The organism is Pseudomonas sp. C321, assembly GCF_055407105.1.
Map to the genome: position 1 here is coordinate 172,526 of NZ_JBUZRB010000004.1, position 115,343 is coordinate 287,868.

83 protein-coding genes and 8 pseudogenes (2 of these 91 running past the window's edge) are annotated in these 115,343 nt (G+C 60.3%); 59 read left to right on the plus strand and 32 right to left on the minus strand.

All coding sequences use genetic code 11. The features are described from left to right. From tssG to ACZRJ6_RS13625, 11 genes are all read left to right on the plus strand, one after another. Nucleotides 1–484 carry the final stretch of a type VI secretion system baseplate subunit TssG gene (gene tssG, locus ACZRJ6_RS13575; protein ID WP_463968761.1) on the plus strand. 524 nt of this gene lie to the left of the window's left edge, so only the last 484 of its 1,008 coding nucleotides appear in the window; the start codon falls outside the window, past its left edge; it ends in the stop codon at nt 482–484. A gap of 12 nt (nt 485–496) precedes the next feature. Beyond that, the gene (gene tssH, locus ACZRJ6_RS13580; protein WP_463968760.1) at nt 497–3,082 is read left to right on the plus strand and encodes a type VI secretion system ATPase TssH; all 2,586 of its coding nucleotides are present in this window, start codon (nt 497–499) and stop codon (nt 3,080–3,082) included. Then, the gene (locus ACZRJ6_RS13585; RefSeq protein ID WP_463968885.1) at nt 3,082–4,614 is read left to right on the plus strand and encodes a sigma 54-interacting transcriptional regulator; all 1,533 of its coding nucleotides are present in this window, start codon (nt 3,082–3,084) and stop codon (nt 4,612–4,614) included. Before tssH ends, ACZRJ6_RS13585 begins: the two co-directional genes overlap by 1 nt. 83 nt (nt 4,615–4,697) lie before the next feature. Continuing rightward, complete coding sequence (locus ACZRJ6_RS13590; RefSeq protein ID WP_133101087.1) at nt 4,698–4,829, plus strand: type VI secretion protein TagU; 132 nt, start codon at nt 4,698–4,700, stop codon at nt 4,827–4,829. Between the two features lie 15 nt (nt 4,830–4,844). After that, entirely contained in the window at nt 4,845–6,041 is a 1,197-nt protein-coding gene (gene tagH, locus ACZRJ6_RS13595) for a type VI secretion system-associated FHA domain protein TagH (RefSeq protein ID WP_463968759.1), read from the plus strand. 5 nt (nt 6,042–6,046) lie between these two features. Continuing rightward, on the plus strand, nt 6,047–6,529 hold the full coding sequence (gene tssJ, locus ACZRJ6_RS13600) for a type VI secretion system lipoprotein TssJ (protein WP_463968758.1): 483 nt from the start codon (nt 6,047–6,049) through the stop codon (nt 6,527–6,529). 1 nt (nt 6,530) lies between these two features. Further along, entirely contained in the window at nt 6,531–7,862 is a 1,332-nt protein-coding gene (tssK, locus tag ACZRJ6_RS13605; protein ID WP_463968757.1) for a type VI secretion system baseplate subunit TssK, read from the plus strand. 4 nt (nt 7,863–7,866) lie between these two features. Further along, complete coding sequence (gene icmH, locus ACZRJ6_RS13610; protein WP_463968756.1) at nt 7,867–8,751, plus strand: type IVB secretion system protein IcmH/DotU; 885 nt, start codon at nt 7,867–7,869, stop codon at nt 8,749–8,751. After that, a complete protein-coding gene (gene tssM / locus ACZRJ6_RS13615; protein ID WP_463968755.1) occupies nt 8,748–12,173 on the plus strand; it encodes a type VI secretion system membrane subunit TssM in 3,426 nt (1,141 codons plus the stop codon). The genes icmH and tssM overlap by 4 nt, the downstream gene beginning before the upstream one ends. A gap of 11 nt (nt 12,174–12,184) precedes the next feature. After that, nucleotides 12,185–12,901, plus strand: a complete 717-nt coding sequence (locus tag ACZRJ6_RS13620; protein ID WP_463968884.1) for a PP2C family protein-serine/threonine phosphatase — start codon at nt 12,185–12,187, stop codon at nt 12,899–12,901. Next, a complete protein-coding gene (locus ACZRJ6_RS13625) occupies nt 12,898–13,872 on the plus strand; it encodes a serine/threonine-protein kinase (protein WP_463968754.1) in 975 nt (324 codons plus the stop codon). Before ACZRJ6_RS13620 ends, ACZRJ6_RS13625 begins: the two co-directional genes overlap by 4 nt. A 5-nt stretch (nt 13,873–13,877) precedes the next feature. Here ACZRJ6_RS13625 and ACZRJ6_RS13630 read toward each other — a convergent pair whose 3' ends face one another. The 4 genes and pseudogenes from ACZRJ6_RS13630 to ACZRJ6_RS13645 all read right to left on the minus strand — a co-directional run bounded on the left by ACZRJ6_RS13630 (nt 13,878) and on the right by ACZRJ6_RS13645 (nt 16,561). Then, nucleotides 13,878–14,207 carry a DUF6388 family protein gene (locus ACZRJ6_RS13630; protein ID WP_463968753.1) on the minus strand — a complete coding sequence of 110 codons (330 nt, stop codon included), beginning with the start codon at nt 14,205–14,207 and terminating at the stop codon, nt 13,878–13,880. Nucleotides 14,208–14,670: 463 nt separating this feature from the next. After that, nucleotides 14,671–14,952, minus strand: a pseudogene (locus tag ACZRJ6_RS13635) (6-aminohexanoate hydrolase); the annotation flags it as partial. Further along, entirely contained in the window at nt 14,895–15,158 is a 264-nt protein-coding gene (locus tag ACZRJ6_RS13640; protein WP_463968752.1) for a hypothetical protein, read from the minus strand. The pseudogene ACZRJ6_RS13635 and the gene ACZRJ6_RS13640, both read right to left, overlap by 58 nt. A gap of 287 nt (nt 15,159–15,445) precedes the next feature. Further along, a complete protein-coding gene (locus tag ACZRJ6_RS13645) occupies nt 15,446–16,561 on the minus strand; it encodes a Gfo/Idh/MocA family protein (protein ID WP_463968751.1) in 1,116 nt (371 codons plus the stop codon). Nucleotides 16,562–16,921: 360 nt separating this feature from the next. On the opposite strand from ACZRJ6_RS13645, the gene ACZRJ6_RS13650 reads away from it, so the two are divergent. The 5 genes from ACZRJ6_RS13650 (at nt 16,922) to ACZRJ6_RS13670 (ending at nt 22,281) form a co-directional block, all read left to right on the plus strand. Next, the gene (locus ACZRJ6_RS13650; protein ID WP_463968883.1) at nt 16,922–17,974 is read left to right on the plus strand and encodes a WD40/YVTN/BNR-like repeat-containing protein; all 1,053 of its coding nucleotides are present in this window, start codon (nt 16,922–16,924) and stop codon (nt 17,972–17,974) included. Nucleotides 17,975–17,993: 19 nt separating this feature from the next. Further along, entirely contained in the window at nt 17,994–20,369 is a 2,376-nt protein-coding gene (locus tag ACZRJ6_RS13655) for an efflux RND transporter permease subunit (protein WP_463968750.1), read from the plus strand. A gap of 118 nt (nt 20,370–20,487) precedes the next feature. After that, nucleotides 20,488–20,784, plus strand: a complete 297-nt coding sequence (locus ACZRJ6_RS13660; RefSeq protein WP_463968749.1) for a DUF5629 family protein — start codon at nt 20,488–20,490, stop codon at nt 20,782–20,784. Continuing rightward, nucleotides 20,771–21,946: a lactonase family protein gene (locus ACZRJ6_RS13665; RefSeq protein ID WP_463968748.1), complete on the plus strand. Its 1,176-nt coding sequence runs from the start codon at nt 20,771–20,773 to the stop codon at nt 21,944–21,946. The genes ACZRJ6_RS13660 and ACZRJ6_RS13665 overlap by 14 nt, the downstream gene beginning before the upstream one ends. A gap of 155 nt (nt 21,947–22,101) precedes the next feature. Then, the gene (locus tag ACZRJ6_RS13670) at nt 22,102–22,281 is read left to right on the plus strand and encodes a hypothetical protein (protein ID WP_149412620.1); all 180 of its coding nucleotides are present in this window, start codon (nt 22,102–22,104) and stop codon (nt 22,279–22,281) included. A gap of 112 nt (nt 22,282–22,393) precedes the next feature. On the opposite strand, the gene ACZRJ6_RS13675 is transcribed toward ACZRJ6_RS13670, so the two are convergent. The 10 genes from ACZRJ6_RS13675 to ACZRJ6_RS13720 form a co-directional block, all read right to left on the minus strand. Next, nucleotides 22,394–23,002, minus strand: coding sequence for a glutathione S-transferase (locus ACZRJ6_RS13675; RefSeq protein WP_463968747.1), 609 nt, complete (start codon nt 23,000–23,002; stop codon nt 22,394–22,396). Then, nucleotides 22,999–26,637 (minus strand): AAA family ATPase, encoded by a 3,639-nt coding sequence (locus ACZRJ6_RS13680; RefSeq protein WP_463968746.1) that lies wholly within the window; start codon nt 26,635–26,637, stop codon nt 22,999–23,001. Before ACZRJ6_RS13680 ends, ACZRJ6_RS13675 begins: the two co-directional genes overlap by 4 nt. After that, the gene (locus ACZRJ6_RS13685; RefSeq protein WP_463968745.1) at nt 26,634–27,875 is read right to left on the minus strand and encodes an exonuclease SbcCD subunit D C-terminal domain-containing protein; all 1,242 of its coding nucleotides are present in this window, start codon (nt 27,873–27,875) and stop codon (nt 26,634–26,636) included. The genes ACZRJ6_RS13680 and ACZRJ6_RS13685 overlap by 4 nt, the downstream gene beginning before the upstream one ends. Before the next feature lie 94 nt (nt 27,876–27,969). Continuing rightward, nucleotides 27,970–29,610 (minus strand): BatD family protein, encoded by a 1,641-nt coding sequence (locus ACZRJ6_RS13690; RefSeq protein WP_463968744.1) that lies wholly within the window; start codon nt 29,608–29,610, stop codon nt 27,970–27,972. After that, nucleotides 29,607–31,346, minus strand: coding sequence for a vWA domain-containing protein (locus ACZRJ6_RS13695; protein ID WP_463968743.1), 1,740 nt, complete (start codon nt 31,344–31,346; stop codon nt 29,607–29,609). Before ACZRJ6_RS13695 ends, ACZRJ6_RS13690 begins: the two co-directional genes overlap by 4 nt. Next, the gene (locus ACZRJ6_RS13700; RefSeq protein ID WP_463968742.1) at nt 31,343–32,443 is read right to left on the minus strand and encodes a vWA domain-containing protein; all 1,101 of its coding nucleotides are present in this window, start codon (nt 32,441–32,443) and stop codon (nt 31,343–31,345) included. Before ACZRJ6_RS13700 ends, ACZRJ6_RS13695 begins: the two co-directional genes overlap by 4 nt. Next, on the minus strand, nt 32,436–32,930 hold the full coding sequence (locus ACZRJ6_RS13705; RefSeq protein WP_463968741.1) for a DUF4381 domain-containing protein: 495 nt from the start codon (nt 32,928–32,930) through the stop codon (nt 32,436–32,438). Before ACZRJ6_RS13705 ends, ACZRJ6_RS13700 begins: the two co-directional genes overlap by 8 nt. After that, a complete protein-coding gene (locus ACZRJ6_RS13710) occupies nt 32,927–33,859 on the minus strand; it encodes a DUF58 domain-containing protein (RefSeq protein ID WP_463968740.1) in 933 nt (310 codons plus the stop codon). Before ACZRJ6_RS13710 ends, ACZRJ6_RS13705 begins: the two co-directional genes overlap by 4 nt. Nucleotides 33,860–33,864: 5 nt before the next feature. Then, complete coding sequence (locus tag ACZRJ6_RS13715; RefSeq protein WP_003218556.1) at nt 33,865–34,824, minus strand: AAA family ATPase; 960 nt, start codon at nt 34,822–34,824, stop codon at nt 33,865–33,867. A 208-nt stretch (nt 34,825–35,032) separates the two neighbouring features. Further along, nucleotides 35,033–35,383: a hypothetical protein gene (locus tag ACZRJ6_RS13720; protein WP_149412611.1), complete on the minus strand. Its 351-nt coding sequence runs from the start codon at nt 35,381–35,383 to the stop codon at nt 35,033–35,035. 481 nt (nt 35,384–35,864) lie between these two features. Here ACZRJ6_RS13720 and ACZRJ6_RS13725 point away from each other — a divergent pair, with 481 nt between their 5' ends. Together ACZRJ6_RS13725 and ACZRJ6_RS13730 are read left to right on the plus strand one after the other, a co-directional pair. After that, on the plus strand, nt 35,865–40,724 hold the full coding sequence (locus ACZRJ6_RS13725; RefSeq protein WP_463968739.1) for an NAD-glutamate dehydrogenase: 4,860 nt from the start codon (nt 35,865–35,867) through the stop codon (nt 40,722–40,724). Nucleotides 40,725–40,852: 128 nt separating this feature from the next. After that, nucleotides 40,853–41,482 carry a DNA-3-methyladenine glycosylase I gene (locus tag ACZRJ6_RS13730; protein WP_463968738.1) on the plus strand — a complete coding sequence of 210 codons (630 nt, stop codon included), beginning with the start codon at nt 40,853–40,855 and terminating at the stop codon, nt 41,480–41,482. Nucleotides 41,483–41,511: 29 nt separating this feature from the next. On the opposite strand, the gene ACZRJ6_RS13735 is transcribed toward ACZRJ6_RS13730, so the two are convergent. The 3 genes from ACZRJ6_RS13735 to ACZRJ6_RS13745 form a co-directional block, all read right to left on the minus strand. Further along, a complete protein-coding gene (locus ACZRJ6_RS13735; protein WP_463968737.1) occupies nt 41,512–42,279 on the minus strand; it encodes an SDR family oxidoreductase in 768 nt (255 codons plus the stop codon). Between the two features lie 32 nt (nt 42,280–42,311). Then, nucleotides 42,312–43,379, minus strand: a complete 1,068-nt coding sequence (locus tag ACZRJ6_RS13740; protein WP_463968736.1) for a phosphotransferase family protein — start codon at nt 43,377–43,379, stop codon at nt 42,312–42,314. A gap of 152 nt (nt 43,380–43,531) precedes the next feature. Next, a complete protein-coding gene (locus ACZRJ6_RS13745; RefSeq protein WP_463968735.1) occupies nt 43,532–44,482 on the minus strand; it encodes a 2-hydroxyacid dehydrogenase in 951 nt (316 codons plus the stop codon). 424 nt (nt 44,483–44,906) lie between these two features. Here ACZRJ6_RS13745 and ACZRJ6_RS13750 point away from each other — a divergent pair, with 424 nt between their 5' ends. Together ACZRJ6_RS13750 and ACZRJ6_RS13755 are read left to right on the plus strand one after the other, a co-directional pair. Beyond that, complete coding sequence (locus tag ACZRJ6_RS13750; RefSeq protein WP_463968734.1) at nt 44,907–46,184, plus strand: HAAAP family serine/threonine permease; 1,278 nt, start codon at nt 44,907–44,909, stop codon at nt 46,182–46,184. Nucleotides 46,185–46,352: 168 nt separating this feature from the next. Beyond that, nucleotides 46,353–48,005 carry a SulP family inorganic anion transporter gene (locus tag ACZRJ6_RS13755; RefSeq protein ID WP_463968733.1) on the plus strand — a complete coding sequence of 551 codons (1,653 nt, stop codon included), beginning with the start codon at nt 46,353–46,355 and terminating at the stop codon, nt 48,003–48,005. 66 nt (nt 48,006–48,071) lie between these two features. On the opposite strand, the gene acnB is transcribed toward ACZRJ6_RS13755, so the two are convergent. Next, on the minus strand, nt 48,072–50,672 hold the full coding sequence (gene acnB / locus ACZRJ6_RS13760; RefSeq protein WP_463968882.1) for a bifunctional aconitate hydratase 2/2-methylisocitrate dehydratase: 2,601 nt from the start codon (nt 50,670–50,672) through the stop codon (nt 48,072–48,074). Nucleotides 50,673–51,076: 404 nt separating this feature from the next. Here acnB and ACZRJ6_RS13765 point away from each other — a divergent pair, with 404 nt between their 5' ends. After that, nucleotides 51,077–51,547, plus strand: a complete 471-nt coding sequence (locus tag ACZRJ6_RS13765) for a DUF1289 domain-containing protein (RefSeq protein ID WP_149493980.1) — start codon at nt 51,077–51,079, stop codon at nt 51,545–51,547. A 3-nt stretch (nt 51,548–51,550) separates the two neighbouring features. Here the strand turns inward: ACZRJ6_RS13765 and ACZRJ6_RS13770 are convergent, their stop codons facing one another. Continuing rightward, nucleotides 51,551–52,414, minus strand: coding sequence for a universal stress protein (locus ACZRJ6_RS13770; protein WP_463968732.1), 864 nt, complete (start codon nt 52,412–52,414; stop codon nt 51,551–51,553). Nucleotides 52,415–52,623: 209 nt separating this feature from the next. On the opposite strand from ACZRJ6_RS13770, the gene ACZRJ6_RS13775 reads away from it, so the two are divergent. After that, nucleotides 52,624–53,226: a tRNA isopentenyl-2-thiomethyl-A-37 hydroxylase MiaE gene (locus ACZRJ6_RS13775; protein WP_133101037.1), complete on the plus strand. Its 603-nt coding sequence runs from the start codon at nt 52,624–52,626 to the stop codon at nt 53,224–53,226. Here the strand turns inward: ACZRJ6_RS13775 and ACZRJ6_RS13780 are convergent. Beyond that, entirely contained in the window at nt 53,182–54,387 is a 1,206-nt protein-coding gene (locus ACZRJ6_RS13780; RefSeq protein ID WP_463968731.1) for an MFS transporter, read from the minus strand. The two genes, ACZRJ6_RS13775 and ACZRJ6_RS13780, sit on opposite strands and share 45 nt — an antisense overlap. A gap of 194 nt (nt 54,388–54,581) precedes the next feature. Here ACZRJ6_RS13780 and ACZRJ6_RS13785 point away from each other — a divergent pair, with 194 nt between their 5' ends. Together ACZRJ6_RS13785 and ACZRJ6_RS13790 are read left to right on the plus strand one after the other, a co-directional pair. Further along, entirely contained in the window at nt 54,582–55,289 is a 708-nt protein-coding gene (locus tag ACZRJ6_RS13785) for a response regulator (RefSeq protein ID WP_463968730.1), read from the plus strand. Continuing rightward, nucleotides 55,290–56,567 (plus strand): ATP-binding protein, encoded by a 1,278-nt coding sequence (locus ACZRJ6_RS13790; protein ID WP_463968729.1) that lies wholly within the window; start codon nt 55,290–55,292, stop codon nt 56,565–56,567. On the opposite strand, the pseudogene ACZRJ6_RS13795 reads toward ACZRJ6_RS13790, so the two are convergent. Further along, a pseudogene (locus ACZRJ6_RS13795) lies at nt 56,552–56,704 on the minus strand (putrescine-ornithine antiporter); the annotation flags it as partial. The gene ACZRJ6_RS13790 and the pseudogene ACZRJ6_RS13795 overlap by 16 nt on opposite strands. Here ACZRJ6_RS13795 and ACZRJ6_RS13800 point away from each other — a divergent pair. Then, nucleotides 56,631–56,783, plus strand: a complete 153-nt coding sequence (locus tag ACZRJ6_RS13800; protein ID WP_463968893.1) for a hypothetical protein — start codon at nt 56,631–56,633, stop codon at nt 56,781–56,783. The pseudogene ACZRJ6_RS13795 and the gene ACZRJ6_RS13800 overlap by 74 nt on opposite strands. Before the next feature lie 5 nt (nt 56,784–56,788). Here ACZRJ6_RS13800 and ACZRJ6_RS13805 read toward each other — a convergent pair whose 3' ends face one another. Further along, nucleotides 56,789–57,220, minus strand: coding sequence for a hypothetical protein (locus tag ACZRJ6_RS13805; protein ID WP_463968728.1), 432 nt, complete (start codon nt 57,218–57,220; stop codon nt 56,789–56,791). A gap of 468 nt (nt 57,221–57,688) precedes the next feature. Between ACZRJ6_RS13805 and ACZRJ6_RS13810 the strand changes: the two are divergent. The 3 genes and pseudogenes from ACZRJ6_RS13810 to ACZRJ6_RS13820 form a co-directional block, all read left to right on the plus strand. Then, nucleotides 57,689–57,901, plus strand: a pseudogene (locus tag ACZRJ6_RS13810) (transposase); the annotation flags it as partial. 132 nt (nt 57,902–58,033) lie between these two features. Next, nucleotides 58,034–58,441, plus strand: coding sequence for a BLUF domain-containing protein (locus ACZRJ6_RS13815; RefSeq protein WP_463968727.1), 408 nt, complete (start codon nt 58,034–58,036; stop codon nt 58,439–58,441). Nucleotides 58,442–58,578: 137 nt separating this feature from the next. Continuing rightward, on the plus strand, nt 58,579–59,328 hold the full coding sequence (locus ACZRJ6_RS13820) for an IS5 family transposase (RefSeq protein ID WP_463968726.1): 750 nt from the start codon (nt 58,579–58,581) through the stop codon (nt 59,326–59,328). 129 nt (nt 59,329–59,457) lie between these two features. On the opposite strand, the gene ACZRJ6_RS13825 is transcribed toward ACZRJ6_RS13820, so the two are convergent. Further along, complete coding sequence (locus ACZRJ6_RS13825; RefSeq protein ID WP_463968725.1) at nt 59,458–60,246, minus strand: AraC family transcriptional regulator; 789 nt, start codon at nt 60,244–60,246, stop codon at nt 59,458–59,460. 86 nt (nt 60,247–60,332) lie between these two features. Here ACZRJ6_RS13825 and ACZRJ6_RS13830 point away from each other — a divergent pair, with 86 nt between their 5' ends. The 8 genes from ACZRJ6_RS13830 to ACZRJ6_RS13865 all read left to right on the plus strand — a co-directional run bounded on the left by ACZRJ6_RS13830 (nt 60,333) and on the right by ACZRJ6_RS13865 (nt 80,526). Next, nucleotides 60,333–61,331: a bile acid:sodium symporter family protein gene (locus ACZRJ6_RS13830; RefSeq protein WP_463968724.1), complete on the plus strand. Its 999-nt coding sequence runs from the start codon at nt 60,333–60,335 to the stop codon at nt 61,329–61,331. 86 nt (nt 61,332–61,417) lie between these two features. Beyond that, nucleotides 61,418–62,602, plus strand: coding sequence for a sugar transporter (locus tag ACZRJ6_RS13835; RefSeq protein WP_463968723.1), 1,185 nt, complete (start codon nt 61,418–61,420; stop codon nt 62,600–62,602). Between the two features lie 146 nt (nt 62,603–62,748). Further along, entirely contained in the window at nt 62,749–64,458 is a 1,710-nt protein-coding gene (locus ACZRJ6_RS13840; RefSeq protein WP_463968722.1) for a ShlB/FhaC/HecB family hemolysin secretion/activation protein, read from the plus strand. A 30-nt stretch (nt 64,459–64,488) separates the two neighbouring features. Beyond that, nucleotides 64,489–78,849, plus strand: a complete 14,361-nt coding sequence (locus tag ACZRJ6_RS13845) for a two-partner secretion domain-containing protein (protein WP_463968721.1) — start codon at nt 64,489–64,491, stop codon at nt 78,847–78,849. Nucleotides 78,850–78,859: 10 nt separating this feature from the next. Then, on the plus strand, nt 78,860–79,057 hold the full coding sequence (locus ACZRJ6_RS13850) for a DUF4926 domain-containing protein (protein WP_463968720.1): 198 nt from the start codon (nt 78,860–78,862) through the stop codon (nt 79,055–79,057). 112 nt (nt 79,058–79,169) lie between these two features. Then, complete coding sequence (locus ACZRJ6_RS13855) at nt 79,170–79,865, plus strand: transposase (protein WP_463968719.1); 696 nt, start codon at nt 79,170–79,172, stop codon at nt 79,863–79,865. Between the two features lie 27 nt (nt 79,866–79,892). Continuing rightward, a complete protein-coding gene (locus ACZRJ6_RS13860) occupies nt 79,893–80,114 on the plus strand; it encodes an EndoU domain-containing protein (protein WP_463993542.1) in 222 nt (73 codons plus the stop codon). 10 nt (nt 80,115–80,124) lie between these two features. Then, nucleotides 80,125–80,526 carry a HEAT repeat domain-containing protein gene (locus ACZRJ6_RS13865; RefSeq protein WP_463968718.1) on the plus strand — a complete coding sequence of 134 codons (402 nt, stop codon included), beginning with the start codon at nt 80,125–80,127 and terminating at the stop codon, nt 80,524–80,526. Nucleotides 80,527–80,568: 42 nt separating this feature from the next. Here ACZRJ6_RS13865 and ACZRJ6_RS13870 read toward each other — a convergent pair. Then, nucleotides 80,569–80,883: pseudogene (locus ACZRJ6_RS13870) on the minus strand (transposase domain-containing protein); the annotation flags it as partial. 74 nt (nt 80,884–80,957) lie between these two features. On the opposite strand from ACZRJ6_RS13870, the pseudogene ACZRJ6_RS13875 reads away from it, so the two are divergent. Then, nucleotides 80,958–81,083 (plus strand): annotated as a pseudogene (locus tag ACZRJ6_RS13875) (IS3 family transposase); the annotation flags it as partial. 168 nt (nt 81,084–81,251) lie between these two features. On the opposite strand, the pseudogene ACZRJ6_RS13880 reads toward ACZRJ6_RS13875, so the two are convergent. Next, nucleotides 81,252–81,764 (minus strand): annotated as a pseudogene (locus ACZRJ6_RS13880) (transaldolase family protein); the annotation flags it as partial. A 95-nt stretch (nt 81,765–81,859) separates the two neighbouring features. Here ACZRJ6_RS13880 and ACZRJ6_RS13885 point away from each other — a divergent pair. The 3 genes from ACZRJ6_RS13885 to ACZRJ6_RS13895 all read left to right on the plus strand — a co-directional run bounded on the left by ACZRJ6_RS13885 (nt 81,860) and on the right by ACZRJ6_RS13895 (nt 85,645). Continuing rightward, a complete protein-coding gene (locus ACZRJ6_RS13885; protein WP_133101017.1) occupies nt 81,860–82,300 on the plus strand; it encodes a c-type cytochrome in 441 nt (146 codons plus the stop codon). 3 nt (nt 82,301–82,303) lie between these two features. Continuing rightward, nucleotides 82,304–83,731 (plus strand): cbb3-type cytochrome c oxidase subunit I, encoded by a 1,428-nt coding sequence (locus ACZRJ6_RS13890; protein ID WP_463968717.1) that lies wholly within the window; start codon nt 82,304–82,306, stop codon nt 83,729–83,731. A gap of 72 nt (nt 83,732–83,803) precedes the next feature. Continuing rightward, complete coding sequence (locus tag ACZRJ6_RS13895; protein ID WP_463968716.1) at nt 83,804–85,645, plus strand: nitric oxide reductase activation protein NorD; 1,842 nt, start codon at nt 83,804–83,806, stop codon at nt 85,643–85,645. On the opposite strand, the gene ACZRJ6_RS13900 is transcribed toward ACZRJ6_RS13895, so the two are convergent. Together ACZRJ6_RS13900 and ACZRJ6_RS13905 are read right to left on the minus strand one after the other, a co-directional pair. Beyond that, nucleotides 85,639–85,830 carry a protein DnrP gene (locus tag ACZRJ6_RS13900; protein WP_463968880.1) on the minus strand — a complete coding sequence of 64 codons (192 nt, stop codon included), beginning with the start codon at nt 85,828–85,830 and terminating at the stop codon, nt 85,639–85,641. The genes ACZRJ6_RS13895 and ACZRJ6_RS13900 overlap by 7 nt on opposite strands. A 5-nt stretch (nt 85,831–85,835) precedes the next feature. Further along, the gene (locus ACZRJ6_RS13905) at nt 85,836–86,519 is read right to left on the minus strand and encodes a Crp/Fnr family transcriptional regulator (RefSeq protein WP_463968715.1); all 684 of its coding nucleotides are present in this window, start codon (nt 86,517–86,519) and stop codon (nt 85,836–85,838) included. Between the two features lie 472 nt (nt 86,520–86,991). Here ACZRJ6_RS13905 and ACZRJ6_RS13910 point away from each other — a divergent pair, with 472 nt between their 5' ends. Together ACZRJ6_RS13910 and ACZRJ6_RS13915 are read left to right on the plus strand one after the other, a co-directional pair. Then, on the plus strand, nt 86,992–88,182 hold the full coding sequence (locus tag ACZRJ6_RS13910; RefSeq protein WP_463968714.1) for an NnrS family protein: 1,191 nt from the start codon (nt 86,992–86,994) through the stop codon (nt 88,180–88,182). Nucleotides 88,183–88,192: 10 nt separating this feature from the next. Continuing rightward, nucleotides 88,193–88,624, plus strand: coding sequence for a hypothetical protein (locus ACZRJ6_RS13915; protein WP_133101012.1), 432 nt, complete (start codon nt 88,193–88,195; stop codon nt 88,622–88,624). A gap of 40 nt (nt 88,625–88,664) precedes the next feature. On the opposite strand, the pseudogene ACZRJ6_RS13920 reads toward ACZRJ6_RS13915, so the two are convergent. After that, nucleotides 88,665–89,120 (minus strand): annotated as a pseudogene (locus ACZRJ6_RS13920) (hemerythrin domain-containing protein); the annotation flags it as partial. Nucleotides 89,121–89,290: 170 nt separating this feature from the next. Here ACZRJ6_RS13920 and norR point away from each other — a divergent pair. The 13 genes from norR to ACZRJ6_RS13985 all read left to right on the plus strand — a co-directional run bounded on the left by norR (nt 89,291) and on the right by ACZRJ6_RS13985 (nt 104,029). After that, nucleotides 89,291–90,811, plus strand: a complete 1,521-nt coding sequence (norR, locus tag ACZRJ6_RS13925) for a nitric oxide reductase transcriptional regulator NorR (protein WP_463968713.1) — start codon at nt 89,291–89,293, stop codon at nt 90,809–90,811. A gap of 99 nt (nt 90,812–90,910) precedes the next feature. Then, nucleotides 90,911–91,558, plus strand: a complete 648-nt coding sequence (gene pdxH / locus ACZRJ6_RS13930) for a pyridoxamine 5'-phosphate oxidase (protein ID WP_463968712.1) — start codon at nt 90,911–90,913, stop codon at nt 91,556–91,558. 91 nt (nt 91,559–91,649) lie between these two features. Then, on the plus strand, nt 91,650–92,204 hold the full coding sequence (gene moaB / locus ACZRJ6_RS13935; protein ID WP_463968711.1) for a molybdenum cofactor biosynthesis protein B: 555 nt from the start codon (nt 91,650–91,652) through the stop codon (nt 92,202–92,204). Continuing rightward, complete coding sequence (locus ACZRJ6_RS13940; protein ID WP_463968710.1) at nt 92,201–93,436, plus strand: molybdopterin molybdotransferase MoeA; 1,236 nt, start codon at nt 92,201–92,203, stop codon at nt 93,434–93,436. The genes moaB and ACZRJ6_RS13940 overlap by 4 nt, the downstream gene beginning before the upstream one ends. A 55-nt stretch (nt 93,437–93,491) precedes the next feature. Continuing rightward, entirely contained in the window at nt 93,492–94,487 is a 996-nt protein-coding gene (gene ubiU, locus ACZRJ6_RS13945; protein ID WP_463968709.1) for a ubiquinone anaerobic biosynthesis protein UbiU, read from the plus strand. Between the two features lie 10 nt (nt 94,488–94,497). After that, nucleotides 94,498–95,388 (plus strand): U32 family peptidase, encoded by an 891-nt coding sequence (locus ACZRJ6_RS13950; protein ID WP_463968708.1) that lies wholly within the window; start codon nt 94,498–94,500, stop codon nt 95,386–95,388. Further along, a complete protein-coding gene (ubiT, locus tag ACZRJ6_RS13955) occupies nt 95,382–95,852 on the plus strand; it encodes a ubiquinone anaerobic biosynthesis accessory factor UbiT (RefSeq protein WP_463968707.1) in 471 nt (156 codons plus the stop codon). Before ACZRJ6_RS13950 ends, ubiT begins: the two co-directional genes overlap by 7 nt. A 311-nt stretch (nt 95,853–96,163) precedes the next feature. Beyond that, entirely contained in the window at nt 96,164–98,350 is a 2,187-nt protein-coding gene (nosR, locus tag ACZRJ6_RS13960; protein WP_463968706.1) for a transcriptional regulator NosR, read from the plus strand. A 28-nt stretch (nt 98,351–98,378) separates the two neighbouring features. Beyond that, a complete protein-coding gene (nosZ, locus tag ACZRJ6_RS13965; protein WP_463968705.1) occupies nt 98,379–100,301 on the plus strand; it encodes a TAT-dependent nitrous-oxide reductase in 1,923 nt (640 codons plus the stop codon). 185 nt (nt 100,302–100,486) lie between these two features. Then, entirely contained in the window at nt 100,487–101,749 is a 1,263-nt protein-coding gene (locus tag ACZRJ6_RS13970; RefSeq protein WP_463968879.1) for a nitrous oxide reductase family maturation protein NosD, read from the plus strand. Then, complete coding sequence (locus ACZRJ6_RS13975; protein ID WP_463968878.1) at nt 101,749–102,660, plus strand: ABC transporter ATP-binding protein; 912 nt, start codon at nt 101,749–101,751, stop codon at nt 102,658–102,660. Before ACZRJ6_RS13970 ends, ACZRJ6_RS13975 begins: the two co-directional genes overlap by 1 nt. Continuing rightward, nucleotides 102,657–103,487, plus strand: a complete 831-nt coding sequence (locus tag ACZRJ6_RS13980; protein WP_133100999.1) for an ABC transporter permease — start codon at nt 102,657–102,659, stop codon at nt 103,485–103,487. The genes ACZRJ6_RS13975 and ACZRJ6_RS13980 overlap by 4 nt, the downstream gene beginning before the upstream one ends. A gap of 26 nt (nt 103,488–103,513) precedes the next feature. Continuing rightward, nucleotides 103,514–104,029, plus strand: a complete 516-nt coding sequence (locus ACZRJ6_RS13985; RefSeq protein ID WP_463968704.1) for a nitrous oxide reductase accessory protein NosL — start codon at nt 103,514–103,516, stop codon at nt 104,027–104,029. Nucleotides 104,030–104,309: 280 nt separating this feature from the next. Here the strand turns inward: ACZRJ6_RS13985 and ACZRJ6_RS13990 are convergent. The 4 genes and pseudogenes from ACZRJ6_RS13990 to ACZRJ6_RS14005 form a co-directional block, all read right to left on the minus strand. Beyond that, nucleotides 104,310–104,387 (minus strand): annotated as a pseudogene (locus tag ACZRJ6_RS13990) (outer membrane lipoprotein carrier protein LolA); the annotation flags it as partial. 370 nt (nt 104,388–104,757) lie between these two features. Next, entirely contained in the window at nt 104,758–105,438 is a 681-nt protein-coding gene (locus tag ACZRJ6_RS13995; RefSeq protein WP_463968703.1) for a Crp/Fnr family transcriptional regulator, read from the minus strand. A gap of 144 nt (nt 105,439–105,582) precedes the next feature. Further along, nucleotides 105,583–106,230 carry a two-component system response regulator NarL gene (gene narL, locus ACZRJ6_RS14000; RefSeq protein WP_463968702.1) on the minus strand — a complete coding sequence of 216 codons (648 nt, stop codon included), beginning with the start codon at nt 106,228–106,230 and terminating at the stop codon, nt 105,583–105,585. After that, the gene (locus tag ACZRJ6_RS14005) at nt 106,227–108,029 is read right to left on the minus strand and encodes a HAMP domain-containing protein (RefSeq protein ID WP_463968701.1); all 1,803 of its coding nucleotides are present in this window, start codon (nt 108,027–108,029) and stop codon (nt 106,227–106,229) included. Before ACZRJ6_RS14005 ends, narL begins: the two co-directional genes overlap by 4 nt. 311 nt (nt 108,030–108,340) lie before the next feature. On the opposite strand from ACZRJ6_RS14005, the gene ACZRJ6_RS14010 reads away from it, so the two are divergent. From ACZRJ6_RS14010 to narH, 4 genes are all read left to right on the plus strand, one after another. Then, on the plus strand, nt 108,341–109,603 hold the full coding sequence (locus tag ACZRJ6_RS14010) for an MFS transporter (RefSeq protein WP_463968700.1): 1,263 nt from the start codon (nt 108,341–108,343) through the stop codon (nt 109,601–109,603). Between the two features lie 2 nt (nt 109,604–109,605). Next, nucleotides 109,606–111,003, plus strand: a complete 1,398-nt coding sequence (locus tag ACZRJ6_RS14015; RefSeq protein ID WP_133100993.1) for a NarK family nitrate/nitrite MFS transporter — start codon at nt 109,606–109,608, stop codon at nt 111,001–111,003. Nucleotides 111,004–111,070: 67 nt separating this feature from the next. Further along, nucleotides 111,071–114,844 (plus strand): nitrate reductase subunit alpha, encoded by a 3,774-nt coding sequence (locus ACZRJ6_RS14020; RefSeq protein ID WP_133100992.1) that lies wholly within the window; start codon nt 111,071–111,073, stop codon nt 114,842–114,844. A 1-nt stretch (nt 114,845) separates the two neighbouring features. Beyond that, nucleotides 114,846–115,343: the start of a nitrate reductase subunit beta gene (gene narH, locus ACZRJ6_RS14025; protein WP_350616910.1), read on the plus strand. It continues 1,041 nt past the right edge of the window; 498 of the gene's 1,539 nt are visible here — the first part of the coding sequence; the start codon lies at nt 114,846–114,848; the stop codon falls past the right edge of the window.

The window sequence follows — 115,343 nt, forward strand, 5'->3', positions numbered from 1 at the left end:
CCTGTTGCCCTATCTCGGGCTGCTGGGCTTGCGTGCTCACTCTGGCGCACTGATCGAGACGGTGTTGCGTTACTACTTCAAACACAGCCGCTTGCTCATTGAGCAATGCGTTGAACGCAAGGTGGTGATTGCCCATCAGCAGCGCAACCAATTAGGCCGTGCCAATAGCCTGCTGGGACAGGACACGGTCCTGGGGCGCCGGATAGCTGATTGCAGTGGCAAATTCAGGGTGCATCTCCAGGGGCTGGACTGGCAGCGATTTCACCAATTTCTACCCACTGGCGAGGACTACCAGCCCTTGTGTTCGCTTGTGCGGCTCGCGGCTCGCGATCCTCTGGAGTACGACCTGCGGCTGGTCTTGCGCGAGGGGCAGGTGCGGCCACTGCACATTGGTGAACGCAATGTCTGCCGGCTGGGGTGGACGAGTTGGATAGGGCATGAGCGGGCAGATGGCATGGTCACTCTGGGCAGCAATATTCGTTAGGGACCATTGATTATGATGAATGTGGATTTGCAACAACTTGTCCGGGCATTGACGGCGCAAACCCGCCGCGACCTTGAACGTGCGGCCGAACGATGTGTGACTCGCGGCGCCAGTGTGGTCCTTGTGGAGGATTTGCTGCTGGCGTTGCTGGAGCATCCCGAAGGTGTGCTGGTGCGAGGGTTACTGGATGCAGGTGTTGATAGGGGTGAGTTGGAAGCGGCACTCCAACCGAAAGTGGGCCAGGACGCTTCTCGCAATCCCGTGTTCGCAGCGCCGTTGGTGCAATGGCTGCAGCAAGCGCTTGTGCTTGCCCATCTGGAGTTGGGGCAAAGCCAAGTCGGACAGGCCGCCTTGATACTTGCATTGCTGCGCAATCCCCTGCAGCACGCAGGCAGCCGCTATCAGGCCCTGCTGAGCAAGCTCGATGCCGAGCGCCTGCGCGATTTTGCCTTGAGTGACAAAAACGAGGTTTCCCGCTCGGGAGCTCCTGCACACGATGAATCAATGCTGCAGCGTTTTACCCATGACCTGACCCGACAGGCCCGCGAAGGCGGGGTGGACCCGGTGCTCTGCAGGGACGCAGAGATCCGGCAACTGATCGATATCCTCGCTCGTCGGCGCAAGAACAACCCGATCATAGTGGGAGAGGCCGGTGTTGGAAAAACCGCCCTCGTCGAGGGCCTGGCCTGGCGAATAGTTAACGCGCAAGTGCCACCGGTACTCAAGGACGTCCGCCTATTGACCCTGGACTTGGGGCTGCTGCAAGCCGGTGCCAGTATCAAGGGCGAGTTTGAGCGGCGCCTCAAGGGGGTTATTGATGAGGTAAACGCTTCGTCGCAACCTATCATTCTGTTTATTGACGAGGCCCATACCCTCATTGGTGCCGGTAGTCAGCCCGGTAGTTCCGACGCCGCGAATCTGCTCAAGCCGGCACTGGCTCGTGGCGAGCTGCGCACTATCGCCGCCACAACCTGGACGGAGTACAAGAAGTACTTCGAAAAGGACCCGGCGCTGGCCCGACGCTTTCAGCCGGTGCAGGTACTCCAACCCGGCATCAACGATGCGGTAACAATCCTGCGTGGCCTGGCCCCTGTGTATGAAGCCAGTCACGGCGTCTACTTGCGCGATGATGCCGTCGTGGCGGCTGCGCAACTATCTGCCCGCTACCTCACCGGCCGGCAGTTGCCCGACAAGGCAGTGGACGTCCTGGATACCGCTTGTGCCCGTGTGCGCATCAGCCTGGTGACCGAACCCCAGGAGTTGCAGCGCCTCGCTGCCGAGCTGGCGCAATGTTCGCGTCAGCAGCAGGCCCTGCATCGAGACAGGGATGCGGGGTTATCGATTGATCCGGCTGCCTTGCAGGGGTTGGCGCAGCGGCTGGAAAAAAGCGCTGCCGAACATGAGCAATTGCAACAGCATTGGGTCTTCCAGCGAGAATTGGCCGAACGCGTGCTTTCTCTGCGCCAGCAACTGACGACGGCACGGCAAACCCTGGATTGCCGAGAGCAGGGGGCCGATGAGCTTGAGCATCAACTGAGCCAGGCACACGCCTCCCTGCTGGCGGCCCAGCGCCAACACCGGTTGGTCAGTTTCGAAGTTTGCCCGCGACTGGTCGCTGAAGTGATCAGTGCCTGGACAGGTATCCCGGTGACGCAGCTGGCCAGTGAGCACAGCACAAAAGTGCTCGATTTCGCCACAGACCTACGGGCCCGCATCCTGGGGCAGGAGCACGCCGTACAGGTTCTGGATCGATCCATGCGCGCGGTTGCCGCTGGATTGAACCGGGCCGATGCACCGGTGGGTGTGTTTCTGCTGGTAGGCCCCAGTGGTGTGGGCAAGACTGAAACAGCGCTGGCGCTGGCAGACCTTTTGTATGGCGGCGAGCGATTTATTACCACGATCAACATGTCGGAATACCAGGAGAAACACTCCCTTTCCCGGCTGATCGGTGCGCCTCCAGGCTATATCGGTTATGGAGAGGGAGGAGTCCTTACCGAAGCCGTGCGGCAAAAGCCATATTCGGTCGTGCTGCTTGATGAAGTCGAGAAAGCCGACCCTGATGTCATGAACCTGTTTTATCAGATCTTCGACAAAGGGCTGGCGAATGATGGCGAGGGGCGTGAAATCGATTTTCGCAACACCCTGATCCTGATGACTTCCAACCTGGGTTGTGAACATATCGTCAGCCTCTGTGCGGCCGTGCAGCAACCCAGTGCGCAAATGCTGCAAGAAGTGCTTGCTCCCGTCCTCAAGGCCCACTTCAAGCCGGCACTGCTGGCCAGAATGCGGGTGGTTCCGTATTTCCCGGTGAGCGGTGTCGTGCTTCACCAATTGGTGGAAAAAAAGCTTCAGGGCCTGGGACAACGCTTGCTTCGACGCAACCTCGTGTTCAGCCACTGTCCGCAGCTGGTGGATCACCTGGCCGAGCGTTGCACTCATACCGACGGCGGTGCGCGGTTCATCGATCAATGGATCGAAGTGAACCTGCTGCCGTTGGTGGTCGACCGTCTTCTTGAGGCAATGGCCTGCGGCGAGCAACTGCAACAGGCGCACGGGACATTGGATGGTCGCGGTCACGTGATCTGCGAGTTCGCATGATGATCGACAACCTGTTTACCCGGTTACCACATCCTCTGGAGTACGCCGACGCTCTGCTGCAGTGGTTCTTGCGGCTGGGTATTGACAGCGACGAGTCAACCTTGCCAGGCAATCTCGTTGACGCTGCGGCGCAATTGAGCCAGTGCCAGCTCAGTCAGCTGTACCTGACAGGTGAGGCTGATGAGCGCCTGGTGCTGGTTGCCCAGCACTGGCAAGAGAGATTTTCGCTCACTGACGCCGTGAGCGCAGAGAGGGACTACCAGGGCCAGCAACTGCTGCAGTTCACCTTGGCCCACAATCGCGCGCTGAGCATATGCGATCTGCAAGACAGCCTGTATGACGCCGGCTTTTTACCCGCAGGTTCCGCGCCTTGGCAGTCGTTGCTGTGTGTGCCCCTGATCAATCGACAGCACAACGTATCGGGTCTTTTGCTGTGTGCCACTGAGCGACCTGTGGATTTGCAGGGATACGCCGCGTCGTTAGAGCGTTTGGGGGCCTTCGCTCTGAGCCAGCTGACGGTTTTGCGTCGTGTGTACGCGGTACCGGACGCCCTGGTGGCGTCCGGAAACTTACCCGGTCCCGCTGGTTTTGGCTTGATCGGTAACAGTGCTGCGATGGATGAGGCGTGCCGGTTGATCGGCAAGGTGCTGGACAGCACCTGCACCGTGCTTTTACGGGGCGAGACCGGGACCGGAAAGGAAGTGGTTGCGCGGGCCATTCACACGGCAGGCGCCCGTCGCGCCAAGGCGTTCGTGGTGCAAAACTGCGCCGCTTTTCCTGAGGGGTTGCTGGAGAGCGAGCTGTTTGGCTACCGCAAAGGTGCGTTTACCGGCGCCAACCGGGATCGTCCCGGCCTGTTCGACGCAGCCCACGGTGGCACGCTGCTGCTGGATGAAATCGGTGACATGCCCCTGTCGCTGCAGGCCAAGTTGTTGCGGGTATTACAGGAGGGTGAAATACGCCCGCTGGGGGCCAACAGTGCCCATAAAGTCGATGTGCGGATTATCGCGGCAACCCACCGCGACCTGTCCGCAATGGTGTCGCAGGGCATGTTCCGTGAAGATCTTTATTACCGACTGGCCCAGTTCCCGATCGAGTTACCGGCGCTGCGAGAAAGGGACGGTGACATTCTGGCATTGGCTCGCCATTTCGCCGAGAAGGCGTGTGCAACCCAGGGGCGCCCCCCGGTGCTCTGGTCGAACACAGCCCTTGATCAACTGTCCAGTCACGCCTTTCCCGGCAATGTACGGGAGCTCAAATGCCTGGTCGAACGTGCAGTTTTGCTGTGCGACGACAGGGTGATTCTGCCCCAACACCTTTCCTTGCCGCAGGCATCGGCTGCGCTGGATGTTGATGCGACATTGCGTCAGCGGTTGGAGCGCGTCGAACGAGGTTTGCTGATCGATTGTCTGCGCAAGAATCGTGGTAATCGAACCCGCGCCGCCCGAGAGCTGGGCCTGGCCCGTCGCACTCTGCTGTACCGCCTTGCACGTCTGAATATCCCTTTTGGCGACGCCAGGGGAGAGCGGTGAATGGCGTGCCCCTCTATGTCTGCGATTACCGGCTGGCACTGCTTGGTCATGTCGGTCGGATTTACCTCAATGGGAGATGCCTGATGCCTGTTTATCGGTGGCAAGCGGTTGTGCTTGTGTTGTTCGTTCTTGGCGGTTGTAACGCAAATTACGTGTTTGACGACGGCGACTATCGTCCGCTGGGTGATCCGCAGGCCCTCCATCGCGGCCAGTGAGCCAGGAGCACAAACATGCAATTGGTATTTGAGGTCTGCGATACCGGGCACGGCGCATCAGCGTCGCCCCAGAGCAAAACGTTCAATGGCGCTGGTGGTGTAATAGGCCGAGGTGCCGGCTGTGACTGGATCATTCCCGATCCCAGCCGCCTGCTGTCCAATCATCACGCGTTGGTCAGCTATCGCGATGGTCGGTACTTCCTGACCGACGTCAGCAGCAACGGCATTCGCGTAGGGAGCAACGGTGCTCGCCTGCGCAAGGGACAGGCGCGACCTGTTACCCATGGCGCAGTGTTTGCGTTGGGACCGTTTGATATTCGCGCGCAATTGGTGGAGTCGATCGCTTCCTCGAACTCCAGCGCACAGGAAGTGACCCCGGATAGCCTGATTCCTGACGACGCATTCCTTGAGTTGGACCCTGTTCGTGCATTCGAGCGCGAGCAACTGAGCCACGAAACCTCTGATGAGTGGGCTGCGCTGAGAACGACAGCCGGCGCGTACGGGAATTGGACGGATGACAGCACGGTGGATAGGCAACATTTGATACTGCCCGAGTTGGTGGAGCTTGCGCCTCAGGCTCCACCAGATCCACAACCGGTGGTCACGACGAAGGGTAATGAAGCGTTTTGGGCTGGCGTTTCCCAGGCGCTTGGTATTGGGCTGGACCATCTCGATGAGCAGGGGCGAGAGGCGCTGGCGATCAAGGCGGCGAGTTTGCTCAGGCAGACGGTCGAGGGGGTGCAACAGAACCTGCGCACCTGCAGCGAGCTGAAAAATGAGTTGAATTTTGCGCTCACTTGCACGCCGTCCACTAGTCAGAACCCCTTGAATGACAGTGTTGATACCGGTGCCGCGCTGGAGGTGTTGTTGGGTGTAGGCCAACTTGGTCAGTTGTCTGCCGAGTTGGCAGTCGCCCAGGCTTATCGGGATATTCAGGCGCATCAGGTCGCTCTGCTGGCCGCCTGTCGCGCTATGGCGCGTGGTGCTCTTGCACTGTTTGCACCTGCCTATCTGACCCGCTGCTTCGAGCGTCAGGACAAACCGCCGCGACTCCTCACCAGCGGGGCGCATTGGCGAGCCTACCAGCGCCACTACCAACGGCTGATCGAGGACGACAGCTGGGGCGAGAGGCTCTTGGGCAACGACTTTGCAAAAACCTACGAGGAGCAGATCCGTCTGATTTCAACCCTTCACAGCACCTATCCAGGATGATGTTCATGTCACGAGCCACCGTTTCTCTGTTGTTTGCCGTGATGGGGTTATTGCCCGGTTGCAGCAGCGTTTCCCCCTACTCGAAGCTGACCAAGCTGGACCTGACATTGACGGCTAGCGAGCAGGTCAACCCGGATCTTCATGGCCGGCCGTCGCCGATCGTGGTCCGCTTGATGTCGCTTCGACACCCCGTGGCCTTTGAGAATGCCGACTTCTTCAGCCTTTATGGTCGTGCCGAACACACCCTGCCGAAAGACCTGCTGAACAGCGAAGAGTTGGAGTTACGACCCGGTGAGCAGGTGGTGCTTAAACTCAGTGTCGAGCCTGCAAGCCGCTATGTCGGTGTACTGGCTGCTTATCGGGATCTGCCCCATGCACAATGGCGCCACGTCCTGCCCGTGACCGGGCAGGCGCTGACTCGCGCCGAACTAGTGCTGGACCAGGCCGGTATTCGATCTGCCCTGCCACGCCCAGGCAAGGTTGACTGACATGCCTATCCATAAAGTCATTTGGCAGGAAGGCATGCTGCTGCGACCTCAGCACTTGCAGCACAACGATCGTTACTACGACCAGCAACTCAAGCACCGAACCCAGTTGTTGGGTAGTCATTGCTGGGGGTTCCTGACCCTGGAAATCGACCAGCAGTACCTCAATATGGGCAAGGTGGTGATCAGCCAAGCCAGCGGCATACTGCCTGACGGCAGTCTGTTTGAAGTGAGCGGTACGCTCGACCCCCTGGTCCTGGAAGTCCCGGCAAACAGCGGTGGGCAGGCGATCTATCTGGCCTTGCCGCTGGTCACGGGCAACCATGTGGAAACCCGTCGCGGGGAGCAGGCCGATGTGTTGGCGCGCTACACCTCGTGTGAGATAGAGGTTGGTGACTCCAACGCCGGCGAAGACTCTCGTTGCCAGATAAATTGCGGGCTTCCCAACTTTCGCTTGCTGCTGGGGGAGGAGCAAGGCGACCAGGCATACGTGAAGCTCAAGGTTGCCCATGTGCGGGACTGCACCGCAGGCGGCGTGGTCGGTCTGGATACGGACTTTATGGCGACCTTCATTCACCTCCATGGGTCGCGTTACCTGCTGTCCTGTCTCAAGGAAGTGATCAGTTTGCTGGCCAGCCGCGGCGATGCCATTGCCGAGCGCGTTCGGGCCAGTGGCAAGGTCGCAGGGACGCAGATGGGTGATTTTTTGATGTTGCAATTGATCAACCGTACGGAATTGGTCCTGCGTCACTATCTGGGGCTCACCCAGGTAAGCCCCGAAGCCCTGTATCGGGCTTTTTTATCGCTACTGGGCGAGCTCTGCACCTTTTCCACTGACACTCGGCGTGCGCATCTTGAAGGGCGCTACCAGCATAGCGACCAGGGTTCGAGTTTCCGTGGCTTGATGGATGCGATACGGGCCGTGCTGTCCATGGTGCTTGAGCAGCATGCCATTGAGCTGGTGTTGCAGCCGCGTCAGTACGGAGTGTTGGTGTGTCCGATCGGTGATCTCAATGTGCTGGGCTCGTCCTCATTCATTTTGGCAGCCAGTGCCCACTGCGACTCTGAAGAGCTGCGGCACCGGTTGCCGGCACACCTGAAGATCGGGCCCGTGGAGCGGATTCGCGAACTGGTGAACCTGCACCTGGCTGGCATCAAGGTCAAGCCGTTGCCGGTAGCCCCCCGGCAGATTCCATTCCATGCCAACAAAACCTATTTCATGCTCGAACTCAGTGCTCGCGATGTGGCGCAGTTGGAGCATTCGGGCGGGTTTGCCTTTCACGTCAGCGGCGAATTTGCCGATCTTGAATTGACATTCTGGGCTATCAGGAACTGAACCTATGACGATGGAGAAGGAGCATTCACAGGATGAGAAGACTGTTCTGCTTGACCGCCAGGGGCATGGACCGGCACAGGGGCCGGTAACCGACTTCGCATCACCGCCACGTTTTGAGCAACTGGAAGACCGAATGATCTACACCGCTCGTTTGCAGGGGGCGCAGAACTTCGACCTTGGGCTCAATATCCTGGTGACGGCAGCCTGGGAGTTACTGTCCGAGGTGGTCCGGCTCAAGTGCAGCGCGACCCAGGAAAACCTCCATGCCCTTAATGATCGGCTGGCGACTGCTGTCACGCTTTTCGAAGCACGGGCCCAGCATGATGGTGCCGAGAGCAGCCAAGTCATGGCGGCGCGCTACGTGCTGTGCAGTGTGGTCGACGAAGCGGTGGTGACCACGTCGTGGGGCAGCCAAAGCGATTGGTCGAAAGTGAGCTTGTTGAGCAGCTTTCATAACGAGACGTTCGGCGGCGAGAAGTTTTTCCAGCTGCTTGAGCGACTCTCCAGAGACCCGGTCAAGCACTTGGCAATGCTGGAGTTGATGTACTTGTGCCTGGCCCTTGGGTTTGAGGGCAAGTTTCGTGTCATGGAGCGCGGTTTGCTCCAGCTGGACGGTGTCCGGGATGCCTTGTATCGACAGATCAGGCATGTGCGCGGTGATGCGCCCCGGGATACCGGTCCTCTGCAACCACACCGCGAAAAACGCCACCAGGTGGTGCGCATGATTTCTCCAGTTTGGGGTGTGGTGTTTGTCACGGCCTGCCTGGTGATGATGTATTCGGGGTTTGCCTGGGTGCTCAGTGAGCAGCGCGAGAGCGTGTTGCAACCTTATCAACTCTCGCCAGCGGCATTACTGGGGCGTACAGGTAACGCAGGGAGCGATGAATGAAACAATTCTTCATGAGGGCTACGGTCATCCTGGCGACGACCTGGCTCTGGAGCCTGCTGGTGGTGCTCTTGGTAGCGTTGATGGTGTGGTATTTCGGACCGCTGCTGGCCGTTGACGACTACCGGTTCTGGCAAGGATCGGCCTCTCGTTTGCTGACCATCAGCGTCCTGTTCCTGGTGTGGGGCTTGGCGATGGTTTTCGCCAATTGGCGAAACCTTGCTCGGCAGGAACGACTTGACGCCCGACAAGGAGGAGAGCAACGGCGACAGGACAAGCGTCTTGTCGAGCACGAGCAAAAAAGCCTGCGAGGTTGTTTCAAGGAGGCGTTGCACACCCTCAAGACTTCCCCACGGTATGGCTCACGCAGTGAGCGCTGGCGCAACGACTTGCCCTGGTACCTGTTGATAGGAAATGCGGGCAGTGGCAAGACCCTCTTACTGCACAACAGCGGACTGCAGTTGCCCCACGACCGGATCAATCTCGCGCCCTCGCGCGATGCTGGCGGAACACGCCATTGTGATTGGTATTTTGCCGACGAAGGCGTATTGGTCGACGTCCCGGCGCGTTACCTGACTCAGGCTGACACTGCGGTCGACGGCGGTGGCTGGTCGACCTTGCTCAACCTGTTGAAAACTCGCCGACGCGCTAGTCCACTCAATGGGGTATTGGTGACCCTGTCAGTGGACACACTGCTCAATGGCAGCGAACACGAACTGGGCATTTTGGCGCGTCAGGTCAATAGCCGTTTGCAGGATATTCAGCAGGCTTTGCATGTCGAACTGCCGGTCTATCTGGTGCTGACTCAGGCTGACCGATTGCCGGGGTTTATCGAGTTTTTCGATAGGCTGGAGGGCGAGGGTGGCGATGCTGTACTGGGTGAGCGGTTTGTCCCCGGCAAGGGAGGGAGCGATATCGCCCAGGTGCGCCAGAGGTTCGAAGCGTTGCTCCAACGTTTGAGCGGTGAGCTAATCCAGCGTCTGCACCAAGAGCGTAATGCCGAACGCCGTGGCCGGATGCTTGATTTTCCTCAACAGGTGGCTCGGATGGGCGAGCGCCTGTGCCTGTACATCGAGTTGGCTTTTTCCGTTCATCGCTATCAGTGTGCCAACTCATTGCAGGGCTTTTACTTGACCAGCGCCGGTGACCGTCCTGAAACGGCCGCAGAACGCTCGCGCTTCATCCAGGGCTTGTTCCGCCGGGTAGTTTTTTCCGAGACTGACCTGGTCGGCCTCGACAGCCTTGAGCTGGGTCGAATCCGGAGACGCCAGCGCATGCTGGCCCTTGCTGCGCTGATGGTCTTCGGTGGGGCGGGCTTGCTGTGGATGCAGAGCTATTCTGTCAATCACCAGCAACTGGAGCAGCTGCGTGATCTGGCTCGGCAACCGTTACAGGCGCCGGCGGATGACGTCCTGGCGATACTGCCCTTGTTAGACAGTCGCCTGGCCGCCACTCAGGTTTTCCCGCGCCAAGGGCAGGCGAGGTGGCTAGAGCAGGTTGGTTTGTATCAAGGCGACAGCAGTCGTCCAGTACTGGAGGAGGCGTACCAACAGGCGCTGCAACATCTACTCCTGTCACAGGTCCGCGAGATACTTGAAGAGCAGGTGCGCACCAGCTTGCAGGATCGTGAGTTGCTGTTGCACAGCCTGCGGGCGTACCTGATGCTCAATCTGCGCGAGCGTCGTGATTCGGATTGGTTGGCAGATCGGCTGGCGGACCAATGGTCGGTGCGTTATGCCGACGATACGTCGGTACAGCATCGCTTGAATCGGCATATGGTGCGATTGCTCGAACAGCCCTTCGTGGCGCCGCTCAATGACGAGTTGGTAGCCCAGGCGCGTCAGGTGCTGCGGGGCGAGTCATTGGCCAGCGTGGTGTATCGAGTGCTGCGTGAGCAGGCCGGCAGTCTTGAACCCTATCGCTTGAGCCAGCATCTGGACCCCCAGGAACGGGTGTTTTCCGGGATCGACCAGCCAATCCCCGGTTTTTTCACGCAGCAGGGTTACCTTCGGTATTTCACGGTGCAGGGCGCGCGGATGGTGGGCACCATCGTGCGGGATAACTGGGTATTGGGGGAGGGCACTGAACTCAGTGCCATGGGCTTGCGGCGATTGATGGTCGAACTGGAACAGCGTTATTTCAGCGAATACGCCCAAGCCTGGAGCGAGGCACTTGGCCGGATTCGTCTGCGAGATACCGACACCGCCAAACAAGGTGCCGAGCAGTTGGCGAGCCTGACCTCAGCCCACTCACCGTTGTTGCAGCTGTTGCAACAGGTTCGGGAAAACACTCGTTTTCCGATGCCTGAAGACCCTCTGGGTAACTTCGCCAGTAGCCTGCCTGGACAGGCAGGCGCGCCTGGGTTGATTGCCCAGGCGGCATTGGGCAGTGTTCAGGACGGGTTGCCCGACACCGCTCGACGGGCGCTGAAACGTCGCTTCGAATCCCTGCACCAACTGCTCGACGATCAGCAGAATCCGGGGACGCAGTTGAACCAGGCGCTGCAATCGCTCAACGAGTTGCACCTGCAGATGGCCACGCTGAACCGGGAGGGTCAGTCGGAGCAGGCGGCATTCCAGATGGTCAAGCGACGCATGCAGGGACAACAGGATGCCCTGGGTAACTTGCGTAACGTGACGGTACGTTTGCCGGCGCCACTGAACGGCTGGCTTGATGGTTTGGCCGATGACAGTTGGCGCCGCGTGCTCGACGATGCTTATCGTCACCTGAATCAGCGCTACCAAAGTGAGGTGTACGGGTTTTACGCCAAGGCAATCAAACACCGTTATCCGTTTAACGCCCACGCCAGCAGCGACGTTGCCCTCAACGACTTTCGTGAGTTCTTCAAGGCGCAGGGGGTGATGGTACGGTTCTTCGACGACTATCTTCGGCCCTTTGTCAGTGGCGATGGCGGCCACTATAAGCTGCGCAATCTGGACGGCCGCAGTTTGCCGATGTCTCGGGCGCTGCTGGATCAACTGGTAAAGGTGCAGGTGATTCGCAAGAGTTTTTTTGCCGATGACCTGGGCGAGCCCCAGGTACGTTTTACCCTTGCACCGTACAGCCTTGACCCAACGGTGAGCCGTGCAATCTTGCGGTTCGGTGGGCAGCAGATGGAGTATCGCCATGGTCCGATCTTACCGATGGTTTTCCAGTGGCCGAGCGAAGCTGAAGACGGACGCAGCAGCCTGGTGCTGGAGCGAGGCGCAGAGCGGGCACTGGGCATCGAAAAAAACACCGGCCCATGGTCGTTGTTTCGTCTGTTCGACCTGATGCAAGACGAACCCTTTAACGGACGGGATGCACAGGTACTCAAGGCTGACCTTGGGGGGCTGCGTGCCAATTACCTGCTGACCAGCCAGCGTATGCCCAACCCGTTTGATATCAGTGCATGGCGCACCTTTCGTATACCGGAGCAGTTGTGAACCATATAGGGATGCGCTGGCGCAGCGCCGGGCGTACGGACTGTGGAAAAATCAGGCCGCGCAACGAGGATGCCTTTCTCGATTGTCCGCAACTGGGTTGCTGGGCGGTGGCGGATGGAATGGGCGGCCATCTGGCGGGGGATGTTGCCAGCCAATGGGTGGTCAGCAGCCTGGCCACGCTGCCTGGGCGCGGCAGTTTCGACGAGCGTCTCAAGGGCATTCGGCGTTGCCTGCAATGGCTGAACCGGCGGTTGAGCCAGGAGTTGACGGTGACCGACCACGGTGCTGATCTCATCATGGGCAGCACGGTGGTGGCGTTGTTGCTTGAGGGCGACCGCGTCGCCTGCATCTGGGCTGGTGACAGTCGCTGCTACCTGTGGAGGAAGCAGGTGTTGTACCAGCTGTCTCGGGACCACTCTCTGTTGGAGCAGTTGATCGATGAGCAGCACTTTAGTCCTGAGCAGGCCCGAGTCCACCCGAACGCCAATGCCCTGACCCAGGCAATCGGCGCGGGCGAGCCATTGATCCTTGGCGTGCTGGAGCTCAAAACCAGGCCGGGTGATGTTTTTCTGCTGTGCAGTGACGGGTTGTACCAGGAACTCAATCATGCCGAGCTGGGCTGTGCCTTGAGCCTGGCAACGCCAACGTTGGTGTTGGATCGGTTGTTCGAAGGTGTGATGCGCGGTAACGCCAGGGATAACGTGACGGCCGTGGTCATTCAGCCATGATTGAAAAATCGCAGGAGGTGCTCGGCACGCCAGATGCCGAGGCACCGTTGACACGCCTTGCCTTTGCCAAACCTGCGGCCGGCACGGTACTGAACCCGACAGGTGCGGACGGCCTACCTTCCTTGCTGGCAGGGCGATATCGTATCGAGCGGGTATTGGGCGTTGGCGGCATGGGCGTTGTCTATCGCGCCCGGGATCTGCTCCACGAGCAATTTGGAGAAACGAGTTCTCACGTGGCGCTCAAGGTACTGGGCGAAACATTGTCCCGCTCGACGGATGCTCACTTGCTGCTCTACAGCGAGTTTGCCCTGACCCGTTGCTTGCGGCATGAGCGGGTGATCCGGGCTTTTTCGTTCGAAGTGGATGCTGGTTGCCAAATAGCGTTCTTCACCATGGAGCTGATGAAAGGCATGACGCTGGATCGGTTACTGGTTGAGCGTCCGAGCGGATTGCCATGGTGTGAACTGCAGCCCATCGCTCTGGAGTTGCTGGATGCGCTGCGTTACACCCACCAGCAAGGCGTGTTACATGGCGATGTGAAGCCGGGCAATGTCATGGTCGGGGAGGAGGGGCTGCGACTGTTTGATTTTGGTCTCGGCCAGGCCGCCGCGCAGGTGTCGGCAGGTTTGCCTGGCTTGAGTCTCAGTCGTTTCAATGCCTGGACGCCGGCCTATGCCGCGCCGGAGTTGCTGGACGGCGCCCCCCTTTCAGCGAGTGCCGACCTCTACGCGGTGGCGTGCTTACTCTATGAGCTGGCGCAGGGGCTGCGGCCTTTTCAAGGCGTGCTGACTCAGTGCTCCAGCGAGCGATTGCCTGCACCCAGGCAACTCCCCCGGTACTGTTGGCCGGCATTGCGTGCGGCGTTGGCGGTTGACCCACACCAAAGAACCATGACGGTTGCCGAGTTGCGAGAGGTCATGCGCCGCGATCCCTCCCGGATTCGTCGCTGGTTCAACAGCCATGCCAGCTGAGCCTGTCAACCAGCAAGCCCGTGGAGTTGACAGTATTCATCCCAGCTCATGCCTGCCATCTGGGCGACTTCCCTGTGGACTTCCAGGCGCTGGGCCTCGAACTCCTGGGGTGAGTGTGCGACCAGTTGCAGCGTCAGTTCCCAGGAAAACAGGCCCTGGCGTTCTGCCTCTGCTTCAAATGCCTCATGCAAGCGCTCGGCGCGGTACTGCGCCATTGTTTCCTTCTTGGCCTGGGCGGCCAACGGATTCAAGGTGTCCAGTTCGGCGCGTAGTTCGGGTCGCGCGTCCAAAAAAATATCCAGGGCACGCTGGTGGTTTTCGCCAGGTTGGGACAAGGATCTACTCCAGGGTGAACAGGTTGTTAAACCTTATTCCGAGGTTTGATGTGAGCGGTTTTTGTGTCTTTCTCGTTTGCGTGACCGGTGCGAAATCCAGTTTTGCAGGGGGGCGAGTAAAAAGAAAAACAGATAGGCAGCCAGCACCAGGGTCAAGTCAATCCAGGTTTCGCCGATGGGCCCGTCTACCGATTCGATAACGGCCTTGATCAAAAACAGTAATGCTACCCCACACAACCATAGCACTGCAGTGAGACACAGCGGTCGTGCACGATTTGAAAGCCTGCCTTGCATGTTTAATACATCTCCTTGAGGGCGCAGGGGAGGCTGGCATGCCCCCTCCCGAAAATCTATGGCTGGTCGCCGACTCGATTCATTTCGACGGCGGCCTGTTGGTTTATGGGGCTGTGAAGCTCATGACCTGATCGGGTGGGATTTGGTTCCAAAAAGCCATTATATGCTCTCAATATCGGGGCTGCGCCATCAAGAAGCGCGCCATCCCTTCAAAGGCAGGCAAGGTCACGCCATCGTTGGCGGCATTGCCGGCGATGGGGTGGGAGGCGTAGCGGACAATGACCATCTCGGCCTTGGGATCAATTTAAATGCTCTGGCCATGGACGCCCCGTGCCATGAAGGCGCCATTCGGGTTGTGGCTCACCCACCACATGGAGTGATAACTCCAGCCTTTCAACTGCCCATAACCTGCCTGGGCAAACGCCTGTTTGTCGCCGCCTCGCTGGATATCCTTGCCGGGAAGCGAAAACAGCTGCCGTCTTCAAAACGCAGGGTCCGGTCCGGCGGCGGTGGTGCGCCGACCATCCACTTGAGTGTGGCCGGATCGCTGGCCGCTGCATCAGGGAATGTCGGGCTGCTGGCGGCGCCGGCGAGGTTGCCGGTCAGGCAGAGCAGGGCTCCAATCATGGCGGCAGGCAAAGCGGTAATTCGCAGCATCAGTGGGCTCGATTCCATTCGAAAAAATCGTCGCCCTTCAGGCAACAGATGTGTCAAAGGATGAGCTAAGTGAAGGCAATCGACAAGCGTCGCAGGGATCGGCCGCCTCTGGACCGTGCCCGCGCAAAGGCTATTTCGTTTATTGACCCCGGTGTCCCTCTTTCGCTCGCGATGTCAGGACGTGTAGCGTTCTTCCGTGGTTGAACGCAACGGCCCAAGCGTTGTTCCCTGTGCTACTGCCGGGGTCAGGGGCAACTCGGTTTCAGGGCTCGACAGCTGCGAGGGTGTCAGACTTCGCTTATTTTCACCCAGCGTTCTTCCCGCGCCGCCAACCGAATCGCCGTCGCCAGCCGCTCCACTTGCCACGCTGCGTCAAAGTCAGTGCCGGCAGCACCTTGGCCTGCCAGCGCCATAATCAACTCATGCACTTCCAGCGTCTTGAGCTCGTTGTACCCCAGCTGATGCCCCGCCGCCGGGCTGAACGCCGCATAGCCGGGCAGGGAAGGGCCGGCCAATAAACGCTGGAAACCTTCTTGGCCGACACGAAACAGCTGCAGTTCATTCAACCGCTCTTGATCAAACGCCAGCGTCCCTCGGGTGCCGCTGATCTCGAAACTCAAGTGGTTCTTGTAGCCGTGCTTGAGCCAACTGCTGCTGATCGTCCCACGAGCGCCATTGGCAAAGCGCAGCAGGGCGTGGACCTGATCGTCTACCGCAATCTGGCGCAGGTCTGCGCTACCGGCACTGGCTGGACGCCGAGCATGCACGGTCTGGGTGTCGGCACAGACGCTTTGTACATCGCCCACCAAGTACCGCGCCATCGCCAGCAAATGACTGCCCAGGTCCGCCAGGGCGCCACCGGCATGTTCCACTTCGCAGCGCCATGACCAAGGCGACGCCGGGTCGGCCATGAAGTCTTCGCAAAATTCGCCCTGGAAGCTGATGATCTCCCCCAACTCGCCGTTGTCGATCATCTGCCGCGCCAGGGCGATCATCGGGTTGTGCTGATAGTTGTAGCCCACCCGCGTTACCACTGCGGCCTGGTTGGCGGCACGACGCATGGCATCGGCTTGTTCCAGGCTGACCGCCAGGGGTTTTTCGCAATACACAGCCTTGCCCGCCGCCAGGGCAGCCATGGCCATGGGGTAGTGCAGGTGATTGGGGGTAGTGATGGCGACCACGTCCACTTTTGGATCATTGATCAACTGCTGCCAGTCGCCGTGTGCCTGGGCAAATCCCCAGGCCGTGGCGCAACGCTGGGCGCGGTCGGTGTCGGCATCGGCCAGGGCCGCAAGCCTGAGGGTGACCGGCAAGTCAAATACCGCGCGAGCGTTGTTGAACGCCAACGCGTGGGCACGGCCCATAAAGCCTGTGCCGATCAGGCCTATTCCGAGTTCGTGCATGGCCGTGGTCCTTTTGGATTATTGTTTTCAGGGATGTCATTAATGGAATAAATATTCACAAATATCAACATGTGGAATAAAAAATTCATTTTCTGCTGCGAAAATATTCTCTGTGGCGAGGGGGGGCGCATCATTGTTACGAATGCAGCTATATTCAGCTCGCAGGCAAAAGGCCTCTAGTTAACAAAACATAACGTAGCGCCGATTGTCAGACGATTCGAAAGCCCGCTAGGATGACCCCTGCTTCCTCAAGTGGCTCTAGATTGCAGGTTTCAGGACGATGTCCTGGCCCAGGAAGCCCCGGAAGGCGATACGACCTAACAATAATAAATGGGAGAAAGGTCTATGAGTGAGCCTGTCATGGGTGAGGTTTTTTGCCGCCCGCGAGCGTCGCGAAAGGTCGCGTTGCTGGCCACAGCGCTCTCGCTGCTGGGGGCAGTCGCGTTGTCGACCGTCGCCCAGGCTGCAACCGACACCGCCGCCCCGGCGGTGTTTGCCATTGAATCGGCCAAGGCCGCCAAAGGCCTGATGATTGACGTCGCCCACGCAGGCAAGCGCCTGGTGGCGGTGGGTGATCGCGGGCACATTCTCTATTCCGACGACAAGGGTGCCACCTGGACCCAGGCCAAGGTGCCGACCCGCCAACTGCTCACCGCGGTATTTTTTGCCGATGACCAGCACGGCTGGGCAGTCGGTCATGACGCCAAGATCCTCGCCACGACTGACGCCGGTGCGACCTGGACCCAACAATTTGAAGACCTGACCCGTGAAGCACCGTTGCTGGATGTCTGGTTCAACGACGCCAATCATGGTTTTGCCGTGGGCGCCTATGGCGCGCTGATCGAGACCACCGATGGCGGCAAGGACTGGCACGACGTCAGTGACCGCCTGGACAACGAAGACCAGTACCACCTCAACGCCATCGCGTTTGTCAAAGACGCCGGCCTGTTTATCGTCGGCGAGCAGGGCAGCATGTTCCGCTCCAGCGACGACGGGCAAACCTGGGAAAAACTCGAAGGCCCCTATGAGGGCTCGCTGTTTGGTGTGATCGGCACCGCGCAGCCGCAGACCCTGCTGGCCTACGGCTTGCGCGGCAACCTGTTTCGGTCCACGGATTTTGGCAGCACCTGGGAGCCGGTGGAGTTGAAGGCCGCCCGTGGCGCCCTGGAGTTCGGCTTGTCAGGCGCGACCCTGCTGGACGATGGCTCATTGGTGGTGGTCGGCAACGGTGGCAGCGTAGTGGTGAGCCACGACGATGGCCTGACCTTCAGCGTATTCAATCGCCCGGACCGCATTTCGTTATCGGCGGTTACGGCGGCGGGTAATGGCAACTTGATTCTGGTGGGGCAGGGCGGCGTTCGCGCGGCCACGGCAACCGGCGCTGAGCTGACCCAGCAAGCCCAGGCAAAATAATAAGAAGGCGGGGATCTACATGAGCAGTCATCACAACGATAAGGCGACGTTTCTGGAGCGCCTGATTTTCAACAACCGCCCGGCAGTGATCGTCATCTGCCTGCTGGTCAGCATCTTCCTGTTCTGGCAGGCGACGCTAATCCGGCCATCCACCAGCTTCGAAAAAATGATCCCCCTCAAGCACCCCTTCATCGAGAAGATGATGGAGCACCGTAACGACCTGGCGAACCTGGGCAACACGGTACGGATCTCGGTGGAGGCCAAGGACGGCGACATCTTCTCCAAGGAGTACATGGAGACCCTGCGTCAGATCAACGACGAGGTGTTCTACATCTCCGGCGTCGACCGCTCCGGCCTCAAGTCCCTGTGGAGCCCCAGCGTACGCTGGACCGAAGTGACCGAAGAGGGTTTTGCCGGTGGCGAAGTGATCCCGCAAAGCTACAACGGCTCCCCCCAAAGCCTCGACCAGTTGCGCAATAACGTGCTCAAGTCCGGCCAGGTCGGGCGCCTGGTGTCCAACGATTTCAAGTCGAGCATCGTCGATATCCCGTTGATGGAGTCCTACCCGGACCCGGCTGATCAGGGCAAGCTGCTGGCTCTGGACTACCAGAAGTTTTCCCACGAGCTTGAAGACAAGATCCGCACCAAGTTCCAGGAACAGAACCCCAACGTCCAAATCCATATCGTCGGCTTCGCCAAGAAAGTCGGCGACCTGATCGATGGCCTGATCATGGTGGTGCTGTTCTTCGGCATCGCCTTCGTCATCACCCTGGTGCTGTTGTACTGGTTCACCTGGTGTATCCGCAGCACCATCGCGGTATTGATCACCACGTTGGTGGCGGTGGTCTGGCAACTGGGGCTGATGCATGCCCTGGGTTTTGGGCTTGATCCCTACTCGATGCTGGTGCCGTTCCTGATTTTCGCCATCGGTATTTCCCACGGTGTACAGAAGATCAACGGTATCGCCCAGCAATCGAGCGATGCCGACAACGCCCTGACCGCCGCCCGCCGTACGTTCCGTCAACTGTTCCTGCCGGGGATGATCGCGATCCTTGCCGATGCGGTGGGCTTTATCACCTTACTGATCATTGATATCGGGGTGATTCGCGAACTGGCCATTGGCGCGTCGGTCGGTGTGGCGGTAATCGTATTCACTAACTTGATCTTGCTGCCGGTAGCGATTTCCTACGTCGGCATCAGCAAACGCGCCATCGAGCGCAGCAAGAAGGACGCGATCCGCGAGCATGCTTTCTGGCGCCTGCTGTCGAAATTCGCCAGCCCCAAAGTGGCCCCGGTGTCGATCTTCCTGGCGCTGATCGCCTTTGGTGGCGGCCTCTGGTACAGCCAGAACCTGAAAATCGGCGATCTCGACCAGGGCGCACCGGAACTGCGTCCGGATTCGCGCTACAACAAGGACAACAACTTCATCATCAGCAACTACTCCACCAGCTCCGACGTGCTGGTGGTAATGGTCAAGACCAAGGCTGAGGGCTGTTCGCGCTATGAGGCCATGGCGCCCATCGACCAGTTGATGTGGAAGATGCAGAACACCGAGGGCGTGCAGTCGGCGATCTCCCTGGTGACCGTATCCAAGCAGATGATCAAGGGCATGAACGAGGGCAACCTGAAATGGGAAACCCTGTCGCGTAACCCCGACGTGCTGAACAATTCCATTGCCCGCGCCGATGGCCTGTACAACAACACGTGCTCGCTTGCGCCCGTGCTGGTGTTCCTCAACGACCACAAGGCCGAAACCCTCGACCGCGCGGTGCATGCGGTGCAGGACTTCGCCAAGGAGAACAACAAGGACGGCCTGGAATTCATCCTCGCCGCCGGTAACGCCGGGATCGAGGCGGCCACCAACGAGGTGATCAAAGAATCCGAGCTGACCATCCTGATCCTGGTCTACCTGTGCGTGGCAACCATGTGCATGATTACCTTCCGTTCCTGGGCGGCGACCCTGTGCATCGTCCTGCCGCTGGTATTGACCTCGGTGCTGGGCAACGCGCTGATGGCGTTCATGGGCATCGGCGTCAAGGTTGCAACCCTGCCGGTGGTGGCCCTGGGCGTGGGGATTGGCGTGGACTACGGCATCTACATCTACAGCCGCCTGGAAAGTTTCTTGCGGGCTGGGTTACCGTTGCAGGAAGCCTATTACCAGACCCTCAAGTCCACCGGTAAAGCCGTGCTGTTCACCGGCCTGTGCCTGGCGATTGGCGTGGCAACCTGGATTTTCTCGGCCATCAAGTTCCAGGCTGACATGGGCCTGATGTTGACCTTCATGCTGCTGTGGAACATGTTCGGCGCGCTGTGGCTGTTGCCGGCGCTGGCGCGGTTCCTGATCAAGCCGGAGAAGCTGGCGGGGCAGAAGGGCAATTCGTTGTTTGCCCACTGATACTTTGCGGTCACCCAAAACGCCGTGGCCTGTGCCACGGCGTTTTGCATTGCGCCATCTTAGGTCGATGCAACAATTTGACCTATCATGAGGTCTTTCCTCTTGATGATTGATGGTTATGACTGCCGACACTGCCACCTTGCTGAAAACCCTTTTAACCAGCGACATGCTGGAAATCGACGGCCTGCACGCCTTTGACTTCACATTGGATGACCAGCGCTTGCTGATCGAGTGCATGGACGGTCGGGTTAACAAGCGCTGGAATTTCAGCCTGGAGCAGATCAACGCCGCGACCTTTGATCAGACCTTGCAAAGCTGGACCATCACGGGTGATACAGGCGAGCACCGCCTGGTCTGCCTGAGCGCATTCACCGGCAATAATAACGACGAGGATGAAGCGGATGATGATGCGTAAATTCTGGCCCTTGCTGATGGCCGGCAGTGTTGGCGCGATGTCGGTGCAGGCCGCGCCGGTCGACACCTTCGAGTTGCTGGTGGGCACCTACACCGCAGGCACCAGCGAAGGGATCTACCGCCTGCAGTTCGACAGCCGCACCGGCCAGCTCAACGGCAAACCGGTGCTGGCCGCCAAGGCGGCTAACCCGTCCTGGCTGACCTTGTCCCAGGACCAGAAGCGCCTGTTTGTGGTCAATGAAAACGGCCCCGGCCAGAAAGATCTGGTCGGTCGTGTCAGTAGCTACAGCATTGATCCGAAAAACCATTCGTTGACCCTGATTAATCAGGTGCAGAGCCTGGGCAACGAGCCGACCCATTCCAGCCTTGCAGCGGATGGCCGTTTCCTGTTTGTCGCCAACTATTCGGTACTGGAAGATCCGGGTGGCAGCCTCGCCATCCTGCCGGTGGACGCAGACGGCAAGCTGTCGCCACCTGTTCAACTGAGCGCGCACCCGGCCAGCCGGGTCAATCCTGAGCGCCAGGCGTCCAACCATGTGCATTCGGTGGTGTCCTCGCCGGATGGCAAGTACGTGTTTGTTCAGGACCTGGGTGCGGACAAGATTTTTGCCTACCACTACGATCCCAAGGCCAACCATGAACTGCCGCTGACCCCGGCCGACCCTGCGTTTGTGCAACTGCCACCGGGCAGCGGCCCGCGTCACCTGCTGTTCTCCGCAGACGGCAAGCACGCCTGGCTGACCACCGAGATGAGCGCGCAAGTGGCCGTGTTCGACTACAAGGATGGCAAGCTGACCCAGAAGCAATTGGTCGACTTTGCTGCCGGGCAACCGATCTCGGACAAGGCCGGTGCAGCGTTGCACACTTCAAACGACGGCAAGTTCCTTTACGTGAGCAACCGTGGCACCGCCAACCAGATGCTGGTATTTGCCATCGACCTGGCCACTGCGCAGTTGAAGGAAATCCAGCGACACTCGGTGGAAGGCGATCATCCCCGGGAGTTCGCCCTGGACCCCAGCGGCAAGTTCTTGCTGATCGCCAACCAGAAAAGTAATGAAATCGTGGTGGTCGAGCGTGATGCCAAGACCGGCCTGTTGGGTAAAACCGTGCAGAAACTGCCGATCAACGCCCCCAGCGACATCAAGTTCCTGGTGCGACAATAAGCCACAGGCCTCGCCATGCGGGGCCTGCCACCTTCTATTAATGTCAGTGATAACAGCTACTGTTTCAAAGAATTTCTGCGCGTAAGCCCCCGGGCGTAAGTTTGCTTCAAGGCCTTCACAGGTCACCAAGCCAACCGAACACAAGGGTTACCGACATGAACTTCAATCTCTTCTCGATCATTGCCGCTTCTGCTATCTCCGCAAGCGTGGCCCTGCCTGCTAGCGCCAGTGTTGAAATCAGCGGCAAAAAATCCAGCACCAATACCTACACCCAAAAATACCTGCAACAAAGTGCCAACTTCTACGCAGCGCTGGACCACAAAATCCAGAACTGAGTGCTTTTCCTGACTCCTGTAGGAGCGAGCTTGCTCGCGAAGGTCGTCAACGATAACGCGTGCAGTCTGAATCAACGCGGCGTCCTTGAGTTCTTCGCGAGCAAGCTCGCTCCTACAGGGGCTTTGCCATTACGGCGATGAACAACGGTGACTCAAGAAACCGCTGTAACCAAGCTTGCAACCGCGGATAGGGCGCCTGGGCAAACCACTCCCGATCCACATGCGCGAACTGCCGCACAAACGGCGCCAGTGCCACATCCGCCAGGCTCAAGTGCGCGGCCAGCAAGTATTCCCGCCCGGCCAGCAAGGCCTCCAGCTTCAACAAAAACACTTCACCTTCGGCCCGGTAGTGCTCCATTGGCTGATCCGGGTAGCGCTCGGAGTATTTGTAGCGATTCAAGTGAACCTTGAACCCCTGGTCATTCTCTTCAATCAGCTCAGCCATAAGCGCCCGTGCCACCGGATTGTCCTTGAGCAACCAATCATCAGGGTCATTATGCGCGAGGGCCCACCCCATGATCGCCAGGCTTTCATCAATCACTCGGCCGTCGATGCACAAGACCGGCACCGTGCCCTTGGGCGACAGCGCCAGCATCTCGGCTGGTTTGGCCTTGAGGCTGACCTCGACAATCCGCACCGCCAGCCCCGAGTAACGCAATGCCATCCGCGCGCGCATGGCATAGGGGCAGCGGCGAAACGAATACAGCGCAGCCCCGATCACTTGACCTCCAGGGTGCTCAAGCCATTGCCCTGACGCTTGACCTGGATTTGCACCGGAATTCGCTCATGCATTTCCTGCACATGGGAAATTACCGCCACCTTGCGCCCCTGGGCCTGCAAGCCATCCAGGGCATCCATCGCCAATTGCAGCGACTCGGGATCAAGGCTGCCGAAGCCCTCGTCAATAAACAGCGATTCGATTTTCAAGGTGCTGGACGCCATCGACGCCAGCCCCAACGCCAGGGCCAACGACACCAGGAATGTCTCGCCCCCGGACAGCGAATGCACCGAGCGGGTTTCGTCGCCCATTTCCGTGTCCAGCACCAGCAGGCCGAGCATGCTGCCGCCGCGCTTGAGGCGGTAGCGGCGCACCAGTTGGCGCAGTTGCACGTTGGCGTGGTGTACCAGCAGGTCGAGGTTATAGGCCTGGGCGATCTTGCGGAACTTGTCGCCGGTCGCCGAACCTATCAGCGTCTCAAGCCGAGCCCAGCGCTGCCATTCGTCATAGGCTTTGGCTGTCGTAAGCGCCAGGGCCTGGTTGGCGTCCTGGCGGCGCTGGTCTTCGGCTTGCTGGGCGCGCAGTTCGGCGCAATGTTTTTCGCCCGTGGAGAGCTGGCTGTTGAGTTCGTTCAGGGCGCTGTCGAGCTGGGCTACATCAAGGTTGCCGTTATGCAGGGCCTGGTGATCCTTGAGTCGTTGTTCGCGCTCTTGCAGCAACACCTTGGCCTGTTCGACGGCTTTTTCGCTCTGTTGCAGCTGCTGGCGCAGTTGCGTGAACTGTTGATCATCCACCTTCAATAACTGCGCCAAACCGTCGTCATTCAGTTCCGGGTGCAGGGCGCGCCAGTCGGCGACCCTTGCGCTCAGTGCCTGCTGCTCGGCCTCCAACGCCTGTTGGCGTTCCCGCTGGGCCTTGAGATCGGCGGCCAGTTGGATCAGTTGGCTGGCGGTGTCTTGCAGTTGCTGATTGGCCTGGCTGTCGCTGCGCCGCGCGTGTTCGACGGCCTGGTCCAGATGCTGTTGCCAGTGCTCGGCGCGGGTATGTTCGCCCAGCAGTTGAGTGAGTTTTTCCTGGGCGATTTGCTGCTGGGCGCTGAGGTCGACCAATTGCTGTTGAGCCACGTCCAACTGTTGCTGACGGTGCGTCTGTTGGACCTGTTCCTTTTCCAGGGTCTGTTGACGCTGTTGCTGTTCGGCGAGTTCTTCGCGCTGGTGGTCCAGTTGTTCCAGGCGTTGGCTGATCTGCTGATCAAGCTGCATGAACGTGGCCGCAGGCTCGCTGCGCAGGCCTTCAAGGGTTTCGGCCGGGAGTAGGCTGGCGAAGGCATTGAGTTCTTCGTCCAGGCGTTCGCGGTCATTGGCCAGTTCCCGTTGCTGGTCCACTAGCTGTTGGCGGGCCTGCTGGCTGGCGTCCTGGGCGGCTTGCAGTTGTTGCTGCATACGCCCGGCGTTTTGTTGCAGGTTGAGCAGGGCGCCCTGGCGCTGTTCGTCCTGGGTGATGCTTTGGCTGAGTTGGCTTAACTGCTGGCTCAGCCAGGCATCGCGTTTGGTGGCGTCCTGATTGAGCAGTGATGCCGAGAGCGGATGGGCTTCAATGCTGGGGGCCAAGGCTTGCTGTTCTGTCGCGACATCCTGTTGCTGGCGTAAAAGCTCCTTTTGCCGGGCGATCAGTTCTCCCAGCTCTGTGCGCAACGCGTCTACTTTTTCTTTGAGTACATCAACCGATTGACGGGCGTTGCTCACTTCATCTTCGTCGTGGCGTTCAAGACTGCTGAGCAAGGCGTCAGATGAGTGATAGGGATGATCGACGCTGCCACAGACCGGGCAGGGTTGATCAGACTCCAATTGTTCACGCAATGTCTGAACGTTGACATCCCGAGCCAAGCGCTGGCGCTCCAACAGCTGCAGGATGACGGTAAGGGTTTGCTCCGCGACGGCAAGATCAGCCTTGGCCTGGATGCCTACCCGGTTGAATTCTTCGCGCTGCTGCTTGGCTGCCAGTTGGTTAGCATTCAGGTCGTCTGCACGCTTTTCCAGCCTTTGATGGCTGTCCCAAAGCCGCGCCAAATCCTCGAAGGCCCGCTGTTGCTTGCGGTTGTCCTGCAACAGGCTGCCCAGCAACTGAATCTGCTCGGCCACGGCGTGGGGCTCGGCGCCGGCTTCGTGGTACAGCAGGTCCAGGGTGTTGCGTTGTTCCGCCAGTTTGTCGGCGAGCGTGGTTGCGCGTTGTTCCAGTTGCGGCAGTTCAGCCTGGCCTTTGTTGAGGCGATTGCCGGTCAGCATGAGCTTTTGCAGGCTGTCGCGGTAGGCAGTCCAGGCGTTGCCCAGGGAGGCGAGGGTGGCGCTGCGCTCCAACTGTGCCGCGAGCTGTTGCAGGCGTGTGACGACCTTTTTTTGCTGGTCGAGCAGGCTGTTTACCGTGGCCTGGCCCTGGGTGAAGGCGGCTTCGGTATGCTGCTTGTGCGCCTCGCTTTGGCTTAAGTCGTTGGTCAGTCGGGCGAGGGTGCTCTGTTCGTCGAAGGCCTGGCGCAGCAGTGGCACGGCGTCGCTTTGCTGTTTCAGCGCTTGGGTTAACGCCGCTTGCGCAGCGGCTTGCTGCTGTTGCAACTGATCCTGGCGGGTGTGCAGAGTGCTCTGTTGTTCAAGGTGCTGCGCAATCTGTAGCGCCAGTGGGTTGAGTTGGGTGGTCAGCTCAGTTTGCCGGGCGAAGTGGTGACGCTGCGGCGCGAGTTGTTCTAGGCGACTCAAGTCCAGGCGTTGCTGGTTTTGCCCCAGCCAGTCCTGTTCGGCCTGTTGCAGTTGCTCAACGGCGTGTTGTTGGCGTTCCTGCCATTCGCGCAACTCCTTGAGCCAGGTGTGTTGCAGCTCAAGCTGCTTGAGCTGGGCCTGTTGGGTCTTGAGTTGCTGCTGGGCTTCGTTGAAGCGTTGATCCAGTTCGCCGCGAGCTTCGGCAGGCAGCGGCGTGACACCGGTGGCCTGGTCCAGCAGCAGCTTGTGGGCGTCCTTGGCGTCCTTGGCCTTGTCGAAGGCGCGCCGGCCCAGTTGGGTGTAAAGCGCGGTGTCGGTGAGCTTTTCCAACAGCTCGCTGCGTTCGTTGTCATTGGCCTTGAGGAAGGCGCTGAACTCACTTTGCGCCAGCAGCACGGCGCGGGTGAACTGCTCGAAGTTCAAGCCCAGGGCCAGTTCCAGCTGGGTTTTGTATTCAGTTTTCTGACTGGCCAGTAGTTGCTCGCTGTCCAGGTCGATCAGGCTTTGCCGGCTGTTTTGCAGTTTGCCGCTGGCCTTGTCACGGGCGCGGTTGGCTTCCCAGCGCGCGCGGTAGCGCCGGCCGCTGACGCCGACAAAATCCACTTCGGCATACCCGCCACCAGTACCGCGACGAATCAGCGTGCGCGGATCGCCGATGGAAATATCCGTGTCGGCATCGGGCATTTTCGCCTGTCCGGTATCTCCCAGCCTTGGCACCGCGCCAAACAGCGCCAGGCACAAGGCGTCGAGCAAGGTGCTTTTACCGGCGCCGGTAGGCCCGGTAATGGCGAACAACCCGGCACTGGCCAGGGGCTCGGCAGTGAAGTCGATTTCAAAGGGGCCGGCCAGGGAGGCAAGGTTTTTCAGGCGAATGGCGAGGATCTTCATGGCTGTTCACCCGCCTGTTGCACTTCCTGGAGCAGCACGGCGAAATCCTTCAAGGTCTGTTCGTCTACTTCATTGCCGTAGCTTTCCAGCCAGGCGCGGCTGAACAACTCCTGGGGCGTGAGTTGGTCCAGTTCGATCAGGCGATCCTCATGACTGTCTTCGCGATTGCCTGAGCCTGCGTATTCGGCGGCGATACGCACCAGGCGCACGGCCTTGCCTTGCAGGGCGTTTTCCACTTGCTGGCGCAGGTCGGGCTGGGGCTCGTCGAGGCGTACCCGCACTTCCAGCCAGGGCTGGCGTTGGGTTTCGGCCAGCAGATCGATGTCGGGCAAGCCCGCCAGTTGCTTGAGGATGTCGGCCAAGGGCGCGGCTTCCAGGCGTTGCAGGTTGACTGCCCGGGGAATCAGGCGGGATTCGACGCTGACCAGCGTCTCGCCGTCCAGTTGCACATCGAGAATCTGGTGCTGGTAGCCGATTTCGGAAAACGACAGCGGAATCGGCGAGCCGCAATAACGAATGCGCTCCTCGCCATTGACCCGCTGGGGCTTGTGCAAATGACCGAGGGCGACATAGCTGACGCTGGCATCGAACAGACTGGCCGGTAGTGCTTCGGCATTGCCGATGATCAGGCTGCGTTCGGAGTCTTCCGAGACCGAGCCACCGGCCATGTGCGCATGGCTGATGGCGACCAGCGCCTGGCCCGGCTGGCGCTTGGCGTTGGCTGCGGCGATCAGCCATTCATGGACCTGGCCAATGCCGCGCAGGTAATCGTCACCCAAGTGAGCGCCGGTGACTTCCGCCGGGCGCAGGAAGGGCAGGGCCAGGCACCATCCGGCGACATCACCGTTTTTATCGGGCAAGGGAATCAGCAGTCGCTCCACATCCAGTTGCCCATCATCCAGCCACAGCACCCGGCCTAGGGCATGGGTACGCAGGCGGCGCATCAACGGCGCGGGCAGTTCTATGCGCGAGCCGGAATCATGGTTACCGGCGATCATCACGATGGTCAGCGCGGGGTTTTGCTCGTGGGCGCTGATGATGAAGTCATACAGACGCTCCTGGGCTTTGAGCGGCGGGTTGACCGTGTCAAAGATATCGCCGGCGATCAGCAGCACATCGGGGCGGTGCTGGCCCAGTTGCTCCAGCAGCCAGTCGAGGAAACAGGCGTGTTCGAAGTCGCGCTCCTGGCCGTGGAGGTTTTGGCCAAGGTGCCAGTCGGAGGTGTGGAACAGACGCAAGGCGAACTCCGTGAAGAAGATGAAAAGGAGGGGAGTTTACCCGTAAATGCCTGCACGCTTGCACCCAGGCGGCATCTGGTTCTAAAGCCAGGCACTACTTGGGATACAACGGCGGCAAGCTGGTGTTGTCCGTCACTGGGTCCTGTGCCCGCTCCGCCATTGGAATTGCCTTCACCGCCCGCCACAACTCCTCACCCTGCCAATGCTGGCCAGTCTCACTGTAGAGCGCGCCGTTCAAGCCATCCAAAGCATCAGACAACGGCACAAACCGCGCCGCCATGTCCGCCAGGGTTTCCGGCTGTTGCCGGGCCCAGGCATCCAAAGCCTGACGAGTAGCCTGAGGGTCGTTGGCCTGGCTGGCACGCTTGAGATCGTCCAGCAGGGTGCGCGGGCTCGGGCCGGTTTGCGCGGCACGCAGAATCGCCGGCTGCCAGCGGGCACGCCACCACAGGCCGAAGCCCAGCAGGGTGGTGCAGGCCAGGATCAGGCTGGTCAGTTGCCAGATCCACAGTGACTCATTGTCTGGCGCGGTGATTACCGTCGGGGTGGCCGGGGTGTCCACCACCAGGCTCGGGTTGTTCGCCACCTGCACGGTGCGAGCCGGCAGGCTGGTGCGCTCCAGGTGGTCTTCGTGGGTGTTCCACCACACCACTTCCACTGCTGGCAGCTCCAGAGCGCCGACCCGGTTGGGCACCAGGGCTTCACGGTCTTCACGGCTGCCGATCACGCCACGCTCGCTGTTCTGGTTGCTCAGCACCGGTTGGTCCGGGTAGCGGCGCAAACCGTTGATCTCGGTGACCGGCAGCGGCGGCAGTTGCGAGCTGGACAGGCCTTCGGCCTTGAGGGTCAGGCTGCGTGTCAGGGAATCACCGACCTGGGTGTGGTCCGGCTCCGGGTTCCAGCTTTCACTCAGGCTCAAACTGCTGGCCGGCAACCAGGGTGCATCGGCGGGGTACAGGGCGGGCTTGGCCTTGACCTTCAGGGGGATTTCGGCTGAGCTGACATGCATCAGCTTGCCGGGTTTCGGCCCCTGGGGCCTGGCGTCCTGGGTGGGACGTGGCTCCACCAGGGTTGCACTGAATATCTGCGCCGGAATCAGCAACTCGCCGCTGTGCTGCGGGTAGATGGCATAGCGCATTTCGATCACCCCATGGCGAATGCCATTGATGACTTTTTCGTAGGTACGCGACTCTCCGAGTTGCTCCGTACGGGCATCGGGAATCTGCAACGGGGTCAGGCTGCTGTCGTCGTACAGCGACACCGAATGGTAGATGCGCAAGGTCAGCAGGGCCTGGGCCTGGACGTACACCGTGCCCTGGTCGAGGCTGGCGTCAATGAAGATCGGCGCCAGTTGGGTCTTGGTGTTCTGGCTGGCAGTTTCGATGACTTGCAGGGTGATCGGCTGGGTCTTGACCTCACCCAGCTGCAACGATGGAATCACTACGGTGCCGTTGACCTTGGGCAACAGGGTGATGATCCAGCGGGTGGTCGCATGATTGTCGGTGCTCAAGGTGGTGAGCTGGTTGACCTGACGGGTGCCGCGTACTTCGAACAGCAGCTCCAGGGGCGAAAGGTCCGGCTTGCCGAACAGGGTGACGTCGTTGGATTCCACGGTCAGCTCCACCGTCTCCCCAGAGTTCAGGCGGCTGCGGTCGACACTGGCGACCAGGTCCGAAGCCTGGACCTGGCAGGCCCACAGTGTGAGTGAGAGGAGAAGGGCGGTGCAGCGGCTCATCGAGTCTTGTCCTGATGTTGTTGCTGTTCGTACCAGAATTTACGTCGCAGCAGCTCGCCGGGGTTGTCCGGGATCTGCCGCAGCCATTGTTCCAGGGCCTGGCGGTGCTCGCCGTCAAGCGGGTTGCCGCTGGGGCGCAAGGGTGGGGTGGTGGTTTGTTCATCACCCAGTTCGCTGCCCGGCACTTCGTTGCCGCCGGCAGGCGGCGTATCGCCGGGCGGCGTTTCGCTACTGCCGGCCTGGCCGCTGCCGGGTGTGGATTGTTCGCCACCGGATGCGCTCTGGCCACTGGTGCCCGGTTGCGCAGTCTGGCCGGGTTGGGTGGTTTCGTCATCCTCGTTCTTGGAGGGCTTGTCGGGTTCGGGCTCTGGTTCTTCCTGTAGCAGTTTTTCGATCAGGACCTTGTTCTTCAGCGCCGGCTGTAAGTCCGGTCGGGCTTCCAGAGCTTGTTCATAGGCGTCCAGGGCCGCTTCCAGCTCACCGCTCCTGGCTAGGGCATTGCCGCGATTGTAATGGGAATAGGCGTCGCTGCCTTCGGTAAAACGCTTGGCGGCGCTGGCATAGTCACCGGCTTCGTACAGCGCCACGCCTTGCCATTGCGGGTTTTCGAAGTGTTCGGCGGCCTCGCTGGGGCGTTTTTTCTTGAGCAGGTACTGGCCCTGTTGGTCCGGGCGCAGCCACAGGTCCTGGAAGTCGAAGGCGTAGCTTGGTTGTGGCGCGCCCAGCAACAGCAAGGGCAGGAAGAACAGCCAGCCACGACGGCCAGCGCAGGCGGCGAGCAGCAATAGCGGAAGGAGTAGCCAGTAACCCTGGTCGGCCCAGGTGTCCAGTTGCAGTAGCTGGCCGTCGTTGCGCAAGGCTTGCGGGCCGTCGAGCAGGCCGAGGTTGCGCAGGTCCTTGTCGTCCAGGCGCGCTTGCCGGTAGCGACCGCCCATTTCGCTGGCGAAGGCCTTGAGGGTCGGACTGTCGAGGCGTGGTATCAGGATTGCGCCCTGATCGTCCTTGAGGAACTCGCCGCTCTCTTGAGTCACCGGGGTGCCTTCACGGCTGCCGATGCCGAGGATCGACAGACTCGGCGCCTGACTGCCTTGCAGCAGTAGGCGAATGCCCTGGCGTTCCTGTTTGGACAGCGACGAGCCAATCAGCAGCAAGCGCCCCTGGCCCAGTCCGCCGTGCTTAAGCAGGCTCAAGGCTTTTTCCACGGCCAGGTCGGCGCGGTGGCCGGCCTCGGGCATGATCGAGGGCCGCAGGGCTTCCAGCAGGTTGTGGCTGGTGGCCAGGTCATCCGACAGCGGCACCAGGGTGTGGGCGCTGCCGGCATAGACGACGATGGCGGTCTGCGCATCGCTGCGGGCCTGAAGCAGGTCGAACAACTTGCGCCGCGCCTGTTCCAGGCGATTGGGTGGGCTGTCGGTGGCGAGCATTTCCGGAGTCAGCTCCAGCAACACCACCAGCGGGTCGGCGGGTTTTTGGCTGGTCAGTTCCACACGCTGCCAACTGGGGCCGAGCAAGGCCAGCACCGCCAGCAGCCAGGCCAGACCCAGCAACAGCCACGGTGATTTACTTTCCCGGCCATTACCGCCACTGAGCAACGCGGCGTGAAAGGCCGGCGGCAGAATCATCTGCCAGCGCCCGGCGCGTTTTTGTCGATGCCATAACTGCCACAGTAACCAGCCGAGCACCGGCAGCAGCAACAGCCACCAGGGATGGAACCAGTGCGGCCACAAAGCGATCATCGACGCCTCCGCAAACGCAGGCGTTTGAGGCGCTGACGCCATTCAGGGTGCTGTTGCAGAAAGTGACCCTTGCTGGATATTTTTTGTAAAAGTCGGTTGAAAAGGCGTTGCAGAGCGTTGTCCGGCCAGCGTTCGTGGATGACCAGCAGCATGCTGAGGATCAGCGCCAGGGCCAGTGGGCCGCTGTAGAGCGCCTGGGCCGGGCGGGCCTGGGTGGGTTGCTGAGTCACTGGCTCAAGCTGGTCGAGGGTTTCCTTGATCGCTTGCAGTTCCTCGCTGTCGCGGGCCCGGAAGTAGCGGCCACCAGTGACCTCGGCAATGGCCTTGAGGGCCGGCTCGTCGAGGTCCAGGCTCGGGTTGAGGCCGAGCATGCCCAGGGTGCCGGTTTGTTCGGGATCGGCGCCAATACCGATGGGGTAGATCTTCACGGCTTCTTCGGCGGCCAGGTGGGCAGCGGTCAGTGGGTCGATTTGGCCACCGTTGTTGGCGCCGTCGGTTATCAGGATCAGCACCCGGCTTTGTGCCGGCCGCTGGCGCAGGCGTTTGAGGGCCAGGCCAATAGCATCACCGATGGCAGTGTTTTTCCCGGCGATACCAATGCGGGCCTCATCCAGCCAGGTGCGCACGGTACGTCGGTCAAAGGTCAGCGGCGCTTGCAGGTAAGCCTGGCTGCCGAACAGGATCAGGCCGACGCGGTCGCCTTCGCGGCCTTCAAGGAAGTCTCCGAGCAAGTGCTTGACCAGGCTCAGGCGGCTGACGTCTTCGTCCTGCCACTGCATATCGGGGAAGTCCATTGAGCCGGACACGTCCACCGCCACAAGCAAGTCGCGACCGCTGGCGGCTATCGGCAAGGGTTCGCCGAGCCATTCCGGGCGTGCGGCGGCCGTCAATAGCAGCAGCCACAGGACCACGAACGGCGCTTGCTGGCGCCAGCCTGGCAGATTCACTCGGGCACGGCGGCGTGCCAGGCTTTCCAGGTCGCCGAGGAAACTGACTTTCAGGGCGGGCTCGCCGCTGTCGGCCGTTGGCAGGATGACTCGCAGCAACCAAGGCAATGGCAACAGGGTGAAGATCCACGGCCAGGCGAACTCAAACATGTTTGCGAATCCAGGTGTCGACGGCCTGGGTCAGGCCGGCGATGGCCTTGTCGTCGAGTTTGCATTCGGGCTTGTAGGCGCCTTCCACCAGTACCATCCAGCGTGTAAGCCCGGCGGCCGGGCAACGGTTGTCGAGGAACGCCAGCCATTTGCGACCGTTGAGGGTATGGCTCTGGCTATAGGGGTAGTCGTTGCGACACAGGCGCTTGAGCAGGCCGTTGAGTTGCTGCAGCCAGGCTCCGGCCGGGGCGCCGTCGTAGGGTTTGGGCATCAGCGCCAGTTCCGCCAGGGCGGCGATGCGCAGCGGGTCGAGGGGCTGTTCGGCACGGGCCAGCGGGCGCTTGGTTGGCAGAAAGCGGCGCAGCGTCCACAGGCCCCAGGCAGCGAGCGGGATGAGCAGCAGCAACAGCCACCAGCCCGGCGCTGGCGGCCAGAAGCCGATGGGCGGCGGGGCGATCAGCGGTTGCAGCTGTTCAAGGCCGTTCATTGCTTTTTGCCCGGACGTTGCGGGTTAAGGTATTCGCGCAACTGCTCGATCATTTCGCTCTGGGTGCTCAAAGGCATGAGCAATATCCGCAGCTTTTGCGCCAGCAACTCCCAGCGCGCGCTACGTGCTTCGGCCTGGGCCTTGTAGGCCTGGCGCAGGTCGAAATTCAGGGTGTCGATTTCCAACTGTGCGCCGCGTTCGGCAAACCGCAGCAGCCCGGCGGCGGGCAGGGCATGGTCCAGCGGGTCGGAGACCGGTAGCAGCAGCAGGTCGCAGTGCCGCGACAGCAGGCTAAGCTGTTGCTCGGCGCCTTCGGTGAGGGCGCGTTCGTCGCAGATTACGATTACCAGGCTGCCGGGGCGCAAAACTTCCCGGCCACGGCGCAAGGCCATGCCGAGGGCGTCGTGGTCCGGCTGGCTTTCGGTGTTCAGGCTCTGGTTGACCCGTACCAGACGGTTGAGCAGTTGCAGCAGGCTTTGCTTGCTGCGCCGCGGCTTGATTTCGTAATGCTCGTTGTCGCCGAACACCAGCCCGCCAACGCGGTCGTTATGCCCCAGTGCAGCCCAGCCGATCAGGCTCGCCGCCTGGGCCGCCAGCACCGACTTGAACATCAGCCCCGAGCCGAAGAACAACCGGCAGCTTTGTTCCACCATGATAAAGATCGGCCGCTCCCGCTCTTCGTGGAACAGCTTGGTGTGGGGTTCCTGGGTACGGGCGGTGACGCGCCAGTCAATGGTGCGCACATCGTCCCCGGCCTGGTAGACCCGCACCTGATCGAAGTCGACACCGCGACCCCGCAGTTTCGAGTGGTGCAAGCCGATCAACGGGCTGCGCTGGCTCGGTGTGGAAAACAGTTGCACTTCCCGCACGCGATGACGCATCTCGATCAATTCGCTCAGGGTGACACGGGTACCATCGCCAGGGCTCATGGGGGTCAAGCGACGGCAACGACGTCGAGAATGCGTTGCACCACACGGTCCTGGTCAATGCCAGCCGCTTCGGCCTCGAACGACAGAATGATCCGGTGGCGCAGCACGTCGAAGAGCACTGCCTGGATATCTTCGGGGCTGACAAAGTCGCGACCGGCCAGCCAGGCGTGGGCCCGAGCGCAGCGGTCGAGGGCAATCGAGCCCCGGGGGCTGGCGCCATAGGCAATCCACTCGGCCATTTCCGGGTCGAACTTGGCTGGGGTTCGGGTGGCCATCACCAGTTGCACCAGGTATTCCTCCACAGCGTCGGCCATGTACAGGCCAAGGATTTCCTTGCGCGCAGCGAAGATTGCTTGCTGGCTGACCCGGCGCTCAGGCTTGGTTTCACCGTTGAGGGCTTCGCCGCGGGCCTGCTGCAGGATGCGCCGTTCGACGGCGGCATCGGGGAAGCCGATCTTGACGTGCATCAGGAAGCGGTCGAGTTGGGCTTCGGGCAGGGGATAGGTGCCTTCCTGCTCGATGGGGTTTTGCGTGGCCATTACCAGAAACAGCGGCGACAGCTCATAAGTACTGCGCCCGACACTGACCTGACGCTCAGCCATGGCTTCGAGCAACGCCGATTGAACCTTGGCCGGGGCACGGTTGATTTCGTCCGCCAGCACCAGGTTGTGGAAGATCGGCCCTTGCTGGAACACGAAACTGCCGGTTTCCGGACGATAGATCTCGGTGCCGGTGATGTCGGCGGGCAGCAGGTCGGGGGTGAACTGGATGCGATGGAACTGCGCTTCGATCCCTTCGGCAAGCTCTTTGATGGCCTTGGTCTTGGCCAGGCCCGGTGCGCCCTCAACCAGCATATGGCCGTCGGCGAGCAGGGCAATGAGCAGGCGCTCGATGAGTTTTTCCTGGCCGAGAATCTGCGTAGAAAGAAAGGTTCGCAGCGCGAGCAGCGCTTCACGATGTTCCATCGTTGACGGTTCCTGGAAAGGTGAGCCTGGGTGCTTGGAAAAACACCGGGGCTTGGGGGCCTTACTTTAATGCATCAGAGGGTGCGGCGACTAACTGCGCGGGGGGTATTTTTGGGAATTGTGGGAAATATCCGAGGTTTTTGCAGGCTGGCACGGACCTTTGTGGCGAGGGAGCAAGCGCCCTCGCCACATTGAGCGGTTTTGGCGGCTAGATTCGGATATAGGTCCCGGTACCCTTGAGAATGTTCTGCAAGGTTTCTTCCACTTCAGCCAAGTCCGAGGCATCGGTGCCGTGGGTGATCTCCAGATGATCACTGCCGCCCAATGCATCCGCATCCGCCGCCGCAATCTCCACCAGCAACCGCGTGGCGCTCAGGGTGATTTTCAGCCCGTCCAGGGTTGACGGCTCGTAATCCCAGGTGACCTCCACCTCGTCCTCATCCGGATAACGGGTCAGCATGAACATCTCGCCCTTGTCGCCGTGGCAGCAGAGCATGGCCATGTTGTCTTCTTCGTCATCGCACGGGTTGACGATCAGGTGGGCGGTGGTCAGTTGCATGTCAAATCCTGTCTGGGGGAGGGTGCAGCAGGGCAATTGTGCCATTGCGGCGAATTTTGTGCTTCATTCTGTGTCAGTAGTTGTGGCATGACCTGGCGGGCTGTATCAGTCATTTCCGGTACTCGGCGGGCCAGGATTTGTCTGGAAAGTACCAGGTTGCCCAAGTCGCAACTCGCCAGCTGCGTGCCGATGACCGAATATGTCGCAGCGTCGCAAGCAGCGGTCTTCCTACACTCGTTAAGCTGCGCAACGGATGAGCGCCTGCCAGGACTCCGACCTGCCCGTCGTACCGTCGCCTGGAAAGCGGCTCATTTTATATTCGTGGATAGACAGTTGAATGTGACCTCACTGTCTTGTCCAGCTTCACCCACCTGTCACTCTGAATTCGTTATGGTAGACCCCGAACAGAGCTGACGGTCTCCCCGCAAGGGGACAACACGCGACGCTTCCATTAATAACAAGCCCAAGCGGAGTACCACAGATGGCGTTCTTCACCGCAGCCAGCAAAGCCGACTTCCAGCACCAACTGCAAGCGGCACTGGCCCAGCACATCAGTGAACAGGCACTGCCACAAGTGGCGCTGTTCGCTGAACAATTTTTCGGCATTATTTCCCTGGATGAGCTGACCCAGCGTCGCATGTCCGACCTGGCCGGTTGCACCCTGTCTGCCTGGCGCCTGCTTGAGCGCTTTGATCACACCCAACCGCAAGTGCGAGTCTACAACCCCGATTACGAACGTCACGGCTGGCAATCGACCCACACCGCGGTCGAAGTGCTGCACCACGACCTGCCATTTCTGGTGGACTCGGTGCGCACCGAACTGAACCGCCGTGGCTACAGCATCCACACCCTGCAAACCACCGTGCTCAGCGTGCGTCGTGGCAAGAAGGGCGAGTTGTTGGAAATCCTGCCCAAGGGCACCCAGGGCGACGATGTCCTGCAAGAATCGTTGATGTACCTGGAAATCGACCGCTGCGCCAACGCTGCCGAGCTGAGTATCCTGAGCAAGGAACTTGAGCAGGTGCTGGGCGAAGTGCGCGTCGCCGTCGCCGATTTTGAACCGATGAAGGACAAGGTCCAGGAACTGCTGGCCGGTATCGACTCCAGCGCCTTCGCCATCGAAGGCGAAGAAAAAGCCGAGATCAAGAGCTTCCTCGAATGGCTGGTGGGCAACCACTTCACCTTCCTGGGCTATGAAGAGTTTGTGGTACGTGACGAGGCAGATGGCGGTCATATCGAATATGACGCCGACTCCTTCCTCGGTCTGACCAAATTGCTGCGCTCCGGCCTCACCGCCGACGACCTGCGCATCGAAGACTACGCCGTCAATTACCTGCGTGAACCGGCCGTCCTGTCGTTCGCCAAGGCAGCACACCCAAGCCGCGTACACCGCCCGGCCTATCCGGACTACGTGTCGATCCGCCAGATCGACGCCGACGGCAAGGTCATCAAGGAATGCCGCTTCATGGGCCTCTACACCTCTTCGGTGTACGGCGAAAGCGTGCGGGTGATCCCGTATATCCGTCGCAAGGTCGCGGAAATCGAACGTCGTTCCGGCTTCCAGGCCAAGGCGCATTTGGGCAAGGAACTGACCCAAGTGGTCGAAGTACTGCCCCGCGATGACCTGTTCCAGACCCCGGTAGACGAGCTGTTCAGCACCGTGATGTCGATTGTGCAGATCCAGGAGCGTAACAAGATCCGCGTGTTCCTGCGCAAAGACCCCTACGGTCGCTTCTGCTACTGCCTGGCCTACGTGCCGCGCGACATCTATTCCACCGAAGTGCGCCAGAAGATCCAGCAAGTGCTGATGGATCGCCTGAAAGCCTCGGACTGCGAGTTCTGGACCTTCTTCTCCGAGTCCGTTCTGGCCCGTGTACAACTGATCCTGCGGGTTGATCCAAAAAACCGCCTGGACATCGACCCGCTGCTGCTGGAAAAAGAAGTGGTGCAGGCCTGCCGCAGCTGGCAGGACGACTACGCCAGCCTGGTGGTTGAAAGCTTTGGCGAAGCCCACGGCACAAACGTGCTGACAGACTTCCCCAAAGGCTTCCCCGCGGGCTACCGTGAACGCTTTGCCGCGCACTCGGCTGTGGTCGATATGCAGCATTTGCTTAACCTGACCGAAGCCAAGCCGCTGGTGATGAGCTTCTATCAGCCGCTGGGCCACGTGACGGGCCAGCAAGAGCTGCACTGCAAGCTCTATCACGCAGACACGCCGCTGGCGTTGTCCGACGTGCTGCCGATCCTGGAAAACCTCGGCCTGCGCGTGCTGGGTGAATTCCCGTACCGCCTGCGCCACGCCAACGGTCGTGAGTTCTGGATTCATGATTTCGCGTTCACCGCCGCCGAAGGCCTGAACCTCGACATCCAGCAACTCAACGACACCCTGCAGGACGCGTTTGTGCACATCGTCAACGGCGATGCCGAGAACGATGCGTTCAACCGCCTGGTGCTGACCGCCGGCCTGCCATGGCGCGATGTCGCGCTGCTGCGTGCCTATGCCCGTTACCTGAAGCAGATTCGCCTGGGCTTTGACCTGGGTTACATCGCCAGCACCCTGAACAACCACACCGATATCGCTCGCGAGCTGACCCGGTTGTTCAAAACCCGCTTCTACCTGGCGCGCAAACTCACCAGCGACGACCTGGAAGACAAGCAGCAACGTCTGGAACAAGCGATTCTGGCGGCCCTGGACGATGTTCAGGTGCTCAACGAAGACCGCATCCTGCGTCGCTACCTGGACCTGATCAAGGCCACCTTGCGTACCAACTTCTACCAGACTGATGCTAACGGTCAGAACAAGTCGTACTTCAGCTTCAAGTTCAACCCGCATGCGATTCCTGAGCTGCCCAAGCCCGTGCCGAAGTTTGAAATCTTCGTTTACTCGCCTCGTGTCGAAGGCGTGCACCTGCGCTTTGGCAACGTCGCGCGCGGTGGCCTGCGCTGGTCGGACCGTGAAGAAGACTTCCGTACCGAAGTGCTGGGCCTGGTAAAAGCCCAGCAAGTGAAAAACTCGGTGATCGTGCCGGTGGGCGCCAAGGGCGGCTTCCTGCCCCGTCGCCTGCCATTGGGCGGCGGTCGGGACGAGATCGCGGCCGAGGGCATCGCCTGCTACCGCATCTTCATTTCCGGCCTGTTGGACATTACTGACAACCTGAAAGACGGCGCCCTGGTGCCACCGTTGAACGTGGTCCGCCACGACGGCGATGACCCATACCTGGTAGTGGCCGCCGACAAAGGCACCGCGACCTTCTCCGACATCGCCAACGGCATTGCCATCGACTACGGCTTCTGGCTCGGCGATGCGTTCGCTTCCGGTGGTTCGGCCGGTTACGACCACAAGAAAATGGGCATCACCGCCAAGGGCGCGTGGGTCGGTGTGCAGCGTCACTTCCGCGAGCGTGACATCAACGTTCAGGAAGACAGCATCACCGTGGTCGGCGTCGGCGATATGGCCGGCGACGTGTTCGGTAACGGCCTGTTGATGTCCGACAAGCTGCAACTGGTCGCGGCCTTCAACCACCTGCACATCTTTATCGATCCAAACCCGACCCCGGCTAACAGTTTCGTTGAGCGTCAGCGCCTGTTCGACCTGCCGCGCTCGGCCTGGACCGACTACGACACCAGCATCATGTCCGAAGGCGGCGGTATCTTCTCGCGCAGCGCGAAAAGCATCGCTATCTCGGCGCAGATGAAAGAACGCTTCGACATCAAGGCCGACAAGCTGACCCCGACCGAACTGCTGAACGCCTTGCTCAAGGCGCCGGTGGACCTGTTGTGGAACGGCGGCATCGGTACTTACGTCAAGGCCAGCACCGAAAGCCACGCTGACGTCGGCGACAAGGCCAACGACGCCCTGCGCGTCAACGGCAACGAGTTGCGCTGCAAGGTAGTGGGCGAGGGCGGTAACCTGGGCATGACCCAACTGGGTCGTGTGGAATTTGGCCTCAATGGCGGCGGTTCCAACACCGACTTCATCGACAACGCCGGTGGCGTGGATTGCTCCGACCACGAAGTAAACATCAAGATCCTGCTCAACGAAGTGGTGCAGGCTGGCGACATGACCGACAAGCAACGTAACCAGTTGCTGGCGAGCATGACCGACGAAGTCGGCAGCCTGGTGTTGGGCAACAACTACAAGCAGACCCAGGCCCTGTCCCTGGCGGCGCGTCGAGCCTTCGACCGTATTGCCGAGTACAAGCGCCTGATGAGCGACCTCGAAGGCCGGGGCAAGCTGGATCGCGCCATTGAGTACCTGCCTTCGGAAGACCAGCTCATCGAGCGCGCTGCCGTCGGTAAGGGCCTGACCCGTCCGGAGCTGTCGGTGTTGATCTCCTACAGCAAGATCGACCTCAAGGAGGCACTGCTCAAATCCCAGGTACCGGATGATGACTACCTGACCCGTGACATGGAGACTGCGTTCCCGCCGACCCTGGTGGCCAAATTCTCCGAAGCCATGCGTCGCCATCGTCTCAAGCGCGAGATCGTCAGCACCCAGATCGCCAATGACCTGGTCAACCACATGGGCATCACCTTCGTTCAAAGGCTCAAAGAGTCCACCGGCATGAGCCCGGCGAACGTGGCGGGCGCTTATGTGATCGTGCGTGACATCTTCCATCTCCCGCACTGGTTCCGTCAGATTGAAGCCCTGGATCACCAGGTTTCCGCTGAAGTGCAACTGGCGCTGATGGACGAGCTGATGCGCCTGGGCCGTCGTGCCACACGCTGGTTCCTGCGCAGCCGTCGCAACGAGCAGGATGCGGCTCGTGACGTCGCGCACTTCGGTCCGCATCTGGCGGCGTTGGGCCTCAAGCTCGACGAACTGCTGGAAGGCCCGACCCGCGAAGGCTGGCAGAACCGCTATCAGAAGTACGTCGAAGCCGGTGTGCCGGAGTTGTTGGCGCGCATGGTTGCAGGCACCACGCACCTGTACACCTTGCTGCCGATCATCGAAGCCGCTGACGTCACCGGCCAGAGCGCTGCAGATGTGGCCAAGGCCTACTTCGCCGTCGGCAGTGCCCTGGACTTGCCATGGTACCTGCAGCAGATCAGCGATCTGCCGGTGGGTAACAACTGGCAGGCCCAGGCCCGCGAAGCCTTCCGCGACGACGTGGACTGGCAGCAACGGGCGATCACCATCAAGGTTCTGCAAATGGCCGATGCGCCAGAAGACATGGAAGCCCGCGTGGCCCTGTGGCTTGAGCAGAACGCGAGCATGGTCGAGCGCTGGCGCGCAATGATGGTGGAGATTCGTGCTGCGGTTGGCACGGACTACGCCATGTACGCGGTGGCTAACCGTGAGTTGTTGGACCTGGCGTTGAGCGGTCAGTCGGTGCTGTAACAGGCTGATCGAGCGGTAAACAGAAAGCCCCGTATCTTGCGATACGGGGCTTTTTGCATTGAGGGCCTATTTTCGCGCGCTGGAAATTTTTTCGCTTATCATCCGCCGTCTGGCAAGCAAGGTGACCTATGGACAACCCGGGACTGACAACGGACGACACGGGGCTGACCCGCTGCACATGGCGCACGGCGGCTCCTGAATACCCGCATTACCATGACCACGAGTGGGGCGTGCCGGTTGCCGATGATCGTGCGTTGTACGAGAAGATCTGCCTGGAAGGGTTCCAGGCGGGCATGGCGTGGATCACTATCCTGCGCAAGCGCGAGCACTTTCGGCGAGCGTTCGAGGGTTTTGATTATCAAAGGGTGGCGCGGTACACCGAAGAGGATATCGAGCGGCTGATGGCTGATCCGGGCATCGTGCGCAACCGCGCCAAAATCGTCTCGACCATTAACAATGCCCGGCGTGCCTGTGAATTGGTGGATGAAACCGGGTCACTGGCGAGCTGGTTATGGTCATTCGAGCCCGGCGCCGATGAGCGTCCGGCGACGGTCGACCTGGCGTACTGGACGGCTAACCCGACATCGGCTGCGTCCCTACGTTTGTCCAAGGCCTTGAAGAAGCGCGGTTGGACCTTTGTGGGGCCGACCACGATGTATGCCTTCATGCAGGCGATGGGCATGGTCAATGATCATCTGGAAGGGTGCCTCTGCCGGCAGCAGATCGAAGAGCGTCGCCGGCAGTTCAAGCGTCCTTAATGCGCCAGGGGTGTGAGCACCTCGCCGAGTCAGGACAGGAAACCACCATCCACATTCAGCGATACCCCGGTGGTGTAGCTCGACGCATCACTGGCCAGGTACAACACCGCCCCGGCCATTTCGCTCGGCGCCGCGACACGCTTGAGCGGAATCTGTTGCAGGGCCACTTTCAGGATCGAATCGTTTTGCACCAGTGCCGAGGCAAACTTGGTGTCGGTCAGCCCCGGCAACAGGGCGTTGCAGCGAATACCGAACTGCGCGCACTCCTTGGCGAAGACCTTGGTCATGTTGATCACCGCAGCTTTGGTCACCGAGTAGATGCCCTGGAAATGCCCTGGGGAAATACCGTTGATCGACGCCACGTTGATGATGCTGCCGCCGCCGTTCTCGCGCATCAGCTTGCCGGCTTCCACCGACATGAAAAAGTAGCCGCGAATGTTCACGTCGACGGTTTTCTGGAACGCGCCCAGGTCGGTGTCCAGCACGTTGCAGAACTGCGGGTTGGTGGCCGCGTTGTTGACCAGGATGTCCAGGCGTCCGAACTGCTCGCGAATGTTGGCGAAGACCTGGGTGATCTGCTCCATCTCGCCGATATGGCAGGCAATGGCTGTAGCCCTGCCGCCTGCTTCGATGATTGCGTCGGCCACGTGCTGGCAGCCTTCGAGCTTGCGGCTGGAAACAATAACGTGGGCGCCTTGCTGGGCCAGCAGCTTGGCGATGGCCTCACCGATACCGCGGCTGGCGCCGGAGACAAAAGCGATCTTGCCGTCGAGGTCGAACAATTGGGTCTTGGACATGGTTGTTCCTTGTGGGGGCAGAGCTCGGACTATCAGAGTGCGGATTTGCCGATGACGTTCAGGCTCATCTGCTCCAGCAGCTTGTTCATGTGAATGAACTGCGCAAAGCGTTTGTCCTGGGTCTGGCCATGGAAGAAGCGGTAGTAGATCTGCTGCACGATGCCGGCCAGGCGGAACAGGCCGTAGGTGTAGTAGAAGTCGTAATTGTCGATCTGGATTCCCGAACGCTCGGCGTAGTAGTCGACGAACTGGCGGCGGGTGAGCATGCCGGGGGCGTTGCTTGGCTGGCGGCGCATCAATTGCACGGGCGCAGGGTCCGCGGCCTCGATCCAGTAGGCGAGGGTGTTGCCCAAATCCATCAGCGGATCGCCGAGGGTGGTCAGCTCCCAGTCCAGCACGCCGATGATCTGCATCGGGTTGTGCGGGTCGAGGATCACGTTGTCGAAGCGGTAGTCGTTGTGCACGATGCTCGACGTCGGGTGGTCGGCCGGCATCTTGTCGTTGAGCCAGGCGCGCACGGCTTCCCAGCTGGGGGCGTCGGGGGTCAGGGCTTTTTCGTAGCGGTCGCTCCAGCCGCGAATCTGCCGCTGGACGTAACCTTCGGGCTTGCCCAGGTCCGCCAGGCCGCAGGCGGTGTAATCCACCTGATGCAACTCGACGAACTTGTCGATAAAGCTTTTGCACAGGGCGCCGGTAGCCGCCGCGTCCAGGCCCAGCTCCGGCGGCAGGTCCGAACGCAGGATGATGCCGTTGACCCGCTCCATCACATAGAACTCGGCGCCGATCACTGATTCATCGGTGCAGTGCACGTAGGCCTTGGGGCAGTACGGGAAGCCGTCCTTGAGTTGATTGAGAATGCGAAATTCGCGGCCCATATCATGGGCGGACTTGGCCTTGTGGCCAAACGGCGGGCGGCGCAGTACGAATTCCTGGTTCGGGTATTCCAGCAGGTAGGTCAGGTTGGAAGCGCCCCCCGGGAACTGGCTGATCTTCGGTGTGCCGCTCAAGTCCGCAATATGGGCCTTGAGGTAGGGATCGATCAGGCTGGCATCAAGTTCTTCGCCTGGGCGAATCTGGGTGGATTGGTCATTGAGCGCCATGCTTATCCCTTCTGCTTATTCTTGAGGCCTTGGACTATTGGCTAATCTAATGCGCGCAGCCGCTCAGCCACAAGGCCGGGGCGGCTTAATAGGTTAGCGTGTTGGCCGATGATCAGTGTTCCTGATAGGCAGTGTGCAGTGCGCCCACGGCGTCAGTGGCGCGGCGGTAACTCCACTGGGGTCAGCACCGGCCGGCCGGCGAAGTATTCCAACAGGTTGTCTGCCACGCGCTGCACGGTGTCGTGGGCCGCTTCCGGCGACAGGCCCGCCACATGGGGCGTCAGCACCGTGTTGCTCAGCAGTTTGAGGGCGTCGGGCACGCTGGGCTCGTCGTCGAACACATCCAGTGCAGCACCACCGATGCGGCGTTGCTCAAGGGCGGTGATCAGGTCGGCAGTAACGATCACACTGGCGCGGGCAATGTTTACCAGAAAACCGTTGGGGCCAAGGGCATCCAGGACCTGGCGGTCGACCAGATGGCGGGTGCCTGCGCCACCTGGGGTGGCGATGATCAGGAAGTCCACGCTGCGCGCCAGTTCCACGGGAGTCGAGCAGTAGGTGTAGTCCACATCAGTGCGGGGCTGGCGGCTGTGGTAGCTGATGTCCATATCGAAACCCAGGGCCGCGCGCTTGGCGATGGCCATGCCCACCGCGCCCAGGCCAAGGATGCCCAGTTTTTTGCTAGCCAGGGAAGGGCGCACGACCTTGGGCCACTCGCTGCGGCGCACCGCCGCGTCCGCCCGGGGAATATCCCGAACCAGCGACAGCAGCAGTGCCATGGCATGGTCCGCCACCGATGGTGCGTTTACTCCGGCACCGTTGGTCACAACGATCCCGCGATTGCTCGCGGCCTGCAGGTCCACATGCTCGTAGCCGGCGCCGATCACACAGATGATCTCCAGCAACGGCAGTGCGGCGATTTCCTCGGCATACAAACCCAGCGGGCCACGGGTCAGGACGGCCTGGATCTGCTCGCCATGGGTCTTGATTGCCTGGCTACGTTCAGCAGGTGTGGGCGCGAGGATCACATGGAGATCATTACTTTCGATGATCGACAGGTAGTCGTTGATGGTTTCAACCAGGACCAGAACAGTGATGGGCATGTGAGGGCTCTTCCTGAGGGCTTGAGAGACTGATTATGCGGGATTTTTTGTAAGACAGACCCCTCGCTTCAGGAGGGGGCCGTTAATAGTGCCACCTTAAAATTGAATGTCAGTGGCTTTTACTCGCCGCACAAATGCCCCGTCCATTACTGGGAGCGACTCGCGAGTGTCAGCGCGTTAGTCGGATTTTTTGAGATCCAGGGTTGTTATACCAAATCGTTTTTACCTGGCTAGCAGCCCGGTTTATCAAGGCTGTAGCCTTATACAAACCTTGCTCAAACCCTCTGCGCCGCACAACGACTCCTAAGCTAAGCCTTTGCTTATTCAGGAGAATCCCGGACAATCGCGCCCCTATTATGGTCGGGCGCTGCCTGTCAGGTTTTTCTGACTCGTCCCGACTGTGTCAATGGGGAGATCCGACCGGATGAATGATCAGGCCAATAGCGTCGACGAACGCTACGCAACGACACCTGCAACCCTCGCAAGCTGGGGCCACCAGGACACCACCTGGATGCTCGGCTTGTTCGGCACGGCCATCGGCGCCGGGACCTTGTTTTTGCCTATCAATGCCGGCCTCGGCGGCTTCTGGCCGCTGCTGATCCTGGCGGTCCTGGCCTTCCCGATGACCTTCTATGCCCACCGAGGGCTGACGCGCTTTGTGCTCTCGGGCCGAGAGGGTTCTGATATCACTGAAGTGGTCGAAGAGCATTTCGGGATCAAGGCCGGTGCGTTGATCACCTTGCTGTATTTCTTGGCGATCTTTCCGATCCTGCTGATCTACAGCGTTGCCCTGACCAACACCGTTGGCAGTTTCCTTGAACACCAATTGCACATCGCGCCGCCGCCACGGGTGATTCTGTCGTTTGTGCTGATCCTTGGCCTGCTGGCCGTAGTGCGCTGCGGCGAGCAGGTGATCGTCAAGGCCATGAGCCTGATGGTTTATCCATTTATCGTAGCCTTGCTGTTTCTCGCGGTGTTCCTGATTCCCCACTGGAATGGTGGCATCCTCAGCACCGCCAGCACGCTGCCCGAGCCGTCGGCGTTGCTGCACACCCTGTGGCTGGCGATTCCGGTGATGGTGTTCTCGTTCAACCATTCCCCGATCATCTCGGCCTTCGCGGTTGACCAGAAGCGCCGTTACGGCGACCACGCCGAAGAGCGCAGCTCGCAGATACTCTCCCGCGCCCACCTGCTGATGGTGGCGATGGTGCTGTTCTTCGTGTTCAGCTGCGTACTGACCCTGACACCGGCGCAACTGGCCGAGGCAAAGGCGCAGAACCTGTCGATTCTGTCGTACCTGGCCAACCACTTCAGCAACCCGACCATCGCTTTCGCCGCGCCGTTGATTGCGTTCGTGGCGATTACCAAGTCGTTCCTGGGCCACTACATCGGCGCCAGCGAGGGCCTCAAGGGCCTGGTCGTCAAGAGTGGCCGTCGTCCGTCGCCCAAGGCGCTGGACCGTATGACCGCGGCCTTCATGCTGGTGGTGTGCTGGATCGTTGCCACGCTGAACCCGAGCATCCTGGGGATGATTGAGACGTTGGGCGGGCCGATCATTGCGTCGATCCTGTTCCTGATGCCGATGTATGCCATCCACAAGGTGCCGGCCATGGCCAAGTACCGTGGGCAGGCGTCGAATGTGTTTGTCACGGCGGTAGGCCTGGTGGCGATCACTGCGCTGGTCTATTCGTTTATCGCCTGATACACGTCGTGAAGTGACAATGGCCGATTCGTGCTTGACGCGAATCGGCTTTTTTTTGCGCGCAGCGTGGGTCTTACAGCAGGTTGATGGATATCAACACCCTGTTTGCAGGTGGGAGTAAGCTTGCCCGGGGCCATCTTGACGGGCTATTTGATCTGGAGATCAACGATGATGGCTCGTGCCGCCGCACCTTTGCTGCGCAACCGCCTGCAAGACCTGCTCGCCGGGCTATCAATCGCCGGCTTGCTGCTGCCTGAGGCCGTGGCCTATTCGAGTATTGCCGCCTTGCCGCCCCAGGCTGGGGTCATCGCCTTGTTCGCCGGGCTGCTGTGTTATGGATTGTTGGGTACCAGCCGTTTTGCCATTGTGTCGGCTACATCGTCCTCGGCTGCGGTGCTGGCGGCGGCCACGGCAAGCCTGGCCGGTGATGACCCGGCACTGCGCCTGACGTTGGCGGTAGGCCTGGTGCTGATCACCGGGCTGTTTTTCCTGTTGGCTGGGCTGCTCAAGCTCGGTGGCGTGACCTCGTTTATCGCCAAGCCGGTGTTGCGCGGCTTTGCCTTCGGCCTGGCGTTGACGATCATCCTCAAGCAACTGGCCGGCGTGGTTGGCGTACACCTGACAGACAACAACCTGATTCGCTTCCTGCCACAGTTGTTCGAACAGTTGCCCCACTGGAACTGGCCGGCAGCAGCGGTGGCCGCAAGCGCCCTGGCATTGCTCTGCGTGTTTGCACGGTCGCGTCGTTTGCCGGGAGGCTTGCTGGTGGTGGTGCTGGGTATCGCCGCCGGGCAATGGCTCGACTTGCAAGCCCACGGCGTAGCCCTGATCGGGGCGATCGACCTGCGCCTGGAAATCGTCCACCTGCCGGTGTTGCCGTTCTCCGACTGGCTGCGGCTGGGGGAGTTGGCGTTTGCCATGGTGATGATCCTGTATGCCGAGTCTTATGGCTCGATCAGATCGTTTGCCCTCAAGCATGGCGACCGGGTGTCGTCCAACCGTGATTTGCTGGCGCTGGGTGCCGCCAACCTGGTGTCCGGGTTGTTTCACGGCATGCCGGTGGGGGCGGGGTTTTCCGCGACGGCGGCCAATGAGGCTGCTGGTGCATGTTCGCGCCTGGCGGGTGGGATCGCGGCATTGGTGGTGTTGCTGATTGTGCTGACGGTGTTGCCGCTGGTGGCGTTGACCCCGGAGCCGGTGCTGGCGGCCATCGTCATCCATGCCCTCGCTCGTGGCCTGAGCCTGCAACCCTTGGGCCGCTATTTCATCTGGCGCCGCGACCGGGTATTGGTGATCTGTGCCGTGTCGGCGGTGTTGGTATTGGGGGTGCTGGACGGTTTGTTGGTGGCGGTGGCGATCAGCGTGGTGCTGATGTTGCGCCAGATGTCGGCGGCGGATGTTCAGGTGCTCGGTCGAATGGGCGTCGGCCACGATTTTGTCGACCTTGCGCACCATCCAGACGCTAAGGAGATAACGGGCGTACTGATCGTGCGTCCCGGCGAAGCGCTGTTTTTCGCCAATGCCGAACGCATCCTCGGTGCCGCGTTGCGCTTGATGCGTCACGCGCCGTTGCCGGTACACACGGTGGTGCTCAGCCTGGAAGAGTCGCCGGACCTGGATGGCACCAGTATCGAGGCGCTGGAGGCGTTTTTTGTTCGGGTGCGGGTGGAAGGCAGGCGTCTGGTACTGGCTCGCGTGCGGCATGATGCGCGCATGGTGCTGCAGGGGTTGCCCGAAGCCCTGGCGTCTGGGGTGCTGCTCAGCGGCTTGAGTGTGGATGGGGCGGTGCAGCAGGCCCTTGCCGCCAACGCCCAGGCATAAAAAAACGCCGCGCATCTTGCGATACGCGGCGTTTTTTTTACTGGGTATAGCTACAACGTGTAAGCCTTAGGCTTGAACGACCGGGATATTGGCGTTCGCTGCAGCTTCACGGAACTCGGCGATCTGGTCAAAACTCAGGTAGCGATAGACATCGCTGGCCATGGTGTTGATTTCCTTCGCATAGGCCATGTACTCCTCGACGGTCGGCAGGCGACCCAGGATGGATGCAACGGACGCCAGCTCAGCCGAAGCCAGGTAGACGTTCGCGCCGTCACCCAGACGGTTCGGGAAGTTACGGGTCGACGTCGACACTACGGTGGCGTTCGGTTCAACCCGTGCCTGGTTACCCATGCACAGCGAGCAGCCCGGCATTTCCATGCGCGCGCCGGCCTTGCCGTAGATGCCGTAGTAGCCTTCTTCGGTCAGTTGGTGAGCGTCCATCTTGGTCGGCGGCGACAGCCACAGACGGGTTGGCAGCTGACCCTTGACCTTTTCCAGCAGTTTGCCGGCAGCGCGGAAGTGACCAATGTTGGTCATGCACGAACCGATGAACACTTCGTCGATCTTCTCGCCAGCAACGCTGGACAGCAGACGGGCGTCATCCGGATCGTTTGGCGCGCAGAGCACAGGCTCCTTGATGTCGGCCAGGTCGATTTCGATGATTTCGGCGTATTCGGCGTCGGCATCGGCAACCATCAACTCAGGGTTGGCAACCCAGGCTTCCATCGCTTGGGCGCGACGTTCCAGGGTGCGCGCATCGCCGTAGCCTTCGCCGATCATCCAGCGCAGCAGGGTGATGTTGGAGTTCAGGTATTCGGTGATCGACTCTTTCGACAGCTTGATGGTGCAACCGGCAGCCGAACGTTCGGCCGAGGCGTCGGACAGCTCGAAAGCCTGTTCGATGCTCAGGTTGTCCAGGCCTTCGATTTCCAGGATGCGGCCGGAGAAGGCGTTTTTCTTGCCTTTCTTTTCTACGGTCAACAGGCCAGCCTGGATCGCGTAGTAAGGAATGGAGTGAACCAGGTCACGCAGGGTGATGCCCGGTTGCATTTCGCCTTTGAAGCGCACCAGGATCGATTCCGGCATGTCCAGTGGCATAACACCAGTGGCTGCTGCGAACGCTACCAGGCCGGAACCGGCCGGGAACGAGATGCCCATCGGGAAACGGGTGTGGGAGTCACCACCGGTGCCGACGGTGTCCGGCAGCAGCATGCGGTTCAGCCAGCTGTGGATGATGCCGTCGCCCGGACGCAGGGACACGCCGCCACGGGTCATGATGAAGTCAGGCAGGGTGTGGTGGGTGGTCACGTCGATCGGCTTTGGATAAGCCGCGGTGTGGCAGAACGACTGCATTACCAGATCGGTGGAGAAGCCCAGGCACGCCAGGTCTTTGAGTTCATCACGGGTCATTGGACCGGTGGTGTCCTGGGAGCCGACGGTGGTCATCTTCGGTTCGCAGTAGGTGCCTGGACGAACGCCAGCCACGCCGCAAGCCTTGCCGACCATTTTCTGCGCCAGGGTGTAGCCCTTGTCGCTTTCAGCCGGAGTTTCCGGCAGTTTGAACAGCGTCGAAGGTGGCAGACCCAGCTCGGTACGTGCCTTCTCGGTCAGGCCACGGCCGATGATCAGCGGGATACGACCGCCGGCACGAACTTCGTCCAACAGTACCGGAGTCTTCATTTCGAAGGTGGTCAGGACTTCATCGGTGCCGTGTTTGCAGACTTTGCCAGCATGCGGGTACAGGTCGATCACGTCGCCCATGTTCATGTTGGTAACGTCGAATTCGATTGGCAGTGCGCCGGCATCTTCCATGGTGTTGTAGAAGATTGGAGCGATCTTGCTGCCGAAGCAGAAGCCGCCTGCGCGCTTGTTCGGCACGTAGGGAACGTCGTCGCCGAAGAACCACAGTACCGAGTTGGTCGCTGATTTGCGGGACGAACCGGTACCGACCACGTCACCGACGTAGGCGATCGGGAAGCCTTGGCTGCGCATTTCTTCGATCTGTTTCATCGGGCCGGTGGTGCCTTGCACGTCCGGTACGATGCCTTCACGGGCCATTTTCAGCATGGCCAGGGCGTGCAGCGGGATGTCAGGACGGGACCAGGCATCCGGGGCAGGGGACAGGTCATCGGTGTTGGTTTCGCCGGTGACCTTGAAGACCCGCAGGCTGATCTTGTCGGCCAGGGTCTCACGGTTCTGGAACCACTCGCCGTCGGCCCAGGACTGGATCACGTCTTTGGCGTGCTGGTTGCCGTTCTTGGCTTTTTCGGCGACGTCGTGGAACGCATCGAACATCAGCAGGGTGTGCTTGAGTTGCTTGGCTGCCACCGGTGCCAGGGTCGCGTCGTCCAGCAGATCGACCAGGGTCACGATGTTGTAGCCGCCTTGCATGGTGCCAAGCAGTTCAACAGCGCGTTTTTTGTCGATCAAGGGAGAAGTGACTTCGCCCTTGGCCAGGGCAGACAGGAAACCGGCCTTGACGTAGGCAGCTTCGTCAACGCCTGGTGGAATGCGGTTGGTGATCAGGTCAACGAGGAAAGCTTCTTCGCCAGCCGGGGGATTTTTCAGCAGCTCGACCAGGCCTGCAGTTTGTTCGGCGTTAAGCGGCTGGGGAACAATACCCAGGGCTGCACGCTCTTCGATATGTTTGCGGTAGGCTTCAAGCACAGTTATTACCCTCATCAGTGGTCCCAAATGGGTGTCCGGGACGCTCATCCAGAAATGCGTGGCACGCATGCGCTCGCAGGCCTTTTGGGCCGCAAAGCCAGCGCTGCCGGCATTCCTCACAGAAGCTGCTTTCAAAGTTTTACGCCTGCAGAACGGAGCTGATGAGGGTTGGCGGCGGCTATTTACCGGGTAAATAACCATCGCCAACACCGTTCTTTAGGAACGACTGTGCTCGTGACGCTTTGAAAACAGCTTCCAACGGACTATTGGTGCCTTAAAAGGCTGGCTAATTCTACGGCAAAAAATTTCTAAAGGTAAGTTGCCACGGCAAGTTTGCAGGGTGATGAAGGTTAGACAAAGGGCTAATATGGCCCACTGTTTCGCTGATTTGCGTGTTGCTGCCCATGTCCAACCAAACCATCAAGACCCCCTGCGTAGGCCTGTGCTCCACGGTTTACGGCGATCTCGTGTGCCGGGGCTGCAAGCGCTTTCACCACGAGGTGATCCAGTGGAATGGTTACAACGAGGAAGAAAAGCGCGCAGTGTGGCTCAGGCTTGAGCAACTGCTGGTGCAGGTGATGGCGGGAAAACTTGAGGTGTTCGACCCGAAAAAGCTGCGCTGGCAGCTGGAACAGCGAAAAATCCGCTTTGTGCCCCATCAGTCCGAATATTGCTGGGCCTACCAGTTGATCGCCCGTGGCGCACGGGTGATCACCCATCTGGAGGCCTATGGCATGGTGCTGCTGCCGGAGTTTCGCGAGTGGAACCTGCCGCAGCTGCGCGATGCCATTGATCGGGAGTTCTTCATCCTCTCCGAAGCCCACTACCAGCGCTATATCGCGCCGGGGTTCTTGAAGGATGCCTTTGGCGCCTGAGCATCAATGCTGGCAAATAACCTCTTCCAGATGGTCCATGATGTCCACCGGCTTGAGCACCAGCACATCACTTTCCAGCGCATCCAGCACCACTTCCGCCGTATTGCCGATCAGCGCCCCGGAAATCCCGGTGCGAGCCACGGTGCCAATGATCGTCACCGCCGCCTGCAGTTTGTGGGCCATATGGGGGATCAGCACATCGGCCGGGCCTTCTTCGATATGCAGACGGTGGTTATCAATATCGAATTCCGCTTGAAACGCCTTGCACTGCTCGCGATAGCGAGCCTCGATGGTTTCCTTGAGCTGGAACACCGGGTCGGCCGCCGACAGCATGGGCGAGGGATGGGCGCTGATCACATGCAGTTGGGCCTTGGCCAGGCTGGCGATATCGAAGCCGTGATCGATGATGGCGGCGTGCAGGGTCTTGTGCTCGCCGTCGATGTTGCCGACGTCAATCGCCGCCAGAATGACTTCGCCGGTCCATGGCCGGTTGTGCTTGACCAGTAATACCGGGGCTGGGCAGTAGCGCAGCAGCTTCCAGTCCGCGGGGGTCAGCAAGGCTTTTTTCAGCGGGCTGTCGGGAAAATGCTGCTTGATCACCAGGCCACAGCCTTCGGCCTGCTGCACATTGATGATGGTTTCGTGCAGGCTTTCATTCCACGCCTGTTCGGTGGTGACGCTGTAGCCATCCTCCTGAAGGCCGGACTTGAGCAGGCTCAACAGCGCTGAATGCTCATGTTTCTTGTCGCACACCAGCAAATGCAGATGCGCGTCGGTCACCCCGGCGATCAGCTTGGCGCGCTTGAGTGCCAGGCTTTCCGAATGCTCGGGCTCGATAACCACCAAAATGCTGCGAATGGCTTGCATGATCGGGATCTCCAGGGAAGGGAAGCAGTGAGTAAGGGCCGAGGCTTGCAACAACTATAGTTGCTGCTCGCCAGGCGTCATGTTGATGTACATCAAGCCCCGTGACTGGTGGTCTGCGGCGCGGTCGGTATAATCGGCGCCTTTCGCTGTGAACCCTTACTTGTGAGCCAAATGTTCCTGACCCTTGCCGTTGTGCCGGAAGTGACCCGATGAACCTGCCGCAAATTCATGAGTTTCTCGGCTGCCGCACGCCAGACGGCTGGGTTCAGGCCGCGCTGGCAGATCAGGAAACCCTGCTGATCGACCACAAGAATTGCGAGTTCAAGGCTGCCAGCACCGCCTTGAGCCTGATCGCCAAGTATCACTCCCACGTTGACCTGATCAGCCTCATGTCGCGCCTGGCCCGGGAAGAACTGGTGCACCACGAGCAAGTCATGCGCCTGATGAAAAAGCGCAAGATCGAGCTGCGCCAGCTGTCCGCCGGGCGTTATGCCTCGGGCCTGCGCAAGGTGGTGCGTAACCATGAGCCGGTGAAACTGGTGGATACCCTGGTGGTCGGCGCCTTTATCGAGGCCCGCAGTTGCGAGCGTTTCGAAGCGCTGGTGCCGCATTTGGACGAAGAACTCGGCAAGTTCTACTTCGGATTGCTGAAAAGCGAGGCCCGGCACTTTCAGGGTTATCTGAAGCTGGCTTATCAGTACGGCGATGCCAAGGACATTGCCCAGGTCATCGACCGGGTACGGGCTGCCGAGCAGGAGTTGATCGAGTCACCGGACATCGAGTTCCGGTTTCACAGCGGTGTGCCTGCCTGAAACTGCGTAAACCAACCCACCTATCAAGACGGTGATCCCGGCCAGCAGCAGGATCACCGTCTGCGTGCCCAGCGGCGCCGCCAGCAGCGCGATCAATAACCCGGCCAAAGGCTGGGACAGATTGTTGAGCAAGGTCAAGACTCCCACTGTCTTGCCAAAGTCCCGAGCGGGGATCACCCGTTGGCGGATGCTGCGGATGTACACGTTGAACATCTTGTCGAAACCGGTGATCAGCAGAAACCCTGCGGTGTAAGCCCAGATATTCGGGCTCAGCGCGGTGATCAGCGCCCCCACGGCAATCATCGTATATGACAGGCTCCCGAGGACTTTCAACGGCAAGGTCGCCCGGGCCAGAAAAAACAGAATGGCTATCGTCACCACAGCACCTGCTGCCTGCAAGCCGGCGTAGGTATCCTTGCCGGCTGCATATTGACCGATCACCATGGCCGCTGAGGTCGCCAGGGTCACGCCGATGATCAGGTTGACGCCAACGGCCAGGGCGATGATTTTTTTCAGTTCCGTCAGGTTGCGGATATGACCGAAGGCGATGCGCAGCGGTTGCAGCCAGATATCGTTGTGTTGCTCGAAGGTTTCCAGGTTCACGGTGGTGCTGCGCTGCCAGATCAGCATCGCCAGGTCGGCCAGCAGGAACACCCCGGCAATCCCCAGCACCACCCAGTGCCAGGCCCAAACTTGCAGCATCAGCGCGGCCACCAGCGGGCCCAGTACCAGGCCGCTCTGGTCGGCAATTTGCGAGTAGGAGAGGGTCTTGGCGTAGGTGTACTGCTTGAAGATATGCGGCATCAGCACCTCACGGGCCATGATGCCTTGGGTGGTCAACACCCCGCACAGAGCCGAGAGGCCGACGATCCAGTAGATGCCGTCGAACATCCCGTACAACACCACTGCCACCACACAGGCCGCGGCGCGGTAGACCTGGCTGATATGCAGGATGCGCACCGGGGAAAACCTGTCGCACAATGCGCCGCACACCGGGAATGACAAATAGCGCGGCAGCGATTCGACAAAGAACGCCAGCCCGGCCCAGGACACACTGTTGGTGGTCTGGAACACAATCAGCGGCACGATGAACAGCAAAATCTGATCTGCCAGCCGCGACAGGAACAGCGAAATGAAGAACGCCAAGTAATCCTTGCGCATAAAACTCCCTGTAAGTTGCCAGCCACGCTCTGACAAAAAATGTCCCGTTAAAGATTGCGGGCTATTTGTTAAAAACTCTTAAAAGCATGAAGCTTCTTCGAAAACCGCTGCTCAATGATGGCAACGTGCTCTTGTTGGCAATCATTGCCACCTATAATACGCACCTTCAATCTGCGTTCGCATACTGGGAATTTATGGAAAATCTGGGTCTTGGCAAGGTCTTGCTCGTTGAGGATGATCAGAAGCTGGCAGGGCTGATCGCGCATTTCCTCTCCCAGCATGGTTTCGAGGTGCTGGCGGTGCACCGTGGCGACGAGGCATTGGCAGCCTTCCTTGAGTTCAAGCCCAAGATCGTCGTGCTCGACCTGATGCTGCCGGGCCAAAGCGGCCTGCATGTATGCCGCGAGATTCGCAATGTGGCCGACACTCCCATCGTGATCCTCACTGCCAAGGAGGACGACCTGGACCATATCCTTGGCCTTGAATCCGGCGCCGACGACTACGTGATCAAACCCATCAAGCCGCCCGTGCTGCTGGCACGCCTGCGCGCCCTGCAGCGGCGCCAGGTGCCGGAGCCGACGGTGCGCGGCGCCCTGGCGTTTGGCCAACTGGCCATTGATCGTAGTTGCCGTGGGGTGAGCCTGGGCGGTGAGAAGATCGACCTGACTACCATGGAATTCGAACTGCTATGGCTGCTGGCCAGCGCCGCCGGGAAAATCCTCTCCAGGGACGACATCCTCAACCGCATGCGCGGGATTGCCTTTGATGGGCTCAACCGCAGCGTCGACGTCTATATCAGCAAGCTGCGCGGCAAGCTCAACGACAACCCCAGGGAGCCGGTATGCATCAAGACCATCTGGGGCAAGGGCTATCTTTTCAACCCGTTTGCCTGGGAGATCTAGATGCTACGGCTGTTTCTGCGTCTGTATGTGATCCTGGCCCTGGGGCTGGCCGGGGCGATCTGGCTGGTGAATTTCACCTTCGATGAATTACTGCCCGAAGCCAACGAAACATATAACCGCGAAGCCATGCGCGGCCCGGCCTATGCCTTGGTGGAGCAATTGCGACCACTGCTCGGAGAGGCCCGCGATGCCCGCCTGGCTGAACTGCAACCCCATTACGGCTTACGCCTGGCGTTAATGCAGCGTGATGCCGCAGGGCTGACCGAGCGCGAGCAAAAATTGCTGGCTGACGGCCAGTTGGTGGTGCGCGGCGATTTCATGGAATTCGTGGCCGATATCGATGCTGGCCGGCAACTGCTCAATATCAAGCTGCCAGAAGAGCCAAGGTGGCTGTACTTGTGGGCCTATTCGTTGCTTGGCCTGTGCCTGGCGGTGGTCCTGTATTTTTGGGTCCGGCCCCATTGGCGCGACCTGGAGCATATTCGCCTGGCTGCCCAGCGTTTTGGTGACAACGACTTGGGTTCGCGAATCCTGTTGCCACGCCGTTCCACCGTGCGTGAGCTGGCCGGGCACTTCAACCAGATGGCCGAGCGCATTGAAAGCCTGATCGCCAACCAGCGCGAGTTGACCAACGCTGTCTCCCACGAGCTGCGTACACCGATTGCGCGCTTGTCCTTTGAGCTCGACCAGCTCAAGCAGGAAGCCGATCCAAGGCAGAGCCGCGCGTTGATCAACGACATGTACGCCGACCTAGGCGAGCTGGAAGAGATGGTCTCGGAGCTGTTGACCTACGCCAGCCTGGAGCGGGGCGCGACGCAGATCACCCGGGAAAGCATTGAGGCCCACAGTTGGCTCGACAGTGTGATTGGCAGCGTGGCCCTTGAAGCAGAGGCGGCGGGGGTGCAGTTGTTGTTGCGCACCTGTGAAGTCGACTATATCCGCATCGAGCCGCGCTTTATGGCGAGGGCGGTGATCAACCTGTTGCGCAACGCCATTCGGTATGCCGATCGGCGGGTCGAGGTGTCGTTGGTCAAGTTTGGCGCGGGCTATGAAGTGCGGGTCAATGACGATGGCCCCGGCGTTCCGATGGAAGGCCGCGCGAAGATTTTCGAACCCTTCCTGCGCCTGGATGCCAGTCGTGATCGTCGCACCGGTGGCTTTGGTTTGGGCTTGGCGCTGGTGCGGCGAGTTTGTCAGTGGCACGGAGGGCAGGTCGAGGTGCTGGATTCGGAGTGGGGTGGGGCCTCGTTTCGGATGACCTGGGCGTATGCGGAGTAGGCCGACATGCCGCCGGTGCGGGTACAGAAAATCCCGCATTGGGTAAAGCAATAGGCGATGGCCATGGAGCCGACCGCGGTGATTACCCACGAGAGCATCGACACCGCGCCCAACTGCGCCATGCTGGCCGGCAACATGATAATGCCCGAGCCCATCTTCTTGCTCGGATCGGCCATCGGGAACTCCTTGTTCTGGTATCAGGTCCGGGTGAAGTAGCCCGGTCAGGCCATCGCCTGCGCCTGAATCCGCAACTCCCCGTCCACATCCTTGACCAACCCACTGGCCAAAAACAGCGCCAGCAAGCGTTTGTGCAACTGCGGCTCGACAAAGTCCTTCACCGTGTCCAGCGCCAGGTTGCCGCTGCCGGGCAGCTCGGTCTTGGTATAGGACAGCCAGGCTTTTTTCAGCATTAACAGGACATCGCTGCCAGCGGTGGAGGCGAAGCGGCGGTTGGCCTGTTGGCCTTGCAGATTGAAGGTGTGCTGGAATTCATAACCGGTCTCGTCGCCCGCGCTGGCCACGCAGCGCACGCACGTGCAGGGGCCATCGCCAAAGGCGGCGAGCAGATAGGTATTGAAGTCCACGACGGGCTTGAGCGCCAGGCGCTTATCGACTTCGAACAGGTCCCCGGTCATTTTTTCGTCAGTGCTCAACGTCCATTTCCTTACAGGTCTACGGCTGGTTTTTTAGGAGCGCGGCACAATACCAGCCGGATGGAGTGTGCGGGTGTTTTTTGCCAAGGGACGACCCGTAAGCCCTAATGCCGGTAAGTTAAGAGATAAAACGGGCAACTCATAACCTGTGGCGAGTGGGCTTGCCCGCGTTGGGCCGCGCAGCGGCCCTAAAACCAATCACTGCGGTATTTCTGAAGATCACAGCGACCGGCCAGGGAGTGCTTCGCACTCCAGCGCGGGCAAGCCCGCTCGCCACAAGGTAATGTTAGGCGCGCCATCTCCTTAACTTATCGGCATTACCCGCAAGCCCTGCCTTTTATGAATAAAAATAGATTCAGATATTCTTTTCTGGACTTGGGGGGTGTTCCCGTTTCGATCTAAATCATTGATATATAGGCACAAGCTCGTATCGTTGTAGCTCTCACACAACACCAATACGAGCTTGCAATGCCCCGATTACTGCTCAGTGATGAGCACTGGTCGAAGCTGAGGGAAGTTCTGCTGCACAAGGTCATCTACAACAAGCGTGATCTACGGATGACCGTCGAAGGCATGCTGTATCGCATGCGCACAGGATGCCCCAGGCGAGACTTGCCCGAGGCATTCGGAAGCTGGAGCAAAGTCTACAAGCGTTTCAATGCCTGGTCTGCGTCAGGTAAGCTCGCAGCCAACCTCTATGGCTTCAACCTGACAGGTCGCATGCTTAGCGTACGATTTTTTCCGTTTTCTCTATCGCCCCCTTGAAGGCTCTCCGTGCAGCCAAACACTTTGCCCACCGACAGAGGTAACGCAATGATTCGACTTCTCTATATCAGCCATGCCGCCCCCACAATATCGAATGAACAAGTACAGGACATCCTGCTGTCCTCGCGCCAAAATAATCCGGCCAGCAGTATCACTGGCATCCTGATCCACGGTGGAGGACTGTTCATGCAAGTTTTAGAAGGGCAGGAACAGGATGTGCTCCGGCAATATGTGAAGATTCTAGATGATCCCAGGCACAGTGGTGCACGGATTCTTTATATTTCGCCGGCGAACAATCGGATCTTTGAGAAGTGGTCGATGGGGGGCGTCGAGAGCGATCCCTTGCAATTTCAATATATCTCCAAATTGCGCGCCCGCCGTCTAGAGGTCATCGATGCAAGTACATTCACGGAGACGATGCGCGAGTTTGCACAGATGCTGGGAGACGCGAAGTAGGGTTTGACCAGAAACCCCTGCTTAGGATGACCTGTGGTCAATGCCTAGGGGGTGTTCCAGATTCGATCTAAATCATTGATGTATAAGAACAAACTCGTATCGTTGTAGCTCTCACACAACGCCAATACGAGCTTGCAATGCCCCGATTACTGCTCAGTGATGAGCACTGGTCGAAGCTGCGGGAAATTCTGCTGCACAAGGCCATCTACAACAAGCGTGATCTACGGATGACCGTCGAAGGCATGCTGTATCGCATGCGCACAGGATGCCCCTGGCGAGACTTGCCCGAGGCATTCGGAAGCAGGAGCAAAGTCTACAAGCGTTTCAATGCCTGGTCTGCGTCAGGTAAGTGGCTCAAGGTTTTTCAGGCGCTGGTGACTGAACCGGACATGGAATGGGTTTTCATCGATGGCAGCTATGCCAAGGCCCACCAGCACAGTGCAGGTGCTGCCAGTGCCAAGGATGAGGCAATAGGGAAAAGCCGAGCAGGCAACACCAGCAAGATCCACTTGGCTGTAGATGCCTGCGGGCTACCAGTCGTATTTGAAATCACTGGGGGCCAGATCAACGACTGCACACAGGCGCCTGCGTTGATTGCCAAGGTTCCCACTGCAGAAACGATCATTGCGGACAAAGGTTATGACAGTGAGGCCGTATGTGAACAGGTTGAACAACAAGGTGCCAAAGCAGTGATTCCGAGGAAACGCAACTCCGTGAAAGGCAATGCGGATCTGGATAAAGGGCTTTACCGCAACCGGCACCTGGTAGGAAACGCCTTTGCCCGGCTGAAGCACTATCGAGCAGTCGCATCGCGTTTCGACAAATTCAAGAGAAATTACGAAAGCGTGTTGGCTATGGCTTGTGCCTTCCTCTGGCTACCCATGTGAAACGGGAACAGACCCTAGCAATCACCGCTACGCTCGCTGCCATTCTTCATGTCGCGGCAGATTCCTCATGACACTCAAACGTTCCACCTTGGCCCTGGCGGCGAGGGCAGTTGAGCCCATGCCTGGTCATTAGCGGAAGAACTCTCCCGGCGTCGCATCAAACTGCTGGCGGAAAGCCGCAATAAACGCCGAAGTCGACTCGTACCCACACGCCAGTGCCACATCGGTCACCCGCTCACCCTGTTCCAGCGCGGGCAGGGCGCTCAGCAGCCGTAACCGCTGGCGCCACGCCCGAAACGTCAAACCGGTATCTCTCAAAAACAATCGACTCAGGGTTTTCTCGCTGACTCCCAGCTTCTGGCTCCACTGCCCCAGAGTGGTCTGCTGTTCCGGGTGCAGATTCAAGCTGCGGTAGATCTGCCGCAGACGACCGTCAAGGGGCAATGGCAACATCAAGTCCACCTGGGGCGCAGCGGCCAACTGGTCCAGCACCACCTGGGCCAGCCGCCCGTGCGGACCATCCTCGGCATACTCCACCGGCAACTCGCTGAAGCTGCGGATCAATTCGCGCAACAAACTGCTCACCGCCAGCACCTGGCAACGCTCGGCCGCCCAGGCGGTGACGCTGCAATCGAGGTACAGGCTGCGCATCTCGGTATGGGGCGAACTGAACACCCGGTGCGGCATCCCGGCCGGTATCCACACCGCCCGTTGCGGCGGCGCGACAAAGCGCCCGGCGCTGGTCTGGATCTCCAGCACCCCGCAAATCGCGTAGGACAACTGCACCCACGGATGACTATGGCGGTGGGTCAGGGCGCGGTTGGGCAGGGATTCGGTGCGGCCATACACCGGCCGTGGCAGGCTGGAAAGCCCAGGCACGCTGCGGCGGACGGTTTTTTCATGTCCTTTAGGCGGCATTTACTGGCTCATTGGCGTTAGTCGGTAACAAGCCGTTACGTTAGAGTCGCTTCGATGCTCTTGGCAACCCCTGGAAGATCCTGCTTATGACCCGCCCACGCTTTTTGCCTGACAACTTCACCCTGACGCTGATAGGCACGGTGATCCTCGCCTCGCTGCTGCCCGTCAGCGGCCAGGCTGGCGTGGCCTTCGGCTGGCTGACCAACGGGGCCATCGCTCTGTTGTTTTTCCTCCACGGCGCCAAGCTGTCGCAACAGGCCATCGTCGCCGGGGCCGGCCACTGGCGCCTGCACCTGCTGGTGTTCAGCCTGACGTTCGTGCTGTTCCCGCTGTTGGGCCTGGCACTCAAGCCGCTGCTGTCGCCAATGATCGGCAAAGACTTGTACATGGGCATGCTCTACCTGTGTGCGTTGCCGGCCACCGTGCAGTCGGCGATTGCCTTCACGTCCCTGGCCCGGGGCAATATCCCGGCGGCGATTTGCAGTGCGGCGGCGTCCAGCCTGTTCGGCATCTTTCTTACGCCGTTGCTGGTGGCGTTGTTGCTCAATGTCCACGGCGAAGGCAGTTCCACCGTCGATGCCATCCTCAAGATCAGTGTGCAGTTGTTGCTGCCCTTTGTAGCCGGGCAAATCGCCCGCCGCTGGATCGGCGCCTGGGTGGCGCGTAATAAAGCCTGGTTGAAGTTCGTCGACCAGGGTTCGATCCTGCTGGTGGTCTATGGCGCATTCAGCGAAGCGGTCAACGAAGGTATCTGGCACCAGATTCCGCTGTGGGAACTGGGTGGCCTGGTCGTCGCTTGCTGTGTGTTGCTGGCGCTGGTGCTGGTAGCGTCCACGGTGCTGGGCAAGGCGTTCGGCTTTAATCAGGAAGACCGCATTACTATCCTGTTCTGCGGCTCGAAGAAAAGCCTGGCCACTGGCGTGCCGATGGCCCAGGTGCTGTTCGCCGGCAGCACCATAGGCGTGCTGATCCTGCCGTTGATGCTGTTTCATCAGATCCAGTTGATGGTCTGCGCGGCCCTGGCCCAGCGTTATGCCAAGCGGCCGGAGACAATCGCGGAGTTAATGGGGCAAGTGGACCCCTGAACCATCGTGTTACTATTTTTGCGCGCTGCTCAAGGGCTGGCATCGGGCCGGCAAGATATGCGCGCAACGAGTACGACGACCTGTAAATGAGCCTTTCTTCAACAACACCTCAAGCCAACTGGCAACCGGTCATCGCCCTCGCGCTGGCGGCCTTTGTCTTCAATACCACCGAATTCGTCCCAGTCGGCCTGCTCAGTGCCATCGGCGCCAGCTTCGACCTGCCCACCGCGCGCGTTGGCTTGATGCTCACCATTTATGCCTGGGTGGTGTCCCTGACTTCGCTGCCGGTGATGTTGCTGACCCGCAACGTCGAGCGGCGCAAGCTGTTGATCGTGCTGTTCGGCATGTTTATCGTCAGCCATATCCTTTCCAGCGTGGCCACCAGCTTTGGCCTGCTGATGGTCAGTCGCATCGGCATTGCGCTGTCCCATGCGTTGTTCTGGTCCATTACCGCGTCCCTTGCGGTGCGCCTGGCGCCGGAGGGCAAGCAGGTCCAGGCGTTGGGGCTGCTGGCAACTGGCACGTCATTGGCGATGGTGCTGGGTATTCCGCTGGGACGCTTGCTGGGCGAAGCCATGGGGTGGCGCACCACCTTCCTGGTGATCGCCGCGTTCGCTGCCGCCCTGGTGTTCTGGCTGGCGCGAACCTTGCCACTGCTGCCCAGCCAGAACTCGGGTTCCCTGCGCAGCCTGCCGATGCTGTTCAAGCGCCCGGCGCTGGTGGCGCTCTATGTGCTGACGGCCCTGGTGGTGACCGCCCAGTTCACCGCCTACAGCTACATCGAACCCTTCGTCGAAGGCGTCGCTGGCCTGAGTGGCAATTCAGTGACGCTAATCCTGCTGGTATTCGGCGGCGCGGGCATCATTGGCTCGCTGCTGTTCAGCCTGGTGCACCGCCTCAATCCCTACCGTTTTCTTATCGCGGCCGTGACCGTGCTCGCCTTGTGCCTGGCCTTGTTGCTGCCGTTGAGCGGCGAGGTCTCGTACCTGGTGACGCTGAGTGTGTTCTGGGGCATGGCGATCATGGCTTTCGGCCTGGCGCTGCAATCCAAGGTTCTGGTGCTGGCGCCGGATGCCACCGATGTGGCGATGGCGATGTTTTCCGGGATCTACAACATCGGCATCGGCGGCGGGGCATTGCTGGGGAGTTGGGTGGGCGTGCAGTTTGGCTTCGCCTATATCGGCGCGGTGGGGGGATTGCTGGCGGCAGTGGCGCTGGGGTTTTACTGCCTGGTGATCTACCGGTTTGGCCAGGGTATGGCTCGTGGGTAGAACCTGATCTGATCCGAGTGGATCGCTAGAGTCTGGAGAGTCAACTCTAATAGCGTAGACGTGATGCTATTAAGTTGACGCCAGTTTTTTATCCTTTTAGTATCGCGGCCCAATGATGGCACCGTGATATCTCGAAGGATTGAATCATGTTCTCCCGCCGCCTCTTCATGAGGTTGTGTTTTTGCCTTGTTGTCCTGGGCTTGAACGCTTTTTCCCCCGTGCTTGCCGCCACCCCTGGCGTGCAGGACTTGATTCGTGATCGTCAGGATCGTCTCCTCGAAGAACAGCGCAAGCGCCTGGACGAGTTGCGCAACCTGCCCGGCAAGGACACGGTCCCGGGGGCTCCACCGGCGGCTGAAGACACCCGTTGCTTCCCGATCAACAGCATTGAAGTGAAGGGCGCGGACAGCCTCTCCACGAGTGAGCGCGAGCGCCTGATTCGCCCCTATGTCGGCCAATGCCTGGGCGTGCAGCAGCTCAATGCCTTGCTCAAAGTCATCACCGACCACTACTTGGCCAAGGGCCTCGTCACCAGTCGTGCCTATTTACCCCAGCAGGACTTGTCCCGCCAGCATCTGGATATCCAGGTGGTTGAAGGCCGCCTGGAAGGTATCAGCAGCGACGCCGGCAGCGGCTTGTCACGACGTGAATTGGTCATGGCCTTTCCCGGTACCACCGGTGAGCTGCTCAACCTGCGGGACATCGAGCAGATGGTGGACCAGCTCAACCGCTTGCCCTCCAACCAGGCACAAATGGAATTGACCCCCGGCACCGCCGTCGGTGGCAGCACGGTGCTGGTCAAGAACGCTGCGCAAAAGCCTTGGCGCGCCAGTCTCTCGCGCAATAACGAAGGCCAGAAAGCCACCGGCGAACAGCAATGGGGCACCACCCTGGATTGGGACAACCCGTTGGGCCTGGCAGACCAGTTGATGCTGCGCGGCGGTCACGATGCAGTCAGCGATCACCTCCGCACGTCCCACAACGAGATGTTCTATTACAACCTGCCCTGGGGCTGGTGGAACGTCAGCTACAGCTACAGCCAGAGCGCCTACCGCTCCCAGGCCCAGGCCAATGGTTTCAATTTCAAGCAGACCGGTGACACCCAGAACCATCAACTTCGGGTAGAGCGGGTCATCCATCGCGACGCGGTGAGCAAGACCTCTCTCAATACAGGCCTGGCCTACCTGCGCACCAACAACTACATCGAAGACAGCAAGCTGGCCCTGAGCAGCAACCGCTTGAGCGAAGCGCAGTTCGGCATCAACCATGGCCGGCGGATCGGCAGCGCGTTCGTCAACCTCGACCTGGGGATGCAGAACGGTATTGGTGCCTTCGATGCGCAAAGCAATCACGACCTCAAACCCGGTCAGCCCGACGTCAGTTACCGCAAATACACCGCCACCCTGAGCTATCTGCAGCCGTTCAAGTTGTGGGGCGAGTCACTGAGCTTCAGTAGCCTGATGACCGGCCAGCGCAGCGAAGACCCTCTGTTCAGTCCGCAACGCCTGAGCCTGGGCGGCCTGTCGTCGATTCGCGGATATAAAGATCAGTCGCTGACCGGCGACAGCGGCGGTTACTGGCGCAACGACTTGCGTTGGAACCGCCCGGTGACCCTGCCGTGGCTGCAACCGGTGCTGGCCGAATACGGCGCCAGCATCGGCTACGACCAGGGCGTGATTCGTGGCGATCGCTACAACTTCGAACAACACGGCCGCGTCTCCAGCAACTCTCTGGAACTGTTCGCCCGGGGCAAGCACGTCAACGCCAGCGTGACCTTTGCCCATTCCCTGGAACGCCCCAACGCCATCACCGACCGCGAAAGCCCGATCTATTTCCGGATGGATTTCTTCCTCTAATTGCCGCTACTGCTGCAACGAGACTACGCCATGGATGCTCGACAGTTTGCTTTTCTGGTCCGCCAACCATCGGCTGCCTTGCAGTCGCGCGAGCGCTTCTGGGGTTTGCCCAAGCGCGGTTTGGCGCTGATCCTGGCCAATGCCATGTTCTGGCAACCGCTGTGGGCCCAGGCCGCTGGCATCGTGGTCAGTGCACCGGGCACCAGCCTCAGCCAGGCGGGCAACGGCGTGCCCATCGTCAACATTGCGGCGCCCAATGCCAACGGCTTGTCCCATAACCAGTTCAAGGACTACAACGTCGCGGCGCCGGGCCTGATCCTCAACAACGCCACAGGGCGGACCCAGGATACCCAACTGGGCGGGATCATCGTCGGTAACCCCAACCTGCGGGGCCAGGCGGCCAATATCATCCTCAACGAAGTCAACGGCGGCAGCCCCAGCCAGTTGCGCGGCTACACCGAAGTGGCGGGGCAGTCGGCCCATGTGATCGTGGCCAACCCCTATGGCATCAGTTGCAATGGCTGCGGCTTTATCAATACGCCGAAAGTGACCCTGACCACCGGCAAGGCGATCATCGACAACGGCCAGATCAATCGTTATCAGGTCGACCAGGGCAATGTGTCCATCGACGGTGCCGGCTTGAACGCCAGCAATGTCGATCAGTTCGAAATCATCACCCGCGCCGCAAAAATCAACGCGCAGATTCAGGCGAAGAAACTCACCATCGTCGCCGGTCGCAATGACGTGGACGCACGCACCTTGAACGCCACGGCGCGCGCGGCGGATGGCAGCCAGGCGCCGGACCTGGCGATCGACTCGTCGGCGTTGGGCGGTATGTATGTAGGCGCGGTCAAGCTGGTCGGTACCGAAACCGGTGTGGGTGTGCGGCTGTCGGGTGACATGGTTGCCGGCGGTGATATCCAGATTGATGCCGCAGGCCATGTGGTCATGGGTCAGACCTCGGCAGCCACAGCCGTTAACGTGAAAGCTCAGAGTGTCGAAGCTAAAGGCGCGGTCTACGCCGGTACTGATTTATCGGTGAAAACCCAAGGTGCCTTGACCAACCAACAAACCCTCGCCGCCAAAGACAGCATCACGCTGGACGCCGGTGGCCGGCTAACCAACAACGGAATCATCGAAGCTGGCGTCAACGCCGACACCAGTCGCAACACCCGAGGCGATGTGCGCCTGAACGCGCAGGCCATCGACAACACGGGTAAGACCGTCATTGCCAGCCGCGACCTCACCGTCAACACTGGCGAACTGGCCAACCAGCGCGGCACGTTGAGCGCCCAACGCGACGCGCGACTCGCCGCCACACGCCTGGATAACCAGAACCAAGGCCGAATCCTCAGCGCGGGCAGCCTTGGCATAAAAGCCGATCAACTGCTCAACAGCCAGGGCGGTCTGGTCACCAGTACCGGCAACCTTACGGCCGGTATCGGGCAACTGATCAACCGCAGTGGCGAGCTGTCTAGCCAGGCGCAAGTCACGCTGCAATTGGCAGCGTTGGATAACGTGGCGGGGCTGGTGTCGGCCGGGCAGACGTTGAGCCTGAATGCCACGGGCCCGGTTAATAACCAGCACGGTACCTTGCGCGGCGATATCCGCCTGGACTTGAAAGCCGGCCACGTGGACAACAGCGCGGGCGGGCGCATCAGCGGCGGGCAGACGCTCAATGCCAGCGTCGAAAGCCTTGATCAGCACGATGATGGTCGGCTCTTCGGCCAGAGCGATGTCAGCCTTGACCTCAATCGCGGCCACCTGAATAACCAGGGCGGCGTGATTAATGCCCCGGGGCGCTTGTTGCTGAGCAACCTCAACAGCGTCGATAACCAAGGCGGTGAAATCTCCAGCAGCCAGGCATTTACCCTGGCCGCCGACACCTTGAACAACCGCAACGCCAAGCTCCTCAGTGAACAGGCACTGACCGTACGCATCGCCCAAGCGCTCGACAACACTCAAGGCCTGGTCTCGGCCAAAGCCTTGGATGTACGTGCTGGCAGCCTGGACAACAGAAGCGGCACACTCAGCGCCGGTGACGGGCTGCTCGCGCAGGTCGATGCGGCGCTGGATAACCGTAACGGCAAGGTGTTGGCGCGTACCGCATCGGTCAACAGCGCGTCTTTGGACAACCGCCAGGGCCTGCTGCAAGGCGACACTACGCTCACCCTCAACAGCCTTGGCCTGATTGATAACCGCCAAGGCACGCTGTTCGCCGGGCAAGGGTTTGATATCGCCGCCGGCAGCCTGGACAACAGCAGCGGCAAGCTGACCAGTGACGGCCGCCTGACCGCGCGGATCAGCGCGCAACTGTTGAACCAGACGGGTCTTTTCACCGCGGGCGGCCTGCTGCAAGTCAGCGCCGCCAGCCTCGACAACAGCGCCCAGGGCAACCTCTACAGCCAAGCGGGCGTCAGCCTGGACCTGAACCACGGCCACTTGAACAATCAGGGCGGCTTGATCCACGCGCCGGCTGTGCTGCTGAACAACCTCAACAGCGTCGATAACAGAGGCGGGGAAATCTCCAGTGCACAAGCGTTGGATTTCAACGCTGACAGCCTCGACAACCGCAGCGGCAAATTGCTCAGCGAGCAAGGGTTGCTGGTGCGCATCGCCAAGGCCCTGGATAACACCAAAGGCTTGGTTGCCGCGACTGGGCTGGACCTTCAGGCCAACAGCCTGATCAACGCCGAAGGCACGCTGAAAGTACGCGATGACCTGAAGGTGTCCGTCGATACCGCGCTGGACAATCGCCAAGGCGAAATCATCGGCGCGACCACCACCTTGAGCAGCCTGACGCTGGATAACAGCCATGGTCTGCTTCAAGGGGACACGTTGCTCACCGTCACCCATACCGGCATCGCGATCAACCGTGGCGGTCGTTTCGTCAGCGGCCAACAGCTGAATCTGAGCATCGGCCAGTTGGATAACCGTGGCGGCAGCGTCGCGTCGGCGGGGGCGATGCAGGTCAACGGCACGCTGCTGGATAACCGCGAAGGCGGCTTGCTCAATGCGCGTAAGTCGCTGGCAATGAGCGTCGACAACCTGGACAACCGCGGGGGTGAGGTTTCCAGCCTCACCGACCTGTCCTTCAGCGGCAAACAGTTCGACAACAGCAACGGCGGGCACCTGCTGGCCAACGGCGCCATGCAGCTGACCCTTGAACAGCTGAACAACCAACAAGGCACCGTGCGCAGTGATGGCAACCTCACGCTGCAAGCCACCACACTGAACAACGACGGCGGCCGCATCAGCAGCGGCGCGGCGCAGCGATTGAACGCCACGGGCGCCGTCAGCAACCGCAACGGTGAATTGCTCAGTGCCATGGCGCTGACCCTCAACAGCGCCAGCCTCGACAACCGAGGTGGCAAGCTGATCGGCGACGGTGCCGTGAAGGTCACCACCGGCGCGTTGAACAACCAGAACAGCGGGCGCCTCACCAGTGCCGATCGCCTGGACTTGACCGCAGGGCAGGTGGATAACCGGCTCGACGGCAATATCGCCAGTAACAAGGCGCTTACCGCGAGCATCACCGGTCTTGATCAGCGCGGTGGCGGCAAGCTCTACAGCCTCAGCGACCTGAGCCTGGACATGAACAATGGCCACCTCAATAACGCCGGTGGCCTGATCCATGCGCCGGGCCAATTGCTGCTTAAAAGCCTGTCCACGGTCGCCAACCAGAACGGCGAGATATCCAGCGAGCACGCGTTCACCCTGGCCGCACAAAGCCTGGATAACAGCGACGGCAAGGTGCTCAGTGACCAAGCGTTGACCCTCAAGCTCGACCAGGCACTGATCAACATCAAAGGCCAGATTTCTGCCGCCGGGCTCAGCGCCCAGGCGGCACGCCTGGATAACAGCAGCGGCGTGTTCAGCAGCTCCAAGGACCTGACGCTGAGCCTCGGTGGCGACCTGCTCAATGACGACGGTGAAGTCTCCAGCACCGGCGCGAGCGTGGTCAACGCGATGACGTTGAATAACCGCAACGACGGCCACGTAATGGGTGATATTAGCCTCGACCTGACCACCACCGGTGCCCTGTTCAACCAAGGCGGAACCTTAGGCAGCGGCCAGCGTTTGAATGTCACTTCGGCCAGCCTGGATAACAGTCAATCCGGCAGCGTGGTGAGCGATGGCGGCCTGACCGTGAAGGTCGATGGCCTGTTGGACAACCAAGCCAAGGCCAGTGTGAAGGCCAAAGGCGTCGTGGATATCCAGGCCGGTAGCGTGGACAACCGTGCAGGCCGCTTGTCTGGGCAAAACCTGCTGACCCTGCGCAGCGCCAGCCTGGATAACCGTGGCGGCGCGGTGCGTGCCAATCAGGACCTGAACCTGTACGTCGGCCAGTTGGATAACCGTCAGGGCGTGCTCAACAGTAAGCAGGCGCTGGCACTCACCGGCCAGTCGCTGAGCAACCAAAGCGGCTTGGCCAGCGCCGTCGGCCCGGTGCACCTCACTGTCGACAGCGTCGAAAATGCCAAGGGCCGCATTGCCAGCCAGGCTGATCTGGACGCTACCGTCGGTATCCTGAACCAGCAGGGCGGCCAGCTGGTCGCCCAGGGCAACCTGACCCTCAACGCCGACACCCTGGATAACCGCAACGGCGGCGTTCTCGGCGCGACAAAAGCGTTGAAACTCAAGGTCAACAACGCCGACAACCGCGCCGGGGAAATCTCCAGCCAGCAAAACATCGACTTCAGCGGCCAGCGCCTCGACAACAGCGGCGGCAAGTTGCTGGCCGGGACTGCGCTGGAACTGGCAATGGGCGAGGTGATCAACCAGGCCAAGGGATTGGTCTTCGCCCAGGACGCCCGCTTTACCGGCAGCCGTTTGGATAACACCGAAGGCACCTTCGGCGCCAAGCGTTCCCTGGCGCTGCAATTGTCGGCAGGGCTGGACAATACGCGCGGCAAACTCAGCAGCGAAGGGTCGATAGACCTGGCTGCCCAGCGCATCGATAACACCGGTGGCAGCCTCTCCGGCGCCGGCCCGCTGACGATCGCCAGCGCCACGGATTTGATTAACCAGGGCGGCACCGTCGAGAGTGCACAAAACCTCAAGCTGACCAGTGCCAGCCTGGATAACACTAACGGTCTGATCAAAAGCCAGGGCGGCGCAACCCTCGCGACCGGCGTGTTTAACAACGGCGTTGACGGTCAGGTCACCAGTGCCGACAGCCTCGATCTCACGGCCACCCACGTCACCAACAGCGGGCATATCCGCAGCGTTGGCAGCTTGAACGCCAACCTCACCGGCCTCACGCAGTTGGGCGGCGCCGAGCTGTTGAGCACCACGCAACTGAACCTCGACCTGCACGACGGCGAGCTGGTCAACGCTGGCGTGATCAACGCACCGATCCTGGTGCTGAACAACCTCGCCAGCATCGACAACCAGCACGGCGAAATCTCCAGCCAGAACGCTTTCACGCTGGCGGCAAAAAACCTCGACAACAGCAACGGCAAACTCATCAGCAACCAAGGGCTGACCTTGCGCGTTGACCAAGTGCTGGCCAACGTCAAAGGCCATATTAACGCCGTTGGCCTTGACGCCCGCAGCACCCGCTTGAACAACACCGACGGCCTGCTCAGTGGCCGGGGCGATGTCACGATCAGCGCTACCGAACGGATGGATAACCAGCGCGGCAGCGTGATTGCCGACGGTGCCTTGCTCCTGACCGGCGCAGCCCTGGATAACCGTGGTGGCGAGATTGCCGGCAAGGCTCAGGTTAGCGTTAACACCGACCACCTCGACAACCAGAACGGCAAGCTGATCAGCACCGAAGGCCTGCACCTGCGCGGTGCAAGTCTGGATAACCGCAGCGGTCTGGTAGGCGCGACAAAAGCGCTGAAACTCGACGTGGGTACGATCGACAACCGTGCCGGTGAGCTGACTGGCAACGCCGACGTCAGCGTCACCGGCCAGCAGTTGAACAACAGCGACAAGGGCGTGGTGTTTGCGGGCGGCGGCCTGAGCCTGGCGGTGGACCAGGTGATCAACCGCACTCTTGGTGAATTGAACGGCCAGCGCCTGACCCTGACCGGCACCTCGTTGGACAACAACGGCGGGAAGCTGCTCAGCGAACAACCGCTGATGGTGGAACTGGCGGGCGACTTCGACAACAGCGAAGGCGTGCTCAGCAGTGAAGACGCGCTGAGCGTCAAGGCGCGTAGCCTCATTAACAACAAGGGCAGCCTTTCCAGCGGCCAAGATTTGAACGTCGCCGTTACCGGCAACCTGGATAACCAAGACGGCAAGTTGGTCACCGACGGCAGCCTGACGCTGCACAGCGCAAGTCTGGGCAACCATCAAGGCGCCATCAGCGGCAAGGGCCCGGTTCTGGTCACCACCGGTACGATGAACAACCAGGGTGGCCACCTCAACAGCAGCGATACGTTAGCGTTGACCACCGGGCAGTTGAACAACGGCGGCAGCATCGGCGGCGAGAAGGGTATGACCGCCAGCGTCACCGGGCTGGACCAGCAAGGTGGCAAGCTGTTCAGCAACGCCGGCTTGAGCCTGGACCTGAACAACGGCGAGTTGAACAACACCGGCGGCTTCCTCAATGCCAAGGGCCCGTTGCTACTTAACAACCTCAACACGGTCACCAACCAGAATGGCGAAATCTCCAGCGGCCAAGCCTTCACCCTGGCTGCGCAAAACCTGGATAACAGCAACGGTAAACTGCTGAGTAACCACGGCCTGACACTGCGGATCAATCAGGCGTTGACCAACCTCAAAGGCATGATCGGCGCTGCCGGCCTCGATGCCCGCACGGCGGCTTTGGACAACCGTGGCGGTACTGTGAGCAGCCGCGGCGACCTGCTACTGAGCAGCGACGGCCAGTTGAATAACCAAGACCAGGGCCTGATCAATAGCCTGGGGAGCCTGAACCTCACTGCTGCCAGCCTCAACACCGGCAACGGCGGCGAAGTCTCGGCCAAAGGTGCGATGGCTGTCGGCGTCAGTGCTCTGGCTTCGGCGGGCGGTCGTATCGTCGGCGAGCAAGGCGTGACCCTCGATCTCAACAACGGCCACCTGGATAACCGCAACGGCCTACTGCTTGCCAACGGCCCGCTGACCCTGAAAAACCTGCGTGACCTCAACAACCAGGGCGGCGAAATTTCCAGCCAGCAAAGCTTCTCTGTGACGGCGCGAAGCCTGGACAACACCGGCGGCAAGCTGATCAGCAGCCAGGCGCTGAGCGTCAACGCGGGCACGTTGGTCAATACCACGAAGGGCTTGCTGAGCGGCTGGGAAGGCCTGAACGTCAGCGGCGGCACCCTCGACAACCGCGACCACGGCACACTTTCCAGCCGCAGCGGCGCGATTGATGTGCGCCTGTCCGGCGCGCTGCAAAACAACACCGACGGTGCACTCGTCAGCCACGGGCGTTTGGACGTCAGCGCGGCCAGCCTGGATAATCGCGGCAACGGCGTGCTTTCCAGCGGTACCGGGCAAAAACTGGCGGTGACCGACGCACTGGTCAGCGGCGACGGTGGTTTGATCGAAAGCGGTGCCGAGTTGGATGTGCAAGCGGGCACCCTGGCCAACCAGGGCACGATCAACGTGCAACAAGGGTTCTCCTTCACCGGCATCGACCTCACCAACAACGGTGGCAGCCTGATCAGCAACGGTGGGATGACCCTCGACCTGCTCGGCAACCTCAACAACAGCGGCGGCAAACTGGCTAGCGCCGGGCCGTTGCTGCTGAAGCGGGCCAACCAGGTCTACAACAACGCCGACGGCCAGATCATCAGCCAAAGCCTGCTGACCCTGCTCACCGGCGGCCTGGACAACAGCGAACGCGGCACCCTCGCCGGTAAAGAACGGGTGGCAATCACCAGCACCGGCGCCGTGCAAAACCAAACCGACGGTTTGATCTACAGCCAGAACGCTGACGTGCAACTGAACGCTGCTGGCCTGAACAACGCCAAGGGCAAGGTGCAAGGCCAGACCGGCCTGGGCTTGACCGTCAGCGGCGACGTCGATAACCAGGGCGGCAAACTGGTCAGCGCCCAGGGCCTGAACCTGCTCGCCAACCGCATCGACAACCAGAACGGGCGCATCGCTGCGCAGACCGGCGACGCCGTGGTCAACGCCAACTACTTCGCCAATGCCAACGGCGGCATGTACGCCAAGGGCTTGGTGCGCGTCGGCGGGCAAACGCTGGACAACAGTAACGGCCAGATTGGCGCCGGCGTGATCGACCTGGGGCTCAACGGTGCGTTACGCAACCAGGCGGGGATCATCGAAAGCGACACCACGCTAAACCTGCTGGCCAGTGACGTCGACAACGTCGGCGGCCAACTGCGTGCGCTTGGCAGCAGCGGCAAAACCACGGTTCAGGTGGGTGGGCAGATCGACAACCGCAATGGCCGGCTGGAGACCTCCAACAGCGACTTCACGCTGACCGGGAGCCTGCAGAACCAGGACGGCAGTGTGCTGCACGGCGGCGCTGGGACGTTTGATATCGCCACCGCCAACCTCACCCGTGCCGGCGGCAACGTGGTGACGCGCGGCGGCTTGACCCTGACTGCGGACAGCTGGACCAACAGCAGTGTGATCCAGGCGGGCCGTTTGACGGTGAACGTCAACACCCTGAACCAGACCGCAGGCGGGCAATTGCTGGCGTCGCAAAGCCTTGTCGGCAGCGGCGGTAACTGGAACAACGATGGCTTGATTGCCAGTGACGGCAGCGTGGCGGTGCAGTTGGGCGGCGGTTATGAAGGCAACGGTCGAATCAGCGGCCTCGGTACGCTGGACCTGACCGCTTCGCAAATGATCCTCAAAGAGTCCGGCAGCCTGGCAGTCGCGGGAGCGACTCACGTGACAGTCGGCGGCCAGTTGACTAACCGAGGGCGCCTGACCTCCGGTAGTGGCCTGCGCATTGACGCCGGCAGCGTGGTCAACACTGGGACGCTTGGGGCCTCACAGAATCTTGACGTGACTGCCCAAAGCTTGCTCAACGACCACGTTGCGGGCGACCTCAATGCGCGCAGCTTGGTGTTCAGCGGCCAAGACTCGACGTTCAACCTGGGCAGCCTTACCAACAATTATTCGGACATCTACAGCCTGGGCAACCTGACGGTGGCCGGTGTTGCCAATGGGACATCCGCACAAAGCGTCAGGAACGTTTCCGCCAGCATCGAAAGCATGGGCGACCTCAGGCTCTCGGCCAATGAGGTGGTCAACGAACGCGAGAAATTCCAGCTCAACCAGCGGTTGACGTCGGCGGGCGTGAGCATTCGTTGTACGCAACATTGCAGCGGCGGCTGGAGCGACAGACGACCTAACCTTACCGTGAGCCGCACGGTTGAGAGCGTGGTCGAAGCCGACTCACCTTCGGCCACTCTCAGCGCAGGGCGCAACATGGTGATCAGCGGCCAGAACTTCACCAACCGCTACAGCGTGGTGTCGGCGGCCAATGACCTGTCGATTACCGGCGAGAACATCCTGAACCTGGCCGCCACCGGGGGCTCCGGTACTCAGAATCAGAACTTCTGGGGCTCGACAAAAATCCCCAAGGGCCAGTACAACCAAATGGTTGCGGCGGTTCAGGCCTACAGCCAAGCGCACCCTCAAGGCACGCCTGTGGATGAGGTGGCTTTCGCTGCATTGATGGCAAGGTTCAGCCCGTCGATCTTCGCGGGCATCAATGCGCCCATAGCCGTGCGCGGCGGCACGCAAGTGGTGGCCCCGGCAATTATCCAGGCCGGCGGCAATGCTCAACTCACCGCCAGTAAAAACATCAGCAACATCACTGTGCTTAAAACCACGCTTGGCGTAGGTGGCCGCTCGCTGGATACCGGTGTGGGCGCCAACAAAACCCAAGTTGTGGTGCTGAACGCACAATTACCGCCCGACCTTGCCCAACAGCAAGTCAACCCGTTGACCCTGCCGGGCTTCGGTTTGCCAAGCGGGCAGAACGGCCTGTTCCGCTTGAGTGGGCAGGGCGGCACCAGCGGGCAGGCGATCGGCAATCAGGGCGAGGCTCAAAATTGGACACTGGGCAGCGCAAGTATTGACCCGGCCAAGCGTGAACAAGCGCTGCCTGAAAACCAGGGGCGTACGATCCAAGTCGAGGGCGCTGCCCAAGTCACCGCCAGTACGCATCAAATCGCCTTGGCCGCCCGCGAAGCCAACGCAATCGACGCCGTCGCCAGCGCCATCAAGATTGACGCAGTCGGCAGCGCTGACGTGCAGACCTTACAACCTGGCCGTACCAGCGGCGCCGACATCACCCGCGTAGAAGGCATTGATGCCCGCAACCCGGCTGATGGTTCCCGGCCTGCGGTCGGCGCAATCGACCTGCCCGGTATGACTGCTGCCGATCGCGACGCCCGAGTTGTGCACACCGCTTCCAATGAATCCGGCGGCGCTCGCCCCGACCTGAGTGACCGTGGCACCAACGTGGTTGCCATCGCGCCACAGACTGCCGTCGGGCAACCCACCCCGTTGACCAGCCAAACCTTCAGCCGGGTCCAAGGCCTGCCTGACAGCCGTGCGGCCTCGCAGCCGCACAAGTACCTGATCGAAACCAACCCGGTACTCACCGACCTCAAGCAATTCATGAGCTCGGACTACATGCTGCAAGGCCTGGGCTACAACCCCGACGAGAGCTGGAAGCGCCTGGGCGATGGCCTCTACGAACAGCGCCTGGTTCAGCAGGCAGTGCAAGCGCGTACTGGTCAACGCTTTATCGACGGCCAGAACACCGACGAAAAGCTGTTCAAGTACCTGATGGACAACGCGATCAGCAGCAAACAGCAACTCAACCTGTCGGTGGGCGTGAGCCTCACCTCGCAACAGGTCGCTGCCCTGACGCATGACATCGTGTGGCTGGAACAACACGAAGTGAACGGTGAAAAGGTCCTGGTGCCCGTCCTGTACCTGGCCCAGGCCGACAACCGCCTGGCTTCGAATGGTGCCTTGATCGCCGGTAACGACCTGAACCTGATCGCCGGCGAAAACCTGGTCAACGCCGGCACCCTGCGCGCCACCAACAACCTGTCGGCGAAGGCGGCCAACGACCTGACCAACAGCGGGCTGATCGAGGCGGGCAATCGTCTGGACTTGCTGGCCGGCAACAATATCGTCAACAAAGCCGGCGGCATCATCGCCGGACGCGATGTGACGATGACCGCGATCAATGGGGATGTGATCAACGAACGCAGCGTGACCGGGTGGGACGACAAAGGGGCGGGGTATTCGCAGCATCGCGACTACGTTGACAGTGCTGCTCGAGTTGAGGCGGCCAATGACCTGGATATCAGCGCCGGCAAAGACGTTGCCAGCATCGGTGGCGTTTTGCACAGCGGTCGTGACACGACAATTGTGGCTGGACGGGATGCCAGCCTGGTGTCTGCCGAAGAGCGCAATGCCACCGATATGGGCAAGCGTCTGCAATTGAGCAATGCCACGCAACACGGTTCCAGCGTAGACGCAGGTCGCGATATCAACGTCAAAGCGGGCCGAGATATCACGGCTATCGCCAGCCAGATCGATGCGAAGCGGGACATCAATATGAGCGCTGGCGGCGATATGCTTCTGGCGTCCGCAGCGGATGAGGAACACTTCTCGAGTAAATCTAAAAAGGAAAAGCGTCAGGAAGATCATGTCAGTCAGGTGTCGACCACGCTGAGTGCCGGTGGGGACGTATCACTCAGTGCCGGTAAGGATCTGGCGATGAGTGCCAGCCGCATCAGCGCAGGGGATGAGGCGTACCTAGTGGCGGGTGGCAGCCTGGGCTTGTTGTCAGCGGAGGACAGTGATTACTCGCTGTATGACATGAAGAAGAAGGGGAGTTGGGGCTCTAAGAAAACCCAGCGTGACGAAGTGACTAAAGTCACCAACATTGGCAGTGAAATCAAAACCGGTGGCGACCTCACGATTCAGAGTCAGGGCGACCAGAAATACCAGGCTGCCAAGTTGGACAGTGGCAATGACCTGACCATCGCCAGCGGTGGTGGCGTGACCTTCGAGGGCGTCAAAGATCTCGATCAGGAGAGCCACGCCAAGAGCAAAAGCAGCCTTGCCTGGAACAGCATGAGCGGCAAAGGCAACACCGACGAGACCCTCAGGCAGACCCAAATGGTTGCCAAGGGTGAAATCGCGATCAAGGCCGTTGATGGTCTGCATATCGATGTCAAACAGGTCAATCAACAGACCGTCAGCCAGGCCATTGATGCGATGGTGAAGGCTGATCCGCAAATGGCGTGGTTGAAGGAGGCTGAGAAGCGCGGCGATGTTGATTGGAAGCTGATCAAGGAGACGCACGACTCCTATAAGTACAGCAACTCCAGCCTTGGGCAGGGGGCGATGCTGGCTATCATTATTATTGTGACCGTGTTGACCGCAGGGACCGCGAGCGCGGGTGTTGCTACTCTCGCCGGAGCAACGCCTGGCTCTGTGATGGCTGCTGGCGCAGCTGCTACCACCGGGGCTGCAGCTACCGCAACCACCGCCGCTACCGTGGCTACAGCTGCATCGGCTGCGGGTTGGGGTAACGTGATCGCAACCGGAATGCTGACCTCCATGGCGGGCACCGGGGCCGTTAGCGTCATCAACAACAAAGGCAATCTCGGGGCTGCTTTCAAAGACACATTCAGCAGTGACAACCTGAAAAGTGCGCTGATTTCTGGCCTTGCTGCCGGTTTCACAACGGGTGTCATCGATCCGAACTTGGGAGGCACTACCAAGCCTTTCAATAACCTCACCAAAGGTTTTGATCTCAAAACGCTGGAGGGTATTGGAGGCTTTGCGGTTCACGCGGCAGCTCAAGGTGTGGCTGCTGGCACCATCCAGACCGTGGTTGGTGGCGGAAGTCTGAGTAAGAACGTTACCGGTGGCTTGGTTTCACAGGCCGGGAATGTGGTGGCTGCGACGGCCTTCAACTACGTGGGCAGCTATGCCCAGGAGCATTGGCAGGCCGCAAAGAACGTCGGTGATACCACTGGCATGGCGATGTGGGCGGAGGGAGGTTCAGCCCGAGTCACCATGCACGCCTTGTTTGGTGGTGCGGTTGCCAGCGCCACGGGCGGTGACTTCAAGACTGGGGCTATCGCGGCGGGGGCAAGCCAGGCAATGGCGCAGGTCCTGAACGATACGTTTGATAAGCAACCGGAGTTGAGACAAGCGTTCGCACAAGTTGTCGGTTTGACTGCGGCAGGGCTGGCCGGAGGTGATGTCAATAAAGCGTCTTGGATTTCGCAAATGGCGGATCAGTACAACCGTCAACTGCACCAGAAGGAAACGATCGCGCTTGAGGCGTTGCAGAAAGACGACCCGAACAACGCTTATCAATTGAAGGCTGCGGCATGTGCCTTGGTGCACTGCAGCGCTTCCGTTCCGACTGAAGATCCAAACTACAAATACATCCGCGATCTTGAGTTGGATGGCGGCGCCTTTAAAGATGCTCAGAAACAACTGTTGGCAACGGGTGCTTTTGATGAGTACGGCAGGTGGGATAAAGCAAACGACAAGCTGTTGAGGAATGACGAGGCACTTACCCGCTCTGGAAATGCGGGGCGAGCTGTCCTTGGGGCAATGGGGGCTGCTGGCGGATTCGGCGGAGCAATCCTGATGGCGCCTGCCTGCGTGACCGTCGTGGGTTGTGCAGCACCTGCACTTTCTGGCTTGGGCGGCGCGCTTTCCTTCCACGATGGTATGCAGGCGACGGGTGCGCTTCTAACGCCTTATCAATACACGCAGGGGAGCAAGGTACTCGACTCGTTCAGTATGGATACCTACCCCGGCGATGTTAACCCTATGCGTGATTATGGGACTGCGGCGGCCAAAGCTGCATTGGAAATCGCCCTATTCAAGGGGGCCAGCAAGTTGGCAGGGGCCGGTGATTCGATTTTGCTGACTCGCGGTAAGACGAGTGCAACTGACGGCGCTGGCGGTACGGTCAATGTTCCCCAAACGGTGCCCTATGGTGCAAAAGCAACCGGCGAGGTAGCTGCTACCGTGCCGCGGACTCCTCTAGCAGGCCCGACAGGTAACTGGAAAAATTACACTCACGCAGAGGCTGTCATTCAGACCCAAGCATCTGGCCGGTTGGTAAATGCAGAAAAAGCGGTTATTGATCCGAGCAAAGTGACATCTTATGCATTGAACACAGCGCACCCTGTTGGCGGTAACAAAGCAAAGGTCTTTGAGTCGGCCTTGGGCTACAATCAAACGAATGCTGCCAGTTTAATAACAAAAGTACAGGAGGGTGCGATGCTGTATCCTGCGAAGTTAGGCGCTTCTGATAAATTTGGTCAGCGTATAACTATAGATATGCCAATAACTGGGCCAAACGGTAATACGGCAACTGTCCGTACAGGCTGGATATATGATCCGGGTTCTGCCACGCCTAGGATGACGACCCTCTATGTCAAGTAAGGAGTATAAGGTGGGTTATTCGCTTTTTGATGTGGTTGTGTTAATCGAGGATATTCCGGAGGAGGGGTTGCGGGCGGGTATGAAGGGGGCGATTATTGAGATCTATAGTCAGCCAGTTGAGGGGTATGAAATAGAGTTTTGTGACGAGCAGGGGCGAACAGTTGCACAGTTGGCATTATCCTCTGATCAATTCCAGCTGTATAAGTAGGTGCAAAAGGCGCTAAGGCGGTCCCTGATTTCTATACCAGCGGAAGAAAAGGGGACAGATTTATTTTTCACCCATTTGCTAAGCTGTAAGCTCCTAAGAAAGGAGGTTGCTTATGCCCAGGATGGGACGTGTTGTTCTGCCAAACTACCCCCACCACGTTGTGCAACGTGGTCACAACCGCCAGACGGTGTTTGCAGCGCCGGAAGACTACCAGCGCTATGTAGGAGATCTTCGAGAACTCAAGGATGCATTTGGAGTAAAAGTATACGCCTATTGCCTGATGACCAATCATGTTCATCTGTTAGTCGCGCCAAGCGAGTCGGTGGCTGGGTTGGGGCAGTTAATGAAGGCGCTTGCGGCTCGTGCCACCCGTTATCGGAACAGGCTAGAGGGGCGAACAGGTACGTTATGGGAAAGCCGCTACAGGTCAAGTGTGGTGCAATCTGAGACTTACCTACTGGCGTGTTGTCGGTACATCGAACTGAATCCTGTACGTGCTTGCATGGTGGCAGATGCAGCGGATTACCCATGGTCGAGTTATAACGCCCGCGTTGGCGGTTCACCTGATAGTGATTGGTTGGATATTGATGCCTGTTTTGATTTGTTAGGGGGCACAACGCTGGAGCGTCACGAAAGTTACAAGGCATTTATGAGTCAGGCTGTTTCAAGTGAAGAGCTAAAGACAATTCGTCAGGCTCTACAGCGTGGGCAACTTACCGGGACTACTCGTTTCATTGATGAGGTTGAGCGTATAGCAGGAATCCGAATAGAGCATCGGGGGCAGGGTAGGCCACGGCGTGATGCATAAAAATAAATCTGTCCCCTTATTTCCAAGATCAAAAACAACACCTTGTTTCCTTCGTCGTGGACGGATGCGCAGACTATGAGCGCGGTGCGAGCCACCGGAAACGGGCCGGCTCTCGCCACTCGACCTGATGGGGCGTCATTGCATCAAACGACAGTCAATGGGGTTAAAGTCGAGGTTATTAAAGTCGGTGATCGTGTGACCGCTGGCTATCCTTGCGGCAGAGGCTGTACGGATCCGACAAAATTCTGATAGGTGAGCGATGTTTAAAGAATATGAGGTTTTTCTGGATTCGATCGGTTCTCAAGACTACTGGTCGGATGTTGGCGTTGATATTGCTTGCGCTCAGGTCTCTGAGTTCGCTGACTCGGACTGGCGTGAACTTGAGTCTGCCCTTGGCGTGAAGCCTGATGTGTGGCTGGGCCGGTGTGCCGAATCCCTCAGTGATGTGAGTGATGAACGAGCTTTGCACGTACTCTTAAGGTTGCTTGAAGCGAAAGAGGAGTCAGTGGTCATTCATGCACTTGAGTCAATCGATGCGCTCTTTTTGGCGGGTTATATTCTTGATGCGAAGCCAGTCATAACGGCCTTGAGCGAAGGCGTTGATGCTTCAACGCGAACCCTGGAATTAATGGTGGCGACGTTGATCAGAAAGCTTAAATAATAAAATAACCAAGGGCGAGTGTGGGTCATTGAAGGGCGGGCGAGTCACTGGGATCGAGTAGCATGTGTCTTCACCTATGTGCTTGAGAGTACAGCCGCACAGGCAATGGCTGTTTTCTGGTTCGTGATAGATCAGTGTGCGAGGAAATTGTGGTGGCAACGGTCTGCGCTTGGGCTGCTGGCGTACTTTGCCTTCGACAGGCGCTGGTTGCAGCGCCTCAAGTTCGGCTTCGATAGCGGCGATATCGGTGTCGATCAAGTCGTTGAGCAAGCTGGGTTGATCCGGACTTAGCTGCTCGCTGCGCTTGGCAAACCTGAAGCGCTTAAGCAGCGCGATCTCGTGGGACAGCTTCTCGAGCCCCATGAAAGACAGGACACCGTTTCCCCCTTACGATAAGGGATAGGCAAACGGTTATGTTTATGACCAAAGTACGGCGAAGCAGGCCTGTGGACGATGCTGATCTGGTGGTTGAAATCCAGCAACAGGTCAGCGAACTGCCCAGCTATGGCTACCGTCGGGTCTGGGGATTGCTGCGTCGCGCCCGTACAACGACGGGTTCAACCAAACAGGCTAGAGAAGAGGAAAAGCCTGCAGTTAAAAACTGCAGGGCGAGGTGGCTTTTAACCTTGACTTGAGACCGGCTAATGGGCGTCCCCTTTCTTTTCTTTCTTTTATGCCACCGGGATCAGCAGATCGGCAGCCGATAATCGGCCTACCAGCGCCCGTCATAACGCAGCCAGAACACTCTCCAGCTTTTCCTGATCGCGCGCGAATTGCCGAATCCCTTCCGCCAACTTCTCCGTGGCCATCGCATCTTCATTGGACGCCCAGCGAAATTGCGCTTTGTTGAGGTGCAGGCGAGCTTCCCCGGCATTTCCCGGAACCAATAAACGCTCCAGTGGCCCCTGATCTTCATCGAGTTTTTGCAGCAGGTCAGGGCTGATGGTCAGTCGGTCGTAACCGGCCAACTGTTCGATTTGGCTCAAGGTGCGGAAGCTGGCGCCCATGACCACGGTCTGGATGCCGGCTTTTTCCAGGCGCTCGGCGGTGCGGATGCCTTCCCAAGTAGAGGCTAGCTTGATCAGGACGCGGTCCCGGCTCACGCCAGCCTGGTCGTAAAGGGCGATCAACTGGTTGGCCTTGGTCCACAGCGCCTCTTCGTCGAAGGATAGGCGGGCGTCGACCTCGATGGAGATACGCCCCGGAATCACTTCCAGGATGCCGCAGCCCACCGATACCCGACCAAAACCATCGGCATTTCTTGATCGCCATCAAGCAGCTTTTACCCCCTCACTTTCTATCATGGTCCCTGCCAAGCAATGAGGAAGCGACCATGTCAGAGACCTTCACCAAGGGCATGGCCAGGAATATTTACTTCGGAGGAAGCGTGTTCTTCTTCCTGATATTCCTGGCACTGACCTACCACACCGAACAAACCTTTCCCGCCCGCAGCAACCAGGACCAGCTCACCGAGTCAGTCGTACGCGGCAAGGGTGTCTGGGAGCGCAATAACTGCGTCGGCTGCCACACCCTGCTGGGCGAGGGTGCTTACTTTGCGCCGGAGCTGGGCAATGTGTTCAACCGCCGGGGTGGTGACGAAGCGTTCAAACCCTTCCTGCACGCCTGGATGAAAATGCAACCGTTGGGCGTACCCGGGCGGCGCGCCATGCCGCAATTCAATTTAAGCGAGCAGGAGGTGGACGATATGGCCGAGTTCCTTAAATGGAGCTCGAAGATCAACACCAATGGCTGGCCGCCAAACAAGGAGGGCTGAGGAATGCGCATCGCCAATCCATATCTGAAATTCCAATCCCAGGCTGTGGCCAAACCCTACTTCGTCTTCGCGCTGATCCTGTTCCTCGGCCAGGTGCTGTTCGGTTTGATCATGGGCCTGCAATACGTGGTGGGCGACTTTCTGTTCCCGTTGATTCCCTTCAACGTGGCGCGGATGGTCCACACCAACCTGCTGATCGTCTGGCTGCTGTTTGGCTTTATGGGCGCAGCCTACTACTTGATTCCCGAGGAGGCTGACCGCGAACTGCACAGTCCGAAACTGGCGATTATCCTGTTCTGGGTGTTTGCCGCCGCTGGCGTGTTAACCATCCTCGGTTACTTGCTGGTGCCCTATGCGGCCCTGGCCAAGCTGACCCACAACGAACTGCTGCCGACCATGGGCCGTGAATTCCTGGAGCAGCCGACGATTACCAAGATGGGCATCGTTGTCGTCTGCCTGGGCTTTCTCTACAACATCGGCATGACCCTGCTCAAGGGCCGCAAGACCACCATCAGCATGGTGATGATGACCGGCCTGATCGGTCTGGCGGTGTTCTTCCTGTTCTCCTTCTACAACCCCGGCAACCTGGCACGTGACAAGTTCTACTGGTGGTGGGTGGTGCATCTTTGGGTGGAAGGCGTATGGGAGCTGATCATGGGCTCGATGCTGGCCTTCGTGCTGATCAAGGTCACCGGTGTCGACCGTGAAGTGGTGGAGAAATGGCTGTACGTAATTATCGCCATGGCTCTGATCACCGGGATCATTGGCACCGGTCACCACTTCTTCTGGATCGGCGCACCCGAGGTGTGGCTGTGGGTTGGTTCGATCTTCTCCGCGCTTGAACCGCTGCCGTTCCTGGCGATGGTGATGTTTGCCTTCACCATGGTCAAACAGCGTCGGCGCCAGCACCCCAATCGTGCGGCCACGTTGTGGGCCAAGGGCACTACCGTCACGGCGTTTTTCGGCGCAGGGGTCTGGGGTTTCCTGCACACCCTGGCACCGGTCAACTTCTACACCCACGGCACGCAATTGACAGCGGCCCACGGGCACCTGGCGTTCTTCGGCGCTTACGCAATGATCGTCATGACGCTGATCAGCTACGCCATGCCTCGCTTGCGTGGCCTGGGTGAAGCGCCGGACCAGCGCTCCCAGACTATCGAAATCTGGGGCTTCTGGATGATGGTTTTGTCCATGGTGATGATCACCCTGTTCCTCACCGCCGCCGGTGCAGTGCAGGTCTGGTTGCAGCGCTGGCAGGTAGACGGTGTGGCCTTGCCGTTCATGGCCACGATGGATCATCTGACTCTGTTGTTCTGGGCGCGACTGGCCAGTGGCGTGGTGTTCCTGCTGGGGCTGCTCTGCTACCTGTACAGCTTCCGTCAGCGGGGCCGGGTCAAGGTGGCGGGCGCACCGGAGCCGATTGTCTATTGATCGCTGAACGTTAATCCCCAAGAGGGCGGTCCGGCTGATACAGCGGGCCGTTTTACGTCTGGAGCACGTCACATGGCCTTTACCCTTGAGTTGGAAGAGTGGGTCGGCAGTGTCTGGCACCGCTTTATCACCCGGCACGCCAGTGCCGATTTCCCCGAAGCGCGGGTTGATCTGGCCGACCGTCAACGCAGCCTGGCCCTGTTGTTCCGCGCCCTGGGCGGCGCCAGCGGGATTTCCCTGGAAGCCGCCAGCGAGCGTGATCTGTTACTGCGCCGCAACCTGTTGATGCGCATTGCCGGTACCTGCAAGCAAGCGCCGCTGGCGTCCTGCGACGGTAGTCGCCTGCGCCTGCCAGCGAGCCTGGCGGTGTTCCCCGATGCATCGCTGAACCGCGAGTTGTACCGCTGGCTGGCGTTGCTGGCAGCGCAATCGGGCCCCATGACCCATTGGGCGCGCGACAATCAACGCTGGACCTGGCTGCTGCTGCAACGCTACCCGGCCATGCTCCCCAGCTACCATCGGCTGGTGGACGCGCACATTCAACTGCGCCCCGATCCGGCCAGCCTCAACCCCGGCGAAGCTGCCCTGGAAAAGTCGCTGCGCAAAGCCCTGCGTGAACCCGGCAGCATCCGCGATCTGCCACGCAGTGAGCGGGCCGCCTGGCCATTGCCCTTGTGGCTGTACCCACCCTTGCACCTCAACAGCCCCCAGGCCGGTGACCTTGAGGATGACGGCGACGACCTGGCCACCAGCCCCGGCGAACAGCAGGGCGCACCCAAACGCGCCACCCGCGTCGACGACAATACCCGCGACGGTGGCCTGCTGGTGGTGCGCCTGGAAAACCTGTTCAGTTGGACCGAACACGTCGACCTCGATCGCTGGTCCGACGACAGCCAGGACCCGGATGCGGCACGGGTCGCCGAAGACCTGGATCAGCTCAGCCTGTCCCGCCAGCGCGTGCGCAAGAGCGGCGGCTTGAAGCTGCACCTGGATCTGCCGCCCGCCGACGTCGATGACATTCCCTTGGGCGAAGGCATCAAGCTGCCCGAGTGGGATTACCGCCAGCAACGCTTGCAGGAAGGCTTCGTCAACCTGCAACTGATGCAGCCCAGGGATAGTGAGCCACAGCCATTGCCGGCGCGCTTGCTGCCCCAGGCCCAGCGTTTGCGCCGCCAGTTTCAACAACTGCGCACCGACCGCCAATGGCTGCGCCAACAACCCCAGGGCTCGGAACTGGACCTGCAGGCATGGCTGGATTTTCATGTGGAGCGTCAACACGGCCCCTGTGCCGACCGTGGCCTGTTCATGGAGCAGCGCCATACCCGGCGCGACTTGGCGTGCCTGCTGCTGGCGGACGTGTCGATGTCCACCGACGCCCATTTGAACGATGAGCAAAAGGTCATCGACGTGATCCGCGACAGCCTGTTGCTGTTTGGTGAGAGCCTGTCCGGCCTGGGGGATGCGTTTGCCCTGTATGGCTTTTCTTCCCTGCGTCGGCACCAAGTGCGCCTGCAGCAACTCAAGTCATTCCAGCAGCCTTACGACGACCGCACGCGCGGCAGTATCCAGGGGCTGAAACCGGGCTACTACACCCGCATGGGCGCGGCGATTCGCCAGGCCACGCAACTACTGGGTGGCTGCAAGCAGCGGCGCAAACTGCTGCTGATACTCACCGATGGCAAGCCCAATGATCTGGATTTGTATGAGGGGCGTTACGGCGTCGAGGACACCCGTCAGGCGGTGGTGGAGGCGCGGCGTCAGGGCTTGACCCCGTTCTGCATCACCATCGACAAACAGGCTGGGGATTACTTGCCGTACATGTTCGGCGCCCACGGCTACACCCTGATCCGTCAGCCGGAACAGTTGCCGTTGCGCTTGCCTCAGCTCTATCGACAGTTGACCGAGCGTCAGTAGAAGTCCCGAGGCAGCCAAAAGAACATGACGATGCAAAACAGCGTCAGGCCCAGGCAAAACCATTGGAAGCGTTTGAGTTTACGGGCCTGGATGCTGGCCTTGGAGGCGGGCAGGGCCATGGAACAATGCTCGCACTGCTCACCGTCAACCGCATTGGGATGTTGGCAATACAGACAGACGCGCACTGCGTTCACTCAAATTGCTCCAGGCGTGGGCGATCGAGAATGGCAATCTGCCGACCGTCCTGGGTGATGATCTTTTCATCAATCAGCCGGCGAATGATCCGCGAGAAGGTTTCCGGCTGGATCGACAGGTGCCCGGCGATTAACTGCTTGGCCATGGGCAATTCGAAACTGCTGTCGATGCTGTGCAGGCGCACCAGTTGCGTGAGCAGGTAGCGCACCACCCGGTGGGTGGCGTTCTTTAGCGACAGGGTTTCGATCTCGTTGACCCGCTGGTGCAGGCGCACGCACAGCTTGCCCAGCAGGGCGAAGGTCAGGCGGCTGTTGCTGTGCAGCAGGCGCATGTAGGTGGCGTTGGACAGGCGATACAACTGCGTGGGGCACACCGCTTCGGCGCAGGCCACGTAGTTGGGGGTGTCCATCAGCATCATTGCCTCGGCGAAAGTATGCCGTTCGCCAATCACTTCGAAGACCTTCTCCTGGCCATCCGGGGTCAAGCGGTAGATCTTCACCGCGCCGGCAATCACGAAGTAGAACGAGTCGGCTGGTTCACCCTGGCGAAACAGCGGCTCGCCCTTGTCTATGCTCAGCAAGTGACTGGTGGACATCAACTCATCCATCTGTTCCTCGTTCAACGGCTCGAATAGGTGATGGCTGCGCAGGATCTGGTGATGGACGCGGTGCAGAACCATGGGCGCATCCTTGGGGCACGACAGGGACGGGATCATACGAGCAACAACGACAGGCCACTGGCCGCCGCCATCATTGAACCGAGGATCACGAACCAGGCCAGGGGCTGGATGACTTTTTTCATGGAAACTCCGAGAGGCAAGGTATTAACGGGATAACCGGGTAGAGCAAGAGGCGGGCCAGGGGGGGGGAGCCTTGTAATTTCAGGGCTGCAGCGGCAAAAGGGTAAAAATGACCTTGGTGTTTATGGTTGTTTTAACCCCGAAATGGTCATTTTTACCCTCTTCGGCGTAGCCCGAACCTGAACGGGCGTAGCAGGAGCGATACCGATCAGGGTGGCCCAGCCCTTGCTACCTCATCAGGCAACGGCCCCAAGGTTAATCCCACCGCTCTTGACCCAGCTTGACCTGCGACAAGGGCCATGCGCGGGCAATACCGGATGATCGGGCCGGCAACGAATTGAGGAGTGGTTGTATGCAAGTGCTGGATCGGCGCAAGGCAATGTCGATTACCCCGTTATTTCGTCTGGCCTTTCGGCCATTTTTCCTTGGTGGCTGCCTGTTGGCGTTGCTGGCAATCCCGTTGTGGCTGCTGGCCCTGGCCGGCACTACCGGCGCCTGGCAGCCGGCGGGTGGCTGGCTGGCCTGGCACCGTCACGAACTGTTGTTCGGCTTCGCCATGGCGATCATCGCCGGCTTCCTGCTGACCGCCGTTCAGACCTGGACCGGTCGTCCCGGCCTGAGCGGCACGCCCCTGGGCCTGCTGGCGGCGATATGGCTGGCCGCACGACTGGCCTGGCTGTTCAACCTGCCGTGGCCGCTGCTGGCGGTGCTGGAATTGACGTTTCCCCTGGCGGTCGCCGGGTTGATGGGCTGGACCCTGTGGCAGGTTCGGCAACAGCGCAACTACCCGATTGTGTTGGTATTGCTGCTGCTGACCCTGGCCGACGGCCTGTCCCTGTATGGCTTGCTGCGCGGCGATGAAGGCTGGCAGCGCCAGTCGGTGTTGACCGGCTTGTGGCTGGTGGCGGCGATGATGGGCTTGATCGGCGGGCGGGTAATTCCGTTTTTCACCAAGCGTGGCCTGGGTCGTACCGACGCGGTAAAACCCTGGCCCTGGCTCGATCATCTGTTGTTGATCGGCTCAGCCCTGGTAGCGCTGCTGTATGCCGTCGGGCTGGCGTCGGTTGCCAGTGCCTGGGTTGGCATCTTGTTCGCGCTGCTGGGTCTGGGCCACTTGCTGCGCTTGGTGCGCTGGCATGACCGGGGCCTGTGGCGTGTGCCGCTGCTCTGGTCATTGCACCTGGCCTATGCCTGGCTGGCAGTGGCGTGTTTGGGCATGGCGCTGTGGCATGTGGGTGTGCCGCTCAATCCGAGCCTGGCGGTGCATGCACTGACGATTGGCGCGATGGGTGGCTTGATTCTGGCGATGATCGCCCGGGTCAGCCTGGGCCACACCGGCCGCGCCCTCGCGCCGCCCTCGGGCATGACCCTGGCGTTTGTGCTGCTCAACGTTGCGTGTCTGAGCCGGGTCGTGCTGGTGCTGTTCTGGCCCTACGCTGCGCTGTGGCTGGCCGGCCTGTGCTGGACCGCAGGGCTTGGCATCTATGTATGGCGCTACGGCCCGATGCTGTGGCGCACGCGGGTTGATGGCCATCCGGGCTAGGAGATCGACAATGCTGTATTCGGGGTTACTGATTTTGCATCTGCTGGCGGCGATTGCCTTTATTGGCACGCTGTTTTTCGAAGTGTTTATCTGGCACAGCGCCCGCAAGGAACTGGCCTGGTCGGCGCAACTGACTTCGGACCAGGCCATTGCCCGGCGTTCGCGGCGGGTGCTGCACGGGGTTGTGGTGCTGTTATACGGCGCCGGGATTGCAATGGCGTGGCAATACCGCGGGGTGTTGAGCTTGCCGTGGGCCAGTCATTTTGCGGCGCTGTTGAGCCTCAAGATTGTGCTGGCGGTGAGCATCATCGGGCATTACCTGCTGCTGGCTTACTGGCTGGGGCGCGATCATCTAAGCCCGGCGCGGGCGATGTGGATACGCCGCAGTATCCTGGGGCATATGCTGCTGATCGTTATCCTGGCGAAGATGATGATGCGCTGAGCGCGGGCATATTGTGGCGAGCCCGCTCGCCACAGGTGGCTCATATGCTTGGATTCAACGCCCGAACAAACAACACATCATTTTCCAGATGAATATGCTCCAGCAGGTCGCAGTGAAACACCTCCAGCCCTTGGTACAAGGTGCGCCAGGTATTGCAGGCACCGGCCGGCGGCTTGATCTGGTCGGTCAGTGCCAGCAGTTGCTCCAGGGCCTGGCCATGTTGCTCATGCTCATAACGCATCACCTGAATCGGCGGCGCGGCGTGGGCCCCCATGCCCATGTTCAGCATCGGGAACAGCACCTGTTCCTCCTTGAGCATATGGCCCTCTAGTTCCTGACGGATGTCGCGCAGCAGGTCGGCCAAACCGTTGGGGCAATGGCTGTGCTCACCGTGGACCTGTTCGACGCGGCAGGCCAGGCGGATCAGCTCCGGCAGTTGCTCGCGGTGGCGGGTGTGATAACGCTCCAGCAGATGCTCTATCAATTGTTCCTGGGGCAAGGTGGTCGGGTTCATCAGGCTTCCTCATAAATGTGGACGAATGAGTCCGTTATTGCATCCTCTGTGCCACCTCCAACCTATTGAAAATTAACGCTTAGTTATTTGTGGTGGTCAGGATCACCCTGATGCTGCAGGGTAGAACCGACCATACAAGGGTAATTATGACCATGCTGCGTGAAAGTCTGTCGGCCGACCTGATTGTCGAACTGCCCAATGCCGTGCGCCTGCAACGGCTGGTGCAGACCCTGCGTGAATACTTCAACAGCGGCGCCGTCGGCCTGCTGCGCCTGGATGGCGACGACAGCCTGCGCCCGGTGGCCACCGTCGGCCTGGTCCATGAAGCCCTTGGCCGGCGTTTTGTGATTGCCCAGCATCCACGGTTGGCGGCGATCATGGCGTCCCGCGAGCCCACTTGGTTCGAGCCCGACAGCCGCCTGCCTGACCCTTACGACGGCCTGCTGGACACCCTGGTCGGCGAGCCGCTGCCGGTGCATGACTGCATGGGCGTAAGCCTGTTTGTCGAAGGCCGGCCCTGGGGCGCGATCACCCTCGATGCGCTGCACGCCGGCACGTTCGACGCCAGTGCCCGCGACCAGCTCAAGCGCTGCACCCTGCAGATCGAAGCGGCGGTGCGGGTCACGCGCCTGGAGCAGGAAAATCGCAGCCTGCGCCTGTCTCGCAGCGACCTCGGCGAGGGCTTGCCCAACGTCGAAGACGGCGAAATCCTCGGGCAAAGCCCGGTCCTGCACCAGTTGCTCAACGAACTGGATGTGCTCGCCGACTCCGACTTGCCGGTGCTGTTGCTGGGGGAAACCGGAGTGGGCAAGGAACTGTTCGCCCGCCGCCTGCATCGGCTGTCGCGGCGCAGCCACAAGCCGCTGATCCAGGTCAATTGCGCGGCACTGCCGGAATCATTGGCCGAGAGTGAGCTGTTCGGTCACGTCAAAGGCGCCTTTTCTGGCGCCACCAGCGACCGCGCCGGGCGTTTTGATGCGGCCAATGGCGGCACGTTGTTTCTTGATGAGGTCGGCGAGTTACCCCTCAGTGTCCAGGCCAAGCTTTTGCGTACCTTGCAAAATGGCGAGATCCAGCGCCTGGGGGCTGATAAACCGTTGCATGTGGACGTGCGCATCATTGCCGCCACCAACCGCCATCTGCCGGACAGTATCCGCAGCGGACTGTTTCGCGCCGACCTGTATCACCGGCTTTCGGTGTACCCGGTACCGATTCCGCCGCTGCGTGAGCGCGGCCACGACGTGCTGCTGCTGGCCGGGCATTTCCTCGAACTCAATCGTGCCCGGCTTGGCCTGCGCGGGCTGCGCCTGTCGCCTGCAGCCGAACAGGCGCTGCTCGGTTATGGCTGGCCGGGCAATGTGCGCGAGCTGGAGCATGTGATCAGCCGTGCCGCCCTCAAACAACTGAGCCGTGGTGGCAATCGCAGCGAGATCATGACCCTGGAAGCCGGCCTGCTGGACCTCGATAGCAGTGCTGTCGCGCCTCAGGCCCTGGTTCAGCAGGCGCCGCCGCAAGCCTTTCAATCCCTGGGAGAGGCGGTGGACGAATGCCAGCGCCAGAAAATCCGCCAGGCCCTGGGCCTGTCCGGCGATAACTGGGCCAGTGCTGCGCGGTTGTTGGGGCTGGACTCAAGTAACCTGCACAAACTGGCCCGGCGCCTGGGGCTCAAGTAGCTTCCTGCGACCCCATGACGCAGCGCGCAGTTGATCGCGGTCAAGGTGTTGCACACGTGGGCTGATCAGACTGCGGTGAACTTTCTGGAGGTTTGCCCCATGCCCCTTTCCCTCGCACAAATGCGCCGCAACTACACCCTGTATGGCTTGCGGGACGAGTTGGCGCAGGACGATCCCATCGCCTTTTTTGGCCAGTGGCTGGAGCAGGCACGCACAACTGAAGCAGCCCCGGTGGAAGCCAACAGCATGGCCCTGGCCACGGTGGACAGCGAAGGCCGCGCCCATTGCCGAATCATCTTGCTCAAGGGCTTCAGTGACCAGGGTTTTACCTTCTTCGGCAATTACCTGAGTGGCAAGGGCTTTGATCTGGCGAGCAACCCCAGCGCCGCCATGACTTTCTTCTGGCCCGGCCTGGAGCGCCAGGTGCGCATCGAAGGCACGATCTCGCGTCTGGCGCCGGAGCTGTCCGATGAATACTTCCACGCTCGACCTATGGCCAGTCAGCTCGGCGCCTGGGCCTCACCGCAAAGCCAGCCCCTGGCCCATCGCACCGAGCTGGAAAGCCGTCTGCGAGAAGTGACCCAACGCTTTGCCGGGCACCAGCCGCCGCGTCCCGAGGCGTGGGGTGGCTGGTGCCTGCACCCCGAGCGCGTGGAATTCTGGCAAGGACGCGCCGACCGCCTCCACGACCGCCTCGACTATCGCCTGGAACAAGGCGCATGGCAGCGCACGCGATTGGCACCCTGAACCCAGCGGAGGTACCTCCTTGGAGGAATAGGCCCGCATGCGGATGCAGTGCAGGCTGGGCCCATTGCTCATTTATCCCGAGATTTTGACCATGGCACATTTGACCCAACGCGACTTTGCTTCACTGAACATTGCGGTACTCACCATCAGCGATACCCGCACCTTTGACACCGACACCTCCGGGCAGACCCTGTGCGATCGGCTGCAAGGAGCAGGTCACGAACTGATCGAGCGGGCCTTGGTGGTGGACGATATCTACCAGATTCGCGCGCGTATCTCGCAATGGATCGCCGACCCGCAGGTGCAGGTGATCCTCACCACCGGCGGCACCGGTTTCACTGCCCGAGACAACACCCCGCAAGCGGTACTGCCGCTGCTGGACAAGCACGTCGACGGTTTTGGTGAACTGTTCCGTCAGGTTTCCCTGGCGGAGATCGGCATGTCGACCCTGCAGTCCCGCGCCCTGGCGGGTATGAGCAATGGCGTGTTGGTGTGCTGCATACCGGGTTCGCCGGGTGCTTGCCGCACGGCATGGGACAAAATCCTCTCGGGGCAATTGGACAGCCGCACCGGGCCGTGCAATTTCGCCCCGCACCTCAAAATCCAGGCGCAGCAGCAGCTTGAACCCTGTGAGGCGCGACCATGAGCACATCCGTGTGTGAAAGCGGTGAGTTGACCCCGGTGGACGACGCCATCGAACGGTTGTTGGCCCTGGCGCCGCTGGCGCCTTCGACTCAACAAATAAAGCTGGACCAGGCGTTGGGCCGGGTATTGGCCTGCGATATTTTTTCCCCGCTGAACCTACCGGCCTGGGACAACAGCGCCATGGACGGTTACGCCTTGTGCGCGGCTGATCTGCCGTCCGAGGGCGGCTACCTACGCCTGGCCGGGCGCATTGCCGCCGGAACGGAAGCGGCTACGGGATTGTCCAGCGGGCAAGCCATGCGCATTTTTACCGGCGCGCCATTGCCGGCCGGCGCCGACACCGTGGTCCCTCAAGAGCGCTGCCGAGTCTACGGCCAGCGCATCTGGTGCCCGCCGATGCGTGCCGGTGAGCATGTGCGCAAACAGGGCGAAGAAGTGCATCAGGGCCAGTTGCTGTTGGCGACCGGCAAGCGTCTGCGGGCACAGGAATTGGGCCTGCTGGCAGCGGCTGGATTGGGCCATATCAAGGTCTACCGACCCTTGCGGGTGTGCCTGCTGAGCAGCGGCGACGAACTGCGCGACCCCGGCGATCACCTGGCGCCGGGGCAGATTTACAACAGCAATAGGTATTGTCTGGCGGCGTTGTTGAAGGGCTGGGGCGTGGAGGTGCATGACTACGGCGTCATGGCCGACGAACTGGCCGCCAGCCGCGACGCCCTGAGCCTGGCCTCATCGGAATGCGACCTGCTGCTGACCTCTGGCGGCGTTTCGGTGGGTGAGGAAGACCATCTGAAACAGGCGATCAAGGAATTGGGCCGCGTGGACTTCTGGCGCCTGGCAATCCAGCCCGGCAAACCCCTGGCTTTTGGTGACGTCGCCGGCAAACCGTGGATCGGTTTGCCAGGCAATCCGTCGGCAGCGCTGATCACCGCGCTGGTGGTGGTGCGTCCGTTTCTGCTGCGGGCCCAAGGGGTGACTGACGTCACGCCGCTGCCGGTGCTGTTGCCAGCCGATTTCGAGTGGACCCAACGCAACAAGCGCCGGCAATACCTGCGCGCACGGTTGAGCCCGGGTACCGATGGTCAGGCACGGGTGACGCTGCATCCAAGGCAAAGCTCGGCCATGTTGAGCGCCGCTTGCTGGGCCGATGGCCTGGCGGTGGTGGAGCGCGAGCAGTTGATCGACAAGGGGGCGCTGGTGCGATTCATGCCCTTCGCCGAATTGATGATGTAGGCGCGAGCTTGTTCCTACATGGGCTATACGATGCTTTTTTCGATGAGGAGTCACCATGCAACTGGTCTGCCCGGCAGGGAATCTGCCTGCGCTTAAAGCGGCGGTGCGCCAAGGTGCCGATGCGGTGTATGTCGGTTTTCGCGACGACACCAACGCTCGGCATTTCGCCGGTCTGAACATGGACGACAAACAGTTCGACGGTGCCGTCGCCCATATCCGTGAGCACCAGCGCAAGCTGTATGTCGCGGTCAATACCTACCCGCAACCCAAGGGCTGGGAGCGATGGCAGCGGGCGGTGGACCGGGCGGCTGACCATGGCGTCGACGCGCTGATTGCCGGCGACCCAGGGGTGCTCAACTACGCCAGCAAACGGCATCCGCAGATGGCCTTGCACCTGTCGGTCCAGGGGTCGGCAACCCATGCCGCCGCGTTGCAGTTCTACGCCGAGCGCTACGGTATTCGACGCGCGGTGCTGCCTCGGGTGTTGTCCCTGGCCCAGGTCAAGCAAGTGGCTGCCAGCAGCTCGGTGCCCATTGAAGTGTTCGGTTTTGGCAGCCTGTGTATCATGGCCGAGGGGCGTTGCCACTTGTCTTCGTACATCACCGGTGAGTCACCAAACCTGTGTGGCGTGTGCTCGCCGGCCAAGGCCGTGCGCTGGAGCAACGATGCCGAGGGCCTGACGGCGCGCCTCAGTGAAGTGCTGATCGACCGCTACACGCCGGATGAACCCGCCGGTTATCCGACCCTGTGCAAGGGCCGCTTCATGGTGGGCGGCAAGCGTTTCCACGCCTTGGAAGAGCCCACCAGCCTCGACACCCTGGACCTGTTGCCGGAACTCACCGCCATCGGCGTCCAAGCGATAAAAATCGAAGGCCGACAACGCAGCCCGGCCTACGTCGAACAAGTCACCCGAGTCTGGCGCGCCGCGCTGGACGCCCACCGAATCGCGCCCGCCAAGTTTGTGGTCAAGGACCAGTGGCGCCAGGCGCTGGCGGGTCTCTCCGAAGGCAGCCAGACCACCCTGGGCGCTTACCATCGATCGTGGCAATGAGGGCACATACATGAAACTCAGCCTGGGACCGGTGCTGTTTTATTGGGATAAGCAACAGCTGGGGCAGTTCTACAGCGAGATGGCTGAGCTGCCTCTGGACGTGATCTACCTGGGGGAAACCGTGTGCTCCAAGCGCCGGGCATTCAACCTGGATCAATGGCTGGGCCTGGGGCGCGAGCTAGAGGCCGCAGGCTCGGCGCAAATCGTGCTGTCGAGCCTGACGTTGATTGAGGCGGCTTCGGAACTGTCGAGTCTGCGTCGCCTGTGCGACAACGGCCAGTTGTTGGTGGAAGCCAACGACATGGGCGCAGTGCAATTTCTTGCCGACCGCAAGCTGCCCTTTGTGGGCGGCCCGGCGCTCAATTTGTATAACGGCCATGCGCTGGTGCAATTGCTGGATGCAGGCATGGTGCGTTGGGTGCCGCCAGTGGAATGCTCCCGCGCCTTGATCAGCGACGTGTTGGCACAAGTCAGCGAACTGGGGCGCCCGCTGCCTGAAGTGGAAATCTTCGCCTACGGGCATTTGCCCCTGGCCTATTCGGCGCGCTGCTTCACTGCACGTGCGGAAAACCGGCCCAAGGATGACTGCCTGTTCTGCTGCATCAATTACCCGGACGGCATGGCGTTGACCAGCCAGGAAGGGCAGGCGCTGTTTACCCTCAATGGCATTCAAACCATGTCGGCAGAGGTGACCAACCTGCTGGCGGACTATCCGGGGCTGGTGAGTTGTGGTGCCGACATGCTGCGTTTGAGCCCCAGGGCCCAGGGCACGGCGGGTATCGTCGAGGCGTTTGATCAGGTACGTCAGGGCGCTACGCCGCCGCTGTTTGTCGAAGGTTGCAATGGCTATTGGCATGGCCAGGCCGGGATGTTGCGGGTTGAGGAGGCAGGCCTGTGTTGAGTCGCAAACAATGGCTGCTCAAAGGCGCCGACCGGATATTGCCGCTGATGCGCAAGGTACCGTTTGCGGTGCAGCGGTTGGCGTTGCAGCAGGGCCTTAATCGTTGCCTGGCGGAGCCGTTGCGTGACGGTGGTTTTGAGCTGTTGCGCGGGCGCTGGATGTGCCTGCGCATCCCTGACCTGGGGTTGTGCTGGTACCTGACCCTGGGGCACGACGGATTGCGTATTGCCGAACGGGCCGAGGCCCAGGTCACGATCAGTGGCAACTGGCGGGAGTTTTTGTTGCTGGCCAGTCGGCAGGAGGATCCGGATACGCTGTTTTTCCGGCGGCGGTTGGTGATCGAGGGGGATACGGAGTTGGGGTTGGGGCTCAAGAACCTTATCGACAGCCTGGACCCCGATGTATTGCCACCCTGGCTGTGGCGCAATCTGGAGCGGGCGGGGAAGGGGTTGGCGGCTTTGTAGCTACCTTGAAAAACACCGGTAGTTGGGCTAAAGCCGATCAGTTAACCCCACTACTGTAGGAACGAGCTTGCTCGCGAAAAACTCGAGAGCGCCGCGGTTAACCCGCAAACCCGCGTTAGCGTTCACGACCTTCGCGAGCAAGATCGCTCCTAAAGGGGGCTGATTGGCAGTCGGCTACCAAGCCGCTATGCGCCAAAATGCCGCACCGCCAATCCCCAGGTCGCGGCCTAACTTGATTTCAATCAAGGGCCATCTGACCGCCTGCCACCTACCATCGGTCTCACATTCCGGCCGTTGAAGGCAGTGAATTCATGAGCAGCCTCCAACCCTCGTTATTCGCAAAAGTGGCTTCAAGTTCGGTCATTTGGCTGGTTTTCCTGGTGCTGTTCTTCACGGCCTTGGAACCCGTCCAGGCCAAACCCTACGGCGACATCGAACAACAACGCATCGAAAAAATCTTCCCCCAGGTCGACACCGTCTCCACCCCCGAAGGCAAGTTCAACGTCCGCACGTTATCAGCAGCCGGCAAGATCATCGGCTACGTGTTCCAAAGCCTGGACGTGGTGGATATCCCGGCCTATTCCGGCAAACCCATCAACACCCAAGTCATCCTCGACCCGACAGGCACGATCCGCGATGCCTTTGTGCTGGAACACCACGAACCGATCCTGCTGATCGGCATTCCCGAAGCCAGACTCCACGACTTCACCGCCCATTACTCCGGCATCAAGGTCAACCAGCGCGTGGTGGTGGGTCGCTCCAGTGATGTGAAGGCGGTGACGGTAGATGCCATCGCCGGTGCAACGGTGACGGCCATGGTGGTTAACGAAGTGATCATGCGTGCCGCCCATGAGGTAGCCGTCTCTCTCAAACTGATCGAAGACAAGGCCAGCACAGCGCAAAAAGTCGCCCTCATACGCACCGACAATTATGAACCCGCCACCTGGCAGCAACTGACCGGCAATGGCGCCATCCGCAGCCTCAACCTGACTCGTGGCCAGGTGGACGCCGCGTTCAAGGGCACCGAAGCCGAAGGTGTCGAAGTTGCCAGCGTCGATCAGATCGATGAGACGTTTATTGACCTGTATGTCGCTGACATCAACCCACCGAGCATCGGCCGCAACCTGCTGGGGGATGATCAATACCGCGTGCTGATGCAAGGCCTCAAGCCCGGCGAGCAAGCCATCGCCGTGCTGGGGCGCGGGCTGTTTTCCTTCAAGGGTTCGGGGTATGTGCGCGGCGGAATTTTCGATCGGGTGCAATTGCGCCAGTTTGGCAATGTCATCAGCTTCCGCGACATGGACCACCAGCGGGTCTACGACGTGTTCGCCCAGGGCATACCTGAGTTCGACGAAATGTCGGTGTTTACCGTGCGGCCCCAAGCCGGTTTCGATCCCGGTTCGCCCTGGACCCTGGAGCTGTTGGTGCGACGTCAGACTGGCCCGGTCAGCGGCACGTTCAGCAGTTTCGAATTGCCTTACCAGATGCCCGAGCAGTACCTGGAACGGCCACTGCCCACGGCCGCCGAGCAGGCCGCCATCGAGGAAGCCAACCGGCCGATGTGGCTGACCATCTGGTACCAGAAGCAGTTCCAGATTCTGGTGCTCGGTGCTGCGCTGGTGCTGCTCACGGTGATCCTGTTTCTGCAGGACAGCCTGGCGCGCCGGCCCCGCTTGCTGCACTGGGTGCGCCGAGGCTACCTGGTATTCACCGTGGTGTTTATCGGCTGGTACGCCCTGGGGCAGTTATCGGTGGTTAACGTACTGACCTTCGTCCATGCGCTGTTCCAGCAGTTTCGCTGGGAGCTGTTCCTCACCGATCCGTTGATTTTCATGCTGTGGGTGTTCACCGCCGCCAGCATCCTGCTGTGGGGCCGTGGCGTTTTCTGCGGCTGGCTGTGCCCGTTCGGCGCCTTGCAGGAGCTGATCAACGAAGCCGCCCGCAAGCTGAAGATTCGCCAATACGAGTTGCCCTTTGCTGTCCATGAACGGTTGTGGGCGATCAAGTACCTGATCCTGTTGCTGCTGTTTGGCATTTCCCTGGAGTCGATGTCCAGCGCCGAGATGTTTGCCGAAGTGGAACCCTTCAAGACCGCCATCACCCTCAAGTTCGACCGCCAGTGGTGGTTTGTGCTCTACGCCGTGGCGCTGCTGGTCATCAACATCTTCACCCGCAAGGTCTATTGCCGCTACCTCTGCCCACTGGGCGCGGCGCTGGCGATTCCGAGCAAATTTCGCCTGTTCGACTGGTTGAAACGACGCAAGGAGTGTGGCGATCCCTGCCAACTGTGCGCCAAGGAATGTGAGATCCAGGCGATCCACCCCGACGGCCATATCAACGCCAATGAATGCCACTACTGCCTCGATTGCCAGATGACCTGGCACAACGACAACAAATGCCCGCCACTGATCAATAAGCGCAAGAAACGCAATAAGGCCGCCGCCGTCGGCGCGCAGTTGATACCGGTGGTGCAGGTGCCTACGTCCGAATCTCAGTGATTGTTTTTATTCTCTCAAGGAGCATCCCATGAACGACACAGAATCGAAAAAACCAGGGCAAGCCCCGGAACCCGAAGGCCTGAGCCGGCGTGGTTTTCTAGGCACTGGTGCCATCACCGGCGCGGTACTGGCGGGTGCTACGGCCCTTGGAGGCACAGTGTTTACTCGTGAGTCCTTCGCCGCAGCGGCCAAGGAAGCCAAGTCGAAAATCCACGTTGGGCCAGGGGAGTTGGACCAGTACTACGGATTCTGGAGCGGTGGCCATCAGGGCGAAGTGCGCGTAATGGGCATTCCGTCGATGCGCGAGCTGATGCGCATCCCGGTATTCAACGTCGATTCCGCCACCGGCTGGGGCCTGACCAACGAAAGCAAGCGCATCCTGGGGGAGGGCGCCAAGTACCAGAACGGCGATTGCCACCACCCGCACCTGTCTACCACCGACGGCAAGTACGACGGCAAATACCTGTTCATCAATGACAAGGCCAACACCCGGGTCGCACGGATTCGCCTGGACATCATGAAGTGCGACAAGATTCTCACCGTGCCCAACGCCCAGGCCATTCATGGCCTGCGCCTGCAAAAGGTGCCGTACACCAAGTACGTGTTCTGCAATGCCGAGTTCATCATTCCGCACCCTAACGACGGCCACTCCTTCGATTTGCAGGACAAGAACAGTTTCACCATGTTCAACGTCATCGATGCCGAGAAAATGGAGATGGCCTTCCAGGTCATCGTCGACGGCAACCTCGACAACGCCGACGCCGACTACACCGGCAAGTACGCGGCCGCCACCTGCTACAACTCGGAGAAAGCCTCCGACCTGGGCGGCATGATGCGCAACGAGCGCGACTGGGTGGTGGTGTTCAACATCCCGCGCATCGAAGCGGCGATCAAGGCTGGCAAGTTCATCAACCTCGATGGCGTCAAGGTGCCGGTGGTCGACGGGCGCAAGGGCGACGACGGCAAAGACAGCGAGTTTACCCGCTACATCCCGGTACCGAAGAACCCCCACGGCTGCAACACTTCGCCGGACGGCAAATACTTTATCGCCAACGGCAAGCTGTCGCCGACGTGCACCATCATCGCCATCGACAAGCTCGACGACCTGTTCAGTGACAAGATCAAGGACCCGCGTGGCGTGGTGGTCGGCGAGCCGGAACTGGGCCTGGGCCCGTTGCACACCACCTACGACGGGCGGGGTTTTGCCTACACCACGCTGTTTATCGACAGCCAGGTGGTCAAGTGGAACATCGCCGAAGCCATCCGCGCCTACGGTGGTGAGAAGGTCAACTACATCAAGCAGAAACTCGATGTGCAATACCAACCGGGCCACAACCACGCCTCGCTGACGGAAACCCGCGATGCCGACGGCCAATGGCTGGTGGTGCTCAGCAAGTTCTCCAAGGACCGCTTCCTGCCAACCGGGCCACTGCACCCGGAAAACGACCAGTTGATCGACATTTCCGGCGACGAGATGAAGCTGGTCCACGACGGCCCGGCCTTTGCCGAACCCCACGACTGCGTCATGGCCCGCCGTGACCAGATCAAGACCAAGAAAATCTGGGAGCGTAACGACCCGTTCTTCGCCGAAACCGTGGCCATCGCGGCCAAGGACGGTATCAAGCTGGAGACCGACAACAAGGTCATCCGCGACGGCAAGAAAGTACGGGTGTACATGACCTCCATGGCTCCGACCTACGGCCTGACGGAGTTCACCGTCAAGCACGGCGATGAAGTCACCGTGACCATCACCAACATCGACCAGATCGAAGACGTGACCCATGGCTTTGTCATGACCAACCACGGCGTGAGCATGGAAATCAGCCCGCAGCAGACGTCGTCGATCACCTTTATCGCTGATAAGCCCGGCCTGCATTGGTACTACTGCAGCTGGTTCTGCCATGCACTGCATATGGAAATGGTCGGGCGGATGTTGGTCGAACGGGCCTGACGGCTTAGGCGGCTAACGTAGCAGTTGTCGAGCTTTAGCGAGGCTACGTTGGCCGCACCGCTGCCATCAAGTCAGTCCCCGGCCCCGAGTCGCACCTGACGCAGCCTCGCTAAAGCTCGACAGCTGCTTTGTTTCATAGACCGGACTTCGATCACAAGGAAAATACTGTGGCTCGATCACGGACCCTGTTCATTGGGCTTGTATTGCTGGTGTTATGCACCAGCGCCCAAGCCTTGGTACTCCCCATCACCGACTTGCCCCTGCAAGCCGACGGCGCGCAACACTGGCGCCTGCCGGCCGGTCAATACCAGGGCTCTTTCAGCATCGATCAACCCATGCAACTCACCTGCGAACCCGGCGCCACCTTCCAGGGCCAAGGCCAGGGCAACGGTTTGCTCATCAACGCCCCTGACGTCACCGTTCAAGGCTGCACCTTCCTTGACTGGGGCCACGACCTCACCGCCATGAACGCCGCCGTGTTCATCCAACCCAAGGCCCATGGCGCCCTGATCAAGAACAACCACCTGCAAGGCCCGGGCTTCGGCATTTGGGTCGATGGCACCGCCGATGTCAGCCTGATCGACAACCAGATCCAGGGTGACCCGACGATACGCTCCCAGGACCGTGGCAACGGCATACACCTGTACGCGGTACATGGCGCGAAGGTCATCGGCAACCAGGTCCGTGACGCTCGCGATGGCATCTACATCGATACCTCCAACGGCAACCTGCTGCAAGGCAACACCCTGGAAGACCTGCGCTACGGCATTCACTACATGTTTGCCAACGACAACCAGGTGCTGGGCAATATCACCCGCCGCACCCGCACTGGCTACGCCTTGATGCAGAGCCGCAAACTGACAGTGATCGGCAATCGCTCCGAGCAGGATGAGAACTACGGCATCCTGATGAACTACATCACCTATTCGACCCTGCGGGACAACTTCGTCAGCGAGGTGCGTGACGGCTCCACCGGCGACACCATGATCACCGGTGCCGAGGGCAAGGCATTGTTTATCTACAACTCGCTGTTCAACAGCATTGAGCACAACCACTTCGAACGCAGCGCTGTGGGCATTCACCTCACCGCGGGCTCGGAAGACAACCGCATTGCCGACAACGCCTTTGTCGGCAACCAGCGCCAGGTCAAATACGTCGCCACTCGTTTGCAAGAGTGGTCGGTGGAAGGCCGCGGCAACTACTGGAGCGACTACCTGGGCTGGGATCGCAACAACGATGGCCTGGGGGATGTTGCCTATGAACCCAACGACAACGTCGACCGCCTGCTGTGGCTTTACCCCCAGGTGCGGCTGTTGATGAACAGCCCCGGCATCGAACTGCTGCGCTGGGTGCAACGGGCGTTTCCGGTGATGAAGTCGCCGGGGGTGATGGACAGTCATCCGCTGATGAAAGACCCCACGCTTTCCCTGCTCAAGGAGCCCGCATGATGAATGTCGTCGAGATCGAAGGCGTCAGCCAGCGCTACGGGGACACCACCGTATTGCATGACTTGAACCTGAGCCTGGCGCCCGGTGAAGTGCTTGGGCTGTTCGGCCATAACGGCGCCGGCAAGACCACCAGCATGAAGTTGATATTGGGCCTGTTGCAGGCCAGTGTCGGCCAGGTGCGGGTATTCGGTCGCCAGCCCAGCGACCCCCATGTGCGGCAGTTGTTGGGTTATTTGCCGGAGAACGTGACGTTTTATCCGCAGCTCAGTGGCCTGGAAACCTTGCAGCATTTTGCCCGGCTCAAGGGCGCCGCCATGGCCCAGGTCACTACCTTGCTGGAAGACGTCGGCCTCACGGGGGCGGCTCGGCGACGGGTCAAGACCTACTCAAAAGGTATGCGCCAGCGCCTGGGGCTGGCTCAGGCGTTGCTCGGCAAACCGCGGTTGTTACTGCTGGACGAGCCCACCGTGGGCCTCGATCCGATCGCCACCCAGGACCTGTATTGCCTGCTCGACCGCCTGCGGGAGCAAGGCACCAGCATCATCCTGTGCTCCCACGTACTGCCAGGTGTCGAAGCCCATATCAACCGCGCTGCGATCCTGACCCAGGGCCGCCTGCTGGCCCTCGGCACCCTGGCGACGTTGCGCGAAGAGGCGGGGCTGCCGACGCTGATTCGCAGCAGCGGCCTGCAATATGGGGCGCTGTTGCAAAAACGCTGGAGTGAGGCGGGCCATGTCACCCAACGCTGGGGCGTGCAAGGCCTGCAAGTGGAGGTGTTCAACGGCAACAAAGTCGAGCTGTTGCGTCAGTTGCTGGAGCAGGACAGCCCCTGCGACGTGGAAATCCATCCGCCGTCCCTGGAAGACATCTACCGCCACTACATGAACAGCGCCATGGAGCGTGCCCTATGAACCCGATCTGGAACATGGCCCGCAAGGAGTTCTGCGACGGCCTGCGCAATCGCTGGTTGTTGGCCATCAGTGTGTTGTTTGCCGTACTCGCCATCGGCATCGCCTGGCTGGGGGCTGCGGCGTCAGGGCAGCTGGGTTTTACTTCGATTCCGGCGACCATTGCCAGCCTGGCCAGCCTGGCGACCTTCCTGATGCCGTTGATTGCGTTGTTGCTGGCCTATGACGCGATTGTCGGTGAGGACGAAAGCGGCACCTTGTTGCTGTTGCTGACCTATCCCCTGGGACGCGGGCATATCCTGCTGGGCAAGTTTGTCGGCCACGGCTTGATTCTGGCGCTGGCCACGTTGATTGGTTTTGGCTGCGCGATGCTGGCCATTGCCGTGCTGGTGGATGACGTCGAATTCAGCCTGCTGCTGTGGGCCTTTGGCCGCTTCATGCTGACCTCGACCTTGCTCGGCTGGGGGTTTCTCGGCATGGCCTATGTGCTCAGCAGCGTCTCGGCGGAGAAATCCACTGCGGCCGGGCTGGCGCTCGGGGTGTGGTTCTTCTTCGTTCTGGTATTCGACTTGGCGTTGCTGGCACTGCTGGTACTGAGCGAGGGCCAGTTCAGCCCGACGCTGCTGCCCTGGTTGCTGCTGCTCAATCCGGCAGATGTTTACCGGCTGATCAATCTGTCGGGCTTTGAGTCTGGCCCGGCGTCCGTCGGCGTGATGGCCTTGGGCGGTGACCTGGCGGTACCGGTTGCCGCGCTTTGGTTGTGCCTGGTGGCATGGGTTGCAGTACCGCTGGCCCTGGCCTATGGGCTGTTTCGTCGGCGCGCGGCATGAGGTTTTTACTGATGGAGCAATTGAGCATGAAGAGGTTTTATTCGACGCTATTGGCCGTGGTGATGGGCCTGATGCTGGCGGGCTGTGACAAGCCGGTAAAAGCCACCGCCAGCGAGGGGGTGGTGGGTTTTCATCGCAGTGATGAGTGCCACGTGTGTGGCATGGTGATCAGCGATTTCCCCGGCCCCAAGGGCGAAGTGGTAGAGCAGGGTGGGGTGAAGAAATTCTGTTCTACGGCGGAAATGGTCGGCTGGTGGATGCAGCCTGAAAATCATCATCAGAACGCCAAGCTGTACGTGCATGACATGGGCAAAAGTCACTGGGATACCCCTGATGACGCTCACTTGATCGATGCCAAAATTGCGTTTTATGTACTCGGCACCGGGCTCAAGGGCGCCATGGGCGTGGTATTGGCCTCGTTTGCTGATGAGGCCGCGGCGCAGAAAGTAGCGGCGGATACTGGCGGACGGGTGTTGCGGTTTGGTGATATTGATTTGGCGTTGTTGCAGCAGCCGGTGGGGATGTCCCATATGAGCCATTGAGCGGACGTTGTGTCGATGTCGATGTCGATGTCGATGGCTATAGCTATAGCGCTCCTGCCCTACCTATCGGCACCTCGCTGTGGCTCGGCGTACCCGAACAAAGGCATTGCTCCGTGGGTCGCCGCGATGGGCCATCCCTGGCCCAGCGCGGCTAAACCGGCATCCTTGCTGGTTTACCCACTGCGCAATACCTGCGTTCGGCCTCTGGTTTTATGGGCAGGCAGATCAAGAGCGAGATCAAAAGCAGAGCAAAGCCAGCGCTGGGGTCGATCCGCTTCTCTGTAGGAGCGAGCTTGCTCGCGAAGAACCTGAGGGCACCGCGGTGATTCAGGATGCCAGCGTCATCGTTAACGACCATCGCGAGCAAGCTCGCTCCTACAGTGGGCAGTAGATCCGCTCTTGCTTCTCACCACTCAGGCCGGCTACCAGGCCGCCGTGCTTTTGCTTTTGATCTTAGGCGCCCCGTTAAACCACGATGGCTGAACGCAGGCATTGATCCGTGGGTAAACCGGCAGGACGCCGGTTTAGCCGCGCTGGGCCAGGGATGGGCCATCGCGGCGGCCCACGGAGCAATGCCGGAGTGAAGGCATGCCGAGCCACAGCGAGGCACCAAGTGGTGGGGCAAGAGCCTTTTGGTTACTTTTGGGCTCTTTTCAAAAGTGACACGCCGTAAGGGCGTAACCCTAAGCCGCCGTTACCGCAGCAACGGATATGTACCCAACCCAACCTCAGCCCGCCTGATACCCCATCAACTGCTCCTCACACAAAATCCGAATCGTGCGCCGCTGCACCTCGATCATCCCGCCATCCACCAGCCGATGCAGAATCCTGGAAAACGTCTCCGGCTGGATTCCCAGTTTCGACGCCACCAACCGCTTGGGCACCTGCAACACCACATCGCCGCTGACCGTATCGCGTTCCTGAAGCAGAAAGTTGATCACCCGCCGGCTGGCATTCGTCAGGGTCAGGGTGTCGATGTCCTTGAGTCGTTGATGCAGGTGGATGCTCAGGGTGCCCAGGATCGCCAGGCAAATTTTTGGCTGGACCTCGAGGGCCTTGCGGTAGTGATGGCCTTCGATGGTCACCAGCAGACTGTCCTTGAGGGCCGTGGCGCTCACCGGGTAGGCCTTGGCCTGGCTGAACAGCAAGGCTTCGGCAAAGGTCTGGCCGGGGCGGATGACTTCCACCAGGTGTTCCTGGCCTTCACCGGTGACCCGATGCAATTTGATCTGGCCGCTCACCAGCAGGAAAAACCGCTCGGCGGGATCGCCCTGGTGCATCAGCGTGACGTGGGTGGGCAGGCGTTTGAGGTTGGCCAGGGTGCAGACGTCCTGGAAGACTTTTTCTGGCAACTGACTGAACAGGTGATGGCGGCGCAGGGTTAAAACGATGGATGGGTGGGTCAGCATGGCATACCTCCGGTCTCGCCCATGGTAGGCCGTGACACTGGCGGGGCCTATGCCTCTACCGGGCTACCTCCAAAGAGGCAGGGTTAGACGTACAACTACAACGCGTAGCAGCAACTGTCTTGGTGACTTTTGTTCAGGCCGAATTTATCCAGCCTGACGCAGATGCTCCATCGCCCACACTGCCGCCTCTACCCGCGAGCGCAACCCCAGTTTGTGCAGCAAATTCTTCACATGCACCTTCACCGTTCCTTCGGTAATCCCCAGTTTGTGCCCGATCACTTTGTTGCTGTACCCGCCGGCAATGGTCTTCAATACCTGGCGTTCACGTTCCGTCAGTTCCACCGCCGCATGGGGCTGCGGTGAACGCAAGGCCTGGGCGAGGACGCGGGTCAGGCCGGGGCTGATTACCAGGGCGCCGTGGAGGGCGTCTCGGATGTACTGGATCAGAAGTTCCGGCTCCATGTCCTTTAGCAAGTAACCGTTGGCATCCAGGCGCAGGGCGTCGCGGATGTCGTCTTCGGCATCGGACACGGTAAACAGCAGTACCTTGCCGGCATAGTTCATGGCCCGCAGGCGGCGCAGGGTTTCCAGGCCGTTCATTTGCGGCATGTTGTTGTCCAGCAGCACCAGGTCCGGTTGCAGCGACTCGATCAGTCCCAGGGCTTCTTCGCCGTTGCCGGCTTCGCCGACTACCTGCAGGTCATCTTCCAGCTCCAGCATCTGGCGCATGCCGTGGCGCATCATCGGGTGGTCGTCTACCAGCAGGATGTGGTGGCGCAGGGGAGTGTTCATGAAAAGCTACCTTGTAGGGACTGCCCGAGAAATTCCGGGCGGAACAGCAATTGCACCCGCGTACCCTGAGGCTCGCGGGAAGAGATATCGAGCTGGCCGTGCAGGCTGCGGGCGCGCTCGTCCATGATGGTCAGGCCGTGGTGTTCACGCTGGTCCACGGCGCCGCTGAAGCCACGACCATCGTCTTCGATACTCAGGGTCACGGTTTCGCCGCTCTGGCGCAGTTGCAGCCAGGCGTTTTGCGCATGGGCGTGGCGCAGGCAGTTGGACAGGGCTTCACGGGTGATTTGCAGCAGGTGAATCTGCTCGCTGGCGGAGAGTTGGAAGGCCAGGGCATCGACGTGCAGGTGCACCTGGAATTCGCCCCGGCGGGAGAATTCTTCGGCGGTGTCCTTGAGTTCCTCCACCAGCCCGGCATCGTGGATTTGCAGGCGGAAGGTGGTGAGCAATTCCCGCAACTGGCGGTAGGCGTTGCTCAGGCCTTCGCGCAATTCGCCGGTGACGGTTTCCAGGGTTTCCACCGGTTCGCCCCGGCGCAGCAAGGTTTGCATGCGGCTGACTTGCAGCTTCATATACGACAGGGCCTGGGCCAGGGAATCGTGCAGTTCCCGAGCGATGATGGTGCGTTCGTCCAGCAGCAACAGGCGGTGATCCTGTTCGCGCTGACGCTTGAGGGACAGCGAGGTGCCGATCAGGTTGGCCAGGGCCTGGATCAGTTCATTCTCCCAGCCTTGGGGCGGATGGCCGTCGACAAAGTGTGCCTTGAGTTCCCCCAGTTCCGCGCCCTGGTTGCTGATGCTGAACACTTGCGGCGGGGCGACGTGATGCCGCTCGCAGGTGGCGCAATCGCCGATGGCGCAGATGTTGCGGCTGTTCTCGCCATGCAGGGCGAGCATCTGCTGGGCCGGTGCAAGGAAATGGCCTTTCAGGCACAGCGACAGACGCAGGCCCGGCAGGCGTTTCTGGAAGCGGCGGATCAACTCGTCGAGGCCTTCGGCATTGGCCTGGCGCGTGGCCAGGCTGCGGCTGCTTTGGTAGAGCAATTCGAGGGCCGCGTTGGCCTGTTGCAAATTGAGGGTTTTCTGCTGGACCTGGCTTTCCAGGGTGCGATGGGACTCTTCGATGGTTTCGGCCAGGGTGTTGAAGCTCAGGGCAAGCTGGCCCAGTTCATCCTGGGAGCGGTGGTTGACCCGGGTCTTGTAGTCACCGTCGCGAAAGCGCCGGGTAGCGTCGACCAACTCCTGCAAGGGCGTAACCACGCCGTACTGCAACTCATAAAGGCCCAGCAGCAGGATGATCAGGGTGCTGAACAACGCCAGGCCCTGGATCAGTTGCTGCCAGCTTTGTTTATGTTCGCTTTGCTGCTGCAACAGGCTGACGAACTGGTTGAGCTGTTCGACGAAAGCCGGGGCTCGCTCGCGGAAAAACACCCCGTCACCGCGCTCCAGCGCCGGGCGCAACTCAAGGTTCCAGTGTTGCTGGATCTGCCGGTAGCTCTGTTGCAGGGAACTGTTAGGGCCGCCTTCCAGCACCGCCTTGAGGGACTGGCTGTCCAGGCGCTGTTGCAGGCTTTGGGTGATCGTTTTTATTTCTTCATCGCTGGCGCGATCGGAGAGTTTCCAGCTCAGGTGGTAGGTCTCCATGCGCACGGAGCCGGCGGTATTGATCGCGGCGCCATCGCCCTGGCTGAACCAGGCGATCAGCCCGGCGCTCAGGGAACTGGCCAAGGCCAGGACTGCAATCAAGATCACTGCCAGGCCGGCGCGAGCGGGCAGGGAGCTGCGCAGCCAGTTAAACATCACGGCGTAATCGCAGGGTAGAAAGAAGCAGCATGGCGGCACCTGAAACGGGGATGGTGGATGAAAAACCGCAATCCCTGGCGCACTACCTCTAAAGAGTTGCCGGCAAACCCTCCCACGGGAAAACACCGGCACAAGAGATCAATCCATTGATAAATAAAGACTTTCTCTTGTTATTGGATATACCTCCTTAGAGGTAGATGGCCCCAGCATAGGCCAATACCCCTCAGGCGTTCGTTGATCTGGGTCAAGTTCTGCGGGGGTCTCGCCCCTAACCTGCGCTCATGGAATAACTTTCTGGAGCGCAAACCGTGACTCAACCGCGCGTAAAACAAGGTCTAGTGCTGGGTATGAGCACGCTGGCCTTCACCGTGTGCTTTATGGTCTGGATGATGTTCGCCGTGCTCGGCGTGCCAATCAAGGAACTGCTGCAACTCAACGAAACCCAGTTCGGCCTGCTGGCTGCCACCCCTGTCTTGACGGGTTCCCTGGTGCGCCTGCCCCTGGGCCTGCTGACCGACCGCTTCGGCGGGCGCATCGTCTTCTTCGTATTGATGATGACCTGCGTGCTGCCGCTGTACCTGATCACCTACGCGACGGCCTATTGGCAGTTCCTGGTGCTGGGGCTGTTTGTCGGCCTGGCCGGTGGTTCGTTCTCGGTGGGCATCGCCTACGTTGCCAAGTGGTTCGACAAGGAGAACCAGGGCTTCGCCATGGGCGTATTTGGCGCCGGTAACGCCGGTGCGGCAGTGACCAAGTTTCTTGCGCCTGCCTTGATTGCCTTTGGCACCTGGCACCTGGTGCCCAAGGTGTTCAGCGCGATCCTGTTTATCACCGCGCTGCTGTTCTGGTTCTTCACTGCCGAGAATAAGACCCACCGCAGTGCCGGTGGCGCCACCTTGCGCGAGCAGTTGCTGTGCCTCAAGGACCCGGCCGTGTGGCGCTACTGCCAGTACTACTCGATTGTCTTTGGCGGCTATGTGGCCCTGGCGTTGTGGATGACCAAGTACTACGTCCAGGAATACGGCTTCAACCTGCAAAGTGCTGCACTGCTGGCGGCCTGTTTCTCCTTGCCGGGCGGTGTGCTGCGGGCAGTAGGCGGCTGGATGTCCGACCGCTGGGGCGCGCAAAGCGTGACCTGGTGGGTGTTGTGGGTGAGTTGGGTCTGCCTGTTCCTGCTGTCGTACCCGCAAACCCAACTGCAAGTGCAGACCGTCAACGGCCCGCTGGATTTCCATATCGGCCTTAACGCCACGGTGTTCACCGTGCTGCTGTTCGTGATGGGCATCGCCTTCGCCTTTGGCAAGGCCTCGGTATTCAAGTACATCGCCAACGACTACCCGCAAAACATGGGCGCGGTATCGGGCATTGTCGGCCTGGCCGGCGGCCTCGGCGGGTTTGTGCTGCCGATCATGTTTGGCGCCCTGGTGGACCTCACCGGCGTGCGCTCTTCCTGCTTCATGTTGATGTACGGCGTGGTCTGGGTGTCCCTGACCTGGATGTACTTCAGCGAAATTCGCAAGCAGCCGCTGCTCGGTAAAGCGCCTGCGGCCCAGCCTCTCCAAGGAGAATGAACATGACCCTTTTGCAAAAGCCCGAATCGGGTCCGGTGATCCACGACTGGCGCCCTGAAGACCCGGCGTTCTGGGGCCGCAGCGGAAAACAGACGGCCACCCGTAACCTGTGGATCTCCATTCCTGCGCTGCTGTTGGCCTTCGCCGTGTGGATGGTCTGGAGCACGGTGATCGTGCGCCTGAACGCCATCGGTTTCAGCTTCACCACTGACCAGTTGTTCTGGCTGGCGGCATTACCGGGCTTGTCCGGCGCGACGTTGCGGGTGTTCTACTCGTTCATGGTGCCGATTTTCGGCGGGCGTCGCTGGACCGCCCTGAGCACCGCATCGCTGCTGCTGCCATCGTTGTGGATGGGTTTTGCGGTGCAGGACCCCAACACGTCTTACAGCGTGTTTGTGCTGATCGCCTTGTTGTGCGGCTTTGGTGGCGGCAACTTCGCCTCCAGCATGTCCAACATCAGCTTCTTCTACCCCAAGTCCCAGCAAGGTACGGCCCTGGGTTTGAATGCCGGCCTGGGCAACCTGGGTGTGTCGGTGATGCAGTTTTGCGTGCCGCTGGTGATCACTTTCGGTGTGTTCGGCCTGATGGGCGGCCAACCGCAAATCCTGGAAGACGGTAGCCAGCTGTGGCTGCAGAACGCCGGGTTTATCTGGGTGCCGTTCATTATCGTCGTCACTGTGTTCGCCTGGTTCGGCATGAACGACCTGTCCAGCGCTCGCGCTTCGTTCAGCGACCAGGCGGTGATCTTCAAGCGCAAGCACAACTGGCTGATGTGCTGGTTGTACCTGGCGACCTTCGGTTCGTTCATCGGCTTCTCCGCGGCCTTTCCGCTGCTGATCAAAACCTCATTCCCTGATGTGATTGCTTTGAAATTCGCCTTCCTCGGCCCATTGGTTGGCGCCCTGGTACGGCCGCTGGGCGGCTGGCTGGCAGACAAGCTGGGCGGTGCACGAGTGACCTTGTGGAACTTCGTGCTGATGATCGTGATGGTGTTCGGCGTGCTGCACTTCCTGCCGCAGAACGGCGAGGGCGGCAACTTCTACGGCTTCCTCGGCATGTTCATGCTGCTGTTTATAACCACCGGTGTCGGCAACGGTTCGACCTTCCGCATGATCCCGGTGATCTTCCGCACCCAGCATGAAAAAGCCAGCGCCGGCCAACCCGCTGAACAGCGCGAGCAAGCCCTGAAAAACGCCAGCAAGGAATCGGCCGCAGTGCTCGGTTTCAGCTCGGCCATGGGCGCCTTTGGGGCGTTCTTTATTCCCAAGACCTTCGGCTCGTCCATGGCTTACACCGGCAGCCCGGCGATGGCCTTCTACATGTTTGTCGGCTTCTACCTGAGTTGCATCGTTGTGACCTGGTGGTGGTACGCCCGCAAAGGCGCCGAGACCCCCTGCTAGCCGACCCCAATTCACCCTTTGCGTGGGCGGGGCGTAGACCCCGCAGCAAGCCTGAGAGGAAAGCATCATGAGTCACTTACTGGATCAACTGCGGTTCTTCAACCGTAAGCAAAACGAGTTCTCCGACGGTCACGGCGAGACCCGCAAGGAGTCTCGCGACTGGGAAAACGTTTATCGTTCCCGCTGGCAGTACGACAAGATCGTGCGTTCCACCCACGGTGTGAACTGCACCGGCTCGTGCTCGTGGAAGATCTACGTGAAGAACGGCCTGATTACCTGGGAAACCCAGCAGACCGACTACCCGCGTACCCGTAATGACCTGCCCAACCATGAGCCCCGTGGCTGCCCTCGTGGTGCCAGCTACAGCTGGTACATCTACAGCGCCAACCGACTCAAGTACCCGAAAATTCGTAAGCCATTGCTCAAGCTGTGGCGTGAAGCACGTCTGACCCTGGCGCCCGTTGAGGCCTGGGCCAGTATCGTCGAGGACAAGGTCAAGGCCGACTCCTACAAGAGCAAGCGCGGCATGGGTGGCTTCATCCGTTCCAACTGGGAGGAAGTCAACGAGATCATCGCCGCCTCCAATGTCTACACCATCAAGCAATACGGCCCGGACCGCATTGTCGGCTTCTCGCCGATCCCGGCCATGTCGATGGTTAGCTACGCCGCAGGTTCACGTTACCTGTCGCTGATCGGCGGCGTGTGCCTGAGCTTCTACGACTGGTACTGCGACCTGCCACCGGCCTCGCCGATGGTGTGGGGCGAGCAGACCGACGTGCCGGAATCGGCCGACTGGTACAACTCCAACTACATCATCGCCTGGGGTTCCAACGTCCCGCAGACCCGTACCCCGGACGCCCACTTCTTTACCGAGGTGCGCTACAAGGGCACCAAGACCGTCGCCATCACCCCCGACTATTCGGAAGTGGCCAAGCTCACCGACCTGTGGCTCAACCCCAAGCAGGGCACCGACGCCGCGCTGGCCCAGGCCTTCAACCATGTGATCTTCAAAGAATTTCACCTGGACAAGCCGAGCGCCTATTTCACCGAATACGCCAAGCGCTTTACTGACTTGCCGGTGCTGGTGATGCTCAAGCCCATGACCGGTTTTGCACCGGGCGCCGGTTTCCAACCGGATCGCTTCCTGCGCGCTTCGGACCTGACTGGCAACCTGGGCCAGGAAAACAACCCGGAATGGAAAACCATCGCCCTCGATGAAAGCGGCGAACTGGTCTCCCCGCAAGGCTCCATCGGCTATCGCTGGGGCGAGAAGGGCAAGTGGAACATTCTGCCCAAGGAAGGCGGCGAAGGTCGTGAGATCGACCTCAAACTGAGCCTGATCGGTGATGACGTCGCCGAAGTAGCCTTCCCGTATTTTGCTGGTGAAGCACAGGAATACTTCCAACACGTGGCCGGTGATGCCGTGCAATTTCGCCGCGTGCCTGTGCACAGCGTGACCCTGGCTGACGGCAGCGTCGCCAAAGTCGCCACCGTGTTCGACTTGTCGGCGGCCAACCTGGCCATCGACCGTGGCCTGGGCGGCGCCAACGTGGCCAAGGACTACGATGACGCCAGCGTACCGGGTACTCCGGCCTGGCAGGAGCAGATCACCGGCGTCAGCCGTGAGAAAGCCATCCAGATTGCCCGTGAGTTTGCCGACAACGCCGACAAGACCAAGGGGCGCTCGATGATCATCGTCGGCGCGGCGATGAACCACTGGTACCACATGGACATGAACTACCGCGGGCTGATCAATATGCTCATGCTCTGCGGTTGCGTCGGCCAGACTGGCGGCGGTTGGGCGCACTACGTGGGCCAGGAAAAACTGCGTCCACAATGCGGCTGGTTGCCACTGGCCTTCGGCTTGGACTGGAACCGTCCGCCACGTCAGATGAACGGCACCAGCTTCTTCTACGGCCACAGCTCCCAGTGGCGCCACGAGAAGATGAGCATGCACGATGTGCTCTCGCCATTGGCCGACAAATCCCAGTTCCCGGAACACGCGCTCGATTACAACATCCGCGCCGAACGCGCCGGCTGGTTGCCCAGCGCACCGCAACTTAACACCAACCCGCTGCATATCTGCCGCGACGCTGCTGCCGCTGGCATGGACCCGAAAGACTACGTTGTCAAGTCCTGGCAGGACGGTACCCTGCGCTTTGCCTGCGAACAGCCGGACAGCCCGGTGAACTTCCCGCGCAACATGTTTATCTGGCGCTCCAACCTGCTGGGCTCCTCGGGCAAGGGCCACGAGTACATGCTCAAGTACCTGCTGGGCACCAAGAACGGGGTGATGAACGAAGACATCGGCCATAGCAGCGAGTGCAAGCCTACTGAAGCTGAATGGGTCGAAGACGGCGCCATCGGCAAGCTTGACCTGGTGACCACGCTGGACTTCCGCATGTCCTCCACCTGCGTCTATTCCGACATCGTGTTGCCGACCGCAACCTGGTACGAAAAAGACGACATGAACACCTCGGACATGCACCCGTTCATTCACCCGTTGTCGGCTGCCATCGACCCGGCGTGGGAATCGCGTTCTGACTGGGAAATCTACAAAGGTATCGCCAAGGCCTTCTCGGCCATGTCGGTCGGGCACCTGGGTGTCGAGCAAGACTTGGTCACCGTGCCGTTGATGCATGACAGCGTTGGCGAACTGGCCCAGCCGTTTGGCGGCACTGACTGGAAAAGTGCCGGTGTGGCCCCGCAACCGGGCAAGAACGCGCCGAACATGGCCGTAGTGGAACGGGACTACCCGAACATCTATAAGCAGTTCTCGTCGCTCGGCCCGATGCTGGAAAAACTCGGCAACGGCGGCAAGGGCATCAACTGGAACACCGATGAAGAGGTCGAGTTCCTGGGTGAGCTGAACCACCACGAAAATGACGCTGGTATCAGCCACGGTCGGCCAAAAATCGACACGGCCATCGACGCCGCTGAAGTGATCCTGTCCCTGGCCCCGGAAACCAACGGCAAGGTCGCCTTGAAAGCCTGGGCGGCGCTGTCGGAATTCACCGGCATCGACCACAGCCACCTGGCGATTTCCAAGGCCCATGAAGCCATCCGCTTCCGCGATATTCAGGCGCAGCCGCGCAAGATTATTTCCAGCCCTACCTGGTCGGGTCTGGAAGACGAACACGTCAGCTACAACGCCGGCTACACCAACGTTCACGAAGGGATTCCATGGCGCACCATCACTGGCCGCCAGCAGTTCTACCAGGATCACCCGTGGATGCAGGCTTTCGGCGAGCAGCTGATGAGCTACCGGCCACCGGTCAACACCCGCACCATCGAAGGCGTGAAGGGCAAGCGCAGCAACGGCGAGACTGAAATCGTCCTGAACTGGATTACGCCGCACCAGAAATGGGGCATCCACAGCACCTACAGCGACAACCTGCTGATGCTCACCTTGAGCCGTGGCGGGCCGATTGTCTGGCTCTCGGAAATCGACGCCAAGCGTGCCGGGATCGAGGACAACGACTGGATCGAGTGCTTCAACGTCAACGGTGCCCTGACCGCACGGGCGGTAGTTAGCCAGCGAGTCAAGGAAGGCATGGTGATGATGTACCACGCCCAGGAACGGATTGTGAACGTGCCCGGTTCGGAAACCACCAAGACCCGCGGCGGCCACCACAACTCGGTGACCCGCGTAGTGCTCAAGCCGACCCACATGATCGGCGGCTATGCCCAGCAGGCCTACGGTTTCAACTATTACGGCACGGTCGGTTGCAACCGCGATGAGTTTGTCGTGGTGCGCAAGATGTCCAAAGTCGATTGGCTCGACGGTTCCAGCGGCGATGACCTGCCGCGTCCATTGCCGACCGATATCGAGGAGAACTGAGATGAAGATTCGCTCACAAATCGGCATGGTCCTGAACCTGGACAAATGCATTGGCTGCCACACCTGCTCGATCACCTGCAAAAACGTCTGGACCAGCCGCGAAGGCATGGAATACGCCTGGTTCAACAACGTTGAATCCAAGCCCGGCATTGGCTACCCGAAAGAATGGGAGAACCAGGACAAGTGGAAGGGTGGCTGGGTGCGCAACGCCAATGGCTCGATCAACCCACGCATCGGCGGCAAGTTCCGGGTGCTGGCGAATATCTTCGCCAACCCCGACCTGCCGAGCCTGGACGACTACTACGAGCCGTTCGACTTCGACTATCAGCACCTGCATACCGCGCCTTTGGGCGAGCACCAGCCGACCGCGCGCCCGCGTTCGCTGGTGTCCGGCAAGCGCATGGAAAAAATCGAGTGGGGCCCAAACTGGGAGGAAATCCTCGGTACTGAGTTCGCCAAGCGCCGCAAGGACAAGAACTTCGACCAGATCCAAGCCGAC

Excerpts from the sequence above, each read along its gene's own strand:
- tssH (WP_463968760.1), top strand. The coding sequence starts at position 497 with ATGATGAATGTGGATTTGCAACAACTTGTCCGGGCATTGACGGCGCAA.
- ACZRJ6_RS13585 (WP_463968885.1), top strand. The coding sequence starts at position 3,082 with ATGATCGACAACCTGTTTACCCGGTTACCACATCCTCTGGAGTACGCC.
- ACZRJ6_RS13590 (WP_133101087.1), top strand. The coding sequence starts at position 4,698 with ATGCCTGTTTATCGGTGGCAAGCGGTTGTGCTTGTGTTGTTCGTTCTT.
- tagH (WP_463968759.1), top strand. The coding sequence starts at position 4,845 with ATGCAATTGGTATTTGAGGTCTGCGATACCGGGCACGGCGCATCAGCG.
- tssJ (WP_463968758.1), top strand. The coding sequence starts at position 6,047 with ATGTCACGAGCCACCGTTTCTCTGTTGTTTGCCGTGATGGGGTTATTG.
- tssK (WP_463968757.1), top strand. The coding sequence starts at position 6,531 with ATGCCTATCCATAAAGTCATTTGGCAGGAAGGCATGCTGCTGCGACCT.
- icmH (WP_463968756.1), top strand. The coding sequence starts at position 7,867 with ATGACGATGGAGAAGGAGCATTCACAGGATGAGAAGACTGTTCTGCTT.
- tssM (WP_463968755.1), top strand. The coding sequence starts at position 8,748 with ATGAAACAATTCTTCATGAGGGCTACGGTCATCCTGGCGACGACCTGG.
- ACZRJ6_RS13620 (WP_463968884.1), top strand. The coding sequence starts at position 12,185 with ATGCGCTGGCGCAGCGCCGGGCGTACGGACTGTGGAAAAATCAGGCCG.
- ACZRJ6_RS13625 (WP_463968754.1), top strand. The coding sequence starts at position 12,898 with ATGATTGAAAAATCGCAGGAGGTGCTCGGCACGCCAGATGCCGAGGCA.
- ACZRJ6_RS13640 (WP_463968752.1), bottom strand. The coding sequence starts at position 15,158 with ATGCTGCGAATTACCGCTTTGCCTGCCGCCATGATTGGAGCCCTGCTC.
- ACZRJ6_RS13645 (WP_463968751.1), bottom strand. The coding sequence starts at position 16,561 with ATGCACGAACTCGGAATAGGCCTGATCGGCACAGGCTTTATGGGCCGT.
- ACZRJ6_RS13650 (WP_463968883.1), top strand. The coding sequence starts at position 16,922 with ATGGGTGAGGTTTTTTGCCGCCCGCGAGCGTCGCGAAAGGTCGCGTTG.
- ACZRJ6_RS13655 (WP_463968750.1), top strand. The coding sequence starts at position 17,994 with ATGAGCAGTCATCACAACGATAAGGCGACGTTTCTGGAGCGCCTGATT.
- ACZRJ6_RS13660 (WP_463968749.1), top strand. The coding sequence starts at position 20,488 with ATGACTGCCGACACTGCCACCTTGCTGAAAACCCTTTTAACCAGCGAC.
- ACZRJ6_RS13665 (WP_463968748.1), top strand. The coding sequence starts at position 20,771 with ATGATGATGCGTAAATTCTGGCCCTTGCTGATGGCCGGCAGTGTTGGC.
- ACZRJ6_RS13670 (WP_149412620.1), top strand. The coding sequence starts at position 22,102 with ATGAACTTCAATCTCTTCTCGATCATTGCCGCTTCTGCTATCTCCGCA.
- ACZRJ6_RS13680 (WP_463968746.1), bottom strand. The coding sequence starts at position 26,637 with ATGAAGATCCTCGCCATTCGCCTGAAAAACCTTGCCTCCCTGGCCGGC.
- ACZRJ6_RS13690 (WP_463968744.1), bottom strand. The coding sequence starts at position 29,610 with ATGAGCCGCTGCACCGCCCTTCTCCTCTCACTCACACTGTGGGCCTGC.
- ACZRJ6_RS13695 (WP_463968743.1), bottom strand. The coding sequence starts at position 31,346 with ATGATCGCTTTGTGGCCGCACTGGTTCCATCCCTGGTGGCTGTTGCTG.
- ACZRJ6_RS13700 (WP_463968742.1), bottom strand. The coding sequence starts at position 32,443 with ATGTTTGAGTTCGCCTGGCCGTGGATCTTCACCCTGTTGCCATTGCCT.
- ACZRJ6_RS13705 (WP_463968741.1), bottom strand. The coding sequence starts at position 32,930 with ATGAACGGCCTTGAACAGCTGCAACCGCTGATCGCCCCGCCGCCCATC.
- ACZRJ6_RS13710 (WP_463968740.1), bottom strand. The coding sequence starts at position 33,859 with ATGAGCCCTGGCGATGGTACCCGTGTCACCCTGAGCGAATTGATCGAG.
- ACZRJ6_RS13715 (WP_003218556.1), bottom strand. The coding sequence starts at position 34,824 with ATGGAACATCGTGAAGCGCTGCTCGCGCTGCGAACCTTTCTTTCTACG.
- ACZRJ6_RS13720 (WP_149412611.1), bottom strand. The coding sequence starts at position 35,383 with ATGCAACTGACCACCGCCCACCTGATCGTCAACCCGTGCGATGACGAA.
- ACZRJ6_RS13725 (WP_463968739.1), top strand. The coding sequence starts at position 35,865 with ATGGCGTTCTTCACCGCAGCCAGCAAAGCCGACTTCCAGCACCAACTG.
- ACZRJ6_RS13730 (WP_463968738.1), top strand. The coding sequence starts at position 40,853 with ATGGACAACCCGGGACTGACAACGGACGACACGGGGCTGACCCGCTGC.
- ACZRJ6_RS13735 (WP_463968737.1), bottom strand. The coding sequence starts at position 42,279 with ATGTCCAAGACCCAATTGTTCGACCTCGACGGCAAGATCGCTTTTGTC.
- ACZRJ6_RS13740 (WP_463968736.1), bottom strand. The coding sequence starts at position 43,379 with ATGGCGCTCAATGACCAATCCACCCAGATTCGCCCAGGCGAAGAACTT.
- ACZRJ6_RS13745 (WP_463968735.1), bottom strand. The coding sequence starts at position 44,482 with ATGCCCATCACTGTTCTGGTCCTGGTTGAAACCATCAACGACTACCTG.
- ACZRJ6_RS13750 (WP_463968734.1), top strand. The coding sequence starts at position 44,907 with ATGAATGATCAGGCCAATAGCGTCGACGAACGCTACGCAACGACACCT.
- ACZRJ6_RS13755 (WP_463968733.1), top strand. The coding sequence starts at position 46,353 with ATGATGGCTCGTGCCGCCGCACCTTTGCTGCGCAACCGCCTGCAAGAC.
- ACZRJ6_RS13765 (WP_149493980.1), top strand. The coding sequence starts at position 51,077 with ATGTCCAACCAAACCATCAAGACCCCCTGCGTAGGCCTGTGCTCCACG.
- ACZRJ6_RS13770 (WP_463968732.1), bottom strand. The coding sequence starts at position 52,414 with ATGCAAGCCATTCGCAGCATTTTGGTGGTTATCGAGCCCGAGCATTCG.
- ACZRJ6_RS13775 (WP_133101037.1), top strand. The coding sequence starts at position 52,624 with ATGAACCTGCCGCAAATTCATGAGTTTCTCGGCTGCCGCACGCCAGAC.
- ACZRJ6_RS13780 (WP_463968731.1), bottom strand. The coding sequence starts at position 54,387 with ATGCGCAAGGATTACTTGGCGTTCTTCATTTCGCTGTTCCTGTCGCGG.
- ACZRJ6_RS13785 (WP_463968730.1), top strand. The coding sequence starts at position 54,582 with ATGGAAAATCTGGGTCTTGGCAAGGTCTTGCTCGTTGAGGATGATCAG.
- ACZRJ6_RS13790 (WP_463968729.1), top strand. The coding sequence starts at position 55,290 with ATGCTACGGCTGTTTCTGCGTCTGTATGTGATCCTGGCCCTGGGGCTG.
- ACZRJ6_RS13800 (WP_463968893.1), top strand. The coding sequence starts at position 56,631 with ATGGAGCCGACCGCGGTGATTACCCACGAGAGCATCGACACCGCGCCC.
- ACZRJ6_RS13815 (WP_463968727.1), top strand. The coding sequence starts at position 58,034 with ATGATTCGACTTCTCTATATCAGCCATGCCGCCCCCACAATATCGAAT.
- ACZRJ6_RS13820 (WP_463968726.1), top strand. The coding sequence starts at position 58,579 with ATGCCCCGATTACTGCTCAGTGATGAGCACTGGTCGAAGCTGCGGGAA.
- ACZRJ6_RS13825 (WP_463968725.1), bottom strand. The coding sequence starts at position 60,246 with ATGCCGCCTAAAGGACATGAAAAAACCGTCCGCCGCAGCGTGCCTGGG.
- ACZRJ6_RS13830 (WP_463968724.1), top strand. The coding sequence starts at position 60,333 with ATGACCCGCCCACGCTTTTTGCCTGACAACTTCACCCTGACGCTGATA.
- ACZRJ6_RS13835 (WP_463968723.1), top strand. The coding sequence starts at position 61,418 with ATGAGCCTTTCTTCAACAACACCTCAAGCCAACTGGCAACCGGTCATC.
- ACZRJ6_RS13840 (WP_463968722.1), top strand. The coding sequence starts at position 62,749 with ATGTTCTCCCGCCGCCTCTTCATGAGGTTGTGTTTTTGCCTTGTTGTC.
- ACZRJ6_RS13845 (WP_463968721.1), top strand. The coding sequence starts at position 64,489 with ATGGATGCTCGACAGTTTGCTTTTCTGGTCCGCCAACCATCGGCTGCC.
- ACZRJ6_RS13855 (WP_463968719.1), top strand. The coding sequence starts at position 79,170 with ATGCCCAGGATGGGACGTGTTGTTCTGCCAAACTACCCCCACCACGTT.
- ACZRJ6_RS13865 (WP_463968718.1), top strand. The coding sequence starts at position 80,125 with ATGTTTAAAGAATATGAGGTTTTTCTGGATTCGATCGGTTCTCAAGAC.
- ACZRJ6_RS13885 (WP_133101017.1), top strand. The coding sequence starts at position 81,860 with ATGTCAGAGACCTTCACCAAGGGCATGGCCAGGAATATTTACTTCGGA.
- ACZRJ6_RS13890 (WP_463968717.1), top strand. The coding sequence starts at position 82,304 with ATGCGCATCGCCAATCCATATCTGAAATTCCAATCCCAGGCTGTGGCC.
- ACZRJ6_RS13895 (WP_463968716.1), top strand. The coding sequence starts at position 83,804 with ATGGCCTTTACCCTTGAGTTGGAAGAGTGGGTCGGCAGTGTCTGGCAC.
- ACZRJ6_RS13905 (WP_463968715.1), bottom strand. The coding sequence starts at position 86,519 with ATGGTTCTGCACCGCGTCCATCACCAGATCCTGCGCAGCCATCACCTA.
- ACZRJ6_RS13910 (WP_463968714.1), top strand. The coding sequence starts at position 86,992 with ATGCAAGTGCTGGATCGGCGCAAGGCAATGTCGATTACCCCGTTATTT.
- ACZRJ6_RS13915 (WP_133101012.1), top strand. The coding sequence starts at position 88,193 with ATGCTGTATTCGGGGTTACTGATTTTGCATCTGCTGGCGGCGATTGCC.
- norR (WP_463968713.1), top strand. The coding sequence starts at position 89,291 with ATGCTGCGTGAAAGTCTGTCGGCCGACCTGATTGTCGAACTGCCCAAT.
- pdxH (WP_463968712.1), top strand. The coding sequence starts at position 90,911 with ATGCCCCTTTCCCTCGCACAAATGCGCCGCAACTACACCCTGTATGGC.
- moaB (WP_463968711.1), top strand. The coding sequence starts at position 91,650 with ATGGCACATTTGACCCAACGCGACTTTGCTTCACTGAACATTGCGGTA.
- ACZRJ6_RS13940 (WP_463968710.1), top strand. The coding sequence starts at position 92,201 with ATGAGCACATCCGTGTGTGAAAGCGGTGAGTTGACCCCGGTGGACGAC.
- ubiU (WP_463968709.1), top strand. The coding sequence starts at position 93,492 with ATGCAACTGGTCTGCCCGGCAGGGAATCTGCCTGCGCTTAAAGCGGCG.
- ACZRJ6_RS13950 (WP_463968708.1), top strand. The coding sequence starts at position 94,498 with ATGAAACTCAGCCTGGGACCGGTGCTGTTTTATTGGGATAAGCAACAG.
- nosR (WP_463968706.1), top strand. The coding sequence starts at position 96,164 with ATGAGCAGCCTCCAACCCTCGTTATTCGCAAAAGTGGCTTCAAGTTCG.
- nosZ (WP_463968705.1), top strand. The coding sequence starts at position 98,379 with ATGAACGACACAGAATCGAAAAAACCAGGGCAAGCCCCGGAACCCGAA.
- ACZRJ6_RS13975 (WP_463968878.1), top strand. The coding sequence starts at position 101,749 with ATGAATGTCGTCGAGATCGAAGGCGTCAGCCAGCGCTACGGGGACACC.
- ACZRJ6_RS13980 (WP_133100999.1), top strand. The coding sequence starts at position 102,657 with ATGAACCCGATCTGGAACATGGCCCGCAAGGAGTTCTGCGACGGCCTG.
- ACZRJ6_RS13985 (WP_463968704.1), top strand. The coding sequence starts at position 103,514 with ATGAAGAGGTTTTATTCGACGCTATTGGCCGTGGTGATGGGCCTGATG.
- ACZRJ6_RS13995 (WP_463968703.1), bottom strand. The coding sequence starts at position 105,438 with ATGCTGACCCACCCATCCATCGTTTTAACCCTGCGCCGCCATCACCTG.
- narL (WP_463968702.1), bottom strand. The coding sequence starts at position 106,230 with ATGAACACTCCCCTGCGCCACCACATCCTGCTGGTAGACGACCACCCG.
- ACZRJ6_RS14005 (WP_463968701.1), bottom strand. The coding sequence starts at position 108,029 with ATGTTTAACTGGCTGCGCAGCTCCCTGCCCGCTCGCGCCGGCCTGGCA.
- ACZRJ6_RS14015 (WP_133100993.1), top strand. The coding sequence starts at position 109,606 with ATGACCCTTTTGCAAAAGCCCGAATCGGGTCCGGTGATCCACGACTGG.
- ACZRJ6_RS14020 (WP_133100992.1), top strand. The coding sequence starts at position 111,071 with ATGAGTCACTTACTGGATCAACTGCGGTTCTTCAACCGTAAGCAAAAC.